The organism is Kitasatospora sp. NPDC091335 (genome assembly GCF_044757205.1).
GTDB lineage: Bacteria > Actinomycetota > Actinomycetes > Streptomycetales > Streptomycetaceae > Kitasatospora.
In genome coordinates, this window is sequence record NZ_JBIVUM010000003.1 from 559518 (window position 1) to 674860 (window position 115343).

Annotated in this window: 91 protein-coding genes and 2 pseudogenes (1 of these 93 only partly in view); 48 read left to right on the forward strand and 45 right to left on the reverse strand. The window is 73.7% G+C overall.

From position 1 onward, the window contains the following. Positions 1-2449: the 3' portion of an AAA family ATPase gene (locus ACIQOW_RS10990; RefSeq protein WP_401082583.1), read on the forward strand. 1631 nt of this gene lie to the left of the window's left edge; only the last 2449 of its 4080 coding nucleotides appear in the window; its start codon lies off the left edge, out of view; the stop codon is at positions 2447-2449. Between the two features lie 181 nt (positions 2450-2630). Here the strand turns inward: ACIQOW_RS10990 and ACIQOW_RS10995 are convergent, their stop codons facing one another. Both ACIQOW_RS10995 and ACIQOW_RS11000 read right to left on the reverse strand, forming a co-directional pair. Beyond that, positions 2631-3203: an ABC transporter substrate-binding protein gene (locus ACIQOW_RS10995; RefSeq protein WP_401082586.1), complete on the reverse strand. Its 573-nt coding sequence runs from the start codon at positions 3201-3203 to the stop codon at positions 2631-2633. Between the two features lie 25 nt (positions 3204-3228). Next, the gene (locus ACIQOW_RS11000; protein WP_401082588.1) at positions 3229-3960 is read right to left on the reverse strand and encodes a 2OG-Fe(II) oxygenase; all 732 of its coding nucleotides are present in this window, start codon (positions 3958-3960) and stop codon (positions 3229-3231) included. 501 nt (positions 3961-4461) lie between these two features. On the opposite strand from ACIQOW_RS11000, the gene ACIQOW_RS11005 reads away from it, so the two are divergent. The 3 genes from ACIQOW_RS11005 to ACIQOW_RS11015 all read left to right on the forward strand — a co-directional run bounded on the left by ACIQOW_RS11005 (position 4462) and on the right by ACIQOW_RS11015 (position 6449). Beyond that, positions 4462-5349 (forward strand): Rieske 2Fe-2S domain-containing protein, encoded by an 888-nt coding sequence (locus tag ACIQOW_RS11005; RefSeq protein ID WP_401082591.1) that lies wholly within the window; start codon positions 4462-4464, stop codon positions 5347-5349. A gap of 151 nt (positions 5350-5500) precedes the next feature. Further along, complete coding sequence (locus ACIQOW_RS11010; RefSeq protein ID WP_401082594.1) at positions 5501-6157, forward strand: HemK2/MTQ2 family protein methyltransferase; 657 nt, start codon at positions 5501-5503, stop codon at positions 6155-6157. Next, on the forward strand, positions 6141-6449 hold the full coding sequence (locus tag ACIQOW_RS11015) for a CDGSH iron-sulfur domain-containing protein (protein WP_401082597.1): 309 nt from the start codon (positions 6141-6143) through the stop codon (positions 6447-6449). The genes ACIQOW_RS11010 and ACIQOW_RS11015 overlap by 17 nt, the downstream gene beginning before the upstream one ends. Here ACIQOW_RS11015 and ACIQOW_RS11020 read toward each other — a convergent pair. Both ACIQOW_RS11020 and ACIQOW_RS11025 read right to left on the reverse strand, forming a co-directional pair. Then, positions 6423-7433 (reverse strand): iron-containing redox enzyme family protein, encoded by a 1011-nt coding sequence (locus ACIQOW_RS11020; protein WP_401082600.1) that lies wholly within the window; start codon positions 7431-7433, stop codon positions 6423-6425. The two genes, ACIQOW_RS11015 and ACIQOW_RS11020, sit on opposite strands and share 27 nt — an antisense overlap. A gap of 65 nt (positions 7434-7498) precedes the next feature. Then, complete coding sequence (locus tag ACIQOW_RS11025; RefSeq protein ID WP_401082603.1) at positions 7499-8407, reverse strand: SigB/SigF/SigG family RNA polymerase sigma factor; 909 nt, start codon at positions 8405-8407, stop codon at positions 7499-7501. Positions 8408-8841: 434 nt separating this feature from the next. Here ACIQOW_RS11025 and ACIQOW_RS11030 point away from each other — a divergent pair. Next, positions 8842-8970, forward strand: a pseudogene (locus ACIQOW_RS11030) (L-2-hydroxyglutarate oxidase); the annotation flags it as partial. Between the two features lie 11 nt (positions 8971-8981). On the opposite strand, the gene ACIQOW_RS11035 reads toward ACIQOW_RS11030, so the two are convergent. The 3 genes from ACIQOW_RS11035 to ACIQOW_RS11045 all read right to left on the reverse strand — a co-directional run bounded on the left by ACIQOW_RS11035 (position 8982) and on the right by ACIQOW_RS11045 (position 13110). Continuing rightward, the gene (locus ACIQOW_RS11035) at positions 8982-10346 is read right to left on the reverse strand and encodes a hypothetical protein (protein ID WP_401082606.1); all 1365 of its coding nucleotides are present in this window, start codon (positions 10344-10346) and stop codon (positions 8982-8984) included. 73 nt (positions 10347-10419) lie between these two features. Beyond that, the gene (locus ACIQOW_RS11040; protein WP_401082609.1) at positions 10420-12033 is read right to left on the reverse strand and encodes a S8 family serine peptidase; all 1614 of its coding nucleotides are present in this window, start codon (positions 12031-12033) and stop codon (positions 10420-10422) included. Positions 12034-12276: 243 nt separating this feature from the next. Then, a complete protein-coding gene (locus ACIQOW_RS11045) occupies positions 12277-13110 on the reverse strand; it encodes an SAM-dependent methyltransferase (protein WP_401082611.1) in 834 nt (277 codons plus the stop codon). A gap of 389 nt (positions 13111-13499) precedes the next feature. Here ACIQOW_RS11045 and ACIQOW_RS11050 point away from each other — a divergent pair, with 389 nt between their 5' ends. Together ACIQOW_RS11050 and ACIQOW_RS11055 are read left to right on the forward strand one after the other, a co-directional pair. Continuing rightward, positions 13500-14063: an RNA polymerase sigma factor gene (locus ACIQOW_RS11050; protein WP_401082614.1), complete on the forward strand. Its 564-nt coding sequence runs from the start codon at positions 13500-13502 to the stop codon at positions 14061-14063. 92 nt (positions 14064-14155) lie between these two features. After that, entirely contained in the window at positions 14156-14758 is a 603-nt protein-coding gene (locus tag ACIQOW_RS11055) for a hypothetical protein (protein WP_401082617.1), read from the forward strand. A 55-nt stretch (positions 14759-14813) separates the two neighbouring features. Here ACIQOW_RS11055 and ACIQOW_RS11060 read toward each other — a convergent pair whose 3' ends face one another. The 3 genes from ACIQOW_RS11060 to ACIQOW_RS11070 all read right to left on the reverse strand — a co-directional run bounded on the left by ACIQOW_RS11060 (position 14814) and on the right by ACIQOW_RS11070 (position 24528). After that, positions 14814-16358: an FMN-binding glutamate synthase family protein gene (locus tag ACIQOW_RS11060; RefSeq protein WP_401082620.1), complete on the reverse strand. Its 1545-nt coding sequence runs from the start codon at positions 16356-16358 to the stop codon at positions 14814-14816. Between the two features lie 242 nt (positions 16359-16600). Further along, the gene (locus tag ACIQOW_RS11065; protein ID WP_401082623.1) at positions 16601-22702 is read right to left on the reverse strand and encodes a beta-ketoacyl synthase N-terminal-like domain-containing protein; all 6102 of its coding nucleotides are present in this window, start codon (positions 22700-22702) and stop codon (positions 16601-16603) included. A gap of 335 nt (positions 22703-23037) precedes the next feature. Continuing rightward, entirely contained in the window at positions 23038-24528 is a 1491-nt protein-coding gene (locus ACIQOW_RS11070) for an SDR family oxidoreductase (RefSeq protein ID WP_401082626.1), read from the reverse strand. 372 nt (positions 24529-24900) lie between these two features. Between ACIQOW_RS11070 and ACIQOW_RS11075 the strand changes: the two genes are divergently transcribed. Continuing rightward, positions 24901-25137, forward strand: coding sequence for a DUF397 domain-containing protein (locus tag ACIQOW_RS11075; RefSeq protein WP_401082629.1), 237 nt, complete (start codon positions 24901-24903; stop codon positions 25135-25137). A 187-nt stretch (positions 25138-25324) separates the two neighbouring features. Then, complete coding sequence (locus ACIQOW_RS11080; RefSeq protein WP_401082632.1) at positions 25325-26179, forward strand: helix-turn-helix domain-containing protein; 855 nt, start codon at positions 25325-25327, stop codon at positions 26177-26179. Between the two features lie 30 nt (positions 26180-26209). On the opposite strand, the gene ACIQOW_RS11085 is transcribed toward ACIQOW_RS11080, so the two are convergent. The 5 genes from ACIQOW_RS11085 to ACIQOW_RS11105 form a co-directional block, all read right to left on the reverse strand. Further along, positions 26210-27022, reverse strand: a complete 813-nt coding sequence (locus ACIQOW_RS11085; protein WP_401082635.1) for an SAM-dependent methyltransferase — start codon at positions 27020-27022, stop codon at positions 26210-26212. 228 nt (positions 27023-27250) lie between these two features. Next, complete coding sequence (locus ACIQOW_RS11090) at positions 27251-27658, reverse strand: sigma factor-like helix-turn-helix DNA-binding protein (protein ID WP_401082638.1); 408 nt, start codon at positions 27656-27658, stop codon at positions 27251-27253. 573 nt (positions 27659-28231) lie between these two features. Next, the gene (locus tag ACIQOW_RS11095; RefSeq protein ID WP_401082640.1) at positions 28232-29245 is read right to left on the reverse strand and encodes a metallophosphoesterase family protein; all 1014 of its coding nucleotides are present in this window, start codon (positions 29243-29245) and stop codon (positions 28232-28234) included. Between the two features lie 262 nt (positions 29246-29507). Next, complete coding sequence (locus tag ACIQOW_RS11100) at positions 29508-30842, reverse strand: amino acid permease (RefSeq protein WP_401082643.1); 1335 nt, start codon at positions 30840-30842, stop codon at positions 29508-29510. A 119-nt stretch (positions 30843-30961) separates the two neighbouring features. Further along, positions 30962-31738 (reverse strand): gamma-glutamyl-gamma-aminobutyrate hydrolase family protein, encoded by a 777-nt coding sequence (locus ACIQOW_RS11105; RefSeq protein WP_401082646.1) that lies wholly within the window; start codon positions 31736-31738, stop codon positions 30962-30964. Positions 31739-31793: 55 nt separating this feature from the next. Between ACIQOW_RS11105 and ACIQOW_RS11110 the strand changes: the two genes are divergently transcribed. The 4 genes from ACIQOW_RS11110 (at position 31794) to ACIQOW_RS11125 (ending at position 34740) form a co-directional block, all read left to right on the forward strand. Continuing rightward, positions 31794-32531: a FadR/GntR family transcriptional regulator gene (locus ACIQOW_RS11110; RefSeq protein ID WP_401082649.1), complete on the forward strand. Its 738-nt coding sequence runs from the start codon at positions 31794-31796 to the stop codon at positions 32529-32531. A gap of 157 nt (positions 32532-32688) precedes the next feature. Beyond that, positions 32689-33108: a BlaI/MecI/CopY family transcriptional regulator gene (locus ACIQOW_RS11115; protein ID WP_401082652.1), complete on the forward strand. Its 420-nt coding sequence runs from the start codon at positions 32689-32691 to the stop codon at positions 33106-33108. Continuing rightward, positions 33105-34046 (forward strand): M56 family metallopeptidase, encoded by a 942-nt coding sequence (locus ACIQOW_RS11120; RefSeq protein ID WP_401082655.1) that lies wholly within the window; start codon positions 33105-33107, stop codon positions 34044-34046. The genes ACIQOW_RS11115 and ACIQOW_RS11120 overlap by 4 nt, the downstream gene beginning before the upstream one ends. Before the next feature lie 118 nt (positions 34047-34164). Then, positions 34165-34740 carry a MarR family winged helix-turn-helix transcriptional regulator gene (locus ACIQOW_RS11125; RefSeq protein WP_401082657.1) on the forward strand — a complete coding sequence of 192 codons (576 nt, stop codon included), beginning with the start codon at positions 34165-34167 and terminating at the stop codon, positions 34738-34740. An 18-nt stretch (positions 34741-34758) separates the two neighbouring features. Here ACIQOW_RS11125 and ACIQOW_RS11130 read toward each other — a convergent pair whose 3' ends face one another. Genes ACIQOW_RS11130 through ACIQOW_RS11145 form a run of 4 tightly spaced genes read right to left on the reverse strand, consistent with a single transcriptional unit; the run spans position 34759 to position 39618 of the window. Next, complete coding sequence (locus ACIQOW_RS11130; RefSeq protein WP_401082660.1) at positions 34759-36222, reverse strand: ABC transporter ATP-binding protein; 1464 nt, start codon at positions 36220-36222, stop codon at positions 34759-34761. After that, the gene (locus ACIQOW_RS11135; protein WP_401082663.1) at positions 36219-37070 is read right to left on the reverse strand and encodes an ABC transporter permease subunit; all 852 of its coding nucleotides are present in this window, start codon (positions 37068-37070) and stop codon (positions 36219-36221) included. Before ACIQOW_RS11135 ends, ACIQOW_RS11130 begins: the two co-directional genes overlap by 4 nt. Beyond that, a complete protein-coding gene (locus tag ACIQOW_RS11140; RefSeq protein WP_401082666.1) occupies positions 37067-38062 on the reverse strand; it encodes an ABC transporter permease in 996 nt (331 codons plus the stop codon). Before ACIQOW_RS11140 ends, ACIQOW_RS11135 begins: the two co-directional genes overlap by 4 nt. Beyond that, positions 38059-39618 carry an ABC transporter substrate-binding protein gene (locus ACIQOW_RS11145; protein WP_401082669.1) on the reverse strand — a complete coding sequence of 520 codons (1560 nt, stop codon included), beginning with the start codon at positions 39616-39618 and terminating at the stop codon, positions 38059-38061. Before ACIQOW_RS11145 ends, ACIQOW_RS11140 begins: the two co-directional genes overlap by 4 nt. 384 nt (positions 39619-40002) lie before the next feature. Between ACIQOW_RS11145 and ACIQOW_RS11150 the strand changes: the two genes are divergently transcribed. Genes ACIQOW_RS11150 through ACIQOW_RS11170 form a run of 5 tightly spaced genes read left to right on the forward strand, consistent with a single transcriptional unit; the run spans position 40003 to position 45862 of the window. Next, positions 40003-40992, forward strand: a complete 990-nt coding sequence (locus tag ACIQOW_RS11150) for a TauD/TfdA family dioxygenase (RefSeq protein WP_401082672.1) — start codon at positions 40003-40005, stop codon at positions 40990-40992. A gap of 42 nt (positions 40993-41034) precedes the next feature. Then, a complete protein-coding gene (locus ACIQOW_RS11155; protein ID WP_401082675.1) occupies positions 41035-42024 on the forward strand; it encodes an ornithine cyclodeaminase family protein in 990 nt (329 codons plus the stop codon). Next, positions 42015-43355, forward strand: coding sequence for a Y4yA family PLP-dependent enzyme (locus ACIQOW_RS11160; RefSeq protein ID WP_401082677.1), 1341 nt, complete (start codon positions 42015-42017; stop codon positions 43353-43355). The genes ACIQOW_RS11155 and ACIQOW_RS11160 overlap by 10 nt, the downstream gene beginning before the upstream one ends. 32 nt (positions 43356-43387) lie before the next feature. Further along, positions 43388-44419 (forward strand): cysteine synthase family protein, encoded by a 1032-nt coding sequence (locus tag ACIQOW_RS11165; protein WP_401082680.1) that lies wholly within the window; start codon positions 43388-43390, stop codon positions 44417-44419. A gap of 24 nt (positions 44420-44443) precedes the next feature. Continuing rightward, entirely contained in the window at positions 44444-45862 is a 1419-nt protein-coding gene (locus ACIQOW_RS11170; RefSeq protein WP_401082683.1) for an MATE family efflux transporter, read from the forward strand. An 87-nt stretch (positions 45863-45949) separates the two neighbouring features. On the opposite strand, the gene ACIQOW_RS11175 is transcribed toward ACIQOW_RS11170, so the two are convergent. Continuing rightward, positions 45950-47686 carry an amidase gene (locus ACIQOW_RS11175; RefSeq protein ID WP_401082686.1) on the reverse strand — a complete coding sequence of 579 codons (1737 nt, stop codon included), beginning with the start codon at positions 47684-47686 and terminating at the stop codon, positions 45950-45952. Positions 47687-47995: 309 nt separating this feature from the next. On the opposite strand from ACIQOW_RS11175, the gene ACIQOW_RS11180 reads away from it, so the two are divergent. Continuing rightward, positions 47996-48553 (forward strand): TetR/AcrR family transcriptional regulator, encoded by a 558-nt coding sequence (locus ACIQOW_RS11180; protein WP_401082689.1) that lies wholly within the window; start codon positions 47996-47998, stop codon positions 48551-48553. 63 nt (positions 48554-48616) lie between these two features. On the opposite strand, the gene ACIQOW_RS11185 is transcribed toward ACIQOW_RS11180, so the two are convergent. Further along, positions 48617-50167, reverse strand: a complete 1551-nt coding sequence (locus tag ACIQOW_RS11185) for an IucA/IucC family protein (RefSeq protein WP_401082691.1) — start codon at positions 50165-50167, stop codon at positions 48617-48619. Between the two features lie 34 nt (positions 50168-50201). Between ACIQOW_RS11185 and ACIQOW_RS11190 the strand changes: the two genes are divergently transcribed. Together ACIQOW_RS11190 and ACIQOW_RS11195 are read left to right on the forward strand one after the other, a co-directional pair. Beyond that, complete coding sequence (locus ACIQOW_RS11190; RefSeq protein WP_401082694.1) at positions 50202-51704, forward strand: IucA/IucC family protein; 1503 nt, start codon at positions 50202-50204, stop codon at positions 51702-51704. A gap of 316 nt (positions 51705-52020) precedes the next feature. Continuing rightward, the gene (locus ACIQOW_RS11195; protein WP_401082697.1) at positions 52021-53526 is read left to right on the forward strand and encodes a hypothetical protein; all 1506 of its coding nucleotides are present in this window, start codon (positions 52021-52023) and stop codon (positions 53524-53526) included. Between the two features lie 60 nt (positions 53527-53586). Here the strand turns inward: ACIQOW_RS11195 and ACIQOW_RS11200 are convergent, their stop codons facing one another. The 6 genes and pseudogenes from ACIQOW_RS11200 to ACIQOW_RS11225 all read right to left on the reverse strand — a co-directional run bounded on the left by ACIQOW_RS11200 (position 53587) and on the right by ACIQOW_RS11225 (position 61511). Continuing rightward, the gene (locus ACIQOW_RS11200) at positions 53587-54774 is read right to left on the reverse strand and encodes a cytochrome P450 (protein ID WP_401082700.1); all 1188 of its coding nucleotides are present in this window, start codon (positions 54772-54774) and stop codon (positions 53587-53589) included. Between the two features lie 198 nt (positions 54775-54972). After that, positions 54973-57591 (reverse strand): ABC transporter permease, encoded by a 2619-nt coding sequence (locus ACIQOW_RS11205; RefSeq protein ID WP_401082703.1) that lies wholly within the window; start codon positions 57589-57591, stop codon positions 54973-54975. Further along, a pseudogene (locus tag ACIQOW_RS11210) lies at positions 57588-57824 on the reverse strand (ABC transporter ATP-binding protein); the annotation flags it as partial. The gene ACIQOW_RS11205 and the pseudogene ACIQOW_RS11210, both read right to left, overlap by 4 nt. 243 nt (positions 57825-58067) lie before the next feature. Then, the gene (locus ACIQOW_RS11215) at positions 58068-58760 is read right to left on the reverse strand and encodes a FadR/GntR family transcriptional regulator (RefSeq protein ID WP_401082705.1); all 693 of its coding nucleotides are present in this window, start codon (positions 58758-58760) and stop codon (positions 58068-58070) included. Positions 58761-58809: 49 nt separating this feature from the next. Further along, positions 58810-60021, reverse strand: coding sequence for an MFS transporter (locus ACIQOW_RS11220; RefSeq protein WP_401082708.1), 1212 nt, complete (start codon positions 60019-60021; stop codon positions 58810-58812). Beyond that, positions 60018-61511, reverse strand: a complete 1494-nt coding sequence (locus tag ACIQOW_RS11225) for an amidase (RefSeq protein WP_401082711.1) — start codon at positions 61509-61511, stop codon at positions 60018-60020. Before ACIQOW_RS11225 ends, ACIQOW_RS11220 begins: the two co-directional genes overlap by 4 nt. Before the next feature lie 432 nt (positions 61512-61943). Here ACIQOW_RS11225 and ACIQOW_RS11230 point away from each other — a divergent pair, with 432 nt between their 5' ends. Then, a complete protein-coding gene (locus ACIQOW_RS11230) occupies positions 61944-62426 on the forward strand; it encodes a hypothetical protein (RefSeq protein ID WP_401082713.1) in 483 nt (160 codons plus the stop codon). Positions 62427-62768: 342 nt separating this feature from the next. On the opposite strand, the gene ACIQOW_RS11235 is transcribed toward ACIQOW_RS11230, so the two are convergent. The 3 genes from ACIQOW_RS11235 to ACIQOW_RS11245 are packed head-to-tail and all read right to left on the reverse strand — an operon-like array spanning position 62769 to position 63785. Continuing rightward, entirely contained in the window at positions 62769-63137 is a 369-nt protein-coding gene (locus tag ACIQOW_RS11235; protein ID WP_401082716.1) for a hypothetical protein, read from the reverse strand. A gap of 37 nt (positions 63138-63174) precedes the next feature. After that, entirely contained in the window at positions 63175-63426 is a 252-nt protein-coding gene (locus ACIQOW_RS11240; RefSeq protein WP_401082719.1) for a hypothetical protein, read from the reverse strand. Positions 63427-63470: 44 nt separating this feature from the next. Next, positions 63471-63785, reverse strand: coding sequence for a type VII secretion target (locus ACIQOW_RS11245; RefSeq protein ID WP_401082722.1), 315 nt, complete (start codon positions 63783-63785; stop codon positions 63471-63473). 230 nt (positions 63786-64015) lie between these two features. On the opposite strand from ACIQOW_RS11245, the gene ACIQOW_RS11250 reads away from it, so the two are divergent. Continuing rightward, complete coding sequence (locus tag ACIQOW_RS11250) at positions 64016-64510, forward strand: hypothetical protein (RefSeq protein WP_401082725.1); 495 nt, start codon at positions 64016-64018, stop codon at positions 64508-64510. A 179-nt stretch (positions 64511-64689) separates the two neighbouring features. Here ACIQOW_RS11250 and ACIQOW_RS11255 read toward each other — a convergent pair whose 3' ends face one another. Then, on the reverse strand, positions 64690-65817 hold the full coding sequence (locus tag ACIQOW_RS11255) for a hypothetical protein (RefSeq protein WP_401082728.1): 1128 nt from the start codon (positions 65815-65817) through the stop codon (positions 64690-64692). 494 nt (positions 65818-66311) lie between these two features. Between ACIQOW_RS11255 and ACIQOW_RS11260 the strand changes: the two genes are divergently transcribed. Continuing rightward, positions 66312-66575: a hypothetical protein gene (locus tag ACIQOW_RS11260; RefSeq protein WP_401082731.1), complete on the forward strand. Its 264-nt coding sequence runs from the start codon at positions 66312-66314 to the stop codon at positions 66573-66575. Positions 66576-66687: 112 nt separating this feature from the next. On the opposite strand, the gene ACIQOW_RS11265 is transcribed toward ACIQOW_RS11260, so the two are convergent. After that, positions 66688-66870: a hypothetical protein gene (locus ACIQOW_RS11265; RefSeq protein ID WP_401082734.1), complete on the reverse strand. Its 183-nt coding sequence runs from the start codon at positions 66868-66870 to the stop codon at positions 66688-66690. A 510-nt stretch (positions 66871-67380) separates the two neighbouring features. Here ACIQOW_RS11265 and ACIQOW_RS11270 point away from each other — a divergent pair. The 9 genes from ACIQOW_RS11270 (at position 67381) to ACIQOW_RS11310 (ending at position 80981) form a co-directional block, all read left to right on the forward strand. Beyond that, complete coding sequence (locus ACIQOW_RS11270; protein WP_401082736.1) at positions 67381-69219, forward strand: amino acid adenylation domain-containing protein; 1839 nt, start codon at positions 67381-67383, stop codon at positions 69217-69219. Further along, the gene (locus ACIQOW_RS11275) at positions 69216-72179 is read left to right on the forward strand and encodes a type I polyketide synthase (RefSeq protein WP_401082739.1); all 2964 of its coding nucleotides are present in this window, start codon (positions 69216-69218) and stop codon (positions 72177-72179) included. The genes ACIQOW_RS11270 and ACIQOW_RS11275 overlap by 4 nt, the downstream gene beginning before the upstream one ends. A 33-nt stretch (positions 72180-72212) precedes the next feature. Continuing rightward, the gene (locus tag ACIQOW_RS11280) at positions 72213-72419 is read left to right on the forward strand and encodes an MbtH family protein (protein WP_401082742.1); all 207 of its coding nucleotides are present in this window, start codon (positions 72213-72215) and stop codon (positions 72417-72419) included. Then, on the forward strand, positions 72416-73705 hold the full coding sequence (locus tag ACIQOW_RS11285) for an MFS transporter (RefSeq protein WP_401082744.1): 1290 nt from the start codon (positions 72416-72418) through the stop codon (positions 73703-73705). The genes ACIQOW_RS11280 and ACIQOW_RS11285 overlap by 4 nt, the downstream gene beginning before the upstream one ends. Further along, positions 73698-74492, forward strand: coding sequence for a thioesterase II family protein (locus tag ACIQOW_RS11290; protein ID WP_401082747.1), 795 nt, complete (start codon positions 73698-73700; stop codon positions 74490-74492). Before ACIQOW_RS11285 ends, ACIQOW_RS11290 begins: the two co-directional genes overlap by 8 nt. Before the next feature lie 8 nt (positions 74493-74500). Continuing rightward, positions 74501-76246 (forward strand): acyl-CoA dehydrogenase family protein, encoded by a 1746-nt coding sequence (locus ACIQOW_RS11295; protein ID WP_401082750.1) that lies wholly within the window; start codon positions 74501-74503, stop codon positions 76244-76246. Between the two features lie 76 nt (positions 76247-76322). Next, on the forward strand, positions 76323-77672 hold the full coding sequence (locus tag ACIQOW_RS11300) for a condensation domain-containing protein (protein WP_401082753.1): 1350 nt from the start codon (positions 76323-76325) through the stop codon (positions 77670-77672). A 34-nt stretch (positions 77673-77706) separates the two neighbouring features. Then, a complete protein-coding gene (locus ACIQOW_RS11305; RefSeq protein WP_401082756.1) occupies positions 77707-79560 on the forward strand; it encodes a non-ribosomal peptide synthetase in 1854 nt (617 codons plus the stop codon). Between the two features lie 44 nt (positions 79561-79604). Continuing rightward, positions 79605-80981 carry a hypothetical protein gene (locus ACIQOW_RS11310; protein ID WP_401082758.1) on the forward strand — a complete coding sequence of 459 codons (1377 nt, stop codon included), beginning with the start codon at positions 79605-79607 and terminating at the stop codon, positions 80979-80981. Positions 80982-81163: 182 nt separating this feature from the next. Here ACIQOW_RS11310 and ACIQOW_RS11315 read toward each other — a convergent pair whose 3' ends face one another. Both ACIQOW_RS11315 and ACIQOW_RS11320 read right to left on the reverse strand, forming a co-directional pair. Beyond that, a complete protein-coding gene (locus ACIQOW_RS11315) occupies positions 81164-82741 on the reverse strand; it encodes an RICIN domain-containing protein (protein ID WP_401082761.1) in 1578 nt (525 codons plus the stop codon). 479 nt (positions 82742-83220) lie between these two features. Continuing rightward, positions 83221-84411: a hypothetical protein gene (locus ACIQOW_RS11320; RefSeq protein ID WP_401082764.1), complete on the reverse strand. Its 1191-nt coding sequence runs from the start codon at positions 84409-84411 to the stop codon at positions 83221-83223. Positions 84412-84858: 447 nt separating this feature from the next. On the opposite strand from ACIQOW_RS11320, the gene ACIQOW_RS11325 reads away from it, so the two are divergent. Continuing rightward, complete coding sequence (locus tag ACIQOW_RS11325) at positions 84859-85746, forward strand: YhjD/YihY/BrkB family envelope integrity protein (RefSeq protein WP_401082767.1); 888 nt, start codon at positions 84859-84861, stop codon at positions 85744-85746. A gap of 502 nt (positions 85747-86248) precedes the next feature. On the opposite strand, the gene ACIQOW_RS11330 is transcribed toward ACIQOW_RS11325, so the two are convergent. After that, entirely contained in the window at positions 86249-86806 is a 558-nt protein-coding gene (locus ACIQOW_RS11330; RefSeq protein ID WP_401082769.1) for an SMI1/KNR4 family protein, read from the reverse strand. Positions 86807-87156: 350 nt separating this feature from the next. After that, positions 87157-87336 (reverse strand): hypothetical protein, encoded by a 180-nt coding sequence (locus ACIQOW_RS11335; RefSeq protein ID WP_401082772.1) that lies wholly within the window; start codon positions 87334-87336, stop codon positions 87157-87159. A 1179-nt stretch (positions 87337-88515) separates the two neighbouring features. Between ACIQOW_RS11335 and ACIQOW_RS11340 the strand changes: the two genes are divergently transcribed. Together ACIQOW_RS11340 and ACIQOW_RS11345 are read left to right on the forward strand one after the other, a co-directional pair. After that, positions 88516-89817 carry an esterase/lipase family protein gene (locus ACIQOW_RS11340; RefSeq protein ID WP_401082775.1) on the forward strand — a complete coding sequence of 434 codons (1302 nt, stop codon included), beginning with the start codon at positions 88516-88518 and terminating at the stop codon, positions 89815-89817. A 404-nt stretch (positions 89818-90221) separates the two neighbouring features. Continuing rightward, positions 90222-91664: an endonuclease/exonuclease/phosphatase family protein gene (locus ACIQOW_RS11345; RefSeq protein WP_401082778.1), complete on the forward strand. Its 1443-nt coding sequence runs from the start codon at positions 90222-90224 to the stop codon at positions 91662-91664. Positions 91665-91828: 164 nt separating this feature from the next. Here ACIQOW_RS11345 and ACIQOW_RS11350 read toward each other — a convergent pair whose 3' ends face one another. Then, positions 91829-92104: a hypothetical protein gene (locus ACIQOW_RS11350; protein WP_401082903.1), complete on the reverse strand. Its 276-nt coding sequence runs from the start codon at positions 92102-92104 to the stop codon at positions 91829-91831. Between the two features lie 80 nt (positions 92105-92184). Between ACIQOW_RS11350 and ACIQOW_RS11355 the strand changes: the two genes are divergently transcribed. Beyond that, the gene (locus tag ACIQOW_RS11355; protein WP_401082781.1) at positions 92185-92853 is read left to right on the forward strand and encodes a 5'-3' exonuclease H3TH domain-containing protein; all 669 of its coding nucleotides are present in this window, start codon (positions 92185-92187) and stop codon (positions 92851-92853) included. A 471-nt stretch (positions 92854-93324) separates the two neighbouring features. Here the strand turns inward: ACIQOW_RS11355 and ACIQOW_RS11360 are convergent, their stop codons facing one another. Then, the gene (locus ACIQOW_RS11360; protein WP_401082784.1) at positions 93325-94041 is read right to left on the reverse strand and encodes a flavodoxin family protein; all 717 of its coding nucleotides are present in this window, start codon (positions 94039-94041) and stop codon (positions 93325-93327) included. 301 nt (positions 94042-94342) lie between these two features. Here ACIQOW_RS11360 and ACIQOW_RS11365 point away from each other — a divergent pair, with 301 nt between their 5' ends. The 4 genes from ACIQOW_RS11365 to ACIQOW_RS11380 all read left to right on the forward strand — a co-directional run bounded on the left by ACIQOW_RS11365 (position 94343) and on the right by ACIQOW_RS11380 (position 97803). Then, complete coding sequence (locus ACIQOW_RS11365) at positions 94343-95620, forward strand: extracellular solute-binding protein (protein WP_401082892.1); 1278 nt, start codon at positions 94343-94345, stop codon at positions 95618-95620. Further along, positions 95610-96527: a carbohydrate ABC transporter permease gene (locus ACIQOW_RS11370; protein WP_401082787.1), complete on the forward strand. Its 918-nt coding sequence runs from the start codon at positions 95610-95612 to the stop codon at positions 96525-96527. Before ACIQOW_RS11365 ends, ACIQOW_RS11370 begins: the two co-directional genes overlap by 11 nt. Further along, complete coding sequence (locus tag ACIQOW_RS11375; RefSeq protein ID WP_188301454.1) at positions 96524-97348, forward strand: carbohydrate ABC transporter permease; 825 nt, start codon at positions 96524-96526, stop codon at positions 97346-97348. Before ACIQOW_RS11370 ends, ACIQOW_RS11375 begins: the two co-directional genes overlap by 4 nt. Before the next feature lie 131 nt (positions 97349-97479). Continuing rightward, positions 97480-97803, forward strand: a complete 324-nt coding sequence (locus tag ACIQOW_RS11380) for a hypothetical protein (RefSeq protein WP_401082791.1) — start codon at positions 97480-97482, stop codon at positions 97801-97803. A 65-nt stretch (positions 97804-97868) separates the two neighbouring features. Here the strand turns inward: ACIQOW_RS11380 and ACIQOW_RS11385 are convergent, their stop codons facing one another. Beyond that, a complete protein-coding gene (locus ACIQOW_RS11385) occupies positions 97869-98747 on the reverse strand; it encodes a PIG-L family deacetylase (protein WP_401082895.1) in 879 nt (292 codons plus the stop codon). A 367-nt stretch (positions 98748-99114) separates the two neighbouring features. Between ACIQOW_RS11385 and ACIQOW_RS11390 the strand changes: the two genes are divergently transcribed. Further along, positions 99115-101280, forward strand: a complete 2166-nt coding sequence (locus ACIQOW_RS11390) for an SAM-dependent methyltransferase (RefSeq protein WP_401082898.1) — start codon at positions 99115-99117, stop codon at positions 101278-101280. A gap of 18 nt (positions 101281-101298) precedes the next feature. Here the strand turns inward: ACIQOW_RS11390 and ACIQOW_RS11395 are convergent, their stop codons facing one another. After that, on the reverse strand, positions 101299-102084 hold the full coding sequence (locus ACIQOW_RS11395; protein ID WP_401082794.1) for a class I SAM-dependent methyltransferase: 786 nt from the start codon (positions 102082-102084) through the stop codon (positions 101299-101301). A 293-nt stretch (positions 102085-102377) separates the two neighbouring features. Here ACIQOW_RS11395 and ACIQOW_RS11400 point away from each other — a divergent pair, with 293 nt between their 5' ends. From ACIQOW_RS11400 to ACIQOW_RS11415, 4 genes are all read left to right on the forward strand, one after another. Further along, entirely contained in the window at positions 102378-103268 is an 891-nt protein-coding gene (locus ACIQOW_RS11400) for a transglutaminase family protein (protein ID WP_401082797.1), read from the forward strand. A gap of 96 nt (positions 103269-103364) precedes the next feature. Then, positions 103365-103958 carry an ArsR/SmtB family transcription factor gene (locus tag ACIQOW_RS11405; protein WP_401082800.1) on the forward strand — a complete coding sequence of 198 codons (594 nt, stop codon included), beginning with the start codon at positions 103365-103367 and terminating at the stop codon, positions 103956-103958. 39 nt (positions 103959-103997) lie between these two features. Continuing rightward, positions 103998-105293 (forward strand): MFS transporter, encoded by a 1296-nt coding sequence (locus ACIQOW_RS11410; protein ID WP_401082802.1) that lies wholly within the window; start codon positions 103998-104000, stop codon positions 105291-105293. A 294-nt stretch (positions 105294-105587) separates the two neighbouring features. Then, positions 105588-107012, forward strand: coding sequence for a pyridoxal phosphate-dependent decarboxylase family protein (locus ACIQOW_RS11415; RefSeq protein ID WP_401082805.1), 1425 nt, complete (start codon positions 105588-105590; stop codon positions 107010-107012). A gap of 15 nt (positions 107013-107027) precedes the next feature. Here ACIQOW_RS11415 and ACIQOW_RS11420 read toward each other — a convergent pair whose 3' ends face one another. Continuing rightward, on the reverse strand, positions 107028-107531 hold the full coding sequence (locus ACIQOW_RS11420) for a DinB family protein (protein WP_401082808.1): 504 nt from the start codon (positions 107529-107531) through the stop codon (positions 107028-107030). 113 nt (positions 107532-107644) lie between these two features. On the opposite strand from ACIQOW_RS11420, the gene ACIQOW_RS11425 reads away from it, so the two are divergent. After that, a complete protein-coding gene (locus ACIQOW_RS11425) occupies positions 107645-108073 on the forward strand; it encodes a PPOX class F420-dependent oxidoreductase (RefSeq protein ID WP_401082811.1) in 429 nt (142 codons plus the stop codon). Positions 108074-108154: 81 nt separating this feature from the next. On the opposite strand, the gene ACIQOW_RS11430 is transcribed toward ACIQOW_RS11425, so the two are convergent. Continuing rightward, entirely contained in the window at positions 108155-108946 is a 792-nt protein-coding gene (locus ACIQOW_RS11430; protein ID WP_401082814.1) for a putative protein N(5)-glutamine methyltransferase, read from the reverse strand. Between the two features lie 338 nt (positions 108947-109284). On the opposite strand from ACIQOW_RS11430, the gene ACIQOW_RS11435 reads away from it, so the two are divergent. Further along, entirely contained in the window at positions 109285-112308 is a 3024-nt protein-coding gene (locus tag ACIQOW_RS11435; RefSeq protein WP_401082817.1) for a hypothetical protein, read from the forward strand. Between the two features lie 103 nt (positions 112309-112411). On the opposite strand, the gene ACIQOW_RS11440 is transcribed toward ACIQOW_RS11435, so the two are convergent. The 3 genes from ACIQOW_RS11440 to ACIQOW_RS11450 all read right to left on the reverse strand — a co-directional run bounded on the left by ACIQOW_RS11440 (position 112412) and on the right by ACIQOW_RS11450 (position 115289). Continuing rightward, positions 112412-113233: a TetR family transcriptional regulator gene (locus ACIQOW_RS11440; protein WP_401082820.1), complete on the reverse strand. Its 822-nt coding sequence runs from the start codon at positions 113231-113233 to the stop codon at positions 112412-112414. A gap of 131 nt (positions 113234-113364) precedes the next feature. Next, the gene (locus tag ACIQOW_RS11445) at positions 113365-114216 is read right to left on the reverse strand and encodes a BTAD domain-containing putative transcriptional regulator (RefSeq protein ID WP_401082822.1); all 852 of its coding nucleotides are present in this window, start codon (positions 114214-114216) and stop codon (positions 113365-113367) included. 314 nt (positions 114217-114530) lie between these two features. Continuing rightward, a complete protein-coding gene (locus tag ACIQOW_RS11450; protein ID WP_401082825.1) occupies positions 114531-115289 on the reverse strand; it encodes a ScbR family autoregulator-binding transcription factor in 759 nt (252 codons plus the stop codon). Positions 115290-115343: the final 54 nt, after the last annotated feature.

The window sequence follows — 115343 nt, forward strand, 5'->3', positions numbered from 1 at the left end:
CCGCCCCGAGGTCGTGGAGCTGATCCACCGCCGGGCGGTCGCCCACTACGAGAGCGACGGCGACCGGGTCGAGGAGCTCTACCACCGGCTGGCACTGGGCCAGCCGACCGAGACCCTCGACCACCGCTGGGACAAGGAGGCGGGCCGGTTGCTGGAGCCGGCCCACGACGAGCTGCCGCCCTGCTCGCAGGTGTACCTCGCCGAGCAGTTGGGAAACATCGCCCCCACGGAGCTCCGGGCGCAGGCCGACGACGAGACCTGGGCCCGGCAGGCGCTGCGTGCCGCCCATCAGTTCCTGGTCGACAACCAGCCGGACGAGGTGCTGACACTCTTCCAGGAGCGTCCTCGGCGGGTGGGCGGGGACATCCCCCTCACCGTCGTCCTGATCAACTCACTGGCTGCTCTGCGCCGCTGGGATGAAGTGGACGCCTTGGCCGACGACGTCCTGGCCGGCGAGCCCGATCCGGCCTCCGCCGCGAGCATGCTTGTCCTGCGGGCCCAAAGCGCCCTGATCCAGGGCGACTTCGGCCGTGCCCACGATCTGCTCTACCAGGCGCGGGTCGCGACAGAGGCCCTTCAGGACACGGTGCTCACTCTCAGTATCAATGTGAACATCCTGCGCCTGCACCGGACCGGCGGCTCCTTCGACTCACTCGACGCCCGCCGGCTTCGCTCCCGCACGCTCGCCATCATGAGCAGCCTGGACCCCCAGGACATCGCCAGGAACCCCGAGCTCATCCGGCTCATCGCCGCCGAACTCGGCGAGGAGGCCCCCGAGTTCGTGGCACTCACCGCCCGGCAGTCCGGCGTCGACCTGTCCGGCGGAGGTGGTTCCGCCCTCCGCGACGCCCTCACCTCGGAGGAGTTGCGGGACTTCACCCGGGCCACCGGCGTCAGCGTGCCACCTCCCACACCGGGCACCGGCCCCGCACTCACCAGCGTCGACTTCGGCGACGCCGTCAACACCTACCTCGGCCAGGAGGGCGAGCACCCCGCGGCCTGGAGCCGAGCAGTGGTGCAGAACCTCCGGCACGAGGTGGACCTCGCCACACCCGCCCCCGCCCCCCGGGACACCACCCACGACGCCATCGTCTTCCTCCCCGGCTTCATGGGCAGTTCGCTCCTGGACACCGAGACCGGCCGGCACGTCTGGGGCAGTCTCAGGGGCGCCGGCCTCCGCAGGCTCCCCGCGCTCCGCATCACCCCCGCCGAACGGGCGGGCCGGACCGACCGGCTGCGCCCCGACGGCCTGCTGAGCGCCCCGGCGTGGCTGGCGGCGCTCGGCGGTCTGGAGACCTACCAGCCCCTGCTCGACGCCCTGCGCGGCACCGTCCCCCACCAGGACGCCGTGCTGCCGTTCCCCTACGACTGGCGGCTCTCCGCCGAGGTGAACGCGCGCCTGCTGGCCGGGGCCGCCCACCGCCACCTGGAGGACTGGCACGCGAACCCGCGCCGCCGCCAATCAGGAGCTCCCGACGAGCCACCCCGGCTGATCTTCGTCGCCCACTCCACCGGCGGCCTCGTCGCCCGGGCGGCGCTGGCGGCGGACTCCCGGCTGGCCGCGCTCACCCGCGACCTGGTCACCATCGGCACGCCCTTCCACGGCACCCCCGCCGTCGCCGAACTGCTCAGCGGCCGCCGCCGCATCCTGCCGCTCTCGCCGGCCGGACTGGCCGCCACCCTGCCGGGCGTGTACGACCTGCTGCCCGACTACCCCTGCGTCGAGACGGACGGCGGACTGCGCCGGCTGCGCCTCGACGACGTCGGCCGCGCCGGCGGCGATCCGGAGCTCGCCACCATCGCCCTGGCAGCACGGCGGACGGAGGCCCGCGCGCCGTTCCTCCCCCGCACCCGCGCCGTGGTCGGCATCGGCCAGCCGACCGTGCAGAGCCTACGAGTCACCGAGGACGGCATCGCGGCGGAGCTGACGGCACCGCGCACCCACGACAACGGCCGTCCGTACCGGAGCGGGTCCGGCGAGGTCGTCCGCTGGGACCGCGGCGGGGACGGCCTCGTCCCCCGCGACGCCGCCGCGCCCTCCGCCTCGAACGCCGTGCTGTTCGTGTCCGGCCGGCACGGCACTCTCTGCTCGGACCCGCAGGTCCTGGAGCTGGTCCGGGCCGTCCTCACCGACCGGAGGCCGGCCGCCCACCGGCCCCGCCCGGTGACGGACGCCCTCCAGCGCCCGGGGCTCGGCCTCTCCCTCCCCGACACGGCCGTCGCGGGGCAGCCCTGGGCCCTGATGGTGCACGGCGCGACGCCGGACAGCGCCACCTGCCGGATCACCGACGAGGCCACCGGATCAGCCGTCGCCACGCCCCCGCTGCTGCTCAGCGACGCGACCCTGGTCGCCGCCGTCACCCTCCCCCGCCCGGGCCTCTACCGGGTGACCGTCACCTCCGGCCCCGAACGGGTCAGTGACCTCCTCCTCGCCACCGGCCCCGACTGACCCCACCGGCGCGAAGGTCGGAGGGCGGCCGGAGGCGAGTGCTCCGGCCGCCCTTCCGGGCACTCGTCCGGCTCCGGTTCCGGGCGGAACCGGACGAGTGGTGCGAGGGCCGCCCGGGTCGGACGGCGCGGCCGCGTCGGCCGTCGTCCCTACCGGCACGGGCGCCGGGCAGGGCGGGCGCTCACCCGCTCGACTCCGTCCGCCGGCGGGAGGTGATCCAGCCGTCGTGGATGTCCCAGGTGCCGCCGTCCGCGGTGGCACCGCGCAGGCCGTCCAGGGTCCCGGGGCCGGCCAGTGCGGGCAGGCGGGGGTCGTCGAGGGCGGCGAAGGCGACGGTGCGGGCCGGGTCGAAGTCGGTGGAGTGGCGCAGGCGGCGGGCGAGTTGGGCGAAGCCGAGGACGTCGGCCGCGATCACCCAGGCGTCGGGGGTCTGGGCGGTCAGGCGTCGTGCGGGGCGCAGCCAGGACGCCGCGTCCTCCGGCCAGTCCACCTGTCCGAGGACCACGCCGCCGCGTGCCTGCCACGCCTCGGCGAACGCGCGGGCGGTGGCGCGGGAGACGTCGTCGCGGCCGTGGCCGATCACGACGGTTTCGACGCGGGGCCGGCCGGAGGTCAACAGCCCGATCACCGCGGCGAGTTCGGCGTCGGTGTGCGGCCGGGGCGCGGCCGGGCCGCCGAACCGGCCGGTCTGGCCGGCGGTGCTGATCCGCGGGGAGCGGGAGGGGTCCGCCGGGGCGCCGTGGTGGTGGGTCATGGTGAGGATTCCTGGTCCTGGGTGGTCACGAGGCGTCGTGGAAGACGAGGCCGAGGGTGTGCCTCCGGCCGGTGCGGACGGTGCTCACCCCGTGCCGCATCGGTGCGACCGACCAGCCCCGCTTGCTCGCGACGGGCCGGTCGCGGGTGGTGAAGACCAGGCCGTGGCCCTGCGGGAGGACGGTGGCCGAGCCGCGGGACTGGGCGCGGGGGCGCTGCTCGGTCATGAGGAACTCGCCACCGGTGAAGTCGGTGCCGGGTACGTCCAGGCCGATGACGACCTGGAGGGGGAAGAGCATGTCCCCGAACACGTCGCGGTGCAGGGCGTTCCAGTCGCCGGGGCCGTAGCGCAGCAGGATCTGCGCGGACCTGGCCTGGCCCGCGGCGTGGCACGCCGCCGTCCATGCGTCCAGGTCGTCGGGCCAGGGCGCGGGCTTCCGGAGCTTCTCGGCCCAGGCGCGCGCGACGGGCAGCAGCCGGGGGTAGAAGGCCGCACGCAGGTCCCGGACCGGGGCGGGCAGGTCGTGGGTGAAGTAGCGGTACTGGCCGGAGCCGAAGCGGTGGCGGGCCATGTCCACCGTCGTGCGGAAGCGGTCGGGCTCGTCGTAGAGGGCGGTGATCGCCCGGCACTCGGCGGGCGTGAGGAGCGGGCCGGTGAGGGCGTGGCCGTACTCGTCGAGTTCGCCGGCCAGGGCCGGCCAGTCGGTGCCGTCGAGCCGGTCGGCCACCGGACCGGCGGTCAGGGTGGCGTCGGTCATGAGTTCTTCCTCGCTGCGGGCAGGGACGTACGAGCGGTCTCGGGCGACGATCCCACCTCAGCGCGACGGGACGGGGCGGGACGCACCCTGGGTCCCATGATCGCCACCGCCCGGCGAGGGCGCTGGCGGCATTCGGACACCGCATTCCGGGCACCCGCGCCCCTTGGCCACCGGTCCCGCTGCTGTCCAGGCTGCCGGTCCTGGGCTGGCGGGCCCGGCGGTTCGGCGCGCCGCCCGTCGCGCTGCCGCTGCCGGTGGCCGGGCGGGCCTCGCGGTGATCCGCGACCACCCCGCGCGTGGCCCTGGCCGCCGTGCCGCGGGGGCGGCGCGGCCCGTTCCGGCGGTGGCGCCGCACCTGTCGTTCGTCCCGGGGTGGAACGTCCGCCAGCTGCTGGCCGTGCACGGCTGGATCGCCGGCCTGCCCCGGCCGCGCCGCGCCTCCGCCCGGATCTCCGCCGCGCCGGGGTTTGCCGGGCCGGTGCTCGGGCTAGCCGCCCCGGTATGGAAGACACACCCCTGCACACCCACCGGTGGTCCCGCCGGCTGCGCCGGGCCCTGGACGCACCGGAGCACTGGGACGTCCTCGACGCCCCGGCCCGGCCGCTCGCCGCAGCGGTCGAGGCCCTCCCGCTCGGCCCGTACCGCGACGCCCTGCACGGCGTGTGGCTCGGCCATCCGCTCCACCCGGCGATGGTCCAACTGCCGATCGGCTGCTGGACGTCCGCCGCCCTGCTGGACTTCCTCCCGGGCGGACGCCGGTCCGCCGACGCCCTGGTGGCAGCCGGCCTGCTGACCGCGGGACCGACCGCCCTCACCGGCTGGGTGGACTGGGCCAGGCTCGACCCGCCGCGCCGCCGCACCGGGCTGGTGCACGCGCTCTGCAACACCACCGGCGTGCTGCTGTACGGCGGCTCGCTGCTGGCCCGCTGCCGGAGGCACCGGACCCACGGGCGGCTGCTCGGCCTGGCCGGGCTGACCGCCGTCTCGGTCGGCTGCGCGCTGGGCGGGCACCTGGCCTACCGGCAGGCCGCCGGGCCCGACCGGGCCGCCGCCGTGCCCCGGCTGGCGCCGGCCGACTGGGTCGGCCTCGGCGCGGTGGAGGACTTCCCTGCCGGGAAGCCCGTCCGCGCGACGGCCGGCGAACTGGCCGTGGTCGTGGTCCGCGAGGGCACGCGGTGCCACGTGCTGGCCGAGCGCTGCGCCCACCTGTCCGGGCCGCTCTCCGAGGGCTCGCTGGTGGAGGGCTGCCTGCGCTGCCCGTGGCACGGCAGCGAGTTCCGGCTCCGGGACGGGGAGGTGGTGCACGGTCCGGCCACCGCGCCGCAGCCGGTACTGGAGACCCGGGTGCTCTCCGGGCACCTGGAGGTCCGGCTGCCCGGGGCCGGCTGACCCGGCCCGCACGGCCCGGTGTTTGGGCCCCGCCACCGGGGGCAGCCGCCAGGCGTCCGCTCCAGGAGGCGCCATGACCGCCGTCGTCCCCGATCTCCCGGCCCACCCCGCCGCGCCCGGGCACCAGCGCCGTACCGGGAGGTGAACCGCCATGCTGCTGGTCAGGCCGCCCGGGGTCTATCCGCCCCAGGGGGACACCGAACTCCTCGCCTCGTGCGTACGCCGGGAGCCGCTGGACGGCGCCAGCCGGGTGCTCGACCTGTGCACCGGGACGGGGGCGGTCGCGCTCGTGGCGGCCCGGACGGGCGCGCGGGTCACCGCGGTGGACATGTCCGCCCGCGCCACCGCCACGGCCTGGCTCAACAGCCGGCTGCACCACCGGCGGGTCCTGGTGCGCCGGGGCGACCTGCTGGCCCCGGTGGCCGGCCGGAGCTACGACCTGATCACCGCGAACCCGCCGTACGTCCCGGCCCGCCTTGATCCGGGCACCGTCGGCCGCGGCGCCGCGCTGGCCTGGGACGCCGGACCGGACGGGCGGCTGGTCCTGGACCGGATCTGCCGCGAGGCACCGGCCCTGCTCGCCGCCGACGGCGTGCTGCTGCTGGTGCAGTCCTCGCTCGCGGACGTCCGTGCCACGCTCGCGCTGCTGCGCGCGGCCGGGCTGCGCACGGCGGTGGCGGCGCGGCGGCGGCAGGAGTTCGGCCCGGTGATGACCTCGCGGGCCGCCCTGTTCGAGGAGCGCGGGCTGATCCGGCCGGGCGAACGCGAGGAGGACCTGGTGGTGGTGCGCGGTGTCCGTGAACGCTGACCGGCCGACGACCCGGGTGGTCGTGGTCCCCGGTGGTCCGCTGCTGGTGGAGGGCCCGGTCGAGGTGGTCCTGCCGAACGGCACGGTCCGGGTCTCCGAGCGCCCGGTGGTGGCGCTGTGCGCCTGCCGCCGCAGCCGCACCTACCCGTTCTGCGACACCAGCCACCGGCGGCGCGGCCGCCCTGCGCGAGGCTCGGACGGAGGCGGCGCGGACGGAGGCGGCCCGGACGGAAGCCGCTCGGACGGAAGCGCCGACGGCAGCGGCTCAGCCCGCCCAGTCGGGCAGGGCTGAGCGCAGCGAGCTGCGCCCCGCCCGCCAGCAGCCGAGCAGGTGGTCGGCGAAGCGGCCGTCGACCACCCCGGCCGCGACCGTCCCGAACGCCACGTCCCTGGCGAACTCCGGCTCCGCGGCCACCAGTTCCTCGATGACGCCGCGGCGCACCAGCTGCTCGTGGACGGCGTCCGCCTCGATGTGCTCGCGGTAGAAGAGGGTGCCGTCCGGCCCGCCGCCGAACCGTTCCAGCGCCGTCGCCAGCCTGGCGGACCCCGGGGAGGAGGTGATCTCGATGGTCGCGAACTGCCCGACGGCCGCGCCGCGCAGCGCGCGGTGCAGCCCGAACAGCGTCATCAGGTTGACCACCGCCAGGGTCGGCGCCGGGACGAGGTCCAGGTAGTACCCGTAGCCGGTGTCGAGACCGAAGGCGGCCATCATCCGGGCGAACAGCAGGGAGTGGGCCCGCTCCGGCCGGCCTGCGCCGTACTCGTCGTAGAGGACCGCCGTCAGCACCGCCTGCGCGGGCCCGTGGATCCTCGGCAGCATCCACAGCTGCGGGTCCGCCTCCTTGAGGTGGTAGACCGAGCGGTGCACCAGGTACTCGCGGGCGTGCCGGCGCTCGCCCTCGGCGAGCAGGAAGTGCGAGGGGCCGGTGCCGTCGGGCGGCTCGGTGAGCAGCGGTTCCAGGGCCTCCCGCAGCGGTGGCACGGGCTCCGCCTCCGCCCGGACCGCGGACAGGAACGGGCGCTCCAACTCCTGCCGGAACCTCAGGAGTCCGGGATCCCACTCCCAGTCGGCGGGCACTCCGGGCAGCCCTCGGCCGTGGAGTTCGTAGCAGAGGTGCAGGGCCAGCTGGTGGTCCTCGCCCCACGGCTCGGTGAGCGGACCCGGTGGCGCGAGGAGGCGGCCGGCCCCGGGCGGTCCCGAGGTGAGCAGCGCCAGCACCGCCGCCGACAGCGGTCCGCGCGGCACGGGCAGTACGTCCCGATCCCGCGGATCCATCGCGTCCACCCTTCCTCCCGTCCCCGCTTCCCACCCACGCACCCGGGCGGGCCGCGTGCGGGGCCTCAGTGCGACGGCTGCGGCTCGTCGGCCCAGCCGGGGGCGTCCCGGTCCTCCAGTTGCTCGCGGAGCCAGGCCAGGGTGGCGCTGAGCAGCCGGGAGACGTGCATCTGGGAGACGCCGATCCGGTCGGCGATCCTGGACTGGGTCCAGCCGTCCCAGAAGCGGAGTTTGAGGACGGTCTGCTCGCGTTCGGGGAGCCGGGCCAGCAGGGGGCGCACGGCGATCCGGAAGTCGGCGAGTTCGAGGCCGGGGTCGCAGCCGCCGAGGCGGTCGAGCAGGGCGCTGCCGGTCTCGTCGGTGTCCTGGTCGCGCAGCGCGTCCAGGGAGTTGGGGCGGTAGACCCGGCCCGCCGTCAGGCCCTCGGTGGCCTGTTCGACGGTGAGGTGCAGGTCCTCGGCGATCTCCTCGGGCTGCGGGAGCCGGCCGAGTTCCTGTTCCAGGCGGTCGGATCCGCGGGCGACGCTCAGGTAGAGCTCCTGCATGCCGCGCGGGACCCGCACCGGCCACGAGGTGTCGCGGAAGAACCGTTTGATCTCCCCGGTGATGGTCGGGATCGCGTACGTCACGAACTCGACGCCGCGCCGCCGGTCGTAGCCGTCGACGGCCTTGATCAGACCGATCGTGCCGACCTGGAGGATGTCCTCCATGTCCTCCGCCCGGTGCCGGAAGCGGGCCGCGATGAACCGCACCAGCGGCATGTTCAGCTCGATGATCGTGCCGCGGACGTAACTGTAGGCGCGGGTCTCCCTGGCCAGTCCGGCCAGCCGCTCGAACAGGGCGTCGCTCAGCTCCCGGGCCTCCGACTTCCCCATCCGGCGCAGCTCGGCCACCGTCGGCCTGCGCGGCAGGTCGGGGGGCACGGACTCCCAGTCGGTCGCTTCCCGGTCGATTGTTTCCAGCTGGATGGACACGTGATCGCTCCTGGGCATCGGGGTGACCGGCCACGGACGGCGACGGGCTCGCGCTCGCGCGTCACGGGGCTTCTCCCCCAGGACCTGCGCCCGGCTTCTTCCAGCGAGGCCCCGGCGGCACCCGGGCGGGTGCCGGAGCGGCCGCACCGTTGACACGGTCCGCCGCATAGGGGTTCTACCCGACATACGACATTGAATTCATGTTTCGATCGGTTTGTCGCAGTTCGCGCCGGCAGACCTCAAGGGCGCCCCGCGATGAACGAGCGCCGACCGGCCCACGCACCCGGTCACCGGGCCTGAGGCGGGACGGCGCCGGCAGGACCGACACCCGGCGGCACCGGGATACCCGGCGACACCACGGGTAGGGCTGGAGGCCGGTACTGATCTTCGAGCGGAGGCCTTCGGTGGAACAGCACGGCGCGGACGTGATCGTGGTGGGCTCGGGTGTGGTGGGGAGGTCGGTGGCCTGGGCTCTGACTTCGGGGCGACCGGGCCTCCGGGTCGTGCTGTCCGGCCGGCAGGGCGCCGGAGCGTCCGAGGCGGCCGGTGGGTCCCCCGGGGTGCCGCCGCCCCGCTACGCGTGCGCCGCGGCGGCGGCCGTGGCGAGCGCGGCCACCTGGGGCTTGCGGATGTCGGAGTGCGCCCCGGAGAACGGCTCGCCCTCCACGTTGTCGATGACGGCGGCGGCGTTCACCCGGTAGAAGGTCCCGGGCACGAAGGCGTAGTCGGTGCCGCCGTCGGCCGCCATCACCCGTTCCTCGGCCGGTGCCACGGCCTGGTACCCGTCCGCGCCCATGCCGTCCCAGCGCCCGGCGACGTCGGCCTCGGAGTCCTGGCGGGCGAGGAAGGAGGCCTTGGGGTACCAGATGCCGACCGCCCAGTCGTGGACGCTGAAGGTGGCGACGAGCGGGCCGTGCACCCGGTCCCCGAAGGCGTTCAACGCGCCGGCACTGCCGAAGGGGTTGTCCTGGGCGTGGGCGAAGGACCAGTGCGAGAACGCCCCCTGGATCAGCAGCAGCGAGGCGACCGGGCTGTCGGCGGCCGGGCCGACGCCGGCCAGGGCGAAGGAGACCAGCCGGGCACCGAAGCTGTGGCCGAGCAGGTGCACCCGCACGCCGGGCTCGCGGCCGTGCAGCGCGGCCAGCAGCGGCCCCAGGCCGTTCCGGCCGATGTCGCCGGCCCGGGCCTTCATGACCGAGAACGAGAGCACCCGCAGCGCGTCCTTCGCCCCGTTCACGGCGTTCCCGAACCAGTCGCCGATGCCCTGCGTCGAGGAGCCGGGCGGCGCGCTGCCGAAGGCCTCGGCGGCGGCCTGGTACGACGCCTTCGGATCGGTGTCCAGCAGCAGCGCGGTCTCGCCCGCGTCCTCGAACCGGCCGCCGGCCCCGGGCGGCGGCACCAGGGACCGGATCAACTGCTGGATCCCCACCAGTCGTTGCTCCTTCGCCTGGTCGGTCTCGCCCGGACCGGCCGCCGCCCCCTCGTCGATCAGCCGGCCGATCTCCGTCACCGTCCGCTGCTGTTCGGGGTCGGCGAAGCCGGTGGCCAGTGACGCGGCGATGTCCGCCCCGGAGACGGCCGCCGTTCCGGCGCTGAGGTCCATCACGGCGCCGTCCCCCGCCTGGGGCGCGGCGACGGCCGGCGGCGGGGTCGCCGGCGTGGGCGGGAACCAGAGCGAGGGCCAGAAGACTCCCGCGAACCCCACCGTGCCGAGGCCCGCCGTGCCGCTTCCGGCCTCCCGGATCAGCGGGAACATCGCGCCGTAGAGCTCACGGGCGTGCTGGTCGCTCGTGCCCCACCCGTGGCTGAACACGAACAGCTCCCGCACCCCCTCCGCCGTCACCTCGTCGAGGAAGTCCCCCGCGGCCGGCGCGGTCAGCACCCCCTTCTCGTCGAAGACGAGGTCCCAGACGGGCTCGCCGGTCGGCAGTCGTCTCATCGCACATGGCCTCTCGGAGGGTTTCGATGGTTTTCCGGGTTCTCGGAGGGCCGCCCGCCCGTCCGTCTGTCCGTCACACGTTCGCCAGCATCCGCATCAGGTCCACCAGGCCCGCCCCCTGCGCGTACCGCTCCCGGCCGAGGTCGGTGGCCGAGGCCGTGAGCAGGCTCTTGACCTGCGACGGCCGGCCGACGAACTCCGGGCGGGCGGAGAGGAAGGCCGCGATCACACCGGAGACGTGCGGCGCCGCCATCGAGGTGCCGGACTGTTCGGCGTACGTCAGCAGGCTCTCCGGCACCGGGTCCCCCGCGGCCGGGGTCAGCCCCGCGGTGGCCCGGACGTCGCCGCTGGCCGCCGAGGCGATCCACTCGCCGGGGGCCACCACGTCGGGCTTCATCCGCCCGTCGAGCGTCGGGCCCTTGCCGGAGGTCCAGGTGACGCCGAACGCGTGCGGCGCCTCCCGGTGGGTGGAGCCGACGGCGATGCAGTCCTCGGTGTGGGCCGGTTCGGTGATCGAGCCCATGACGGCCGAGGTGTTGGCGGTGTCCCTGGACGTGCTCCGGGCGCCGAAGTTGCCCGCGGAGACCACCACGACCACGCCGGAGGCCACCACCTGGCCCACGGCCTGGCAGAGCGGCGACTGGCCCGCGGCGTACTGGTCGGGCCGCCACTCGCAGCCGAGGCTCATGTTGGCGCCGTGCACGCGCAGCACCGCCGGGTCCACGTTGACCTCGGTCCGCAGGTATGTCAGCGCGCGGATGACCGCGCTGGAGGACGTCACGTAGGTGCCCTGGCGGCTGAGCCTCATGACCTTGAGGCTGACCAGTTCGCAGGCCGGCGCCATCCCGGACAGCCGGTCCGCGCCGGCCCTGGCCACGAACCCGCCGTCCCCGGGATCGTCCGGGGTCGCCACCCGCGGTGTCATGCCGTCCGGGGAGCAGCCCGCGATGATGCCGGCGACGTGCGTGCCGTGCCCGCTGTCGTCCACGAGCGGCGACGCCTGGCCCTGGCCGGCCGCTCCGCCGGGTGGCTGCGCCACCGGGTCGTCCGGGTTCACCAGGAAGCTGAAGTCGCGGTGCAGCCGGGCGGTCCGTCCCTGCGGCAGGTCCTCGCCCCGTCCCTCGGCCGCGAGTTCCAGCCGGGAGAAGTGCGGGTGGGTCGCGTCGATGCCGCTGTCGATGACGGCCCACACGATGCCGTCGCCGCGCGCCCCGTAGGCGCGCCAGGCGGCGTCGGCCTTCACGGTGGGTGCCGAGCGGTCGATCTGGGGGTGCAGCGGGTAGTCCGGCCACACCCGGAAGACGGTCGGCGGCCGCCCGCTCCGGGCGGCGGAGCGGCGGTCGTCCTCCACCAGTTCCTGGAGGTCCCCGCGGGACAGGACGGTCTGGTACAGCTTCGGCGCGACCAGTGCGAGCCCCTGCGGCACCTCGGGCTGGACGTGGCTCCCCGAGGTGACCTCCTGCGGCCACCATCCGCGCGACCGTCCCGCGTAGTGCTCCCAGAGCGCGTAGAACTCGTCGCGGACCACCTGGAGCCCGCCGGGATAGCGCAGGTTCAGCTCGATCAGCATCGGCACCTGCTGATCCGGGTCGGCCTCCCCGGTTTCCCGGAGCTCGATCCCCGGCGGGGGCAGGTTGAGGTCGCCCACGATGGGCGACCGGAAGGGGCTCTCCGGCTCGTACGCCATGACCGTTCCCATCTCCCGGGAAGGCGGGGTGGACGGCGCGCCGGCACCGCCACCCCTGCTGCGAGTGTCAGCCGGTCCCCCACCCGCTGCAACTCGCCGGGGCCGTTCCCCCTCGCCCCCGCCGGCGGGCCGGATCCGCCGGCGCGAACTCGTCGCGGCGGCCTTTCACATCGGCGGTGGCGGCCTGCCAGACTGGCGTCAGGGGCCGGTCACGGACGGCCTGCCCGGTGACGGGCGGCCCGGTCAGGGACGGATGGCCACGGCACCCAGGCAGGACGCCTCGATGTCGCTGACCGGCTTGGCGTCCGGCTCGGGGCGCCAGCGGGGGGTGGAGGTGATGCCGGGGTCGAGGAGGTCCCAGCCGGTGAAGAACCGGGCGAACTCGTCGTGGTCGCGGGCGCGGACCGGGTTGCCGTTGTCGCGGTAGGCCCGTTCGATGCGGGCCGCGTCCTCGGGGGCGTAGTCGGGGGTGAGGTGGCTGATCACCAGGGCGGAGCCGCGGGTCGGCAGCGCGCTCTTGAGGGTCTCGGCGATCCGGTGCGCGCCCTCGGGGACGAAGTGGAGCAGGGCGACGAGGCTCAGGGCTATCGGCCGGGTGAAGTCGAGAACGCCGGTGGCGCGGACCGCGTCCAGCAGGGCGTCGGGGTCGCGGACGTCGGCCTGGACGTAGGCGGTGCGCCCTTCGGGGCTGCTGTGCAGGAGGGCCTGGGCGTGGGTGAGGACGATGGGGTCGTTGTCGGCGTAGACGACCCTGGCCCGCGGTTCGACGCGCTGGGCGATCTCGTGGAGGTTGGGCGGGGTCGGGATGCCGGTGCCGATGTCGAGGAACTGGGTGACGCCGCTCTGGGCGAGCGCGCGGGTCGCGCGGTGCATGAACGCCCGGTTGGCGCGGGCCGCGGCCGGTGCCTGCGGGAAGACGGCGAGGGCGTGCCCGGCGGCCTCCCGGTCGGCGGGGAAGTTGGTCGTGCCGTCGAGGAAGTAGTCGTAGATCCGCGCTGAGTGCGGCCGGTGGATGGCGAGGTTGACCTCGGCGCCCGACGGCGTGACGGTGTCGTCGTCGTGCTGCTCTGCTGCCATGCGTTTCCCCCTGCGTCGGCGTGTCGTCATGCCCGCAGGTCGACGCGCACCACGAACCCCCTGGCGCGGTGTTGCGAACCCTGGCGCGGGCCACGGTTCACTATGCCCACACTCCGTCGCGGACAATCAAGAGCGCGGTGACCTGCCCAGCTCAACGCGATGCGTCAAATCTGGAGCCCATGTGGACATTTTCGGTCTGACGTGACTGATCATCACCTGATCAATAGTCATATGTCAGGTCGTATAAGCCTTTTTGTGATCGCCTTCACATCAGGCTTCCCCGAACGATTGGATGTCCGTATGGAGGACGCCCGTTCTCCCTCGCACTCCACCCGCGCCCGACCCCCGGGCCGGACGAGCGCCACCCACGGGGCCGACGAGGAGGACCCTTGACCAGTGACGACGAGTGGGCCGCGGTCCGACCCACGCACCGGTTGTCCTACCGGCCGTTCTGCGACAGCCACGAAGCGACCTGGCGCGGACTGGCCCGGGCACGGCTGCACGACCAGGAACTCGTCGACCAGGCGGTCCGCAGCATCCGCCGGGAGCTGCGGCGGAACTGGGTCTGCGTCCTCAGCCAGCCCGACATCGAGGCCCACGCCTGGATGATCGCGAAGAGGTGCATCGCCGACCGGGAGCTGAGCTGCGGCCAGACCCCGCCCAGGGCGGTCGTCGCGGACTGGATCGTCGCCGTCCGGCGCGCCCAGGTTCAGGCCCGCATCAGCCTGGAGAACCTCGACAACGGCTACGAGGAGCTCTACGCGGCGATCCTGCGTCTGCCGGAGCGCCAGTACGACATGATCGTCCTTCGCTACATGCTGGACATCGACTACCGGATGATCGCCGTCTACCTCGGCATCACCGAGTCCAACGCCCGCACCACCACCAGCCAGGGCCTGGCCAAGCTTCGCCGGTTCCTCGGCGCCGACACCGCCACGGGGGACATGCAGTGACACGGGGACACGACCGCCGGGCAGCCGCCCCATGGGACCGGCACCACGGGTACGACGACGAACCCGACCAGCCGGTCAGGCTGCCCGCCGGCGTGTCCGTTCCGGACCTGCGCCGCCTCGTCCGCGCCCGCGCCCCCCTGGGCGCCGAACACCTCCAGGCCCGCCACGAACTCGACCTCGCCGCGACCCTGATCATCGCCCAGCCCGAGGCCGCCGACTCCCTGAAGGCCCTCACCAACAACCGGCAGCGCATCCACCCCGGTGGCGCGCTCGTCCTGGCCGCGCTGCTCCACCTGACCGGACACGACGACGGCTGCCAGTTCTGGTTGCAGTTCGCCGCCGGCGGCGGCAGCACGACCGCCGCCAGCTGCCTGTCCTTCCTGCACGCCAGCCGCGGCGAGTTCCGCGACTCCGACTACTGGCGCAACCAGGCCGACCAGCTCGCCGCCGAGCCCCGCGACCCGGCCGGGCCGGCCGCGCCCTGGCCGGGCCGGACCCTCCCGGCCGCCGTGTGGGCCGACACCCTCGCCGCCTGCCACGAAGGCCTGACCCTGCGCCTGCCCGCGCGCGTGGCCGCCGTCGTCCACCAGCTGCCCGTCCACTCCGACGACGAGGACCACGGCGAGATCCCCCAGCCCTCCGCCACCCTCGCGGACGACCTCACCCACGCCTCCGGCCACGCCCGGCCCGTCTGAGCCGGCAGCTCCGCGGGCCGCCCGGACGGCCGGACGGCCCGCGGAGGGCGGCGCGTCAGACGGCCGGCTTCCCCGCGGAGGCCGGCCCGCCGGTGAGGAGCGCCGTGATCTCCTCGGCGAGGTGCGGGCCGAGTTCGCCCCAGCCCTCCTTGTAGCCGTAGACGCCGGCCAGGGTGCGGGCCTCGTAGTCGCCGTTCAGGATCTCGATGTCGTCGGGCGTGATGAGCGCCGGGTGGGCCACGCCGACGGCCGACGAGACCTTCAGCAGCTCCTTGCGCAGGGTGCGCAGGTAGGCGGCGGCCCGGTCGGCCTTCGAAGCCGGGTCGATCCCGCGGGCCAGCCACGGGTTCTGGGTGGCGATGCCGGTGGGGCACTTGTCGGTGTGGCACTTCTGCGCCTGGATGCAGCCGATCGACAGCATCGCCTCGCGGGCCACGTTGATCATGTCGACGCCCAGGGCGAAGGCGACGGCGGCGTTCTCCGGCAGGCCGAGCTTGCCGGAACCGATGAAGGTCAGGTCGTCCGTCAGCCCCTGCTCGGCGAAGGTGCCGTAGACCCGGGCGAAGCCCATCCGGAACGGCAGCGACACCGAGTCGGCGAACATCCGCGGCGCCGCGCCGGTACCGCCCTCGCCGCCGTCGACGGTCACGAAGTCGACCCCGCGGTCACCGCGCGCCATCAGCGTGGCCAGCTCCTGCCAGAAGCCCGTCTCCCCCACCGCGCTCTTGACCCCGACCGGCAGACCGGTCTCGGTGGCGAGCAGCTCGACGAAGTCGAGCATCGAGTCGACGTCGCCGAACGCGCTGTGCCGCGACGGGGAGGCGCAGTCCTGGCCCACCGGAATGCCCCGGATCCCGGCGATCTCCGGCGTCACCTTCGCACCCGGCAGCATGCCGCCCAGCCCCGGCTTGGCGCCCTGGGAGAGCTTGATCTCTATCGCCTTGACCGGAGCGCCGGCGACGACGTCCTTGAGCTTGTCGAGGTTGAAGCTGCCGTCCTCGTTGCGGCAGCCGAAGTACGCGGTGCCGAGCTGGAGGACGAGGTCACCGCCGTTGCGGTGGTAGGGCGAGAGGCCGCCCTCGCCCGTGTTGTGCATCGTGCCCGCCAGCGCCGCGCCCTTGTTGAGCGCCGTGACGGCCGCGCCGGAGAGCGATCCGAAGCTCATCGCCGAGACGTTCACCACGCTCGCCGGCCGGAAGGCCCCGGCGCGCCCGTGCGGCCCGCCCAGCACCTTGGCCGAGGGCAGCGGGGCCTGCGGGTCGTGCAGGTCCGGCAGGGTGCCGGCGAAGGTGCGCTGCTTCAGGTAGGCGTGCCCCTGGACGTGCTCGACGTCGAGTTCGGTCCCGAACCCGAAGTAGTTGTTCTCCTCCTTCGCCGACGCGTAGATCCAGGTGCGCTGGTCACGGCTGAACGGGCGCTCCTCCGCGTTGGAGGTCACGATGTACTGCCGCAGCTCCGGCCCGATCGTCTCCAGCAGGTACCGGGCGTGCCCGACCACCGGGAAGTTCCGGAGCAGCGCGTGCCTCTTCTGGACGAGGTCGCGGGCAGCCAGCAGTGCCACCGCGGTGGCGGCGGCCGCGCCGATCTTCCGGGCTTGCATGGGCGTTCCTCCTCGGTGCACGGCTCCCTCGCGGGCGAGGGAGCCGTCGTGTCGTGTGGGGCACCGGACGGCGGACGGGCGGGCACCGGCAGACGAGCAGGCGGGCACCGATATCCGTCGAACAATGCGAAATGATGATAGAAGCCCATGTCGACAGGCTTGTCGTCAGGGGACCGGAACGGCCCCACGGTTCGGGACCGGTCACCGGCCGCACACACGGGCGGAGGGCCACACCCCTGCCGTCACCCCGCCACGGGTGGCACCGTCCGGGAGAGCCACACCCGGATCGCCTCCGCCGTCGTGACCACGTGCTCGTCGAGGACCGAGTAGTGGTCACCCGGCACGTCGCCCGCTCGCAGGTGCAGGGTCGGTACGGTCGTCTCCCCCTGCCAGTCCAGGAAGATCCGCGCGTACGCGCCCAACGCCGCGAGGCCGGGCTCGTCGAGCCTGGTCGCGCTGCGGACCGCAAGCTCGGTGAGCCACTCCTCGTCCCGGACCGGGTGGGTGTCCACCAGCACCACCGCCTGCGCGCCGACCCGTTCGGCGACGGCCTGCGCGACCAGGCCCCCGGTGGAGCGGCCCAGCAGCACCACCGGCCGGCCGAGCCGCCCGATCGAGGCGGCGTGGGCCCGGACGAGGGCCTCCACGTCCTCCGGGACGGGGCCGCCGTCGTAGCCAGGGTGCGGAAGCACCCACAGGCCCGGCAACTGCCGGGCGAGCAGACCGTACTCCCCGGGCGGGGAGGTGAAGGCGGGGAAGCAGACGACGGCCGGCCCCTCGCCGGTGCCGAGCCGCTGCGGGACGGCGGACGGGAGCGCCGCCGACGACGGCAGCGCCCACGACGCGGAGACGAGCAGGTGCATGGCCTCCCGGGGCCGGCCCAGCTCGCACAGCCTGCGGTACAGGAACGCGAGGCTCCCCGGGAGCGGTGCCGGGCGCAGCTGCTCGGCGAGCGCCCTGGGCGTGGGGGCGTCGAACACCGCCGTGGCGGGCAGGCGCAGGCCCAGCCGTTCCTCCAGCCGGTTGCGCAGCTCGATCGAGGTCAGCGAGTCGAAGCCGAGGTCGGGCATCGGGGTGTCCGGATGCACCTCCGGGTAGCTGAGTACGGCGGCGACTTCGGCGCACACCGTCTCCAGCACGCTCGTCCGCGGCGCCGGTTCCGGCGTGCTCCGCGTCGCCGGCCGGGGCGGGCCGCCGAGCGCGATCGGCACCAGCACCGGCTCGTCGGTGCCCAGCGCGGCCTCCAGGAGTGCCACGCCCTCCGCGGGTGTGAGGGGCACCAGGTCGGGCGGGGCGCTCCGGCCGGCCATCATCCCGACCGTCCACGGGCCCCAGGCCAGGGACAGCGCGGGCAGCCCCAGTCGCCGCCGGTGCCGGGCGAGTTCGTCCAGGTAGCGGTTGGCCGCCGCGTAGTTGGCCTGTCCGCCGTGGCCGAGCACGCCGGACGCCGAGGAGAACAGCACGAAGGCGTCCAGGTCCCGGTGCGCGGTCAGCTCGTGCAGGTGCCGGGCGGCTTCGGCCTTGGGGCGCCAGACCGTCTCCATCCGGGCCGGGGTCATCGACGCCAGGACTCCGTCGTCGAGCACCCCGGCGGTGTGCACGACGGCCCGCAGGTCCTCGATCGAGTCGACCAGCGCGGCCAGCGCCTCCCGGTCGGTGACGTCCAGCCGGGTCTCACCGCTGCGGCTCGCGACCACCACGCGCACCCCCTTGGCCCGCAGGTGGTCGGCGACGGCCCGGCCCAGCGCGCCGCCACCGGTGATCAGGACGGTCCCGCGCCAGGTGAAGGCGCCTCCCGGCACCGGGACCAGATCCGCGCGCTCGGACACCGTCCAGGCCTGCCCGTCGGTCTGAGCCTGCCCGTCGTTCCTGGCTTGCCCGTCGCTCTGGACCTGCCCGTCGTTCCGGGCTTGCCCATCGGTCCTGGCCTGCCCGTCGCCGAGTTCGGCCAGGGTGAACCGGCCTGGGTGCTCGGTCTGCGCGACCCGGACCAGGCCGGCCACCGCCGCCCCGGCCAGGTCTCCCGGCCGGACCAGCACGGTGAGGTGCTCGTGACCGGCCTGCAACTCCCGCAGCGCGAGCGCCAGGGCGGCCGGCGCGTCGCCCGGCAGCACCTCGTGGACCCGGCCGGGCGGCAGGCCCGGAGTCCGCCGCCACTCCGGGCGGAACAGCGTGCCCCGGCCCGTCCCGGTCGCCCGCACGGTGAGGGATTCGACGCACGCCACCGGCCGGCCCGTCTGGTCGGCCACGTCGATCCGGCCGCCGCCGATGCGGACCCGCAGCCCCGTGGCGCCCCGCGTCAGCAGGCGCACTCCGCGCAGGGCGAACGGCACTCCCTCGCCGAGCAGCCGCGCCGGGTGCAGGGCCGCGTCGAACAGGGCCGGGTGCAGCGCGAACCGCCCCGCGTCCGGGAACTCCCCGCGCACCTCGCCGAAGAGCTCGTCGCCGCGGCGCCACATCCGGTACAGCCCGCGGAACGCCGGTCCGTAGTCGGCGTGTTCGACCTCCAGCTCCTCGGCGGCCGGCGGGGGCCAGGCGCCGAGGTCCACGTGCGGCGCGGGCCGGGAGTCCAGCCGGCCCTCGGCGCAGCGGACCCCGTTCGCGTGCACCTCGAAGGGGCGCACGCCGGCGGCCTCCGGGCGTACCACGATCTCGACGCGCCGCGTCTCGGGCAGGCGCATCGCCGTGTGCAGGACCAGTTCGTCGACGGTGTCGCAGCCGGCCCGCTCCCCCGCGTACAGGACCAGCTCCAGGATCGCCGTGGCCGGCACGATCGCCGTTCCGTCGACGACGTGGTCGCGCAGCCACACCGGGGTGAGGTCGGCGACGCACACCACCTCGCCGGAGCCGGGCACCACCGTGGTCGACTCGACCAGCGGGTGCTCGACGGTGCGGTCGAGCCAGTAGCGCCGGTGCCGGAAGGCACGGGTGCCCCGCAGCCGGGCCGCCGCCCGCTCGGGGTCGGCGGCGGGGATGACGCCCTCGACGAGCCCGGCGAGCGTGTCGCCCGGACCCAGTTCGACCAGGGCGGCGCCGTCGACCAGGGCCGCCTGCTCGGCGAGGCCGGCCGTCTCCTCCAGGTACCGCGCCCAGTGGTCCGCGCCGTCCTGGCGGGCGCCGACGACCGGGATGAGCGGCGGGTGGTACGTCAGGCTCCGTGCCAGCTCCGCGAACTCCGCCCGGTCGCGGGCGGTGATCAGGGCCGCCGCGTCGGGCAGGGACAGTACGCCCGCCACGTGGGCGGCCGCGATCCGCCCGGTGGCCTGCCCGATCAGCGCGTCCGGGCGGTACCCCCAGGACTCCAGCAGGCGGAACAGCGCCACCTGGTAGGCGAACAGGGCCGCCCGGGCGATGTCCGGCCGGTGCACCAGGTCGGTGTCGACCGCCTCCCGCAGCCCGGGATCCAGCAGGGCGCGGGCCTGGTCGAACGCCGCGGCGAACACCGGGTGCCCGGCGGCCGGGTCCCGTCCCGTCCCGCGCTGCTCCGCCCCCGGCCCCGGGAACAGGAACGCCACCCGGAGCTGCTCGTACTCCTCGACGATCACGTGCGCGTTGGTCCCCGAGATCCCGAAGGCCGACACTCCGGCGCGGCGCGGACGGTCCCGCGCCGGCCAGGGCGTCGGCTCGGTGACCAGCCGGACCGCGCCGGCGGACCAGTCGACGTGCGGGCTGGGCTCGTCGAGGTGGAGCGTGGCGGGCACGGTGCGGTGCCGCATCGCCATCACGCTCTTGATCACGCCCGCGACCCCGGCGGCGGCCTGGGTGTGCCCGAGGTTGGACTTGACGGTGCCGACCAGGACCGGATCCGGCCGGCCCTGGCCGTACGTGGCGAGCAGCGCGGCCGCCTCGATCGGGTCGCCCAGGGCGGTGCCCGTTCCGTGGGCCTCGACCACGTCGACGTCCGCGCCGGTCAGCCCGGCATCGGCCAGGGCCTGCTGGATCACCGCCGCCTGGGCGGGACCGCTGGGCGCCGTGAGGCCGTTCGACGCCCCGTCCTGGTTGACCGCGGAGCCGCGCAGCAGGGCCAGGACCGGGTGGCCGTTGCGCAGTGCGTCGGCCACCCGTTCGAGGACCAGCACTCCCACCCCCTCCGACCAGACGGTGCCGTCGGCGGCGGCGGAGAACGGCTTCACCCGGCCGTCCGGGGCCAGGCCGCGCTGCCGGCTGAACACGACGAAGCTGTCCGGCGTGGCCATGACCGTCGCGCCGCCCGCCAGGGCCAGGTCGCACTGGCCGGCCCGCAGGGAGTCCGCCGCGAGGTGCAGGGAGACCAGTGACGAGGAGCAGGCGGTGTCCAGGGTGAGCGCCGGCCCGTGCAGGCCCAGGCCGTAGGCGATCCGCCCCGAGGCCACGCTTCCGGCGGCGCCCAGGGCGATCTGGGACTGGAGGGGGTGGGCGGTGCCCCGGAAGCGACTGGCGTAGTCGTTGTACATCAGGCCGACGAACACCCCGGTGTTGCTGCCCCGCAGGGATTCGGGCGCGACGCCCGCCCGCTCGACCGCCTCCCAGGCCGTCTCCAGCAGCAGTCGCTGCTGCGGGTCGGTGGCCAGGGCCTCGCGCGGCGACATGCGGAAGAACGGGGCGTCGAAGTCGGCCGCGTCGGTGAGGAAGCCCCCGCGCGTGACGTAGCTGGTGCCGACGTGGTCCGGGTCCGGGTGGAACAGCTCGTCCACGGGCCAGCCCCGGTCGGTGGGGAATCCGGTGATCGTGTCCTGGCCGGCGGCGAGCACCCGCCAGAGGTCCTCGGGGGAGGTGATCCCCCCGGGGTAGCGGCACGCCATGCCCACGATCGCCACCGGTTCGGTGGCCCTGCGGGCGGGCGGCGGGCTCGCGGCGGCGCCGGTGAGGTGGTCCGCCACGGCGCGGGGCGTGGGGTGGTCGAACACCAGGGACGGCGGCAGTGCGACGCCCAGCGCCGCGCCCAGCCGGTCCCGCAGGCGCACGGTGCCGAGCGAGTCCAGGCCGGCTTCGGCGAACGGCTGGTCCGCCCCGGGCGGCCGGCCCGTGATCCCCGCGGCCTCCCGCCGGACCGCGTCGAGCACGTACTGGAACCGGAGCCGTCGCCGGGCCGGTTTGCCCGAGGACGTCTGCGGAATCCGGCTGACCGGGCGGATCCCCTCCGGCACCCGGTGCGGTGGCAGCAGGCGGCGGCAGAAGGCCAGCAGCGCCTCCGGCTCCACGTCGCCCACGACGTAGGCGACCGGCACCTCACCGAGCACCGCGTCGGGCTCGCCCGCCACGACCGCGTCCTCGACGCCCGGGCAGCGGGCCAGCACCTGCTCGATCTCGGCCGGGTGGATGTTCTCGCCGCCCCGGATGATCATTTCGCCGGCCCGCCCGGTCACCACCAGACGGCCGTTCTCCTCGTGGCCGAGGTCCCCGGTGACCTGCCACCGGTCGGCGCCGGGCATCCTCAGCCGGATCTCGCCGTCCACGAACCGGGTCTCGATGCCGGGCAGGACGACGCCGTCGACGGCGACCTTCCCGGACGTCTCGGTGCTGCCGTAGCCGTCGTGCAGCTCTCGGCCGAACCGGCGGCGGAACCTGTCCCGCAGCTCCTCCGGCAGCGGGGCCCCGGCGGACAGGCACCGCTGCGGCAGCGGAGCGCCGGCCTCCAGCAGTTGGGCGAAGATCGTCGGCACTCCGCCCAGGGCCGTGAACGGTGTCCGGCGGAGCAGTTCGGCGGCCCGGTCCGCGGAGAAACGGTCCATCACGTAGGCGCTCGCGCCCAGGGACAGCACGCCCACCAGGCACATCGAGTGCCCGAACGCGTGGAACAGCGGCAGCGGCCACAGCAGGTGGTCGTCGCCGGACATGCCCAGCAGCCCCCGGTAGGCGTGATCGGCCGACCGGAGCCAGGCCTCCGGCGTCGACAGCACGCCCTTCGGGTCCCCGCTGGTCCCCGAGGTGTAGTGGAGCCAGGCGGGCTCGTCCGGTTCCAGGTCGTCACGGGGCCGCGCACCGGCCGACGCGAGCAGCTCGTCCACGGTCACGGTCACCACACCGGCCCCGGCCACCCGCCGGACCTGCGCCAGGTGTTCGCGGTCGGTGACCACCGCTCCGGCGCCGCTGTCCTCCAGCCGGAACCCGAGGTCCTCGTCGGTGCTACGCGGGTCGAGCGGGACGCCGACCGCGGCCGCGCGGCTGACGCCGAGGGTGGCCGTGACGGCGGGCACCCCGCCGGCCAGGTACAGCGCCACCCTGCTGCCGCGCTCGACGCGGAGGTTGCCTGCCACCCCGGCGGTGCGGCGGGCGAGTTCGCCGTAGGTCACCGCGCCGTCGGCGTCGGCGAAGGCGGTCCTGTCCCCGCGGTCCGCCGCGTGACGGAGGATCAGTTCATGCACCTTGCACCTCTGCGGTCGGTCACGGCGGCTGGCCGAAGTCGGGAATCGGGGGTCCTGCTCATGGTCGGCCCCGCGGACCCCCCGCCGGGAACGGCACGGAAGGCCTCCCGCGACAGCCGCTCGGGGCCGGCTCGTTCGCCGCACCCGTCCGGACGCAACCGGCCGCACCGCACGCACCGTTGACACGGCGGAGCACTGACGCCCCATCAGTGCCCACTGTACAGAGCGGCCGGCCGGCCACCGGCCCGGGTGCCGCCGGGCCCTCCGCCGACGGCTCGGGTGGCCGGTCCGGGGCACGGGGCCTGAGCACGAAAACGGCGCCGGCGTGCTCCCGTTCAGCGGATCCGGAGGGCGCTTTCGGTGATGTTGCGGGCCATGCCGCCGAACACCACGGTGTGGAACGGCGCGACGGCCCACCAGTAGGCGTGTCCGGCCAGACCGTGCGGGTGGAACAGCGCCCGCTGCCGGTAGCACGCCCCGTGGCCGCCGTCCGGCGTGACGGAGAGTTCGAGCCAGGCCAGCCCGGGCAGGCGCATCTCGGCCCGCAGGCGGAGCAGCCTGCCGGGTTCGATCTCCTCGACCCGCCAGAAGTCGAGGGAGTCCCCGACCCGCAGCCGGGCCGGGTCGCGGCGGCCCCGGCGCAGTCCGACGCCGCCGACCAGCCGGTCGAGCCGGCCCCGCAGGGCCCAGGCGAGCGGGAAGGAGTACCAGCCGTTGTCCCCGCCGATGCCTTCGATCACCCTCCAGACGTCGGCGGGTGACGCGGTCACGGTGCGCTCCCGGACGTCCTGGTAGAGGCTGCCGCCGGCCCAGTCGGGGTCGGTGGGCAGCGGGTCGCTGGGGACACCGGGCAGCGAGGCGGAGGACCAGCGGGTGGCGACGTCGGCGTCCTTGATCCGGCGCAGGGCGAGCGTGACGGCCTGGTCGAAGCCGGTGAGTCCGGCCGGCGGGTCGGGCACCCAGCGGGCGATGTCGTGCTCGCCGCAGACCACTTCGTGGCGCAGGGACTCGACGAGCGGTCGGGCGATGGAGCCCGGCACCGGGGTCACCAGGCCGACCCAGAGACTGGAGAGGCGGGGCGTGAGGACCGGAACGGGGACGATGAGGCGCCGGCGCAGTCCGGCGATCCGGGCGTAGCGCCGCATCATCTGCTCGTAGGTGAGGACGTCGGGGCCGCCGATGTCGAAGGCCCGGTTCAGCCCGGACGGCAGCTGGGCCGCGCCGACCAGGTAGCGCAGGACGTCCCGGACGGCGATCGGCTGGATCCGGTTGGACACCCAGCGCGGGGTGACCATCGCGGGCAGGCGCTCGGTGAGGTGGCGCAGCATCTCGAAGGAGGCGCTGCCGGACCCGATGATCACCGCGGCGCGCAGTTCGGCCGTGGGGACGCCGCCGGCCCGGAGGATGCGCCCGACCTCGGCGCGGGAGCGCAGGTGCGGTGACAGCTCCGCGGCCGTGTGGTCGGGGACGAGGCCGCCGAGGTAGACGATCCGGGTGACGCCCGCGGCCGCCGCGGCGGCCGCGAAGGCGCGGGCGGCCTCGCGGTCGGTCGCCTCGAACGAGGGCCCGGTGCCGAGCGAGTGGACGAGGTAGTAGGCGACGTCGACGTCGTCGAAGGCCCCGGTGAGGGTGGCGGGGCGGGTGACGTCACCGGTGGCGGTCTCCACCCGGGCCCGCCAGGGCTGGTCGCGCAGCCGCCCTGGGTCCCGTACCAGGCAGCGCACGGCGTGCCCGCGGGCGAGCAGTTCGGGCACCAGGCGGCCGCCGATGTAGCCGGTCGCACCGGTCACCAGGCAGCGCGGCGGGCCGGGCTGCTGCGGATCCATGCCGACTCCTCCTCCGGAAGCCGTGCTCGCGGGCTTCCGCCGGTACCGAAACGACGCCACCAGCATCGCGCAGGACCTTCGGAGCCGGCACCCGGAGCGGACCGGCGGGTGCGCCGGCCCCCGGCCCGCGGGTGAGCGGCGGGGCGGGTTCACCGGTATCGCACATATCACCGAACCCGTGCAGTGATATCAGCACAGTATTTCCATCACCCATTTGGCGGGATCGGCGTTCGAATATCGAAGGCTACGCTTCATTCCTGAGCCCCAGGAAATTTCCTGAGGAAATTTCTCGGGGCGGCCACCAGCATCACCAGGTGTCCGGTCATATTTTTCCGGACTCCAAGAAGTCGAACACGAGAGGGGATGATCGCCATGGCGAACCACTGGAACGGGATGCCGGCCGGTTCGATCGACGCGGTCTGGATCAAGAGCAGCGCGAGCTCGCCGAACGGCCAGTGCGTGGAGGTGGCCGCCACATGGGAGGGGAATGTGGCGGTCCGCAACTCGCGCGACCCGGAAGGTCCCGCGCTGCTGTTCACTCCGGCGGAGTGGGCGGCCTACCTGTCGGGCGCCAAGGCCGGGGAATTCGACCGGATGATTACCGGCTAGTATTCCGACGAGAATAAAGTCGCGAACACGCGGGCCCCGATTGTGAGACGATGAGACCGTTTACTATCTGGTCTTTCTCATCACTGGGGCCCGCGTGTCCGCTTTCAATGCATCCGAGGCATTCAAGGGGTATGTCCCGACCGGCCGGCCGGACGCCGATCCGGAGAAGAATCCCACGGTCGCGGCCGTGGTCGTCAGCGCCAACCTGCGCTCCGCGCGGCTGAGCCTGGGAGCGAAGCAGGGCACCGTCGCAACCGGCGGCAACATGTCGGCCTCGAAGCTGTCCAAGCTCGAACGCGGGCTCGCCCTGCCGCAGCAACGGGACGTCGAGCTCCTGGCCGACCTCTATGACCTGCGCCCCGCGGAGAAGGCGTGGCTCATACTGCTCACCAAGCAGGCCCAGCAGCCGCCGGAGTGGCAGCGGGCGGGCCTCGCCACGCCTCCCCACATGGGCCAGCTGGTCGGACTGGAGCCCGCGGCCGAACGGCTGTGGACGTACGAGGCGGAGCTCATCCCCGGACTGCTCCAGACCGAGGCCTACATGCGGGCCGTGATGGCCTCCAGCCAGCCGCCGCTCGACGCCGGCGAGGTCGAGGAGAGGGTGGAGCTGCGCCTCTACCGGCAGGCGAAGCTCTTCGCCAACCTGCCGGAGTGCATCTTCGTCCTCGACGAGAGCATGCTGCGCCGCCGCTTCGGCAGCCGGGAGACCATGGTCGAGCAGCTGGAGCGCCTGATCGAGGTCGCGGAGAACCCCCTGATCCAGATCCGCGTCCTCCCGCTGGACGGCGAACAGGTCCTCACCGGCGTGTGCTCCATGACGCGTCTGGAGTTCGGCCGGGAGGCCACCGGGCTGCCCTCGGTGATCTACCTGGAGATCGGCGACACCGGCAAGTACTTCGTCAAGGGCGCCGAGCCGGAGCAGAAGGACGCGCCGTCGTTCGAACGGCACAGCACCACCCTGACGCTGCTCCTGGGACGGACCGCGGGCCGCGAGCAGAGCCTGGAGCTGCTGAAGGAGGCCCGGCAGCGGTTCGCCCGCTGACGGGCCTCCCCTCCTCAGGAGATCCGCTGCTCAGCGGACGCGCGCGACCCCGCCGAACTCGACCCACTCCAGGCTCTTCTGCGGTCGGCGCAGATCGGAGTCCGGCCGCCAGTGGGTGACGTCCCCCAGGTACGGCGCGAGGACGGACAGACCGTCGAAGTACCGCCGGACGTCGTGCTTCTCGCGCACCCGCCCCCAGTGGCCGTCCGTACCCTGGTCCATCAGCTCGGTGACCTCGCGCCGGACCCGCTCCTCGTCACTCACGAGCTGGCAGATCACCAGGTAGCTGCCGGGGGCGAGGTGTTCCCGCATCCGCCGGATCATCGCCGCGGGCTCCTCGCGGTCCTTCAGGCAGTGGATCACCGACACGTACAGCGCGGCCACGGGCCGGCCGAAGTCGATGAACCCGCCCTTCGAGGCCTGCTCGACGATCCGCCCGGTGTCGGTCATGCTCGCCTCGATGAACCGGGTGCCGCTGTTCACCTCCAGCGAGGTGCGGCCGTGCGCGATCACGATCGGGTCGATGTCTATGTAGGCGACCCGGGCGCCCTGGTGGACCTCCTGCGCGACCTGGTGCACATTGGGCCTGGTCGGCAGGCCGGACCCGTGGTCGACGAACTGGGTGATGCCGCGTTCGCGTGCCAGGAACCGCACCACGCGTTCCAGGAACCACCGGTTGTTCAGGGCCAGTTCGCGGCTGCTCGGAGCGATCTTCAGAAGGTCCTCGCAGGCCTTCCGATCGGCTTCGAAGTTGAGTTCGCCGCCGAGTAACCAGTCGTACATACGTGCTGCGCTCGGGATGGAGGTGTCAATGGCATGCCCATGCCCACCCTCAGTACCCACGGCGCCCCTTCCGTGGCCGGATCAACCCGGGGTGTTCCCCGGGGAGTTGGGGCCCCATCGTAGGCACGGGCGGGCGGATTCACCACGCCTTCGCATCGGGGGCCGAGGCGTCCGGTGGCGCGCCGTGGCGAACGGGCGCCGGATCTGCGCAGGTCGCACGCCACCTCCCCGCGCCGGAGGGTGTCGCGGCTCCCCCTCAACCGGTGGGCGCCGGGTCGGAAGTGAGTGTCATGTGCGCGCAAGCATGCGAAGTGCGGCGCGCAGCTCCACTTCCACGACGCCTTCGGTGACCCCCATCAACCGGGCCGCCTCCGACGGGTCGAAGCCCAACCGGTAGCGCAGGAGAACCGCGTCGGCGGCGGCCGCGGGAAGCATGGTGTGCAGCCGGTCCCCCGTCCGCCGGCCGGGGGCGGTGCGTCGCGACACGGCATCCCGCAGGAAGGACCAGCACACCGCGGTCGGCTCGGGGCAGCTCAGCACCGCGTCCCACTCGGCCTCGACGTGGCCGAAGGTCCATGCCACCGCCTCCGCGGCGGGCACGGCGCCGTCCAGCCGCGCCCGCGCGTACCTCCCGTACGGCGACCCGTACAGCTGGACGAAACCCTCGAAGCCGCTGCGCGCCCGCGGACTCCGCACGCGGGCTCCGGATCCCGGTGAACGCACCGTCAGACCCCCCACACCCGTCGGCCCCGGAACCCGGCCGCCCCGGCGCACCGGGGCAGCGCCACCCGGGCCATGCGCGGAGCGGCGAAAACGCCACTCAAACATGCGGCGGCATCGATTACCCCGAACGAGCGCAGAGCCCGGTCCGGCGGGAATTCACTGGTAGCTTGAGCGGAATCCGGGTGCGACGGAATGCGCCGCCGCACGCCGCGGAATAGGTCGAACATGCCTTGTCTCTTCGTTCTCGGTCAGCCGTGTTCGGTCCCGGGCATGGTGGGGCGACCATGCCCGGGGCCTCGCCGGTCGACCGGCATGAACATCAACCTACCGGCGATTCCGGCCCGTACGGCAGTTGAGGCCCAACCGCGCAATTTCCAATTGGCCGCGCGGGGCGATTCGGACCCGGAGGCACCCGGTCCGCTCCGGAGTCGGCAGGCATCGCAGCGTTCCGGTCATATTCTCTTCAAGAATGAAATTCCGGACTCATGCCTTCCCCATCCGGCCGGCCCGATGCGCCGACCGCTCCGCGGGATCGGATCCGCGGGGTCAGATCCGCGTGGACAGCGGCACGGATATCTGCTTCATCCAGGTGCCTGTCGCGAAGTCACGTGCCCTGATGACGACGCGGTCGCGGTGCACGTCCACCTGGAGCCCCTGGTTGAAGTGCCCGGGGACGGTGACCTCGCCGCCCTGGCCGTTGTCGGCGAAACCGGTCTGCACGGCACCGGTGTTGATCACCGAGAAGCCGTCCAGGTTCGCGGTGCCCGGCACGACGCGGCGGACGTACCAGTCCGAGAGGGTCAGGTCCCAGTGGGTGTGGCCGCTGAACAGGAACACGTCGCGGTAGCGCCCGAGGAGGCCGAGGAGGCGGTCCGGCTGGAGGTAGTCGCTCATGTAGATCTTGCCGCGGGTACCGGAGACGGTGTCGGGCAGCGGGTGGTGGGTGATCACCATGACCGGCTTCCGGCGGCGGGCCCAGTACTGGAGGCGGTCCTCCAGCCACTGGAACTGCGCCTCGCTGATCCACACCTCGTCCCACAGGGAGCTGTCGTGGTACTTCATGTAGCGCTCGGTGCCGAGGGTCAGGACCGGGATGCCGCCGAAGGTCGTCTCCGCGTAGATCGCGGACCTCCTGGCGAACCGGTAGAAGCCGCGGAAGAGGGATTCCTCGGTGGTGCCGTTGGGCCAGGTGCTCTGGGCGAGCGTGTTCGGGTCGGCCCACTTGGGGACGTAGAACTCGTGGTTGCCGATGGCCCAGGCCACCTCGCGGGGCTTCGGCCCCTGGTCCAGCACCTTCTGCACGTCGGCGTACTCGAAGTCGTAGCCGCGCGGCGTGATGTCCCCCGCCACGGCCAGGCCCGAGGACTGCGGGTTGGCGGCCTTGATGTCCCTGAGCGCCTGGGCGAAGTCGCCGAGGTCGCCCTGGATGTCGCTGATGACGTTGAACGTGGTCACCAGCCCACCGCCGCCGTCGGCGGGTGCCGCCTCGGCGGTCCCCTGGGCGAGACCTCCGAGCACCAGGGCACCGGCGGTCGCGCCGAGCAGCGATCTGCGTTCCATGGGTCTTTCCTTTCGGCTGTCGCGCGGGATCGAGGCAGCTCGACTCCGCGCTTCGGACCAGACCCGTTATCACTATGCGATCAAGTGGGCGGCCAGGTGAACGGGCACTGTCACGTTGTCGAGGCCGAGCGGTCCTGATGCCCGGTCAGCGTGCCGTACCCCGCCACGAGGTGCCGGCCGGACGCCCGCAGGGCGCGGAGCCGACGGCTCCGCGCCCTGCCCACCGGTCCCCTGACGGCGGGGACGGTGCGGGGTGGTCCGCTCATGAGCGTTTCGAGGAGTCGGACGACGGCCGCCTCCGCTGCAGCCACAGGCCCGTGAGGGACACGGCCACGGTGAGCCCCAGCGCCAGCAGGGCGTCGGCGCGCGAGTCCTGGAGGACGATCATCACCGCGTACAGCCCGAGGAGCGCGAGCAGCGCCGCCCAGGTGAGCCCGGGGAACAGCCAGACGCCGGTACCGGGAAGGGGCCGGCGCCCGTCGGCGCGGTCCCGACGGCCGAGCACCAGGTGTGCCGCGGCGATGCCGATCCAGGTGACGTACACGGTGTCGCCGGTGATGTTGACGAGCCGGCTGAAGGCGCTCGTCGGGTGGACGACCTGGAGGAGCAGGCACAGCGCCGCGAGCGCGGAGGTGAACAGGATCGCCGTGTGCGGCGCCCCGCGCCGGGAGATCCGGGCGAAGACGGACGGCGCGTCACGGTCCCTGGCCAGCGCGAACAGCATCCGGGAGCTGGCGTACACCTGGGAGTTCATCGTGGAGAGCATCGCCGCGAACAGCACGACGTTCAGCACGGTGGACGCGCCGGGCACGCCGAGGTGGTCGAGCGTGGCGGCGAACGGGCTCTCGCCGACGGCCGCGCTGTTCCAGGGCAGGAGCAGGACGACCACGGACAGCGAGCCGAGGTAGAACACGGTGACCCGCCACATGATGGTGCGGGTGCTCTTGCGGATCGCGGCGGCGGCGTCCTCGGCCTCGCCGGCGGCGATGGTCACGATCTCGGTACCGGAGAAGGAGAACATCGCGCCGGAGGTGGCGATCACGACTCCGCTGAGGCCCATCGGAAGGAAGCCGCCCTGGCCCAGCAGGTTCCCGGTGCCCGGCGCCGGCGTGCCCGGCAGCAGGCCGGCGACCGCGACGAGGCCGACGCCGATGAACAGGGCGACCACCGCGACCTTGACCCACACCACCCAGAACTCCATCTCGCCGTAGGCGCGTACGGAGCCGAGGTTGACGGCGGTCACCGTGCCGAGCATCAGCAGGGCGACCAGCCAGACCGGGAGGGCCGGGAGCCAGCCGTGCACGATCTGCCCGGCCGCGATGGATTCGATGCACATGCCCAGCGGCCAGCCGACCCAGTAGATCCAGCCGCTGGCGAACCCGGCCCAGCGGCCGAACGCCAGCCGGCCGTACACCGCGAAGGCGCCGGTGTCGGGGCGGGTCACGGACATCTCGGCGAGCATCCGCATGACGACCACGACGATGGCGGCCGTGAGGGCGTAGGCGATCAGGACGCCCGGGCCCGCCTGCTGGATGCTCACGCCCGAGCCGACGAAGAGCCCGGCGCCGACCGCGCCGCCGATGCTGATCATGGTCATGTGACGGCTGAGCAGGCTCCGCGACAGCTGCGGGCCGCCGCCGGCTCCACCGCTGCCGGCCGCACCGCCGCCGGCAACGTCGCTCGGCGTTCCGGCGCCCGTACGTCCCCTCGTGCCGCTCACGACTCCAGCGCCATTCTCTGCCGGGCGTCCACCTGGGTCAGCAGCGCGCGGAACAGCGGCAGCCGCAGCCCTGAGTCCGGTACCAGCGCCTCCGGGTGCCACTGGACGCCGACGGTCCAGGCCGCCCGCGGGTCGGCGGACAGCTCGACGGCTTCCACGCACCCGTCGTCGGCGCGGGCCGACACCCGCAGCCCGTCGCCCACCCGGTCCACCGCCTGGTGGTGACCGGACGCCACCGCGATCCGGTCGCGCCCGAACGCCCCGGCCAGCGCGCTGCCGGCCGACAGCGCGACCTCGTGGACGGCCCACTCGATCCCGGGCTCCGGGTTGTGCGTGACGGCGGTCGGCGCCATGTCGACGTGGAGGGTCCCGCCGCGGACGATGTTGAGCAGCTGCATGCCGCGGCAGATCCCGAGCATCGGCCGCCGGTGCTCCAGGGCGTGCCGGACCACGGCGGCGTCCAGCAGGTCCTGTGCGGGGTTGACGTCGTACAGCGCCGGGTGGGCGGAATCGGCACCGTACATGGCCGGGTCGACGTCCCCGCCGCCGGGCACCACGAAGCCCGCGCAGCCGGCGAGCCGCTCGTCCAGCGGGCTCTCCTCGGAGTGCGGCTGGAGCAGGACGGGCTCGGCGCCGGCGGCCCTGACCAGGGAGACGATCTCCTCGAAGATGCGGTTCGCCTCACCGATGCGCTCGTCGGCGCCCGGGGCGTCACCGTCGCTGAGGCGTACGGGTATCCCGATCAGGGGTGCCGGGTGGTCGGTGAGGGTCATGGGTTCTCCTGTGAACGGCTTGCCAATGAGATCCGAAATCTAGAAGATAGGTTTCATGGATGGCAAGGGGTGGACTCGACACATCGAGCCGGTGCGTTCGGCGGGGGCCGCGGAGGCCATCGCCCGCCGGCTCGGCGAACTGATCGGCGCGCGGATCCTCGTCGGGGGTGACCGCCTGCCGCCGGAGAAGACCCTGGCCGAGCTGTTCGGGGTCGCCGTGATGACCGTCCGCCACTCGATGGCGGTGCTGCGGGAGGACGGCCTGATCGAGACCCGGCGCGGCCACGGGGCCGGCACCTACGTCGTGCCCGACATCCTCACCCGCATCGGCGAACTGACCGCCCTCCACCCGTACACGCTGGCCGACATCGAGGAGCTGACGGCCTGGCGGATCGCGGTGTCCGGCGAGGCCTCCGCCCGGGCCGCCCTCCGGGCTTCCGAAGCCGGGCTGGCCAGGATGCGCGAACTCGAGTCCGCCGCCGACGTGGCGGTCGCCGACCCGGAGGCCTACCGCACGGCGGACGCCGGACTCCACCTGCACATCGCCGAACTCTCCGGCTCCAGGCGGCTGCTGGAGGCCGAGCAGGGGATCCAGCACGAGCTGACCAGGCTGCTCGCCGGCCACCCCGGCGGCACCGGGTCCCGCAGCACCCCCGACCAGCGCCACCGCGCCCTCGCCTCGGCGATCGAGGCCCGCGACCCGGCACGGGCCCGCGAGCAGTTCACGATCCACGCCGAGGCCACCGCCGACCTGTGCCTCCCCTTCGTCCAGCAGCCGCACCGGCCCGCCTGACGCCGGCCGTCGACGACCGCCCCCGTAGAGTTAGCTGAGGCACACCTAAGTCACACAGGCCGTACCCCTTCTCGCCACACCGGCACGGGCGGCCCCCGTCTCCGACGACCGTCGGCGCCGGGGTGTGCCGGTCGAGTGCGTCGGGACAGGGAGAGAGATGGCGAGGGACGGCCAGGAGGCCAGGCGTCCGCACGGCGAGCTGGTCGCGGACGTGCTGGCGGTGTTGTGGGCGGCCGGGGAGCCGATGACGGCCCAGCAGGTCAAGGGCGCGCTGCACCAGGGCCTGGCCCGGACGACGGTGACGACGATCCTCGCCCGCCTGCACGAGAAGGGGACCCTGGAGCGCACCCGGCCGGGGCGTTCCTTCGCCTACGCGCCGGTCTCGGACGCCGCCGGCCTGGCGGCCGGGCGGATGCGCCGGGAACTGGAGAAGGAGCCGGAGCGGGACCTGGTACTGAAGCGGTTCGTGTCCTCGTTGTCCACGGACGACGGGGACGTCCTGCGGCGCCTCCTGATCGAGGCGGTGGCCGAGCCGGCTCCGGCCGAGGGTGCGGCCGCGCTGGAGGCCGAGGCGTGACGCTGCTCCTGGTGATCGTCGCCCTCGCCGTGGTGCTTCCCTGGGGAGCGGCGCCGGCGGCCGGCCGGCTGGCCGGGCTGCTTCCGCCCCGCGAGGCCTCCCTGACGCTCGCGGGAGCGGCGGTGCTGCTCGCGGGCGGCACGGTCGCGGCACTGGTCGGGCTCTTCCATGTGCCGTTCCTGGCGGCGCTGGAGCATCTGCGGCTCGCCCAGGTGACGGCGGACTGGCCGGCGGTGTTGCCGGTGTCCTGCGCCGCCGGGGCCCTGCTCGCCGTGCAGGCGGTCCGGCTGGTGCTGGCCGCCCGCCGGCACCGGGCGCTGCTGTCGCGGGCGTGGGCGCTGACCGGGGAGGGGACGGCCGAGGGCGACGTGCTCGTCGTGCCCGGCGAGGAGGCGGAGGCCTTCGCCCTTCCGCGCCACCGCGGGCGCGCGGGCCGCGTCGTCGTGTCGGAGGGCATGCTCAGGGTCCTCGGGCCGTCGGAGCGCGCGGTGCTGCTCGCCCATGAACGGGCCCATCTCCGCGGGCGTCACCACGTGTTCTCGGCCGTCGTCGGCCTGGCCGCCGCGGTGCATCCGGCGCTCGCGCGGCTCGGGCCCGCGCTGGAGTTCCACCTGGAGCGGTGGGCGGACGAGGCCGCCGCCGCGGCGGTGGGAGACCGGAGGGCCGCCGCGACCGCCATCGCCCGGGCCGCGCTGGCCGGGGCGGGTGGGCGCGGCAGCGGACTCCTGTCCGTGAGCACGGGGCCGGTCCCCCGGCGCGTTCAGGCTCTGCTGGAGCCGGAGCCCGCCGGGCCCACGGGGCGCGGGCCGCGTGCGGCCGCGTCCGGTCTCGTCGCCGCGGTGGTGGTGTCGGCCCTGCTGGCGCTCGGCCTCGCCTACGGCCTGCACGAGTACGTGGAGTACGCGGCCAGGAGGATCGTCGGCCACGGACCGGTCTGACGGCGCGGATCTGACGACATCGATGTAGACCAATGATCGGAAGCGTGGGTATGGTGAGCCTCGGCTTGCTTCTTTCGACGCCCGGGGCGTCGCGCTTTTCCGATGATGGGGACACGGTTTGTACGACGGACGGCAGGGATCGTCGAGTCCGTTCGAGCAGTCCGTCTACCTCCTGTCGGAGGCCGGGCGGGCCGTCGACCGTCTGCTGGCGGAGCGGCTGGAACACCGGGGGCTGACCCCGGTCCACCACGCGTTGCTGTCGGCGCTGGCGCAGCTGGGACCGCACGGTCGGCACGATCTCACCACCCGGGTCACGGCGCCAGGGGCCGAGGTGGACCAGGCCCTCGACGACCTCCTGTCGGCACGCCTGCTCCAGTCGATGGTCGTCCACGTCGGCGGTCGGCAGGAGGTTCTGACGATCACCCCCTCGGGCGAGGCCGCCCTGGACGTGCTCCACACCGACGCGTCCGCGACCCAGGACGACCTGCTGGCGCCCCTGACGAAGGGGCAGCGCGCCGAGCTCAACTCCCTTCTCCGGCGCGTGTGCGCGGCCGCCGCCCGCGGCGCCGGGCAACGGCCGCGGCTCCGCGAGGACGACGGTTGGGCACTGACCCGCGGATCCCGGCGCACCTGGGCGCGGGTCCGGGACGGCGTCGGCCCGGCCGACGGACCGGGCGTCGCGACGGCGGGCTGACTCCCCCGCGCGGAGAACTCAGTTCGGCACCGGACTGAGGGCCGCCCGGTGCTTCGTGAGCGGTGCCCCGCCGGCGCCGTCGAGCGCGAGGAGACGGTCCGCGTGGGCCGAGACCAGGGGCAGGTCGTGGCTGACCAGGACGACGGCGAGGCCCTGGTCGGTCCGCAGGCGGCGCAGGAGTTCCATGATGCCGTCGGCGGTGTCGGCGTCGAGGGCGGAGGTGACCTCGTCGCAGAGCAGCACGTCGGGTTCGGCGGCCAGCGCCCGGGCGATGGAGACCCGCTGGCGCTGCCCGCCGGAGAGTTCGTGGGGGCGGCGGTCGGCGTGGCCGGGGGTGAGGCCGACGGCGGTGAGCAGTTCGGCGACGCGGGCGTCGCACCGGTCGGCGGGCCGGGCGAAGTGGAGCTTCAGCGGGCGCGCGAGGGTGGCCCCGACGGTGTGGGCGGGGTTGAGGGCGCCGAGCGGGTTCTGCGGGACGAGCTGGATGCGGCGCCGCTGGTCGCGGGTGCGCCGCCGGTAGGAGGGGGCCAGGGGTGCGCCACCGAGGCTGATGCTTCCGGCCTCGGGGCGGTGGAGGCCGGCGAGGGTGCGCAGCAGGGTGGTCTTGCCGCATCCCGAGGGCCCGGTGATCCCGGTCAGCGTGCCGGGGTGCAGGGTGAGGTCGAGGCCGGAGAGGACCTGCCGGCGGGTCCGGCCGGTGCCGACCCCGGCGTCGAGTGCCTTCACCTCGACGACGGGCTCCGCACCGGCGCGAGCGCGAACCGGCGTGGGCTCCGGGGGTGTTGCCGGCGTGCTCGGGTCCGTGGCCGGGCCAGCGGGCTCCAGTGCGAGCACCTCGTCGGCGCAGCGGGCGACGAAGTCGGAGTCGTGGCTGGTGAGGGCGATGGCGATGGCGTCGCGGTCGGCGAGGTCGCGCAGCAGGTCGGCGATGTCGTCGCGCAGGGCGGCGTCCAGGCCGGCGGTGGGTTCGTCGAGGAGGAGGATCGCGGGCCGGCGGGCGAGGGCGCGGGCGAGGGCGACGCGCCGCTGCTGTCCGCCGGACAGGCTCGCGGTGCGGCGGTGTTCGAGGCCTTCGCCGGCCGGCAGCCGGACGACGCTCAGCAGGTCCGCCACCGGGGTTCGGCGGCGCTGCGGGGAGGTCTCGCCGATGAGCCGGGCGACGCGCATCCGGGGGTTGAGTCCGGAGCCCGGGTCCTGGCCGACGAAGGCGAGCCGGTGGCGGCGCAGCCGGCGCAGTTCCTCGGGCGGGAGGGTGAGGATGTCGTGGCCGAGGACGGTGAGGCTGCCGGCCGCGACGTGCGCGCCCGGGGGGAGGGCGCCGACGAGGGCGCGCAGCAGGGTGGTCTTGCCGGCGCCGGAGGGGCCGGTGACGGCGGTGATGCGGCCCGGGGTGAGGGTGAGCGTGGCGTCGGTGAGCAGCGGGGTGTCCCCGAGGGTGATGGTCAGTCCGGCGGCGCGGGCGGCGGGGTCGGTGGTGCTCACAGCGGGGTCTCCGGGGTGGGCCGGGCGGGGGCGAGGGCTTCGGCGGCGAGGTTGACGCTGATGGCGAGCAGGCCGATGGCGAGGCAGGGGGCGCCGACGGCCCACGGGTTGAGGGTGATGCCGGCGGCGTTCTCGCGGATCATCAGCGCCCAGTCGGCTTCCGGGGGTTGGGGGCCGAGTTGGAGGAAGGCGGCGACGGAGACGATGTAGATGCCCTCGACGAAGCGCAGGCCGAACAGGGCGAGGACGGTGGAGCGCAGGTTGGGCAGGACCTCGTGGACGGTGAGGTGCCAGAGGTTCTCGCCGCCCGCGGCCGCGGCTTCGACGAAGCCGGTGGTGGCGACGGGGGCGGCCGCGGCGGCGACGATCCGTACCGCGTAGGGGATGCCGAGGAGGGTGGCGGCGGCCGCGACGGCCAGGCGGCCGCCGGCGGGCCAGGCCAGGGCGATGAGCATGATGGCGAGGACGGAGGGCAGCAGGATCGTCAGGTCCGCGGCTCGTTCGATCCACCGGCCGAGGGCCGGGCGCAGTACGGCGACGATGCCGACGGCGGTGGCGGCCGCGGTGACGACCAGGGCGATGGCCAGGGCGGTGGCGATCAGGGGTGCGCCGCCGGTCAGGAGGCGGCTGAGGACGTCGCGGCCGAGCTGGTCGCCGCCGAGCGGTGCGTCGCCGCCCGCTTCGGCGTAGGGGAAGGCGACCGGGGCGTCGATCGGGTGCGCGGCGAGGAGCGGTCCGGCGAGGGCGAGGGCGACCAGGACGAGTGCGGGAACCGCGCGGATGAGCACCCGTCGCCTGGTGCGTCGGACGGTGGGCGCGGGGGCCGCTGTCGGGGCGTCGGCGGTCATCGGCGCTCCTCTCCGAGGGTGGTGGTGCGGACGAGGTCGGCGAGCAGCAGGAGCAGGCTGATGGCGGCGCCGGCCGCGGCCACGACTCCGGCGACGAGCGGGGTGTCGCGGTCGGTGATGGCTCCGGCCAGGATGGCGCCGATGCCGGGGTAGTTGAAGAGGGTCTCGACCACGACGGTGCCGCCGAGCAGCATGCCGGCGGAGGTGGCGATGCCGACGGCGACGGCCGGCAGGGCACCGGGGAGCATGTGGTGGCTGAGGACGCGTCGGCGGGGCAGGCCGTCGAGGATGGCGGCCTGGACGTGGGGCAGGGCCGACTGGTCGGCGAGGGCGCCGCGCACGATGCGGGTGTTCCAGCCGATCTGGGGGACCGCCAGGGAGAGCAGCGGCAGGACGATCATGGTCCATGACTCGGGTCTGCCGTCCGGTCCGGTGAGGGTGACGGCGGGCAGCCAGCCGGTCCACTGGGACAGCAGCAGGAGCAGGGCGACGGAGACGACGAACTCCGGCAGGGCGAACGCGGCGGTGGACAGGGCGTCGACGGCGCGGTCGACGCGCCCGCCCGGGCGCAGCGTGGCCCAGCCGCCGAGGGCGAGCGCGCCGACGGTGCTCAGGGCGAGGGCGAGGGCGCCGAGCAGGAGGGTGTTGGGGAAGGGGCCGGCCAGGACGTCGGTGACGTGCTGTCCGCGCGCGGTGGTGCCGAGGTCTCCGGTGGGCAGGCCGGTCATCCAGTCCCGGAACCGCTCGGCGACCGGGCGGTCGAGGCCCATGGCGGTGCGGCGGGCGGTGAGGTCGGCGGCGGTGACGCCCCGGTCGGAGGTCGCGCCGGCGGCGTCGCCGGGCAGCAGCTCGATGGCGGCGAACACCGCCGCGAGCAGGACGACGAGCATGACCAGGCGTCGGGCGGCCTGGCGGGCGGCCCGGCCCGCACCGGGGAGGATGCGGGCCGGGAGGCTGCGGGGCGCGCGGGCGCCCGGTTGGAGCGTGGTCAACGCGCCAGCCAGGTCTTCTCGAGCTGGACGCGGCCGTAGCCGGGGAGCGTGGGCAGGTCGCGGACGGCGGCTCCGGCGAGGTCGATGCCGTCGGCCATGCCCCACAGCAGGTAGCCGGAGCTGGCGAACTCGATCTCCTGGAGCTGGTGCAGCAGCTTGTCGCGCTCGGCGGGGTCGGCGGTGCCCATGGCCTTGCGGTAGGCCTCGTCGAAGCCCGGCTCGTTCCAGCCGGACTCGTTCTGGCCGGCGTCCGAGAGCATCGTCTTGGAGGCGAAGAAGACGACGGAGTCGTTGGTGCCCCAGTAGCTGGTGTAGAGCGTGCCCTTGAGCCAGGTGGCGTCCCAGAACGCCTTGGAGTCCTGCTTCACGACGTTGATCTTCACTCCGGCCTCGCGGGCCTGGGTGGCGAACAGCGTCGCGGACTCCGCCAGGCCGGCGATGTCCTCGGTGGTGACGAGGTCGTACGTCTTCGAGGTGTCGAAGCCGGCGTCGGCGAGCAGTTGCCTGGCCTTGGTCAGGTCCCGGGTGCGCTGCGGGATGTCCTTGGCGAAGGCCGGGTCGCCGGTGCCGAGGATGTCGTTGCCGACGCTGCCGTAACCGGAGAGGACCTGCTTGACCATGGCGTCGCGGTCGACGGCGAGCTTGAGGGCCTCGCGCACCCGTACGTCGGCGAACGGGCCGTCGGCGGTGCGCATGACGATGGGCATCGCCATGTCGTTGGGGCGGCGGACGATCCGGACGTCCTTGCGGGCCTCGGCGGTGCGGGCGGCGACGGCGCCGACGTTGGAGGCGACGTCGATCTGCCCGGCGAGCAGGGCGTTGGCCATGGCCTGGGGGCTTTCGAAGAGGCGCACCTCCACGGCGTCCAGCAGGACCTTGCCGCCGTACCAGGTGTCGTTGCGCACCAGGCGGGCGTTGCCGTCGCGGTACCAGTCGAGCTTGAAGGGGCCGGTGCCCGGGGCGCCGGCGATCGCGTCGTCCTTGGTGTCCTTCTTCATGACGAAGGTGGTCAGGCGGGTCTGTAGCGGCAGGTCGGCGTTGGGGTAGTCGGAGACCAGGACGACGGTCCTGGCGTCCTCGGCCGTGATGCCCTCGGGCTGGATGCCGGGCAGCCGGCTCTTGCCGGCCGGGGTGTTGCGCAGCCGCTTCAGCGACCAGACGACGTCGTCGGCGGTGACCGGGGTGCCGTCGTGGAACGTGGCACCGTCGGCCAGGGTGAAGCGCCAGGTCTTCAGGTCCTCCGACGGCTTCCAGGAGGCGGCCAGGCGGGGAGCGGTGTTGGTCTTGTCCCCGGGTATCGCGAGCGTGTCGTAGATCAGGCTGATGACGAGGTAGTCGCTCTCGTTGGCCTGGGTGCCGTGCGGGTCCCGGGTGACGGCGGAGGCCTTCCCCAGCGCACCGATCTTCAGCGTCCCTCCGGGGCGGGGCTGCTGACCCGTTCCGCCGGAGGCCGCGGGGTCCGTGGTGCCACCCTTGCCGCCGCCGCAGGCGGCGAGCACGCCGATCGCCCCGGCTCCGGCTCCGGCCCACAGCAGCTGTCGTCTGGTGACGCCCACGTTCGATCCTCGTCTCGGTTCCGTGCTCGATTTGCTTAGGGTTACCTACCCTAAATTCGAGCCATGTCGCAAGCCGTCCGGCGGGGCGCGGCCCACTTCCGGCCACGCGCCCCCGACCGCCAACTCGCGTCATGAGCAGGGGCGTTACCCCTGCGCGGCGCGTGCGCCGCCCCCTGGAACAGGGACTACGTAAATGTAGACATCCAGCCGGGTAAGGCTTGCCTAACCTCAAAGTCGTTGTTACGTTTCCTGTCGTCCGGCCGTTCGAGCCGCCCCGGACCACCGCCCCACGCGCAGCTCCCGTCGCCGTCCCGCACCGGCGCGGTGATGCCACGTGCCCGCACCAGTGCTCCTTCTCCTCTCCTGTCCCCGGAAGGTCCCGCCGTGCCCACCTGCCCTGCCCCGGTACGCCGTCTCGACGCCGACGACGTCGCGGAACTCACCACCACCGCCGCCGAGTTGCTGGCCCTCCACGGCTCCGCGACCAGCCCCGCCCTGCTCGCCGACCTGCCCGTGACCTGCGCCCGGCTCGGCGTGCCGCTGCGCCACCGGCTGCGTCCGGTCGACACCCCCGACGGCCTGTTCGTGCTGCGCGGCCTGGAGATCGACGACTCCGGTCTCGGCCCCACGCCCGGCCACTGGTCCACCGTCGGTGACGCCGGCGCGCTCTGGGACGTGGTGCTGCTGCTCGTCTCCACCCTGATGGGCACCCCGATCGCGTGGGACGGCCAGCAGGACGGCCGGTTCGTGCACAACATCGTGCCCTCGCCCGGCCACGAGAGCGAGCAGACCGGCGCCTCCAGCTCCGTCCTGCTCACCCCGCACACCGAGGACGCCTTCCACCCGGGCCGCGCGCACCTGCTGCTGCTGTGCTGCATGCGCAACCACGACGCCATCGCCACCACCGCGGCCGGCGTGCGCCTCGCCGACCTGTCCGACGCCGACGTCGAGCAGCTGAAGCGGCCCGTCGCGCCGATCCTGCCCGACGACGCCTACGAGCAGGCCCGGCAGTTCGGCGGCCGGCCCGCCCCGGTGCCCACCCTGTTCGAGACGCCCGAAGGCCTGACGATGCGCTACGACCCCGCCTACACCCCGCTGGAGGAGACCGACGAGGCATGGCGCGAGGCCTACGGGCGCCTCGGTGAGGAACTCGCCCGGGTCTCGGTCGCGGTGAGCCTGGAGCCAGGCGACATCCTGGTCATCGACAACGACCTCGTCGTCCACGGCCGGGTGCCGTTCCAGGCCCGCTACGACGGCACCGACCGCTGGCTCAAGCGCGCCTCCGTCCGCGTCGGGCAGCGCCCCACCCGCCCGGCCGCCGAGAACGACGAACACGGCTACGGCCAGGCCGCCCTCACCGCCTGGGCCGCCTGAACCACCGCTGCCGCCGCCTCACCACCTCGAAAGGGCACCCTCATGGACCGCGACGACACCACCCTGCGCGTACTGTCCACCAGCGACCTCGCCGGCCTGGACATCAGCCTCGCCGACGTCGTCGACACCGTCGAACAGGCCTACCGCACCCTTGCCGCCGGGCAGTCCGACAACCCGCGCAAACTCACCGTCAAGCCCGCCGACGGCCACTCCGTCTCCTACGCCATGCTCGGCCGCGACGGCGTGCGCAACGTCGTCGCCGTCAAGACCTCGTACAAGCACGGCCTCGACGAGAGCCGCGAGAACCAGCACTACTACACGACGCTGACCATCTACGACGACGTCACCGGCCTGCCCGTCGCCATGATGGACTGCTCCCGCATCGGCTCCCTGCGCACCCCGGCCGTCTCCGCCCTGCTGGCCCGCGAGTGCGCAACCCCCGGCGCGTCCACCGCGCTGGTGATCGGCACCGGCACCCAGGGGCGGCTCGCCCTGCCGTTCCTGCTCACCACCCTGCCCGGGCTGAAGCGCCTCCTGCTGTCCGGCACCCACCCCGACGGCATCGCCGCGGTCCGCACCGAACTCGCCCGGCACTTCCCCGACCGGGAGATCGAACTGGTCACCGACCTGGAGGCCGCCGCCCGCGACGCCGACGTCGTCGTCGCCACCGCCGGCGGACACACCCCGGCCGCCGTCGAGGCCGACTGGCTGCGGCCCGGTGCGGTGGCGATCCTCGTCGGCCACGGCCTGGCTCCTTCCACCCTCCACCGGGCGGACCGGGTGATCGCCACCAGCGAGGCCCAGATGCGCGTCACCGGCACCGACATGGCCGACGCGGACGGCAGCCTCCCGGCCGTCGACCTGGAGCTGCCCGTCGTCATCTCCGGCGCCTCCCAGGCCCGCACCGCCCCCGGACAGCGGATCTTCGCCTACAACAGCGGACTCGTCGTCACCGACATCGCGCTGGGCCACCGCTTCGCCCAGCTCGCCGCCGGCCAGGGCCTCGGCACCGAGGTGGCGCTGTGGCGCTGACCCTGCCCGCCCACCCCGACCCGCTCGCCGACCGGATCCACGACAGCGGCCTGCTCCACGAACTCGCCCACGGCCTCCGCGGCCCCTTCCACTACCTGCTGCCCGAGCGGTTCGACGCCAACCTCGCCGCGTTCCGCGCCGCCCTGGCCGACGCCGGGGTGGAAGGCCGGGTCCACTACGCGAAGAAGGCCAACAAGGCCTCCATGTACGTCGAGCGCTGCGCCGCGGCCGGCGCCGGAGTCGACGTCGCCTCGCTCGGCGAACTGCGCGACGCCCTCGGCCACGGCGTGCGCGGCGAGGACCTCGTCGTCACCGGCCCCGCCAAGCACCCGGAGCTGCTGCTGGTCGCGGCCCGGCAGGGCGCGCTGATCGCCGTCGACGCCCTCGACGAGCTGGAGCGCCTGCTCCGCCTCGGCGGCGACCGCCCCGTACGGGTCCTGCTGCGCCGGTACCCGCAGGACCAGCCGCGCAGCCGGTTCGGCCTGGACGACGCGCAGTTGCACGAGGCGCTGGAGCGCTGCGCCGCGGCCGGGGACGCCGTACGGATGGAGGGCTTCAGCTTCCACCTCTCCGGCTACGCGATCCAGCCGCGCGCCGACCTCGCCGGGGAACTCGTCGGACTCTGCCTCAAGGCCAGGTCGTCGGGCCTTCCGGCGGACCGGATCAGCATCGGCGGCGGCTTCCCCGTCGACTACGTCGCCGCCGAGGCCTGGGACGCCTTCCTCGCCGGACAGGGGCCCGGGCACTACCACGGCGAGAAGTCCTTCGCCGCGGGCGACTTCTACCCGTACCACTCCCCCGTCGCCGGCGCGGACGCGCTGCGGGCGATCCTCGCCGCCAGCCCCGGCGGCAGTGGTCCGAGCCTCGCCGAGCGGCTGCGGCAAGCCGGCGTGCTGCTCCTGCTGGAGCCCGGCCGCGCCCTGCTGGACCGCGCCGGGTCGTCGGTGTTCCCCGTCCAGGGGGTCAAGGACCGCGCCGGGTACGGGATCGTCACCGTGGACGGCACCAGCCTCAGCCTGTCCGAGCAGTGGTTCAACAGCGAGTACCTGCCCGATCCGGTCCTGCTCCGCGACCGCGGCGAAGGTACCGGACACACGGAACAGCCGTACCCGGCCTGCGTGGGCGGGGCCAGCTGCCTGGACTCCGACCTGCTGACCTGGCGCAAGATCGCCTTCCCCGCCCGGCCCCGGGTCGGCGACCTGCTCGTCTACCCCAACACCGCCGGCTACCAGATGGACTCCAACGAGTCCCCCTTCCACGAACTCCCGCTGCCGCCGAAGGTCGTCATCGACCACCACGGCGACCGCCCGCGCTGGCACCTCGACCGCTGACCCCCGCCCCGCCGTCCCCACGGAGCCCCACCATGACCGACGCCCTGAACCGCCCCCCGGTGGTCAGCCGGATTTCCGACCTCATCGGCTACACCCCGCTGTTCGAACTCGCCCGCGCCGACAACGGCGCCCGGCTGCTCCTCAAGCTGGAGATGTTCAACCCCACCGGCAGCGCCAAGATCCGGATGGCCCGCCAGATGGTCCTCGAAGCCGAGGAGCGCGGCGAACTGCGCGAGGGCGGCCACATCATCGAGTCCACCTCCGGCAACACCGGCCTGGGCCTGGCCGTGGTCGCCGCCGAACGCGGCTACCGCTTCACCGCCGTCGTCGACAACCACGCCGCCGCCGACAAACTGCGCGGCATGAAGGCGATGGGCACCGAACTCGTCTACGTCGACGCCGACACCGACGGCGAGGAACTCCACACCGCGGCCCGCGAGGAACTCGCCGAGGAGATGGCCCGCGGCAAGGACAACACCGTCTTCACCGAGCAGCACAACAACCCCGGCAACGCCGTCGGGTACTACGCCGTCGGCCGCGAGATCGCCCAGGCCCTCGACAACCGGGTCGACGTGCTGATCGGCGCGGTCGGCACCGGCGGCGGCCTGTGCGGGACCGCCCGCGAACTCAGGAAGTCCGTGCCCGGCGTCGCCGTCGTGGGCGTCGAACCGAAGGGCTCGATCGCCTTCGGCCCGCCCGCCCACGACTACTACCAGTCCGGCACCGGCACCCCCGAGGGCGCCACCATCGGCCTGCTCGTCGACTACGACCTCATCGACGAGGGCGTGAAGGTCGGCGACGTCGAGGCCTTCGCGACCGCCCGCGTCGTCGCCCGCCGCACCGGCCTGCTCATCGGCGGCTCCGCCGGGGGCGTCGTCCACGAGGCGCTGAACCGCCTGAGGACCCTGGCGCCGGATGCCGTTATGGTCGCCTTCGTCAACGACGGTGGCGAGAAGTACCTGGACACCGTCTTCAACGACGACTGGATGAACGCCCGGGCACTGCTCGACGAGGCCGTGGAGGCCGACATCGACGAGTCGCTCGCCAAACTCCGCAGGCCCTGACTTCCGAGAAACGTGACACCCACGATGCAGCAGCTAGCCACCCTCGTCCGCGACAGCCGCGCCCTCGCCGCGCTGGCCGTCCCGCTCGCCCTCACCCAGCTCGCCCAGGTCGCCCTCACCACCACCGACACCATCATGATGGGCGTCCTCGGCACGGAGGCCCTGGCGGCCGGCGGCCTCGCCCTGGTCGTCTTCAACCAGCTGCGGACCATGGGCGTCGGCCTCGTCACCTCCGTCGGCAACCAGGTCGCGGCCGCCGCGGCCCGGGCCGAACGGGCCCAGGGCTCCGAGAGGGCCGAGGGCACCGGCGACGACGACGTACGGGGCCTGGTGCGGGCGGCGATGGCGGTCGCCACGCTCGCCGGCCTCGCCGGAGCCGTCCTGATGGTCCTCATCGGCCAGGCCGCGACCCTGCTCGGCCAGGACGCCGCCGTCGCCCACCGCGCCCAGGGCATGCTCGCCGCACTGGCGCCGGGCCTGCTGCCCTGCCTCTGGTTCCAGGCGATCCGTCAGTTCACCGTCGGCATGCGCCGCCCCCAGGCCCTGCTGCGGATCACCATCGCCTCCGTCGCCGTCAACGCGGGGCTCAACTGGATCTTCATCCACGGCACCTGGGGCCTGCCGAAGCTCGGACTCACCGGCATCGGCGTCGCCACCAGCAGCGTCTACCTGCTGTCCTTCCTCGCCCTCCTCGGCTCCGCCCGCCGCGACCCGCAGCTGGCGCCGCTGCTGAGCCTGGACTTCTGGCGCGCCGACGCGGCCACCGTGCGCCGCCTGCTCGGCCTCGGCACCCCGATCGCCGCCACCTACGGCTCCGAGGCCGGGTTCTTCTCCGTCACCGCCCTGTTCGCCGGCAGCTTCGGCGCCGCCGCGCTCGCCGCCCACACCGCCGTCAACCAGCTGATCTACATCGTCTTCCAGGTCGCCGTCGGCCTCTCCCACGCGGCGTCCATCAACGTCAGCCGGGAACTCGCCCTCGGCGAGTACACCGCCGCCCGCCGGATCAAGAACACCGCCCTCGCCTGCGGAGCGGTCGTCACCACCCTCGTCGGCATCGCCTACCTCGCCCTCCCCGACCTCGTCCTGCGGCCCTACTTCGACGCCGGCTCGGCGGCCGACCGGCAGGGCCTGGAGATCGCCACCGGTCTGCTGGCCGTCGTCGCCGTCCTCCAGTTCTTCGACTGCGCCCAGAACATCGGCGTCGGACTGCTGCGCGGCCTCGACGACACCAGGAGCGGCTTCCGCATCACCCTGATCGGCTACTGGCTCGTCGGCCTGCCCGCCGCCTGGCTGCTCGCCTACCCGCTCGGCGGCGAGACCCGCGGCCTCTGGCTCGGCCTGCTCATCGGCCTCGCCACCACCGCCGTCCTCCTGCTGCGCCGCTACGGCCTCGCCCTCACCGCCAGGGCCGCCGCCGTGCCCGAAGCGGCCGTGGCGGGCTGAGCCGGCCCGACCACGGCAGCGGCGCGGCCCCCGAGGGAGCCGCGCCGCCGTCATGTCAGGCCGCCGTCATGTCAGGCCGCTGTCACGTCACTCCGCCGGCAGTCGCGGCGTGCGCGGCGGCACCGTCCGCCGGCTGCCGGTCGCCTCGAAGGCCGCGGCGAGGGTCAGCAGGGCGTTGTCGTCGTAGGCGCGGCCCGCGAAGGTCAGTCCGACGGGCATGCCGGTGTCCGTCATGGTGCCCATCGGCACGGTGACCGTCGGGACGCCGAGGTGGCGGGGCACCAGGTTGCCGTTGGCGACCCAGACGCCGTTGCGCCAGCCGAGGTCGGCGGACGCCTCGGAGACGTCCATGTCCGCCGGGCCGACGTCGGCGACCGCGGGGAACACCACCGCGTCCAGCCGCAGGCCGTCCATCCAGAGCTCCAGGTCGACCTGGCGGGTCTCCTCCAGCCCGCGCAGTCCCTGTTCGAGGTGCGGCATGTCGGTGAAGGACGCGTACGGGCGCTCGCGCACGAGGCGCGGATAGTCGCCGATCGTGTCGTCGAAGCCCTCGTAGCGGTCCGGGAGTTCACCCTCCTGCTTGGGGAAGACGCGGTCGCCGTCGACCTCGGCCAGGCCGGCCAGCGCCGGGTCGCCGTTGGCGCGCAGGAAGTCGTCCCACGCCCAGGCGGACAGGTCCTCGATCTCGACGGTGAGGAAGTCGCGGCCGACCAGCCCGCGGGTGAACAGCGAGGGCGCGCCGGGGCGGTCGGACTCGTAGTTGGTCACGACGGGGAAGTCGACCTCGACCACCTCGGCGCCGGCCGCCTCCAGGTCCCGGCGGGCGGCTTCCCACAGGGCGATCACCGAGGGGCGGGTGTCGATCCGCTGACCGGTCTGGCCGCCGATGCCGCCGTCGGGGTTGGTGCCGGCGTCGGGGTCGGCGTTGATGTACATCGCGGGGACGCCGACGCGCTTGCCGGCGAGGGCGGCGCGTGCGCCCTGCGCGTCGGCCGGGGCGAGCGCCGGGTACGAGGCGGGGCGCACCTGCGACGCCGCGGGAATCGGCACCCACGGCTGGGCGCGCCACAGGTCACCGCGCGTCTGCGGGTCGTCGGCGACGACGACGTCGAGCAGTTCGAACAGGTCGGCCATGGTGCGGGTGTGCGGGACCACGACGTCCATCGTCGGCACCAGCGGCCAGTTGCCGCGCACCGAGATGACGCCGCGGCTGGGCGTGTAGGCGCACAGCGCGTTGTTGGAGGCGGGTGCCCGGCCCGACGACCAGGTCTCCTCGCCGAGGCCGAACGCGCCGAACGAGGCGGCCGTCGCGGTGCCCGAGCCGTTGGAGGAGCCGGAGCCGTAGGCGCTGGTGAGCCAGTCGGCGCTGTACGGGCTCTCCGCGCGGCCGTACACGCCGCGCTGCATGCCGCCGTTGGCCATCGGCGGCATGTTGGTCAGGCCGATGAGGACGGCCCCGCCCGCGCGCAGCCGCTCGACGGCGAAGGCGTCGCGCTGGGCGACGAGGTGCTCGAAGGCCGGCGAACCGGCCGCGGCCGTCAACCCCTTCGCGAGGTAGCTGTCCTTCGCGGTGTACGGGATGCCGTCCAGCGGACCGAGGGTCTCGCCGCGCGCGCGGCGGGCGTCGGAGGCCTCCGCCTCGGCGCGGGCGTCCGGATTCATCACGACCATCGCGTTGAGCGCGGTGGCGGTGCCGGGCCGGTCGTAGGCGGCGATCCGCGCGAGGTAGGCGTCGAGCAGCCCGACCGCGGTGGCCTCGCCCTTCTCCAGCGCCGCGCGCAGGTCGGCGATACCGGTCTCCACAACATCGAATCCGCGCGTCATGCGGGTGTCTCCTGGATGGTCGGGTCGGACAGTGCGGACCGCCGGGCTTCGGGCCGATCGCGCGCGCCGTCATGCCACTCAGCCGCATTGACTAGATTTTCAGTCTAGACTACCGATCTAGGACCACGGAACCGAGACGAGGCCATGCCGACGCCAGAGCCCCAGCCCACCCGGCCACAGCCCCTCCCCCCGCCGGACGGCACGCCCGGACCCGCGGCGGACACCGGGCCGCGTACCGCCCCCCGGCCCGCCCGGACCCCGGCCGACCGGAAGCGCCGGCCCAGCGGCGACGAGGCACGGGGAAGGGCGATGCGGGCGGCCATCAGCGCCATCGCCGAGAAGGGCGCCGCGGGCGTACGGATGTCGGACATCGCCGCGCGGGCCGGCATGAGCACCGGCCACATCCTCTACCACTTCGGCAGGAAGGACCGCCTGCTGCTCGAAGTCCTCGTCTGGAGCGAGGCGGACCTCGGCGCCCGGTACCAGCAGGCCGCCGACCGGGCCGCCTCCCCCGCGGAGAAGCTGGCCCTGTTCGTCCGCTTCTACCTGCCCCGTCACCAGGGCGACGAACGCTACGCCCTGTGGACTCAGGTCCTGGCCCAGCACCACGACGACGAGGGGCGGCACCTGCTCACCGAGCTGTCCGACGTCTGGGAGGAGCGCCTGGAAGCCGTCCTCCTCGAAGGCCGGGCCTCGGGACGGTTCGCCGACGTGGACACCGCCGAGTTCACCATCAGGGCGGTGGCCATGCTCAACGGGCTCTCCGGCGACATCATGTTCGGACGGCCGCGCTGGCAGCAGGCCTCCGCGGACGCGTTCGCCCTGGCCGCCCTCGAACGCGAACTGCGCCCGCCCGCCCGGCCGTGACGGCGTGCCCCGCTGCCGCGGTCCGCTGGTCCGCCGCACGGACGCGCATCCGCCGGCGCCACGTCAGGGACGACCGCGGACCTCGCCCGCGCAGCCGGCCAGCGGGTTGGGAACGGACACGAAGCGGGATTCCGTGCCGCCCAGGTCGAGCCAGCGGGAGAGCAGGCTGGCCTTGCCCGGGACCGTGGCCGCGCCGAGGAGCGCGGTGATCTCCGGGACGCCGCGCTCCCGGTCGCATCTCTCGAACTCCCGCCGCGCGAGCGGCCACAGCACGCCCGCCGTCCCCGGGAAGCGGTGCGCGAGGGTGCCGGCGATCTCGCCGAGGTTGTTGACGACGAGGCAGTACACCAGGCGCTGCCAGGCCGCCTCACGGGGCGTCTCGGGGACGACCCTGGCGCCCTCGGTGTCGCGGAAGACGGCCTGGACGGGAACGCCGTCCGCGTCCACGCCGACGAGGGTGTTCTGGAGGTGGCACTCGACCACCACGCCGTAACGGGCGTACGCCTCCAGGACGGGCGGGACGACGTGGCCCAGGTACGCCGACCACCAGCGCAGCGGATCGGTGACGCGGTCGAGCGGGTTGCCGTCGAAGCGCTCGGCGAGCGCGGCGGCCAGCACCGCGGTGGCGCCCGGCAGGAGGTGCCCGTCCAGGCCGTCCCTGACCACGACCGGGAAGGTCTCCTCGAGACCGCGGACCGTACGGTGCCCGGGTTCGCTCAACCAGGCCGCCGGACCGTCCATCGCCGCGAAGGCGGCGGCGGCCAGCGGGTCCCTGCGGCGCCCCTGGCGCAGGTCGTGCAGCCACAGCCGCCGGACGTCGTTGGTGATCCACACCTCCAGGCTCAACTTCAGGAACAGGTCGGCCGGTCCGGGGCCCTCAGGCCTCCCCGGGACGTGGACGGTGCGCACCGACGACGTCGCCCGCGCCTGCCAGGCAGTGGCACCCAGCCGGACGAGACGGCCCCGGGCGAAGGCCGCGCGCACCGCGGGCAGCCGGCGGCTGAGCGCGAACTGCCAGGGATGGACGGGCAGCGGACGGAACCCGGGCGGAGCCTGGCCCAGGGAGTCGAGGACGCGGGTGTCGCCCTCGTCGATCACCGCGTCCGTCGAGACGCCGAGCAGGACGAGCGGGAAGCGGGCGTACGCCTCCGGGGCGTAGCGGAGCCAGGCGGCGGGCGGACCGCCGCCACTGCGTGCCTTGGGAGCCGGGTGGCAGGGGTGGCCCATGACGAGGGCCTGTTCGGAACGCAGCCACAGGTCGTCGGGCGGGGTGGCGCGGGCCCGGGCCGCGAGGACGGCCTCCAGGGCCGCGCGGCTGGCGGTCGCCTCGGTGACGAGCGCGGGGTTGGCACGCCCGGTGGTGGCCCGCATCTCCTGTGCGGCGAGATCGACGAGCCCGGCGTGGCGCAGCGGCCGCCAGCCCGTGCCGGTCCACAGTTCCGGCGAGGAGGGCCGGTGACGGGTGCGGACCCGGAGCAGCCGTCCGCTGGCGTGCAGGCGGTGGACGGTGTGGCCGGCGGGTGTGCTCCCCGCCGGTTCGGCGGCTTCACGCAGGAGGCAGTTGAGCAGAGGCGTGACGGACAGCGCGTCGGCTGCCCGGGCGAAGTCCCGCATGGGCCGCCACCCTACGTGGAACGAGCTGGGTGTGGTGGGAGATCGGGTGTGCGGCAGCGCCGCCGAGCGGCGGCTGGCAGAGCAACTGGGCGACATCCACCCGGAGCGGGTCGATGCCTACCTGGCCGCTCTGCCCGGGGCGCGGGCCGCCGTGCTGGCACGGCTGTGGCGGGGGCTGGTCCACGAGCCGCTGCCCTGGGTCGTGCGGCGGACCACCGGGCGCGACGGCGTCGGGCTGGAGCTGGCGGACGGGCGGCGCCTGCACGGTCCGCCGTCGGACCCGTGGGCGACGGGAACGGCGATCGCCCGCGTCGAACTGGACGGCCGCCCGTTCGACCACCCGGGCCGGTTGCTGACGGCGCTGGCCCTGCCCGGCGGCGGGCGGCTGGCCGCCGAACTCGATCACAGCGCCGCCTCGATGGCGCTCTCGCGCACGGCCCCTCGGCTCGCCGGCCCGCCGGCGGCGCCGTGGCAGTGGGAGCAGCGGTCACCGGACGGGCACCCGTACCACCCCGCCTGCCGGTCCCGTCCGGGCTTCTCGGCCGCCGAGCAGCTGGCGTACGCGCCGGAACACCGGCCGGTGGTGGGGCTGCGGCTCACGCCGGTGGCCGACGCCGTGCTGCGCGGCCCGTGGCCGGCGGATCTGCGCGACGGCCGGGTCACGCTGATCCCGGTTCACCCGTGGCAGGCCGAGCACACCCTGACCGGACGGACCCTGCTGCCCGGGCCGCGGGCCCACCCGCTGCTCTCCCTGCGGACGCTCGACCTGGGAGGGGACGTACACGTCAAGACGGCGCTGAGCACCCGGCTCACCTCCGCGGTGCGGGACATCTCCGCCCACTCGGTGGAGCACGCGCTGACCACCTCCGAGGTCGTCGAGCGTGCCGCGGCCCGGCTGGGCGGCAGGCTGCACATCGCGCGGACCCTGGCGGCGGCGGGCGCCGGCACACCGGACCTGGCGGCGGTGCTGCGGCAGTCGCCGTACACGTACGCCGGGGCGCGGGAGCAGGTGGTCCCGGTGGCGGAGCTGCCCGCGTTCTTCGCGCCGCTCACCCCCGGCGAGCGGTGGAGCCGGATCACCGGGTTCGCGCGGCTGGCCGTGGGGGTCTGCCTGGACATGCTCGACCTGGGGGTGGCCCTGGGGGCTCACGGGCAGAACCTCCTCGCCGTCCTCGACGAGGAGGGGCGAGCCCGGCGGCTGGTCTACCGCGACCTCGCCGACATCCGCGTCAGCCCCACCCGGCTGCTCCGCCACCGGCTTCCGTCGCCGCCGAGCGGCCGACTCGTGGACGACGACCGGCTCGGCCTGCGCCGCCAGGCCTTCGGCTGCCTGGTCACGGGCTCGCTGGGCTCGCTGGCCGGCAGCGCCGCCGCCCTGGGCGCGCTCCTCGAAGCCGCCACCCGGGACCTCCCCGCGACTCCCGACCTGCGGGCCCTGGTGGCGGATCCGGTGCCGGCCAAGGCGCTCACCCTGATGCGGCTGGCCCCGGACGGTGTCCGCTGGGCCCTGCTGCCGAACCCGGCCCGGAACGGCTGAATCCGCCGGAAGCAGCCGTCCACGGACAGCGCCCGGATCCGGTCACGCGCTCCGTTCGGCTCCCCCGCGGGCCGCCGGAACCGGGGACCGGCATCCACGCCTCGGCCGCCCGGCCGCCGGGGACGGGGTGCGATCGGCCCCCGGGCCCCCGGGCCGCCGTGGCGGGGCAGCCGGATGCGCCGGGCCGGACCCACGGGAATAATCGATTCGTGGACGACATGCCGGCGCGCACGCCCGTCGCTCCCGACGGCCGGCTGGGGAAGGCCGCCGAGCACCCCGGTTTCAGCGACACACCAAGCCCGAACACGAGCACTGGATGACCAGCGGGTTCGTCGACGGCGACAGCCTGCCCGCGATGGTCCGCTGGGGTGCGACCGCCGAGAACTTCTGGCGGCTGCCCGTCGACCCCGCCTCGCTGCGCGCCGACCGGCTCGACGAGACCCGCGACGTCATCAGCTCCCTCCTGACCGGGCGCGACGCCACCGCCCTGGGCGAAGCGGTCAAGCGCGCCGACCTGAACACCACCTCGGGCCTGTTCGAGATCCTCACCCTGGCGGACGGGCGCTACCAGGCCTCGCTGCCGCTCAGCGCGATCGGCCCGGCCGGCGTCGCGGGCGTCGCCACCGTGGTGCTGTTCCTGGCCGCCGTGCTCACCACCGACCGGCGCGCCGCCGAGATCCGGCTGCTGCTGGCCCGCGGCGGCTCCCGCGCCGGGGTGCTGCGCCGGCTGCTCGCCGAGGGTGCGGTCGTCGTCCTGCCCGCCGCCGTGCTCGGCACGGCCCTCGCCCTGGTTCTGCTGCCCACCCCGCGGTGGGAACGCGCGGTGCTGTCGGCCCTGGTCGCGACCCTGATCGCGCTGCTGGCCCTTCCGGTCCGCGCGGCCCTGCTGCGGACCCGTCAGCGGCAGGCCGGCGGACGGCGCCGACTCGTCGGCGAACTCACCGTCGTGGCGCTCACCGTCGCGGCCGTGGCGGAGGTCCGGCGCCGGGGCGTCGGCCACCCCGGGGCCGGGGTGGACCCGCTGCTGGTCGCCGCGCCGCTCCTGCTCGCCGTCACCGGCGGGCTGTCGCTGGCCCGGACCGAGCCGGTGCTGGTCGGCCGGCTGGCCACCCTGGCCGGCCGGGGCCGCGGCCTGATCGGCTTCCTCGGCCTCAGCCGGGCGGCCCGCGACGGCTCGGGCCGCCGCAAGCCCTCCGTGCTGCCGCTGCTCGCCCTGCTGATCGCCGTCACCACGACCGGCTTCGGCGCCACCGTGCGGGACAACAGCGGGGCCCCGCCGGTCGGCCTGGCCAGGCTGATCGCGGACAACGCCACGGCCGGCGGCAAGGACGCCCACGGCCTGCCCGCCGGATACACGGTGCACAGCGGCCGGGAGGCCGCCGCCGCGCTCGGCGACGACCCGCTGCAGCACGCCGCCGGGCGGCTGTTCCGGTACGCGGCCGCCGCCGGAGCCGGATACGCCCTGCTCGCCGTGCCGCTGACGCTGTTCCGGGCCGCGGCCGACCGCACGGCCCTGCTCGCCCGGCTGCGCACCATGGGCCTGCGGCCCCGGCAGGGGCTGGCGCTGATCCTCACCGAGGCGCTGCCGCAGACCCTGGCGGCGGCCTGGTCGCGGCCGGCGGTCGCCCTGCTGGGCGGCGCGTTCGACATCTCGTCGCTGGTCGGCGCCAGGGTCGGGGAGGTCGTCACCCCCACGCTGCTACCGGTGCTGCTGCCCACCGCGGGCCTGGCCCTGCTGGTCGGGCTCGGGGTGGTGGTGGAGACACTGGTCGCCGGCCGGCGTCAGGTCGCCACCGAACTGCGGGCCGGGGAGGAGTCGTGACGGTGCCGCGGCTCCGCGGGCGAGGGAATGGAGTGCGAGCCCCCGGGCCGATGGCGCCGGTCACCAGGTGACGGGCAGTGCGTGGAGGCCGTAGACCTCGTTGTTGACGCGGTAGGGCACGTCCTCGGCGGGACACGCGAGCGCGAGGCCCGGCAGCCGCCGCAGCAGCGCGGGCACCGCGATCCGCAGTTCGATCCGGGCCAGTGGTGCGCCGAGGCAGTGGTGCGGGCCGTATCCGAAGGTCACGTGCGACACGGGATTGCGTGCGATGTCGAAGCGGTCCATCCCGGCGCCGAGCGCCGGGTCGCGGTTGGCCACCGGCAGTTGGCAGACGACCTGGTCGCCGGCCTTGACCGGCACGCCGCCGATCTCGGTGTCCCACCGCGCGGTCCTGGCCAGCGCGGTGCTGGACACGGACAGGTACCGCAGCAGCTCCTCGACGGCGGCGTCGATCACCGGATCACCCTCCGGAGCGTCGCGCAACCGGTCGGCCTGTTCCGGGTGCGACAGCAGGGCGAGCACGCCCAGGCCGATCGTGTTGGACACGGTCACGTGGCCGGCCAGCAGCAACAACTCGACGACACCGGCCAGTTCGGAGTCCGACACCGCGCCGCCGTGCTCCCGGACGAGCATGCCGATCATCCCGTCGTCCGGGCTGCGCCGTTTCTCCGCGACCAGGGAGGCCACGTACGCGTGCGATTCCCGGCCGGCCGCGAGCCGTTCCTCCATGGGGAGTCCGAGATCCAGCGTGATGCGGGACCAGCGGTGGAACTCCCCCTGATCGGGGTCGGGGACGCCGAGCATCGCGCAGATCACCCCGAGCGGCAGCGGCAGGGCGAAGTCGTCCATCAGGTCCGCCGTCCGGCCGCGCGACTCCATGGCGTCGATCAGCTCGTCGACCAGCGTGCCGATCATCGGTTCCAGGGCGCGGATCCGCCTTCCGGTGAACTCCGGCGTCAGGACGTGGCGCAGCCGGGTGTGCTCCGGCGCGTCCATGTTGAGGAGCTCGTTCGGCAGGACCGGAGCGCGCTCCGGGTCGTGCATCGCGAACGTCTCGTGGTCGGCCAGCACGCGCCGCACGTCGGCGTGCCGGGTGACGAGCCAGAACTCACCGTCCCGGTGCAGCCAGAAGTCCTGGACGCGCCGGACCGGTTGGTCCCCTCGCTGGGCCTCGCCCAGGGCCGGGCCAGGGTCGAGCCCGTCACGACGGTAGAAGATCGAGACCGGCGGCACTTCCTGCTCGCTCATGGAACCTCCCGTGATCACCCGATACCCACTTCCCGATACCCAGGTGCCCGTGCCGCTGCGCGCTTCGGCCGCGATCCCGTGCAGCGTGCAGGCGCGCGGAGGCCTCCTGCGCGCCCCCTCCCACGGACCGGAGCCGCCCCCCTTCCCCTCTGCTCCCCCGCTGGGTAGCGAACCGCGACCAGCCGGCCCGGACGCGGTTCAGTCGTTCGTCGCGAGCGGGCGGGTCCGCAGCAGGGCCCGGGCCGGCAGGGCCGTCGAGACGAGGCAGAGCACCACGGCCGCGGCGGCCAGCGACAGGGCGGTGCCCGGCGGGACGTACGGCGCGGTACCGGCGAGGCCCCGGGCGATCGGCACCAGGGTGATCCAGGCGATCGCGCTGCCCAGCAGCAGCCCGGCCGCGGCCACCAGCAGGGCCTCCCAGCGCATCATGCCGCGCACCTGACGGCGGGTGGCGCCCACGAGGCGCAGCAGGGCGACCTCGCGGCGGCGGTCCAGGGCGGTCATCACCAGCGTGTTGGCGGCGGTGATCGCCGCGAAGCCGCCGAGCACGCCCGCCATCACGGAGTTCGCCCAGTCGCCGGCCTCGCGCCTGCGGTCGGCCTGGGCGACGTATCCGGCGCGGTCGGCGACGGTGAGTCCGGCGGCCGTGGCGGTGGCGTTGGCAGTGGCAGTTGCGGCGGCGGCGGTGGTCTCGGCGGGGAGCTTCGCCAACCGGGCGGCGATGTCGGCGCGGTCGGCACCGGGGGCGTCCGCGACCAGGACCTGGCTGTCGTAGGCCACGCCGGCGTGTGCGGCGACGGCCGCCCTGGGCAGCACCAACTGGCCGAAGGCGAGGCCGCGTTCGTAGGTGGCGACGACCGTCAGCCGGGCCTGGGTGCCGTCGCCGAGCCAGAACGAGGCGTGGTCGCCGGTCTTCAGGCCGAGCTTGTCGGCGAGGGCCGTGTCGAGGGCGACGGTGTCGGTGCCCCGGGCGAGGTCGGCGAGCGAACCGGTCCTCACCGCCAGGTCGAGGACCCGGGGCAGCTTCGCCGGGTCGCCGGAGACGCCGAGGACGTTGGCGGAGCGGAGCTTGCCGTCGGAGCGGTAGACGGCGCCGCTGCGCAGCACGCCCACGGCGGCGTCGACGCCGGGCACCCGGGCGGCCTGTTCGGCGATGCTGGCGGGCAGGCCGGGGCCGGTGGAGCCGAGCACGTGGTCGGCGGTGATGCCGTCGCGCACCTGCTCGCCGGCGGCGTGCTGGACGGTGCTCTGGATGAACAGCATGGTGCCGCAGAAGGCGGTCACCATCGCGATGGGCGTGAGCGCGGACGTCAGCCGGCGGGCGTTGGCGCGGGCGTTGTCGGCGGCCAGCGAGCCGCTGGTGCCGCCGGCGCCCGCCCGCAGCGGCAGGCCGAGTACCCCGGTGGCGGCCCGGGCCACCCACGGGCCGAGCAGGGCGATGGCCACCAGGAAGCACATGACCACGCCGAGCGCGGTGTTGGCGGCGTTCTCGCCGCTCAGGCCGGCCGCGACCACGGTCAGCACCAGGCCGCCGGCGATGGCCAGCACGCCGAGGACGGTTCGCACCACGCCCGCTCGTCCCACCGCCACCGACGCCTCGCCGAGCGCCTGGCCGGGACGCAGGTTGGAGGGCCGTCGGGCGGCCAGGTAGCCGGCGGCGAGTGCGGCCAGCAGGCAGGTGGCGACGGCGACGAGCGCGGGAAGCGGGCCGACGTCCAGTTCGACGCCCTTCGGGACGGCGCCGCGCGAGGCGAGGCCGTCGAACCACCAACGGGCCAGCGCCACGCCCGGGATGAGGCCGATCACCCCGGCGATGGGGGCCACCAGCACCGCCTCCGTGGCGATGGTGCGGCGGATCTGGCGGGGCGTCGCGCCGACGGCGCGCAGCAGGGCGAACTCGCGGGCCCGCTGGCCGATGGCCAGCGCGATGGTGGACACCACGACGAAGACGGCCGTCATGGTCGCGGTACCGCCGAAGGAGCCGCCGATCGCGATGAGCAGGGTCCGGCCGTCCCCGAGCGCCGGCTGCTCGACGGAGCCCCGGGCGTCGCCGGTGACCACCCTGATCCCGGTGGGGGAAGCCCCGCCGGCCGTCCGGTCGGCGGTGTCGCGCAGCGCGTCGCGCAGTTGCCGGGCGAGGTCCGTGGCGCTGACGCCTTCGCCCGGCTGGACGGCGATGGCGTCGACGCGGCCGGGGTGGCCGGAGAGCCGGCCGGCCGTGTCGTCGGCGAACCAGGCGGTGGGGCCGGCGCTCTGCGGCGCGGCCAGGCCGGAGATCCGGTAGCTGCCGCTGCCACCGGGCGCGACCAGGCTCAGGCTCGCGCCCGGGGCGAGGTGGGCGTCGCGCGCGGTGGCGGCGTCGAGGACGACCTCGCCGTCGGCGGGCGCGCGGCCCTCGACCAGGGTGTCCGCGCCGCCGGCGATGCCGAGCGCCGCGTACCCGCGCCCCGTCAGGCCCGGCGTCGCCGGACCCGGCTGGAGCGGGAAGGCGGAGTCCGCCCGAGCCGCCGCCACACCGGGCTGCGCGGCGATGCGCCGGGCCAGTGCGGCATCCACGCGGGCCCGGTCGGAGACGGGCCGGTCGACGGTCTTCTCCTTCTTCTTGTTGACCTGGCGGACGAACTCGATGTCCGGGTTGGCCGCGACGACCACCGGCGCGTCCGCGTAGCGGACCGGAGGCACGGTGGCGGTGATGCCGGTCTGCAGCATGGTGCCGCAGGCCATGATGACCGCCGCGCCGAAGAGCAGGGCGATGAAGGTGCCCGCGAAGGAGGCGGGCCGGAAGCGCACCGAGGCGCGCGCGAGTCCGTTGCTCACGCCGCCGTCTCCACCCCGGTGGTGGCGAGCGTGACCATCCGGTCGGCGACGGACTGCGGATCGGGGTGGTGCAACTCCCCCGCCAGGGCGCCGTCGGCCAGGAAGACCACACGGTCGGCGAACGAGGCCGCCACCGGATCGTGCGTCACCATGACCACCGTCGCGCCCGTCGTGTCCACCGCGCGCCGCACCGCCCGCGACTCGATCGCGGCCCTGGTCTGGCCGGGGGGCTCGGTCGGCCCGTACTCGGAACGGTCGTGGCGGCGTGCCATGGTGGGCCTTCCCTCGCGGATCGTCGCTGGTCGTCGACGTGACCCAGGCTAGGAACGGCGGGCGGCCCGAACCATGGAGGCTACCGGCGGAAGGGGGGTGGGGTTATCCCCACCCGCGCACTCGCCCGCCGTCCCCCGGCCGGACGGAGGCGCGGACGCACCGAGGCTCGGACGTGCTCCGGGCCGGGCCACCGGCCGCCGCGCTCAGGCTTCCCGGGCGCGCAGTTCGTCCAGGGTCCGGTCCAGGTTGGCGCGGGTCGCCTCGGTCGCGGCGTCGGGATCGCCCGCGGCGATCGCTTCGACCAGGGCGTGGTGTGCGCGGGTGATGATCTCCTCCTCCGCACCGACGTGCAGGTGGTCGTCGGCCACCACGAAGCAGGCCGCCTGGCGCAGCGCGTCGACGAAGGAGTCGAAGAGGCGGGTGAGCACCGGGTTGCGGGCGGCCCGTACGACCAGGCGGTGCAGTTCCAGGTCCGCCTCGACGAACGCGACCCGGTCGGCGGCCGCGTCACGGGCGGCCAGCGCCGTCCGCAACGCGGCCACGTCCTCCCCGGTTCGCCGCCGTGCGGCCAGCCGGCCGGCCTCGGCCTCCAGCGCCGCACGGACCTCGTACACGTCGTGGGCTTCCGAGCGGCGCAGTTCCCGGTCGAACTCCGACACCGGGGAGGCCGCCGCGACATAGGTGCCCGAGCCCTGCCGGGAGTGCAGTTGACCGTCGGCGATGAGCACCCGCACCGCCTCGCGCGAGGTGGTGCGGCCGACGCCCAGCAACCGGCTCAGTTCGACCTCGTTGGGGAGCTTCTCCCCCACCGGCCACTCCCCCGTGCCGACCAGCCGGCGCAGCTCGGCGACGGCCTCCTCGACCAATGAGCGATGGCGTACCGGGCGAACAGTCATGGCACGACCCTACCGTCCTGCCGACGGCGTCCTTTCGCTCCGTCGCAGCTCAGCCGACGGTTCCGCCGACCGGTTCGGGCAGCGGCCCCGGCTCCGGCTCCGGCGCCGGCAGCACCCGGTCGCGCAGGCGCAGGGCGCAGCCGAGTGCGACGGCGAGGACGCCGAGGACCAGGGCGAGCACCGATCGCAGGCCGTGCGCGTCGGCCAGGCGGCCGAGCAGCGGCGCGGCGAGGCCGCCCACCGACATGGCGAGCCCGAGGGTGAGCCCGCTGGCGGTACCCGGCCGGGTGGGCAGGTAGTCCTGGGCGAGCGTCACCTGCGGGGCGAAGGGCAGGAACATGGCCAGCCCGAACGCCACGGCGCCGGCCACGGCGACCGCGCTGGAGGGTGCGAAGGCCACGACGGCGAGGGCGGGGACGGCCAGCAGGTACCCGGCGCGGATCGGGGTGAGCCGTCCGTGCCGGTCGCCCAGCCAGCCGCCGAGCAGGGTGCCGGCCGCTCCGGCCAGGGTGAGCAGGGTGAGTGCGGTGGCGCCGAGTCCGGTCGAGCCGTGCAGGTCGCGCTGGATGTGCAGGGCGAGCATCGAGGTGACCGTCACGTAGGGGACGGACCAGCCGACGGTCGTGGCGGCCAGGCGTCCGAAGGCCCGCCAGTCGTCCCGGTGCGTGCTCGCGGTCGCGGCCCGGGCGGTCGGCGGGGTCGCCGGGGCCGGGCCCCGGTGGCGCCGCCACCGGCCCTGCACGGCCCAGAGCGCGGCCGTCACCAGGGCCGGGACGGCGAGCAGCCAGCCTCCCGCGAGGCCGTACGAACCGACGACGAGGGTGACCAGGGCCGGTGCCAGTGAGGCGCCCAGCGTGCCGCCGACCGAGAAGAGGCTCATCGCCCGTTGGGACTGTCCGCCGGCGGCCCTGGCCTCGCTGGTGGCGGCCGGGTGGTAGGCGGCGATGCCGATGCCGGCCAGGGCGGCGCAGAGCCAGGTGAGCGGATAGCTTCCGGCGAGTGCGGCGCCGGTGATCCCGGCCGCGGCGGTGAGGAAGCCGACCGGGATGAGCCAGCTGCACCGGTGGCGGTCGACCAGCAGGCCGAACAGCGGCTGGACCACACTGGACAGGCCGCTCGCGGCCAGGGCGATGCCGGAGACGGCGGTGTAGCTGTAGTGCCGATGGGACATCAGGAACGGCAGCAGTGCGGGGACGGCGCCCTGGTAGAGGTCGTTGACGATGTGGGTGCCGGTCAGGAAGGCCAGCCTGCCGCGCTTCACCGGGTGCTCCCCTCGGGCCGGGCCGCCGCCCGACCGCCCCGCGCCGGCGCGGACGCCTGCCGGGCCCGCTCCAGGACGGACGCCTGCCGGGCGGCGTGGTGGTGCCAGGGCCGGGCCCGTTCCAGCTGGGCGCCGAGGGAGAGCAGCAGGCCCTCCTGGTGGAGCCGGGCGGTCAGCATCACACCGATCGGCAGTCCGTCAGGCGTCCAGTGCAGCGGCAGGCTGATCGACGGCCGGCCGGTGAGGTTCGCCAGCGGGGTGCGCGGGGTGACGGCGAGCATCCGGGCGTACGTGCGTTCCGGGGCGTCCGGATCGGTCAGCGACCCGACCGGCAGCGGCGGCCGGTCCGTGGTCGGGCTCAGCACCGCGTCGAAGCGGTCGTAGCGGTGGCAGACCGCGCGGGCGGTGGCGGCCAGGGAGGTCATCGCCGTGTACAGCCGGGCCCCGCTGTGCCCGCCGCCCTCGGCGCGCAGCCAGCGGGTCAGCGGCAGCAGCCGCTCCTCGCGCTCCGGCGGGACGGGCACCGCGGCGGCCAGGACGCTCCACAGCACGGTGAAGTCCGGCAGGTACTCGCCCGGGTCGAACGGCGGTGCCTCCTCGACCCGGTGGCCGAGGTCGGTGAGCAGGTCGGCGGTGCGGCGGCAGGCGAGTGCGGCCTCGGGGTGCCAGCCGTCGGTCCGCGGCATGACCCCGATCCGCAGCGGGCCGGGTTCGCGTCCGGCGCGGGACCGGAAGTGGCCGGCGGGCGCGGCGGGCAGGGCGCATCCGTCGCCGGGGACGCTCCCCGCCATCGCGTCCAGCAGCAGGGCGGTGTCCGGCACCGTCCTGGCGAGTGGACCGGCGGTGGCCAGCCCGAAGGCGTCCGTCCCGGGTGCCGGGGTCACCCGGCCCCGGCTGGGCTTGAGGCCGACGACCCCGCAGGCCGCGGCCGGGATGCGGATCGAACCGCCGCCGTCGCTGCCCAGGGCCCCGGCCGCCAGCCCGGCCGCGACCGAGGCGGCCGCACCGCCGCTGGAGCCACCGGCACCGCGGCCGGGGTCGTACGGGCTGCGCGCGGTGGCGTACGCCGTCTCGGTGTAGCAGGAGCAGCCGAACTCGGCCGCCGTGGTGGTTCCCAGCAGCACGGCACCGGCCGCCCGGAGTTCGCCGACCACGGCGGCGTCCGCCGGGGCGATCCGGTCGTCGAAGGCCGCGGAGCCCGCGGTGAAGGGCAGCCCGGCGACCGGCCAGGTGTCCTTCACCGACAGCGGCACGCCGAGCAGCGGCGGCAGCCCGGCGCCGTCGTCCGCCCCGCCGGTGGCCAGCCGGGCCTCGGCCGCACGGGCGGCCCGGCGGGCGCCGGACGCGTCGACCGTGCGGTAGGCGCCCAGCAGGCCGTCGGACTCCTCGATGCGGCGCAGGTGGTGGTCGACCAGTTCGGTCGGCGAGACGGTGCGTCGCCGGACGGCAGCGGCCTGTTCGGCCAGCGTCAGTTCATGGAGGTCGGTCATGAGTCTTTACTCCTCAGGTCATCAGGTCCTCTGAGGACTTCACCTTAGGGGAGGCCCCGGACACGTGGCAAGGCAAGCCTTACCCGAGCCGGCCCGCTCGCGGGCACCATCCCGTGGAGCGTTTCGACGCCCGGACGGCCACCCTCCGTCACGCGAAATTCACAAACCGGGGTCTACTCGCATAGACAACGGTGGGCCATCCTGGTGCGATGCCGGCGCTCGAAGCCCGCCCCTCGTTCCCCGGGAACCGCGGGTGGCCGCGCCGGACGGATCGGTCGGCCCTCGCGCCGGAGCACTGCCGCGTCACAGCACTGCGTACGACCCCTTCGTCCGGGCCGGTTCCACAGGCCCGGCGCCGGACTGCCCGCCCTCCCGCCGAGGCGCGGCAGGAGAGCGGGAGTCCAGTCGGAGGCACACCATCCTCACCGGGAGATGCAGATGAAGCCACGCACCGCAGCAACCCTCGTCGCCCTGACCGTGGCCGGCCTCGCCTTCTCGGCGCCCACGGCCGGCGCCAGCGGTACCAAGCTGTCGCAGTCGGCGGCCGCCGGTCAGTTCAGCAGCGCCGGCATCACGTGGAGCTCCAGCGGGGGCTGCACCACCAGGTCCAACTCCACCTGCACCTCGTTCGACCAGATCAACTCGGGCACGGTCAGCGCCGTGATCACCCTCAAGCAGGCCAGCGGCTGTTCCATCAACATCACCGGCGGGACCGAGGTGGGCCACGCCTCCGGCACCTACAGCCACTACAACGGCTACAAGGTCGACATCGCCCGCAGCTCCTGCGTCGACAACTACATCCAGAACAGCTTCACCTACATCGGCCTCCGGGGCGACGGCTACCCGCAGTGGAAGGCCGCGTCAGGCAACCTGTACTGCAACGAGGGCAGCCACTGGGACATCCTCATCTACTGACGTGCCGCCGGTCCCGGGTGCCGCCTCCCCGAGCGGCGGCACCCTGGGTTGCGCACCTGGCCGCCATCGACGCGGGCGAACTCGACCTGACACTCGCGCCGCTGATCTCGGCCTGGGGACGCCGTCCGGTACTCGGTTAGGCGCGGCTCCGGGCGTCGCCCGAGGTGACGTGCGGGGCGGCCGGGGCCGTCGGGGTCCCCGGTGACGTTCAGCGGACGGTGACCTGGATGCTCTTGGAGATGTCGCACCGGTCCCCCGCGTACCTCGGTACGCCGGCCTGGCAACCCCCTCTGCCGAACACCCACGTCAGTGTGGTGGTTCCGGGCGCCAGGGCACTGAAGGTCAGGTCGAACTCGGAGCCGCAGCCTGCCGCGGGCGGGTCCGTGGGGCAGGGGCTGATGACGAAGTCCGGGCCGGGCCGCAGCACGCCGCGTCGCCCGCCGAGTCGAGGTGCCAGCTCTTCGGCCGGGCGCCCCCGGTCGTCCTGACGCCGAGCTGCTGTCCGACCGCCAGGGTCACCGCGCTGGGCGGGTACGGAGTGGTGGCGCTCCCCGCCTCGGTGGGGAGGGGCACCTCCACCTGTGGCCGGGTGGCGGTGGCGACCGTGGTGCCGGCCGGGCCGGATTCGGACCACCAGCCGTCGAGGTAGGAGCCGAGCAGCAGGGCGGCGGCCAGGAGCGCCGCCCCGGCGGTGATGACGGTTCGGCGCATCAGTTGCCCTCTTCGCGGACTCGGCGACGCATGGTGATCAGCAGCGCGACCTCGGCCAGCGGGCGAACAGGACCTCGCGCCCGAGGTCCGCCCCGCCGGCCGCGCCCGCGCGCAGCCAGTCACGGACCAGCTCGCCCGCTTCCCGGCCGATCACCGGCTCGGGCAGGTCGAGCGCCCCGGCGAAGCCGCCGGCGCGGACGTACTGAGCCAGGACGCCCAGCGGCTCGGGGCCGATGTGCAGCGCCTCGGCCTGGTACGAGGCGGCGATCGCCGCCTCGCCGAAGAGCACCCGGCGCGGGGCCTGCTGCGCCTTCTACAGGTCCGCGACCTTGCTCATCGGGCCTGCGCCGGGGTCAGCGAGGCGGCGAGCTGCGATTCCACGGCGCGGTAGTTGGCGCTGGTGGCCGTCATCTTCTGGACCAGTTCCGTCACGGCGCGCTGGGTGACGTGCAGTTCCTGGTCCCAGTTGGTGTCGAAGCCCGCCCACGCCAGGTCCACACCGAACTCGCCGAAGTCGGCGGACTGGTAGAGCTTCTGCGCGGTGTAGGCCTGGTTGGCCGAGGCAAGGTCGGTTGCGACGTTGCCGAGTGCCGTGTTCACGTGGTCCAGCGCGTCGGGCTGGACGGTGTACCCCACCAGTTCGGGCATCGGCTGCTCTCCCCCAAGAAGCTCCACGGCTCGCCATGATCGGACGAGCACGGTCGACGAGCATAGACGCTGCGGAGGGGGTGCCGGTTGCGGAGCCGGTCCGGCCGGTCCGGCCGGCCGGGCGCGGCGGTGCGGCGGCCCGAGCCGGCGGGTGACTGCGGGCCCGGGCCGCCGGACGTGCGCCGGGACGTGCGCCGGAAGCGGCCCGGTACGGCGAGGATCAGTACTGCGTGGTGATGGTGACGCCGCTGAACTCCGTTGCGCCGTACAGGCTGATGGAACAGCTCGATCCGGCGCCACCCTCCCGGTTGACCTGTGACAGCGAAGTCGGGAAGGACGGGGCAGGCTGCTGGCGCTCGCAGAGCGTCATACTGCACGTCGTGGATCGCGAAGACCTGATTGGTGCCCTCGAACGGCATGAGACTGATGCCGCCGGCTATGCTGCCGTGGCCCTGCGCGCTGGAGCTTCGTTCCGGGTGTGGGCCGAATCGACGGTGCCGGCCAGTCAGCTTCTCGGCATCTGGGCATGGCGGGCCCAGTGCATGGCGGAGGACGGCGTCGTCACCTACAAGGACTTCGAACGGGGATTGCCCGACCTTCGGCGTGCGGGTGACGCCCCGGTCGCCTTGGGGCGAGTAGATATCGCCAGGAGACTCGCACTTGGTCTTCCTGGCCGCCGATCTGAGCTCATGCGTCGCCGTGCTCTAGCGCTACGAGCGCGTTGACCAGGGCGTTTCCCAACTTCGCTGTCACAGAATGAGGTTGTCCCAACTTCGGTGACAACCGTCCCAACTTCGCTGTCACGGATCACCGGTTCCGGGCTCCGGCGTTCAGCCGGGCCCGGGCGTTCGGCCGCCGGCGAGCGTCGAAGCCCGGTGGGAGCGGCTCCCCGCGGACCTCCCGCTCAGTGCAGGACGTCGAGGACGTTGTCGGCGTCGTTGACGAAGTAGACGGCGTCGCCGTCGAGGTCCAGTGAGAGGCCGAACAGCGCGCCCGCGCCGGGCGGCGTGCCCTCGTTGTTGATCGGCTTGACCGCCACCTGCCGGCCGGCCGGGGTGGTCTCGACGATGTCGCCGTCCCCGCCGTTGACCGTCAGGATGTCGCCGCGGGGCGTGAGGGCCATCCCCAGCGGGCCGTTGAGGGCGCCTCCCGATGTGATGACCCGCCCGATCCCGGCGCTGTCCTGCCGGGTCAGCGCGTGCGGGATCGCGGTGATCCGGCTGAGCACCGTGTCGGCGACGAACAGCGTGCCGTCGTGTCCCAGGCCGACGCCGGTCGGGCCGACCACCAGGGCCGCCGGGTCCGTCCGCTCGGGGAAGCCCGACCCGATCTCGGTGGTGGCCACCCGCTGCGGCAGGCCGCCCTCCTCGGTACACAGGGTGATCCGCAGGACGCTCCCCTGGTCGACCTGCGCGCCACCGCCGGCGACCGTCCCGTTGAGGACGTTGGTCACGAACAGTTCGCTGCGCTCGCCGGAGCTGACGGCGGTCATGTCCCACGGCCCGTTGATGCCGTCCCCGGCGATGGTCTCGCGGACCGTGCCCTGCTTGTCGAGCACCAGCAGGCAGCCGGCCCGGGCGGTGTCGGACGTGCCGTCGGCGGTGGGGAGGCTGCCGACCACGACCCATCCGCCGGGCAGGACCGTCAGCGCCGTGGTGAGCCCGACCCCGCCGGGGCAGGGGCCGGGCAGGTTGTCCGGGTCGATGGTGGCGAACGTGGTCCGGGTCCCGTCCGGGGTGATCTGGACCAGCGTCGTGCCCCGGCCCTGCTCACCCGCGGGCGGGTTCGCCGCGTTGTTGAAGTTGCTGACCAGGACGTTTCCGCGGCGCAGGTCGCCGGTGCCCTCCTGGATCGTGAACACGCCGTAGGGGTTGACGTCGCCGTTCTCGGGGACGGTGGAGGCGATGGTGGACAGGGTGTTCAGCCGGTCCAGGAACGGCCGCTCGCCGGCCCCCGCCGGGGACGCGGCGGCGGTCGGAGCGAGGGTGAGCGCGGCGGTCACCAGCACGCTCGAACATGCCCGAAGCTTCATCTGTACTGCCTTCCGGAAGACGGGCCGGACCGGTCGTCCCGACCCGCGGACGTGGTCCGTGTGCCCCCCCCGGACCGCCACGCTGGGCATCCGTCACCCCGGTCGCCCGACGGCATCGGCCAGATGCCGATCACCCGGGGTGGCGCGTCCGGGCCGATCCCGTCGGTACACGCACAGCGGCGGCTCCCCGGATGTTCGCCCGCGTCAGGGCCCCGGCCGGCTCGCCGTGGCCGCCACCGGCCTTCACCGCGACAGGCATCCGGCCGGATGAAGTCGATCATCCTTCTCGTCCCCGAGGGGTGACAGGATGGCCGCGCCACGCACCCACCCTGACGGCAACGTCCGGAGATCTCGGAGGAACGGAATGAACCTGCGTCGCCCGGCCGCGACACTCGTGGCGGCCACTGCCCTTCTGCTCTGCGGTCCCCGCCCACGCCTCGGCAGATGACGGGAAGGCGCAACGGGAAAAGATCGTCACATGCGTCAACGCGGAGATGGAGAAGGAGAACACCGCGCGCAAGGGAAGGGAGGGACATCTCACCGACGTCCAGCTCAAGGCGCTCCAGAGGATCGTCGACGCCGAAGTCATGAACGGCCCCCTGCGGAAGGTATCGGTTGACGAGCAGAAGAAGATCCTGAAGAGGATTGAGACTGCGGCCAAGAAGGACAAGGACCTGCAGGACATCCCCACGGCGACGATCGACAGGATCCTGGTGGAGCTCAAGGACAAGGGGGCGTATTGCGAAGACCAGAAGTGAGACCTTCCGGGCCGGGAAGTGGCGCGGCGCGGTGCCTCACACCCTGCCGCACACCGGTCCCCGGCCCTCCCGAGGAGCCGGCGTACGGTCGGGCGCCGGTACCGAAGAAGAGTCAGTGGAACACGATGGCGTGACCGCCGGCGATGCTCGCCAGGCATGCCCGGTAGAGCTGGTACCAGGCGAAACGCTCGCTCTCGAACGGTCCGTCCACCGCGGGATCCGCAACCGGCCCGGCCTCCCCCGTCGCGAGGGGAACGCCCTCGTCGTCGAGGTCGATGCCGATCGACGACGCCATGCCCGACGGCGCCATGCCCGACGGCGCTGATCGCCAACGGCCCCGTGAACGCCGGCGCCACCTCGCCGAACCGGGTGATCGCCTCCGGTGCGGCGGCGATCGCGCTGGGCACCTACCTCGGCAGCCGAAGCTTCGGGGTTCGGCGGGGCAGGCGGCGATGGGGGGTGCGCCCGGACGCCGGGCACCCGGGACGACGAGGGCGCAGCAGCCACACATCCTGACGCAGGGCCAGGTCCAGGGCGGCGCCACCCCGATGTGCCTGGGCGAGAGTTCCCGGGGTTTCCGGGGAGTGTCCTGCGTGCTTGTTGATCGGATGTCTACCGGCGATTCCTACGCTCCGGTGCAAGCCCGACAGCAGCCATCCACAGCTGCCGTGACGTCGGAGGCCGCAGTGCCCCCGCCCGTCGGTTGTCCGGCGGACTGCCACGCGCCCTGTTTTGGAGAGGAGTTGGCCTCGTGAGGCCTGAACTGAGTCAAGAGGACGAGAGCCGAGCCGCTACCGCGGTCTGTGTGCCGCAACTGTTCGAGGAGCGGGTACGGGCCAGCCCTGACGCTGTGGCCGTCGTCGACCGCGACGGGTGCCTGACGTACGCGGGGCTCGACGCTGCCGCCGACCGGCTGGCCGGGGTGCTGGTGGCGCGTGGTGCGGGCGCCGAGAGCGTGGTCGCGGTGAACCTGCCGCGCGGGCGGGGACTGGTGACGGCGGTGCTGGCCGTGTTGAAGTCCGGTGCCGCCTACCTGCCGCTCGACCCGGCCCTGCCGGCCGAGCGCCGCAGGTACCAGTTGGAGGCCGCCGGTGTCACCCTGCGGATCGGCCCCGGGGGCGGTGAGGGGGTCGAGGTGGTCGACCTGCCGGCCGGCGAGCCGGCCGGGGGGTCCGCGCGGAACCCGGCGGTGGCGGTCATCCCGGGCGACCTCGCCTATGTGATCTTCACTTCGGGTTCGACCGGGCGCCCCAAGCCGGTGGCCGTCACCCACGGCTCGCTGGCCAACCACGCGGTCGCCGTCGGCGCGGCCTTCGAACTGACCGCGGCCGATCGGGTGCTGCAGTTCGCCGGTCCGGGGTTCGACGTGTTCGGCGAGGAGGTGTTCCCGACCCTGCTGGCCGGCGCCCGGGTGGTGGTGGCTCCCGACGCGGTGCCGTCCCCCGCGGAGCTGGAGGAGTACCTGCGCCGTGAGCGGGTCACGGTGGCCAACTTGCCGACGCCGTACTGGGACCAGTGGGTCCGCGACCTCGACGCCGAACCGCGGGAGGTACCCGAGGCCCTGCGGCTCCTGGTCGTGGGCAGCGACACCGGGCACACCCGTACGCTGGCCGGCTGGCGAGGGCACACCCCGGTGCCCGTGGTCAACGCCTACGGCTTGACGGAGACCACCATCACCGCCACGCTCCAGGCGTTCACCGGGGACTCGGTCCCCGAGGGGGAGACGCTGCCGATCGGGCGGCCGCTGGCCGGGGCACGGGCGTACGTGCTGGACGCCGACCTGGAGCCGGTCGCGGCGGGCGCCCGGGGCGAGCTCTACCTGGGTGGGGCGGTGCTGGCTCGTGGGTACCTGGGGCTGCCGGGGCTCACCGCCGACCGTTTCGTACCGGACCCGTTCGGCGAGGCTCCGGGCGGGCGGCTCTACCGCACCGGCGACCTCGTGGTGCTGCGCGCCGACGGTGCCCTGGCCTTCGTCGGGCGGGCCGACGACCAGCTGAAGATCCGCGGCCAGCGGGTCGAACCGGCGGAGGTCGGCGCGGCCCTGTGCACGCACCCCGCGGTGCGTCAGGCGCACGTGCGGGCGGTGGACGACGAGGCGGACGGCAAGCGGCTGGTCGCCTACGTGGTCGCCGCCGAGGTCGAGTCGTCGCAGCTGCGCGCCCACCTGGCCATGAGCCTGCCCGCCGCGATGGTCCCGTCCTCCTACGTGGTGCTCGACGAGCTGCCGCTGACCGCGAACGGCAAGATCGACCACCGGGCGCTCCCGGTGCCGACCGCCGGCGACGCCGCGTCCGGCGCACCGCGGGCAGTGGCGCTGACCGGCCTGGAGAAGCAGATAGCGGCCGTGTGGCGTGAGGTGCTGGGGGTCGGCCACGTGGGGCCGGACGACAGCTTCTTCGAGATCGGCGGTCACTCGCTGCTGCTCGTCCAGGTGCAGCGCAAGCTCAGCGGGGCGCTGGGGCGCCGGGTTCCCGGCGTCGCGCTCTTCGCCCATCCGACCGTCCGCAAGCTCGCCGCCCATCTGCGCGACGGCTCCGGGCCGGCCGACGGCGCGCTCGGTGACGAGCGTGCCGATCAACGCCGCAGCGGGAACTCCCGGCTCCAGCGGCGCCGCGCCCGCCAGAGCGCCGGGGGTGCCCGATGACGGAGGCCGCGCAGCCGGTGGATCCGGACAGCCCCTTCCTCGCCGTCGTCGGGATGGCCGGGCGGTATCCGGGAGCGCGCGACCTCGGCGAGTTCTGGGACAACCTGGTCAAGGGCACGGAATCGGTCACCCGCTTCCCCGGCGACCCGTCCACGCCCGAGTACGTCCCCGCACTCGGAGTACTGGAGGACGCGGACGGGTTCGACGCGGCGTTCTTCGGCTACTCGCCGCGCGAGGCACTGATCCTCGACCCGCAGCAGCGGCTGTTCCTGACCTGCGCCTGGGAGGCGCTGGAGGACGCCGGGTACGACCCCCGGTCCTGTGCCGGGCCGGTCGGCGTGTACGCGGGCAGCAGCCAGACCGGCTACCTGGACACGCTGATGGCCCACCGCGACCGGCTCGGCCCGGTCAGCGAGTGGCAGCTGCGGCTGGCGACCGGCATCGACTTCCTCACGTCGCGGGTCGCCCACCGGCTCGGTCTGACCGGGCCGGCGGTGACGGTGCAGACCGCCTGCTCCACCTCCCTGGTCGCCGTCCACCTCGCCGCGCAGGCGCTGCTGTCCGGCGAGTGCGACCTGGCCCTGGCCGGCGGGGCCAGTGTCAACGTCCCGGCGCGGCTGCCCGAGTACTCCGAGGGCGGTGTCATCTCGCCCGACGGGCGCTGCCGGGCCTTCGACGCCCGGGCCCGTGGCACCGTGGCGGGCAACGGTGTCGGCATCGTGGTCCTCAAACGGCTCGCCGACGCACTCCGGGACGGCGACCACGTCCGTGCCGTCCTGCGCGGCACCGCGGTGAACAACGACGGCCTGGACAAGGTGGGCTTCACCGCTCCGGGGGTGGCCGGCCAGGCGGAGGTCATCCGCGCGGCCCACCTGGTGGCCGAGGTCGAGCCGGACAGCATCGGCTACGTCGAGACGCACGGGACCGGGACGCCGCTGGGCGACCCGATCGAACTGGCCGCGCTGACCCAGGCCTTCCGGCGCGGCACCGACCGGCGCGGGTTCTGCCGGATCGGGTCGGTGAAGACCAACATCGGCCACACCGACGCGGCCGCCGGGGTGGCGGGCTTCATCAAGGCGGTGCTCGCCGTCCGGCACGGCCTGATCCCGCCGAGCCTGCACCACACCTCGCCCAACCCCGAGATCCCCTTCGCGGACGGCCCGTTCGTGGTGAACACCGAACTGCACCGGTGGCGCCCCGACGGTCCCCGACGGGCCGGGGTCAGCTCGTTCGGGATCGGAGGCACCAACGCGCACGCGATCCTGGAGGAGCCGCCCGCGCGGCCTCGCCGGCCCGCCGCGCCCGCGGACCATCTGCTGGTGCTGTCCGCCCGGACCGCCCCCGAGCTGGACCGCGCCGCCGCCAGGCTCGCCGAGCACCTACAGCGGCAGGCCGCCGGCGCCGCCGACCCCGGCCGGGAACTGGCCGACACTGCCTGGACGTTGCAGACCGGCCGCCGCGCCTTCGCGCACCGCCGGTTCGCCGTGGCCGCCGACCACACCGAGGCGGTCGAAGCACTGACCGGGGCCGGCGCCTCCGTCCACCCGCCGGTGGGCGGCGAGCGGCCGGTGGCGTTCGTCTTCCCCGGGCAGGGCGGACAGCACGTCGGCATGGGCCGCGAACTGTACGAGAACGACCCGGTCTTCCGTGCCGAGGTCGACGCGTGCTGTGCGCAGCTCGAACCCACACTCGGTCTGGACCTGCGGACGGTCCTGTACCCCGCCGGCGAGCAGCAGGGCGCGGCGGCCGAGGAGTCGCTGCGCGACATGGGCGTGGCCCAGCCGGCCGTCTTCGTGGTGGAGTACGCGCTCGCCCGGATGTGGGAGCAGCGAGGGGTACGGCCGGCGGCTGTCGCCGGGCACAGCCTCGGTGCCTTCGCCGCCGCCTGTGTGGCCGGTGTGCTCCGCCCGCCCGACGCCCTGCGGCTGGTCGCCGAGCGCGGCAGGCTGCTGCAGAGCCTGCCCGTCGGGGCGATGCTGGCCGTGCCGCTGGCCGAGCGCGACGCCACCGGACTCCTCGGCGACGGCCTGGAGCTCGCGGCCGTCAACGGACCGAACCAGTGCGTCCTGTCCGGGCCGCGGGGGACGGTCGACGCGGTGTTCGCACGGCTGACGGAGGCCGGTGTCGACGCGCGCCGGCTGCACATCGCCACCGCCGGACACAGCGCCCTGGTGGAGCCGATCCTCGACCGGTTCGCCTCCCTGGTCGCCGGACTCGACGTCAAGGCGCCTTCGATCCCCTGGGTCGGGGACACCACCGGGGAGTGGGTCCGCATGGACCGCGCCCCTGACGTCGGGTTCTGGACCGCCCACATGCGCCGGGCGGTGCGCTTCGGCGACACCCTCGCCACCCTGTTCGCCGAGCCCGACCGGATCCTGCTCGAAGTCGGCCCCGGCCTGACCCTGACCACCCTGGCCCGCCGGCACCCGGCCCGCACCGAGGCCCACCTGGCGCTGCCCAGCCTGCCGCACCCCGCCGGCGAGCAGTCCGCCCTGCGGACCACGCTGGCCGCCGCCGGACAGCTGTGGGCGGCCGGCGTCGAACTCGACTGGCCGCGGCTGCACGAAGGCCGCCGGCCGGGCCGGACTCCGCTGCCGACCTACCCGTTCAGCCCGCGGCCGTACTCACCGCTCCCCGCCGACGACCCCGCGCCGGCCGTGACCGCCCAGCCCGCGCCGACCGTCACAGACGACCCCGCGCAGACCGTCACCGCCGAGCCCGTACAGGACGGCGACACCGAGACACGACTCGCCCTGATCTTCGGTCAACTGCTCGGACTGGAGCACGTGGCGGCGCGGGACGACTTCTTCGAACTGGGCGGCGACTCCCTGATCGCCGTCCAACTCGCCTCTGCCGTCCGCGCGGCCCTCGACGTCCGCATCACCGTCAAGCAGGTCTTCACCGCCCCCTCCCCGCGCCGACTGGCCCGGGTGGTCGACGCCGCCCGGCAACCGGCCTGAACCGTCACCGACACACCGACCCGGAGGACAGCCATGTTCGAGGACGACGACGACCGGACCTACCAGGTGGTCCGCAACACCGAGGAGCAGTACTCCATCTGGCCGGCCGGCCGAGCGCTGCCCGCCGGGTGGGAGCGAACGGGCGGAGGGGGCAGCAAAGCGGACTGCCTCACCCTGATCGACGGCCTGTGGCGTGACCTCCGGCCGAGGAGCGTACGTGAACGGGCGGCCGCCCGATGACCCGAGCGGCCGCCCCGCCGGGACTGCTGCGCCACCAGGGCTTCCGACGGCTGTGGGCCGCCCAGACGGTCAGCGTGCTCGGCGCCCAGATCTCCGAACTCGCGCTGCCCCTCGCGGCCGTGACGGTACTGGAAGCCACCCCGTTCCAGGTGGGACTGCTGGCCGCCGTGCAGTACCTGCCGTTCCTGCTGGTCGGCCTGCCGGCCGGGGCGTGGGTGGACCGGATGCGCCGGCGGCCCGTCATGATCGTGGCGGACCTGGTCCGCTGCGCGGTCCTGCTGACCGTGCCGGCGGCCGCGCTCTACGGGGTCCTGAACCTGTGGCTGCTGTATCCGGTCGCCTTCGCGGTCGGGGTCATGACGGTCTTCTTCGACCTGGCGGCACAGTCCTTCCTGCCGACCCTGGTCGGCGAGGAGCGGCTCGTCGAGGCCAACACCAGACTCCAGCTGTCCCAGACCTCCGGCCAGCTGGCCGGCCCCAGCGTCGGCGGATTCCTGGTCCAGCTGTTGACCGCGCCACTCGCCGTGCTCGCCGACGCGCTCAGCTACGCCGGGTCGGCGGTCCTGCTCCTGCTGGTCCGGGTGGAGGAGCGGCCGGTCCGCGACGCGGTCCGGCCAGGACTGGTGGCGGAGGTCAGGGAGGGCCTCGGGTACGTGTTCCGGCATCGGCTGCTGCGTCCGATCGCGCTGAGTGCGGGGATCACCAACCTCTTCGGCCTGTTCGGCATGGTCCAGGCGATCCTGGTGCTCTACGCGGTCCGTGACCTGCGGCTCTCACCGGCCGGGTTGGGCACCACGCTCGCGATCGCGAACGCGGGCGTGCTGCTCGGCTCGCTCGCCAACGGCCGGGCGGTGCGGCGCCTCGGCGTCGGGCCGACGCTCACCTGGTCCATCTTCGCGCTGGGCGGCACCCTCCTGCTGCTGCCGCTGGCCACCCCCGGCACCGCGATGCCCGTCCTGGCGGTCGCGATGGCCCTGGCCGGGCTGTGCGCCTCCGTCTTCAACATCAACCAGATCAGCCTGCGGCTGTCCGTCACCCCCGCCCCGATGCGCGGCCGCATGACGGCGACGCTGCGGTTCGTGGTCTGGGGCGTCATCCCCGTCGGGACCTTCCTCGGAGGCGCGCTGGTCGGCCCGCTCGGACTGCGCGGCGTCCTCTGGCTCGCCGGCGCGGGCAGCGTCCTCGCCGGACTGCCGCTGCTGTTCTCCGCCGTGCACCCGCTGCGGGCCATGCCCGACGCCGCACCGACCGCCCGTCCGACGAACCAGGAGACCCTTCATGCCTGACGTTCCGGGGCACACCGCCCCACGCTGGCTGGTCAACCGCCGCAAGCGCCCCGACGCCGCGGTCCGGCTGTACTGCTTCGCCCACAGCGGCGGCTCGGCCGCCGAGTACGTCCGCTGGGGCGACGACGTGCCGGGCATCGAGGTGTGGGGCGTGCAACTGCCCGGCCGCGGCTCGCGGCTCGACGAACCGCGGTACACCCGGACCGGCCCGCTGGTTCACGATCTGGTGGAACAGGCCGCGTTCCGCGCACCGTTCGCCTTCTTCGGGCACAGCCTCGGCGCCCTGCTGGCCTACGAGACCGCGCGCGCCCTGCGCGCGCACGGCCTGCCCGGCCCCGAACGCCTGCTGCTGTCCGCCTGCCCGGCCCCGCACCGGCCCCGCGGACTGCCGCCGATCCACCACCTCGGCGACCGGGAGCTGTTCACCGCCATCCAGGGCCAGTACGGCTCGCTCCCCGACGAGGTGGCCGAGGACCCGGACCTGCTCGCGATCATGATGGCCTCGCACCGCTGCGACTTCGACATGGTCGACAGCTACCGCCACACCCCCGGCGAGCCCCTCGACCTGCCGCTGCACGTCTTCGGCGGCACCGAGGACCGGCTCCCCGCCGAGGAACTCGCCCGGTGGCAGGGCCACAGCCGCGGACCGTTCGCCCTGAACCTGCTGCCAGGCGGCCACTTCTACCTCCGCGAGCACCGCGCCGCCCTGCTCGCACTGGTCCGGGCCGCACTCACCGACCGCCGGCACGCCGGGTCGCCCGTCGACTCGCTCTCCCACGACCTGTGAAGGCAGACATGACTCACGACACCACCACCCCGGCCGGCTTCCTCGCCGAGCTCCACCTGGGGCACGTGCGCTGGGACCTGATCAGCCCCTTCCCCGCCCCGTCCGACGAGGACCGCGCCCGCGGTGACGCCGCCGTCGCCGAGCTGATGCGCTTCCTCCAGGAGACCGTCGACCCGACCGAGGTGGACCGCACCGCGAGGCTGCCCGACGGCTTCCACGAAGCCTGCGCCGCCCGCGGCTACTTCAAGCTCCAGGACCCGCTCGAACGCGGCGGTCTGGGCCTGACCGCCCACAACGCCTTCCGGATGATCCAGGCCGCCGCCAGTTGGTCGGTGACCGCCTGCTACGCCATGTCCGTCCACCTCGGACTGGGCGCCGGCGCCTACCTGCCGGTCCTGGCCGACGGCGAGCTGAAGTCCGAACTCGAACGGCTGCTCGCCTCCGGCGCGATCTCCGGCGACGCCGACACCGAGCCCACCGGTGCGATCAACCGGACCCGGGCCACCACCGCGGTGCCGACCGAGGACGGCACCGGATACCGGATCAGCGGCGAGAAGGTGTTCATCCAGAACGGCCCGATCGCCGGCCTGCTGAGGGTCTCGGCCACCGTGCACGACGGGGACCGGGAGTACATCCGGCTGTTCTTCGTCGACACCGCCGACCCCGGCTTCACGGTCAGCTCCTGGCACGAGTACCTGGGTCTCAAGGGCCTGCCCAACGCGGCCCTCACCTTCGACCGGGTCTTCGTCCCGCACAGCCGGGTCTTCACCCTCGACGGCCTGACCGCCGAGGACGAGTGGCGGCTGGCCCCCGAACTGCACACCATCAGCGTCCGGGGCCGGATGTACCCCATCTCGGCGCCCGCCCTGGCGATCGGGCGGCTCTGCCTGCACTGGTCCCGGGAGTTCGTCCGGCGGCGCTCGGTCGGCGGGCTCGGGCTGGAACGGTACGACGAGATCCAGCGCATCATCGCCGCCAACCTCGCCGAGACCTTCGCCATGGAGAGCGTGGTGGAGTGGTGCCTGCTGGCCGAGGAACGCCACCCGGGGATCGACCTGGACCCGGAGCAGACGGTGGCCAAGAACATCAACTCGATGACCAGCTGGCGCATCGTCGACCGCACCCTGTCCCTGCTGGCCGCCGAGGGCTTCGAGACGGCGACGAGCAAGGCCCGGCGCGGCGCCCAGCCCTTGCCGGTGGAACGGTTCTTCCGCGACGCGCGTGCCCTGCGGGTGGCCGGCGGGGTGGACTTCCTCGTGGACCACTGGGCGGCCAGGCACCTGCTCTCCCGCCACTACCCGAAGCCGCGGGCCATCGCCGAGGCCGCGACCGACCTCACCGCGGCGGACGACTGCCTGTCCCCGCGCAACCGGGACCACCTGCGCTTCGTCGCCGAACAGGCCGTGCGGTTCGCCCGCCTCAGCCGCGACCTGGTGGACCGGCACCCCGACCCCGAGGAGCTGTTCGCCGAGGAACGCGTGCTGATCCTCCTCAACCAGCTCTCCGCCGAGCTGTTCAGCATGTCCGCGGTGCTGGCCAATGCCGCCCGGCTGCACCGCGAGGGCACCGGACCGGCCCAGGACCTCGCCGACGTGTTCTGCACCGAAGCACGCCACCGCATGGCGGACGCCCGACGGCGCCTGGCCGACACCGACGGACCCGACCACGCCGGCGCCTGCGCCCAGTGGCTCCACGGCGACGGCCTGGAGTTCCTGCTCCGCGACACCGTCACCGCCACCCCACCCGCCTGCTGAGCAGGTGGTATCCGAGGCCGCCCCGGCCACCAGCCCCGCTCACCGAACGACCACCGACCCGGAAAGGGCCGCAGCGATGTTCAACCTCTCCCGTTCCCAGGAGATCGTCTGGCTGCACGAGGAACTCTTCCCCGAGAGCCGCGCCTACAACTTCACCGCCTCCCTCGACCTGCGCGGCCCGCTGGACGAGCCGGCCCTGCGGCAGAGCCTGGCGACCGTGCTCGCCCGCCACGAGGCGTTCCGCCTCGAACTCGATCCCGAGGACTTCCCACCGAAGCAGCGGGTGAACGCCGCCTGCGCACCGCGCTACCGCACCGTGGACCTGACCGGTGGCGAGGACCCCGAGGCGGCCTTCGAGGACCTGTGGCGCGAGCAGCACGACGAGCCCTTCGACACCGCCGAGGCGCCCATGGTGCGGTGGACCCTGATCAGGCTGGCCGAGGAGCACCACCGGCTGCTTCACACCGAGCACCACCTGGTGCACGACGGCTGGTCCTTCGGCCTGGTCCTGCGCGACCTGTTCACCACCTACCGCGCGCTGGCCCAGGGCATCCCGGCCGACCTGCCCGAGCCCCGCTCCTACCTCGAGCACGTCCGCCGGTCGGTGGCCGCCGAGGAGCGACCGGGCCACCGGGACGGAGCCGTGGCGTACTGGCGGGGCGCCCTCGACGGCGCGGCCTTCGACCTGCCGCTGCCCGGCCTGGACCCGGGACGGGTCCGCGACGTCCCGCACGGCGACCAACTGCGTCAACTGCTGGAGCCCGGGCCGGCCGAGCGCCTGCGGACAGCCGCCCACCGCCACGGGCACACCCCGTTCTCGGTCCTGCTCACCCTCTTCGCGGAGCTGCTGCGCCGCGAGAGCGGCCGGTCCGACCTGGTGATCGGCAGCGCGGTGGGCAACCGCCCGCCCGGCTTCCAGGAGTGCGTCGGGATGTTCGTCAACACCATCCCGCTGCGCATCCGCCTGGAGCCCGACGGCAGTGCGCTGGACGCGGTCGACGAGGTCACCGAGGTCCTGATCCGCTCGCTGCCGCACCAGGGCGTCCCGGTCCAGGACCTGGCCCGGGAACTCGGAGAACACTCCGGCACCGGCCTGGACAACCCGCTGTTCCACGTCATGTTCAGCGCGCATGACGCGCCGGTCCCGCACGTCGAGGGGCTGGACCTCGACGTGTCCGTCCACGAGGCGTTCAACACCGGCACCTCCCGCTTCGCCCTCGACGTGGTGCTGGTCCCCGACTCCCGCCGGACCGTCAACGCCCGCTCGGGCCCCGGCGGCATGCTGCTGATCTGGGACTTCGCCACCGACGTGTACGACCGCGCCCGGATCGCCGGACTGCAGCGACAGTTCACCGCGCTGCTGGAGGCCTACCTCGCCGACACCGCGACCGGCCTCGCGGCACTCACCGCAGCAGCCAACGCCTGACCCCACCGCCCACACCATGAACCGAGGAGACCGGATGACCTCCCACGAACCGACCGCCCATCAGCTGCCCGGCATCGCCTGGGGAGGTGAGCCCGCGCCCGCCCCCGCACCGGGGGCGGGACCACTCGAGTGGTTCGACAGCTGGCTGGCCAAGCAGCCCGACGCCCCGGCCGTCGTGGACGGCACCACCACCTGGAGCTACCGCGAGCTCGACCAGGCCGCCGCCCGGATCGTGCGGGCCCTCGACGGCCGGGTCACCCGCGGCCGGCTGGTGGGAGTCTGCCTGGAACGCTCCGCACCGCTGGTGGCCGCGGCGGTCGCGCTGGCCAGGATCGGCGCGGTCTACCTCTCCCTCGGCGCGCGGCCGGGGGCCGAGCGGGTGGAGTCGATCACCGAGGACGCCGGCATCAACTGCCTGCTCACCGACGGCACGACGCCGCCGCCACCCGGCTGGACCGTCGCGCCGGACGACGCGGTGGACGGGCTCACCGTCACTCGGCACGGCGGACGGGCCGACGGTGCGCCCAGCGATGCCTTCTGCGCCGTCACCACCTCGGGCAGCACCGGCAGGCCCAAGATCGCACTGCTGCCGCAGGACGCGATCGCCAACCTGGTCCGCTGGACCTGCGACCGGCTCGAGATCGGCCCCGAGTCCCGGGTGGGCCTCTTCGTCGGCACCACCTTCGACGCGCACCTCAAGGAGCTGTGGGAGGCGTTGTCGTCGGGCGCCACCCTGTACGTCGCGCCCGAGGACGCCCGCGGCTCGATGGCCGAACTGTTCCAGTGGTGGCGGGAGTCGGGCCTCACCCACTGCCTGCTGCCGACCCCGCTCGCCGAACTCGCCTTCACCCAGCCGTGGCCCGCCGGCCTGGCCCTGCGCCACATCCTGGTGGGCGGCGACCGGATGCGGGTGCGGCCGCCCGAGCAGTGCGCGGCGGTCGTGCACAACGTGTACGGTCCCGCCGAGGCCTGCGTGCTCACCACCACCCACCGCGTGCGTCCCCGGAGCGACGACCCGACCGCCGTCGTGCCGATCGGACAGCCGCTGACCGGCTACACCGTCTTCATCACCGACGAGGACGGCCGGGTCCTGCCCCGAGGACGGGCCGGAGAGGTCCGGATCGGCGGTGCGGGCCTGGCGCTCGGCTACGTGGACCCGCAGCGGACCGCCGAACGCTTCGTGCCGGCCCCCGCGGGCCAACCGTACGTGGACCGCGTCTACCGGACCGGCGACAAGGCGGTGATGCGCGCCGACGGAACGCTGGAATTCCTCGGCCGGACGGACGACCAGGTGAAGATCAGCGGCGCGCGGATCGAACCGGCCGAGGTCGAGGCCGCCCTGGAGACCCACGACTCGGTCCGGCACGCCGTCGTGGTCCCCTACCAGGGCACCGGCGGCGGTCTGCGGCTGGCCGCCTTCCTCCTGCTCGCCGAAGGGGCGCGGGCCGACGAGGACGCCGTGCTGGCCGCCGCCCGCGCCCGGGTGCCGAAGCAGGCGGTGCCCGCCGTGGTCCGCTTCGTCGACGCCTTCCCGCTGAACGCCAACGGCAAGGTCGACCGCGCACTGCTCACCCGGCAGGCCGCCCCCGCGGCGTCCACCGCACCCGGGGCGGCGCCGACCCCGCAGACCCCGCAGACCCCGCAGGCCGAGGACCCCGAAGCGTTCCTGCTCGCGGCCTGCCGCCGGCTGCTCGACCAGCCCGACCTCACGATCGCCGACAACTTCACCGAATCCGGCGGGACTTCACTGGCCGTCGCCCGCCTGCTCGCGCTGATCGAAAGCACCTACCCGATCCGGGTCAAGGCCGCGGAGGTCATGCGCCAGCCCGACCTGGCAGCCCTGGCCGCCCTGGTCGCCACCCGCCTCACGGCGTCGGCGCGCGGCTGAACACTCCCGCCACGACCGCCCACGCGCCCCCTGAGAGGACTTCCATGGACCGCCCCACCCTGACCGAGCGGTATCTGGCCGAACTGAGCGAAAGCGCGCCCACCGCGGCCGAACTGCTCGGTCGTGCGCAGCACGACACCCTGCTCACCACCTACTACCGGAACCGCTTCCTGCCCCGCCCGCTCTTCCTCGGCCACGAAGAGCGCGAGCAGCTGACGGAAGACCTGGAAACGCTCCGCACCGCGCTGTTCAGCCTGCCCGACCGGCTCTTCGACGGCGACCTCGGCGCGTTCGCCCGTGCCGTCGGCATGACCGAGACCCAGATCGAGGTGATCCTGCGCAGCCAGGGCGCCGCCACGACCCGCATGGCCCGTACGGACCTGTGCGTCGACGACAGCGGATTCAAGGTCGTGGAAGTCAACGTGACCAGTTCGCTCGGCGGCATGGACAACGGCGTGATGGCCCAGGCCCTGCTGGAGCACCCGCTCCTCGCCGACTTCGCCGCCCGGCACGGCCTCGGTTTCGCCGACACCGCCAGGGAACTGCTGCACACCATGTACGCCGCCACCGGGTTCGCCCCGGAGGCCCGGCCGGTCATCGCGGTCGCCGACTGGCCGAGCAGCTACCTGAGCGGCTGGGGCGCCTTCCTGAAGGAGTTCTGCGCCCATCTCCAGGCCCTGGGCGCCGACGCGCACCCCTGCCACATCGGCCAGCTCGACTACCGCGACGGCCGGGTCTGGCTCGGCGACCGGGCCGTGGACGTCATCCACCGGATCTTCCTCGCCGAGGACCTGCTCGAATCCCCCGAAGCCCCGGCGCTGATGGACCGGGTCGTCCGCGCCGCCGCGGCCGGCCAGGTGAAGCTGTTCGTCCCGCTGGACGCGGAGCTCTACGCCAGCAAGGCCACACTCGCGATGCTCTCGGACGAGAACAACCGGCACCTGTTCAGCGCCGCGGAGCTGGCGGCGTTCGACCGCATCCTGCCGTGGACCCGAACCGTCCGGCCCGGCACGGTGACGCTGGAGAGCGGACGGACGGTGGACCTGCTCGACTACGCCCGGGCCGACCGGCACGACCTCGTCCTCAAGCCGACGGTCCTGCACGGCGGCAGCGGTGTCGTCCTCGGCGAGGACGTGACCGAGGAGAGCTGGGCCGCGCACCTCGACGCCGCCCTGCTCGGCACGCCCTCCATCCTGCAACGCCGGATCCGCCCGGTCACCGAACTGTTCCCGGACGAAGACGGCACGTTGCAGCCATGGCTGACGGTCTGGGGCGTGTTCACCATGGCGCGCGGCTTCGCCGGCATCATGGCCCGCGGCACCCGCCTGGAAGCCAACGTCGGCGTGGTCAACGTCGCCACCGGAGCACACGGCGGCACCGGACTGTACGAGCTGCCACCCCGCGAGCGCACCGGCGAGTAGCCGGCTCCGGTGGCGAGGTCGCCGAGGCCCACCGCACGGCTCCGGCTCGGAGCCGTGCGGTGGGCCGTCGAGCGCATGGGTCCGTCCGAACAGCAGAGACCGCCCGGCGCTGGTGGCCCGAGCGGTCTCTGCGCGTGTCCCGGCACGTTTCCCGGTCCGCGCCGCGAGCGGTGGACGTCGGGTCAGTCGCGGGTGGTCCAGCGCTGGGTGGCGCTGGTCGCGGAGGGCGCCGTGAGCGTCGCGCCCATGCCGGACTGGTTGCCGGGGGTGTCGAGGACGTAGCCGGTGTTCGGGTCGGTGATCTTCAGGCTGCCGTCGTCGTTCCGGGCGACCCGCCACTTCTGGGACGCGGACTGCGGGTCGGACGGCTTCACCGTGACCCGGTAGCTCGGGTAGCCGCTGGACGTCAGGGAGAGGGAGGGGTTGCAGCCGTCGTGGATGCGCACCGTGCCGTCCGCGTTGGCGTCCAGCCGCCACTGCTGCCCGAGGTCGGACGGGCTCTTGTCGTAGATGGAGGCGTAGCTGTTGGGGAGCACCATGCAACCGCCGCCCTGGTGCGACAGCACGAGGTTGCCACCGTTGGAGAGGAAGTGGGGCCGGCCGTCGCCGACGGGCAGGGGCCCGTAGTAGATGGTGTGCTTGGCCAGCAGGTCGAGCGCCGCGCCGGTGGTGGCGAGGGGCGGGACGGCGGCGGGGCGGACGGTCTTGTAGTAGTCGGCGAACGTGGACGACGTGTGGTCGAGCATCACCTTGGCGGTCCCCTGCCGGCCCTGGTCGACCTTCCGCCACAGGTCGAGCAGGGAACCGGCGACGTTGCCGGAGACCGCGTCGCCGCTGTCCCAGCCGCTGCCGTAGGTGAATTCGGTGCTGTTCCCGTTCGACCACACGTAGCGGTTGTCGCCGAGCAGGTAGGCGGCGACGGCGTTGGCGAAGCCCTCGACCCAGGCGCAGGAGCGGTTGCCGGCCGCCCAGATGTACGTCGGGGCGCAGATGCCCTCGGGCGGTATGCCGCCGTAGAGGCGGTCCATCAGGAAGTGGCCGCCCTCGTGCAGGATGATGTGCTCGGAGTCGGGGTCGGCGTCGGGGAGGGTGATGGTGTTGTCGAGGTCGTACACCGGTCCCCTGGTCATGCCGGGGGCCCAGAAGACGGTGAGCTCGGTACAGGAGCTGCTGTTCGGCTCGCGGGCGCTCCAGCAGTCGCTGACCGGGTTGTTGCGGCCCCACCACAGGAGGTTGAGGGTGTCGAGGACGTGCCAGGCCCGGGAGGTCTGGGCCGGGGGCTTGATGACGCCGAGGGACGCGCTCGCGGAGAGGTTCTGCTGGACCGGCGAGTCGACGGTGTACCGGGAGGCGGGCACGTCCGGGGTCAGGACCCTCCACATCCTGGTGCTCTCGGAGGAGAACCGCACCCACATGCTGTTCATCGTCGTGGTGGTCGTGGGGGTGTAGCAGAGGGTGAAACCGCCGTCGGACACGGCGGTGAGGTCGTAGCCGCCGAGCGCGTGCGGGGTGTCGCCGGCCTTCTCGGTGCCCCACAGCTGGACGTTGGCGTTGCGGACGGGCTTGGTCCGGGTGGGCTTGGCCGGGCCCTCCTCCGCGTTCTGGTAGTCGTACTGGAAGGTGCCGCTCAGGCAGATCGGGCTCGCGGCGACCGCCGAGGCGGGGGCCGCCGCGAGCGGGACGACGGCGAGCACGGCGAGCAGCGCCGTGCCGAGGGCGGCGAGCCGTCGGGTCAGGCGGGTGCGCAGGGGTATGGCCATCGAGGTCCTCTCGGTGAGGCCGCCGGCCGCGACCGGGCATCGACACGGATGCGGGCGTTCGGCGGCGGTCGGTCACGGGTTCGCGTGCCCATGGTCGGTGCACGGTTCCGCTCGCGGTAGGGCGTACGGGAGGCGGGTGCGGCTTGCGAGGCGCCGTCCGCGCCGGTTGTGAATGAACTCCCGTGGGCGGGTGGCGGCTTGCGCCGTCGCCCGAACCGAGCAGGAATCTACACAGCTCAGTCACGAAGGGAGTGTCGTATTCCGTTTTTCCCCGCTCAGCGGTCACAACCGGCCACGCTTTGACTGGTTCCGGTCATGCGCCGGTGGCGCTTCAAGCCAACAACCCTTCCTGCATCACGAATTGACGCATCGCCATTTCGCAAATGGCTCACGAGCGGTTGCCGCTGCCCGTCGGCCGTCGCGAGCCGAGCGCGTATGCGGCCGTGACACCGGCCGCCGCCGCACCGGCCCACCCGGCCTCACTCGCCGGTCCCGCGCCTGCCGCCCACCCGTCCGGACGCGGCGAGCAGTGCCACGACGACGAGCACCGCGAGGAGCACCAGGACGAGCAGCAGTACGGTCAGCACGGTCGGGTGGTTCCACAGTGCGAACATCAGGGCCAGGACCAGCACCGCCGCGAGGACGAACCAGCGGCGGTGGGCCTCGGTCCAGGTGCCGGCCCGTCCGGTGCGCACCCCGTGCGCGTCGCCCCAGCGCGCGGCGGAGTCGGCGACGCCGTCCGCCCGCGCGCGGACGGCGCGGGGGAACCGTCCGGTGCCGGAGAGGTAGCCGCCGAGCGCCACGAGCACGCCCAGGACGATCGCGGTGCGCAGGCTGGTCCGCAGGAAGCGGAGCAGCGTGTCGAAGATCGCCGCAGCCGCGGCCGGAGACTGCACGGCCGGGGACAGACGGTCGAGGTAGTGGTGCCGGACGATCACCAGGGCGATGGCCACCAGCAGGCAGGCGCCGGCCGCACCGAGGGCGGTGGTCACCAGGGCCCGGCGCTTGCGCCGCGCCGGCAGGACGCCGATCGCGCCGAGCAGCACGGTGAGGACGGGGATCCGGTTGCCGGCCACGTCGAGCGCGTGCGCGGCACCGCGGATCTCGGCCAGCTCGTCGGACTGGAAGAGCACCATCTGCTTGTTCACGTCCGGGATCCTCGCGGCCGGGGACACCCCCACGGCCACCAGCTCGTCCTTCAGCCGGTCGACGGCCGTCCCGATGTCGAGGGTGACCGTGCCGTCGGCGACGCCGACCGCACCCCGGCCGTGACCGGTGAGGGCGTGCACCACGGCCGCGTGGGCGAAGCGGTTGGCCTGCGTCCACACCGTCGCGAACGCGTCGCTGCGCACGAACTCCGTCGCGGCCCTGGTGACCACCTGGTCGACGGCGTCGTCCAGTTTCGGCCCGAGTGCCTTGACCGCGGAGGCGGCCCTGGGCGGCAGGCCCTGCGACTGAAGCCAGGCGGCCAGGTCGGACGCGACCGCCGGGCCGTCCACCTTCACGTCCACCGCCTGGGTGAGCCGGTTGACCGCGGCGTCCTGAACGGCGGGGTCGGTCGCCAGCGGAGCGACCGTGGCGACGTACCGGTCGGTGTCCAGCGCGATGTCGTGCACCCAGACGGTGAGCAGCGACACCGGCACCAGGACGCAGGTCAGTGTGATCAGCACGGCCGAGGCTGTGCTCGCGATGATCCGCCCGGCCTTGGCGGGGCGTCCGGTCCCCGCGGACGAGCCTCCGTTCCCCGCCTCGTCCGTCCCCCGCGCGGAGGGAGGCCCCGGCGGCTCCGTCATCGGATCTCCCAGCTCTCCGCGCGGCCGTGGCACCGCTGACCACCATTGCCCCGTAGAGCCCGGCCACCGGCACCCCGGGGTGGTCCGTCCGGACGAGGCGAGGCCGACGGACCGCGCGCTCCCGTGCGGCCGCGACCGGTGTGTTCTCCCGCGACCGGACCGTCCCGCCGGCGCGGCCCGGCTCTCCGTCCGTTGCGCCGAACGGCGGTCCTCCCGGGATGCCGCACACCATCCCGTCGCCCAGGCTTGGACGGAATCCCGGGTGCCCGCGCCGGCGACGGACCCCAGCGGCGGACGGAGTGCCGACGTCGGAGGGAGGACGGAGTGGCGGAACAGCGTGGTCAGCCCAGCCGCGCTCACTGGATCCGTGCCAGATCCGCCTGGCTGCGGGGGCGGACGGCGACGCTGCGCGACGCCCCGTTCCCGCGCCGGTTCGCGGCGCAGCTGATCCACATCCATGTGCTGGACACCGCCACCCGTCTCGCGGCGCAGGTGTTCCTGACCGCCATCCCGGTGCTGTTCGTACTGGCCGCCTTCATGCCGCAGGAGGTGCGCAGCAGCGTCTCGGATTCCCTTCGTACCGTCCTGGGCCTCCACGGTGCCTCGATCGACGAGATCCGACAGGTGCTCCAGAGCGGCCAGAACACCACCACCGATGCCTTCGGCGTCGTCGGAATCCTGGTGACCCTGCTCTCGGCCACGAGTTGCAGCCGTGTCCTGCAGCGTCTGTGCGAACGGAGCTGGCACCTGCCCCATCTGGCAGGGCGCCTGGCGGCGTGGCGATGGCTCGCCTGGCTGCTGGTGTGGATCGTCGCCCTGACCGTCCAGGGGCAGGTCCGAACCGGATTCGGTGTGGGGGACGGCCTCGGGGTCATCCTCTACCTCGTCACGGCCACTCTTCTCTGGTGGTGGACGCAGCACCTCCTGCTCGGTGGCCGGGTCCCCTGGCTTCCCCTGCTCCCCGGGGCCGTGCTGACCAGTGCCGCGCTGACGGCGCTCGCCTGGGGATCGCGGCTCTACATCCCCCGCTCGCTGAACCGCAGCGTGGCGCAGTTCGGCCCGCTCGGCCTGGTGTTCACCCTGCTCAGCTGGCTCATCGTGATGTTCACGGCCATCACGCTCGGGATCGGCATCGGGTACGTGGTCGCGGGCCAGGGCCGACTGGCCCGGCTGCTGGGGACTCCGAACCCGGCCCCGGCGGACGAGGAATGACGGCAGGGCCCCGGAACGGACCGGCTCCTCCTCGGTTCCTCGGCGCTCGTCGCCGACGCGGTCGCGCACGCGTCGCCGGGCGTCGTGAGTAGCACGCCCCATCCCGTCGGATCACGGTCCGCGTTGCTCTTTCCATCCGTGAGTTCAGGGTTCGAGGCCCCTGGCGGCCCCCTCGGAACGCTGACGGGTCCTGCACCGGGCCACCTTCGTCGGCCGGGACATCGACAGCAACTACGAACTGATCCGCCGCCTCGAACCGTACGTCCGCCCGGCCGCCACCAGCACCGGCGCGCTGTCCGCCGCCACCCGGCAGGTGCTCGCCACCGAACTGCCCGAACTCCTGCCGCACGCCGTCGAGATCATCGAGTACCTCGGCCGGTACTTCGGCATCGACGACTGACCCCCGCCCGGCCCTCCGGTTCCCCGGGGGGCCGGACCGTCGTCGGCGCCCGGGCCGAGCTTTCCTCGACCGGACCGAGTGGGAGCCGCACAGCGCCCTCACTCACGCGTCGAACCACGGCTTCCTGGCGGACCAGTGTTTCACCCAGCCTGCGAAGCCCGACTCGGCCGTCGTGAAACCGAACTCCGAGCCGAAGGGAACCGCGCCTTCCCCGCTGATGTTCCACACGTGCCCCCGGTGCGGACCCGTGACGATGAGGTGCCAGTACATCCCGCAGCCGTCGGTACCCAACACGATCGATCCGTGGCTGAAGACCTGTTCGAGGATCGGGTCGATCTCCTCGGAGGGCCTGGGGTCCTCCTCCCACAACCACCTCGACGTCAGCGGGAAGGGCCTGCTCAGGTGACGCTCCGGCCGGCCGTCACCCCAGTCCCCGGGCATCTCCGCCAGTCCCACGAGCCCGAAGTCCGGTGGCCCGGAGCGTGAGCCGTCCGCGATCTCGGCAACGAACGTCCGGTACGGCTCGGGCAGGACCACGCCGTGCTCCGCCTCGAAGGCACCCACGGCCTCCCAACCCAGCGCCGACTCCCGGGCATCGTCGGCGTCGACGGCTGCTCGAATCGCAGCAAGATCGCGGGGATCCGCGTGCTCTGTGTCCATGCGGCCCATTGGTACCACCCGGCTCTGACAAGGGCGCAGGGTTGCGGCGCACGGCTCACTGCGACTTGACCCTGGTGCCACCCTTCTCGTCTTCGGCTCACTGGCAATGACGGACATGGGCTCCGCAACGAAGTCCTCTTCGAGGGCCGGCCCGTGCGGCCCGCCAGCGTCTGGGGCCGCGCCGATGAAGGCGCTGACCTGGTCCGCGGCCCGGTGCCCACGACGGCTGCCCAGGCGCTCTGGCGCGGCCTGCTGGTCGTGACCGTCGACGGCACGTTACTGCCGGTACCGGACTCCCCGGCCAACCTCGCGGTGTTCGCCAAGCACCGATGCCACGGCGGGGGTGGGGGCTATCCGCAGATGCGGCTGGCGCCCTTGGTGGCCTGCGGGACGAGGGCGGTGATCGGGGCAGTGATCGGACCGGCCAGTGTGATCCAGCGGCAGCGGGTCACAGCCGGAGGACGGAGCACCTGGAAGCGGTGGGCGTGGGCTTCGGTGTCCTCCCATAATCGGGCCTCGTAGGTGGCCATCAGGGCGAGCATCTCCCGGGCGGGCTGGTCGTAGTCCGCGGTCCAGGCCAGGCGGTCCAGGCCCGTATCGAGGTGGTCCCAAGCCTGTGCGGGCGCGGTCGAGACATTGGCGCATCAGGCCGTCCTCGCCGACGCTGGAATGATGGATGGCCAATCGGGAAGCGGCCGGCGAGGCGTAGAGCGGGTCTTCGCGTGCGCTACCGGTCCAGGCGACCTGTTCCGCCGCCATCGCCAGGCTGTGCCGACCGAACAGCCGGTGGACCTCCGCCACAGGGGTCCAGGCCTGGGATTTGGTGGGTGGGTCGGCGGACATCTCGGCCAGGGTGACCGCCAGGCCGAGGCGGGCCTGCGCTGCATCAAGGTGACGCGCGGAGACGGCCGTCAGCATCGCACGCGAGACCGGGGACGAGGCGATGGCGAAGAGCCGTGAGCGAACTCTCTGGCCGGCGCTGCCCTGCTCCTGAAGCGCCAGGGCACTCTGGGCGAGGTCAGCGGCGCGCTGCTCGATCTCCTGGCCCGTGCCGAACCTGCGGTTTGGGCCGATCACCTCGATTGGCTTCCTCTCAAGCCGGTCGACGTCCGCCATGCCGATCTGACAGCGGCCGGCCGGGCGGTGTTCAGCGGCTGTACCGGTGCTGGGTGCGGGGACGCCGGCGGGCTCTGACAGGTCCTGAGAGCGGCGGGTTCCCCGGGGGATGAATCCCAGTTGGTCGGCGGGGCGACCGAGGACCGCCTGGAGACAGGCACGGTACAAGGAGGGTGGCCACCCCGTGCGTCCGGTCGTCCAGTTGGTGACGGTCCGTTCGGAGACCGTCCCGATTCGGCCGGTCAGCTCCTCGTATGCGCCGTTGACCTCGTCGGCCAATTCCACGCCGGACAAGCCGAGTTCTGCCATGCGGGCTCGAAGAATCACGTTCCCATCCACTCGCCCAGTGTAGTGACATGAGCACGTTCCGCACCGGGATTCACGCAAGCCGGGGCCGAGTTTTCGGGGGCGACCCCCCGAACCCTCCCGACTTTTCCTGGTGCGGACACGTCGGCCGCTGGTTGACTTGTCGTCACCTCCAGCGGTCGAGTGCCGCGCCCACCCGGAGGTCGGGTCACGGCGCCCGTCCGGCCTGAGGCCGGTCCGCTGGTCACCTCAGGAGAGCCGCTCCTACATCCACGTGGAGAGAACGAATGAAACCGAAATCGCCGCTGCCGCGGCTCGCGGTCGTCATGTTCATGATGATCGCGGTCTCTCTCGGGCTTGCCCCGGCTGCATCCGCTTCGGGAAGCGAGCCCCGCAAGCTCGCCCACCGTCCCATCGTCTTCGTCCACGGCTGGCACGGAGACTCCCGCACCTGGTCCGCGATGGAGCAGAGGGCCATGGACCGTACCGACTTCGGCTACGGTGCGGGCGAGCTGTGGCCGTTCGACTACAGCTCAGTGAGCAAACCGGGCAACGACAGCACGCCGATCGCGACCCTCGCGGGCATGCTCCGCCAGTTCATCCAGGATGAGGGCCTGGTGGACAAGTCACCCGACGGGAAGATCGACATCGTCGCCCACTCGATGGGCGGCCTGGTCGCCCGCACCTACCTGGTGAACGGCGGCGCCAGCACCACGGCGCACCTGGTCACCCTCGCGACCCCCAACCACGGCACCGTGCTCGGGAACCTCTGCCCCGGCCTCTGCGGTACCCAGGCTGCCGAGATGGGCGCGAAGTCCGACTTCCTCAAGTGGCTGAACGGCAAGCCGGAAACGTATGGGAGCACCCAGTACGCGACGTTCCGGTCGAACGTCGGTGATGAGCCCCTTGAGGCGGCGCTCTCCCCGTACCCCTACGCCTGCGACAAGGTGGTCTACGGGGTGGACGATGACGGCGAGCGCTCTGCCAAGTACACCGGCAGGACCAGCGTCCTCAGCGGCGCCGCCAACCTCGTCTCGCCCTGCGTCGGCCACGACCAGATCCAGGGTGATGACTGGACGGTGGACATGGCACTGCGCTTGATCTCGGACCCCAACGGCGCCCACACGCCCAAGGCCGCCCAGGTCCAGTGCGGGGACCTGACCGAGCACTGGGGCAAGGGCTCCGGTGTCAGGCCGGGCGGATGGGTCTCCGCCCACGCCCAGTCCTGCGTGGTCGCAACCGGCGCGCCGCACTCCCGCACCAAGTCCGTCTACACCGAGCTCCAGATCCGCGGCTGCGGGTACTACGGTCGCGTCGGTACGCCCTGGTACTACACGGGGTCCTTCGACGTCAACTGCGACGTGAAGGCGAAGGGCATCCTGTGGCGCAACGGAGTCTGGGCCGCGCACTCCCCCCATCTGGTGGCCAACGTGTACGAGCGGTGGCTGCAGGTCCGCACCGACACTGCCTCCGCCGACACGGGCTCCAAGGTGGCAGGGGAATGGTCCTTCGACGCCGATGCCTGGTGGGGTCACGAGTGGGAGGTCCACCACGCCAAGTCCCGAACCCCTTCGATGATCATCGCCTAATGTCCTTCACCGGGCTCCAGCCCGCCCAAGCCCAGGCCCAGTCCCGGCCCGCCGCCCGCCCCACCGCTCCTCCCGCCGCCCTACGGGCTTGCCCCGGTTCTCAAACCCGGCTGCCCGCAGCGGAGAACACCGCCTCGCGGCGGCTCCGACGGACGACCGTCCTCGGAGCCGTCCACGGCCGCCCGGCGTCCTCGGGCCCGCCCCCGGACACCCCCGAGGACGCCGGCTCTCCCGGCGGCGGGAACGTCATGGAGCCGACTCCGAAGCATCATCCGAACCCCGAACCGAAGAAGCGCGGCCAGGAAGACCTCGCGCTTCGCCCCAGCCCTGCGCAGCGGCCGACGGAGGTCCCGAAGGACTGAAGACCACAGCGAACCGGCCCTGCACAACTCTGAGGAGAGATAGTGAGAACCCTCGCAGCACTGATCGCCGGCGGGCTGATTGCCACGGCGGCGGCCCTGGGAACGCCCGCCGCGCACGCATCCCCCGCCGCCACGGCCACCCCGCAGCCGCGCATCCTCAACTACAACACCATGCTGCTGACGGTGGCCGGCGACTGGGACCACGAGAACCGGGCCAAGCGCATCGGGAACGCCGACTTCGTGCAGGGCAACGACGTCGTCGTCCTTGAGGAGGTGTTCAGGAACCAGAAGCCCGCGGCAGGCATTCTGTTCGATACCTTGAAGAACAACGGATACACCTACCGGACCCCCATCGTCGGTGCCACGGACGGGACCCGCCCCGGAGACAACCCCCGCTGGAACTCGTCCGACAACAGCCCGGGGTCCTTGAGGCTGGAGAACGGCGGCGTCGTCATCGCGAGCAAGCACCCCATCGACTACATGGCCTCGCGCGTCTACAAGGTGCGCCCTTGCGGGGCGGACCAACACGCGGCAAAGGGGTTCGCCTACGTCCGCATCAACTTCCACGGCACCTGGCTCCACGTCATCGGCACACACACCCAGGCGGACGACACGAACTGCGCCAAGGGCGCCGCTGAGGAAATCCGGCACAAGCAGTTCAGCGAGATCGACGCCTTCATCCGCGGGATGCACATCCCCGAGAGCGAGACGATCGTGCTCAGCGGGGACATGAACGTCGATCGGCACTCGCCCGAGTATCACCGCATGCTCGGCGCGCTGCATGCCGAGGCACCGGACCACAACCTCGGGTGGCCGTACTCCTACGACACCCAGAACAACACGATCGCCAAGTACCGCGACGGCCGGCAGGTGAACTTCCCGAACAACCCCATCGCCCCGACGCAGGACCTCGACGACATCCTGCTTCGGAAGGACCACGCGCGTCCCGCGGTGTGGAACAACAAGACCCTCACCGGCCAGTACAACTGGGAGATGGTCTCCGCAAACCACCACTACGCGTACTCCGACTACAGCGACCACTACCCCGTAGTCGCCGGCGACGTGACCGAGCCGTCGGGCAGGTACGAACTCACCGTTGAGAAGGCCACCCTCAAGCGCTACAACTACAGCGACAACAAAACGTCCTACGATCCTTGGGACTTCGGCGAGATCACCATCACCGGAGCCTCGGGCTCCACGCGCGACCACCAGACCGTGTGGACCAAGCCGTACAAGGGTGACAGCTACATGAAGGTCGGCACCGATTTCCCCCTGTCGGGGCTCCGCCGCGTCCGCTCCGACCATGGGTTCGCCGTCCACGCGGACGTCATGGACGGACACGGCGGCTTCATCCGCAACCAGACTGTCGCCTACGGGACAGCGTGGTGGCACAACGGAGACCCGGAAGGGCGGCAGACGGCCACCCTCGTCGGCGCGTACGGCGGCGACATCGAGATCACCTACACCGTAAGGAAGATGTCCTAGCCTCGGCCGGGCGCCCATCGCCTGGGCCCCTCTGCTGCCCGTCTCCGACCCGAACCTGCGGGCGGCGACGAGCAGCAGAGGGACACTCCGGCGAGGTAACGTTGCAGCATTCGTCAGTCCTACGGCCTCTGACGCATCGGCATCCGGGGGATCTCCGCAACAGGTCATCCGTCAGACCCACCGCCACTGACCGCCCGGCGACAACCACCTGCCGCATCCCGCCAACCGGGCAGATCACACCGTGCGGACCCGGAACGGGTCCGGGTCGTCGAGTACACACTCGGGTAGGTGAGGAAGTCCCGGACGTGGATGGCGACGGCCATCTGCTGGAGGGCGGAGAAGCTGAGTGCGCAGCCGGAGGCGCCGAGGGCGATGACGACGGCGCGGTCCCAGCCGGTGACGTGGGCGGTAGTCGGGGTGGTCACGGTGGTGGTGCTCATGCGGCCGTCCCGAAGTCGTCGCGGTTCGGCTGCTCGGTGCTGGTGGCGCTGTGGCCGGTCGAGGCGGCGCGGGCGGCGGCTTGCTCGGCGATCTGCCGGTGGCGGATCGCGCGGCGGGTTTCGCGGTAGAGCTTGAGGGCGTGCTCCGGGGTGATCTTGAGGAGCCAGGCGAGGCGCTCGACCGGGACGTCCTGGCGGTATCCGGCGAGGACGATCGCGCGGCGCTCGGCCTTGGTGACGGAGATGTCGCGTCCGGCCAGTACCGCGTTGACGCGGCTGTAGTCGAGGCGGCCGTTGATCTTGGCGTGCGGGGGTTCGCGTTCCTCCTCGGTGAGGCCGCCCTCCTCGACGACCGCGTGCGCATCCTCAACCGCTCCCGGAAGGCGTCCCAGCGGATCATCACCGCCGACGAGGTCCTCGCCCGCTACGGCGTCACCCCCACCCAGTGGCCCGCCTTCCGCGCCCTGACCGGCGACAAGTCCGACAACATCCCCGGCGTCCGCGGCATCGGCCCGAAGGTCGCCGCCACCCTGCTGCACGACGGCATGCGGCTGCCCGACCTGCCCGAATCCGGGCGCCTGACCGGCGCCAAGGGCACCGCGATCACCACCGCCTGGGCCGACGTCCTACGCTGGGAATCGATGATCACGGTTCGCCGCCACGTCGACGTCCCCGTCGCCCTCAGCGGCGAGGCCAGCCCCCAACTGCCAAAGCCTGCCGACGTCGTCGAGAAACTGGGACTGTGGTGAGCGGCGCCGTACCGGGCTCGGTCCTGGCCGCCTTCGCGCACCCCGACGACGCCGAACTGTGGGCCGGCGCCACCCTCGCCCTGCACGCCAGGTGCGCCACCGTCACCGTCCTCGTCCCGCACCACGACGAGGTCCGCGACATCGAGGCCCGCAAGGGCGCGGCCGTCCTCGGTGCCGAGCTGCGCCAGGTCTCCCGGCTCGACCACGCCACCGTGCCGGAGCTGCTATTGGAGGCTCAGCCGGACATCGTACGAACCCCGGTGAGCCCCCACAGAACGGCCACGCACCGTGCCGGCTTCCCCGGAAGCTTGCTCGCCCCCCTGCTCGAGTACACCAGCAGTACCAGGGGCGGGGAGGCGCACCGACCCGTCCGGCCACCGGGCATGGGCCACAGCGCCGGCTCCCCCGGCCGGCATGGCGATCAGCCGCACCCCGCCGGACTCCAGCCCCCTCGCACAGATGGCCGACGGCTCAGCGGTGTTCGGGGTTCTCGAAGTCGAAGCGGCAGCCCGCGTCCCACTCGGAGCGCTGGTTGCCGTAGGCCGGGATGCCGCCGGCGTCCTTGAGCATGCGGGCCAGGTGGAGCTGGTTCCAGGTCATGAAGGTGGCGTTGCGGTTGGTGAAGTCGTTCTCCGGACCGCCGGAACCGGGATCGAGGTAGGACGGCCCCGGGCCGGCCTCGCCGACCCAGCCCGCGTCCGCCTGGGGCGGGACGGTGTACCCAAGGTGCTGGAGGCTGTAGAGCACGTTCATCGCGCAGTGCTTGGCACCGTCCTCGTTCCCGGTGATCAGACAGCCCCCGACCCGCCCGTAATAGGCGTACTGGCCCTCCGAGTTGAGGATCGAGGAGCAGGCGTACAGGCGCTCGATGACCTTCTTCATGACGGAGGAGTTGTCACCCAGCCAGACCGGGCCCGCGAGGGTGAGGATGTCGGCCGCCATCACCTGGGAGTAGATCACCGGCCAGTCGTCGGTCTCCCAGCCGTGCTCGGTCATGTCCGGCCACACGCCGGTGGCGATGTCCAGGTCGACGGCGCGCAGCACCGCGACCTGGACGCCCTGGCGCTCCAGGACGCCGGTGCTGACGTCGATCAGGCCCTGGGTGTGGCTGCGTTCCGGGGAACGCTTGAGGGTGCAGTTGATCACCAGGGCGCTCAGGTCGGTGTACGTCGTCGTCGGGTCCGGCACCGGTTCCTCCTCCGTGTGGTCCGGGAGGCCGGGCGGGTGGCGGACTCCCCCGCCCAGCCCACCAGGCAGGCACCGCCGGCGCGCGTCAGGCTGGGCCTCCCGGCTGACCCCGTTCGGCTGTCCGGACGATGCGGAGACCCGGCCTTCGGCCGCCACCCCGGAGAGGCCGAGGCGCGGCGGCCTCCGCGGGCGCCGACATCGCCTTCCGGCCGAATGTCCGCGCCGCCGCTCGGACCGTGAAGCCGATGGGTAGTCAGAAAGACACCCCCACAGTGAACTTGGAGATTCCGTGGCCATTCGCATGCGCTACCGCCCCTTGGTCCTCACGTTGTTCCTGTCCCTGGCCGCGGCCGGGTGCAGCTCCGGCTCGGGCGGCGGATCGGAGGGCGGCGGCAAACTGACGGTGTGGCTGGCCGTCGACGCCCAGGAGAGTTGGCCGGAATTGGTCCAGTCCACTAATGACCGCTTCACCAAGGCCCACCCCGGGGTCAAGGTCGAGGTCCAGTACCAGCAGTGGCCGACGAAGAACCAGAAGCTGGATGCCGTCCTCGCCGGGAAGAACGTGCCCGACGTGGTGGAGATGGGCAACAGCGAGACCACCAACTACATCGTCAACGGGGCCTTCGCCACGGTCGACCCGGCCCGCTTCGACCAGTCGGACGCCTGGCTCCCGGCGCTCGCCGACGCGTGCCGCGACAAGGGCAAGACCTACTGCGTGCCCTACTACGTCGGGGCCAGGGTCGGCGTCTACCGCACCGACTACTTCGCCCGCGCCGGTGTGCCGGACGCACCGAAGACGTACCCCGAGCTCCTCTCCGCGTTCGACCGCCTCAAGGCCGCCTACGGCCCCGAGGACCCGAACTTCTCCGCCCTCTACCTGCCCGGCCGCTACTGGAACGCGGCGATGGCCTTCGTGAAGGACGCCGGCGGCGAGATCGCCGTGAAGGAGGGCGACCGCTGGAAGGCCTCGTTGTCCTCGCCGAAGTCCGTCGCCGGGCTCACCGAGTGGAAGCGGCTGATCGACACCTACTACGTCGGCGACCGCGCGAAGGACAACGGCGACCAGCCGGGCGTCGTCGGCCAGGGCCACGTGGGTGTGTTCTACGGCAACACCTGGGAGGCCGACGCCGCCGCCGACGAACGCTCCGGCGGAGACCCGAAGCTGAAGGGCAAGTTCGCCACCTTCCCCTTCCCCGGCCCTTCCGGGAACCTCCTGCCCCCGTTCCTCGGCGGCTCCACCCTGGCCGTGCCGGCCAAGTCGACGCGCAAGGAGCTGGCCGCCGACTGGATCAAGCTGTTCACCGACCGGGAGTCGCAGAAGACGCTGATCGCCGCGAACACCCTGCCCAACAACACCACCCAGCTGGCCGAGGTCGCCGCCGGCGGCATCAACGGTCCGGCCGCCCAGGCCGCGGCGACCGGAGGCTGGATGACCCCGTTCGCACCCGGCTGGACGTCGGCGGAGAAGTCCAACGTCCTGCCCGAGATGCTCGAACGGATCGCGAACGGCAAGGCGTCGGTCCAGGACGCCGCGCGGGAGGCCGACCGGCGGATCGACGAAGTGATCAATGAGCGCTGACCGGGTCCGGCGGCGGCGCCCTCCGACGCTGCTGCCGTACCTGCTGATGGCCCCGGCCGTCGTCGCGCTCGTCCTGGTGCTGGGCTACCCGCTCGTGGACATGGTCGTCCTCGCCTTCCAGGACATGACCCGCGAGCAGCTGTTCAGCGGCTCGACGCCGCCCTGGGCCGGGCTGGACCAGTTCCGCCGGATCCTCGGTGACGGCTTCTTCTGGACGGTGGTGCTCCGCACCGTGCTGTTCACCGCGGTGTCCGTCGTCCTCACCGTGGTCTGCGGGACGGCGACCGCGCTGCTGATGCACCGCGTCTCCCCGTGGGTGCGCGCCGTCATCTCGGGCGTGCTGGTCACCGTGTGGGCGATGCCGGTCATGGTCGCCGGGGCGATCTTCCGCTGGCTCTTCGACGCCGACTACGGGGTGGTGAACTGGCTGCTCTCCCGGCTGCCCGGGGTCGACCTGGCCCGGCACAACTGGTTCACCGATCCCTTGCAGGGCTTCGCCGTCATCGTCGCCGTCGTGGTGTGGGGCTCGCTGCCGTTCGCCGCCATCACCCTGCGGGCCGCGCTGGCGCAAGTGCCGCCCGAACTGGAGGAGTCCGCGGTGCTCGACGGCGCCCGGCCGTTCCAGGTCCTCCGGCACATCACCCTGCCCTCGATCAGGCCGGTGCTGCTCATGGTCACGACGCTGATGGCCATCTGGAACTTCGGCACCTTCAACCAGATCTGGATCATGCGCGGCGGCCAGCCCGAGCGCGAGTACTACCTGCTGGGCGTCTACTCCTTCATCGAGTCGTTCGCCGTGAACCGGTACAGCACCGGGGCGGCGATCGCGCTCGTGACGGTCGTGCTGCTGCTCGCCGGATCGGTCGTGTACCTGCGTCAGATGCTCAGGACGGGAGAGGTCGAATGAGACGAAAGCGGTCGCTGGGCCACGACCTGCTCGGGCTGCTCGTCGCCGCGGTGGTCGGGTTCCCGGTCTACTGGATGGTGCTCACCGCGTTCCGGCCCGCCACCGAGATCCTGAGGCTGCCACCGCAGTTCTGGCCGGGCCGGCCCACGCTCGGCAACTTCTCCAGGGCACTGGGCTCCGAGACGTTCTGGGCCAACGTCCGCTCCAGTGTGGTCATCGGCCTCGGCACCGTCCTGGTGTCCCTGGTCGTCGGCGTGCTCGCCGCCTTCGCGCTCGCCCGCTTCCGCTTCGCGGGCCGCAAGGCCTTCGCCGTGGTGATCCTCATCGTCCAGATGGTCCCGCTGACGGCCCTGATCATCCCGGTCTACCTGCTGCTGAACGACGTCGACATGACGGACAGCCTCAGCGGGGTGATCCTCACCTACCTGGTGTTCACTCTCCCGTTCACCGTGTGGATGCTGCGCGGCTTCATCGTCGGGATCCCCGTCGAGCTGGAGGAGGCGGCCATGGTCGACGGCTGCGGTCGCCTCGGCGCGTTCCGCCGGGTCGTGCTCCCCCTGCTCGCGCCCGGCATCGTCGCCACCTCCGTCTTCGCGCTCGTCCAGGCGTGGAACGAGTACGTCCTCGTCTACGTCCTGCTGTCGAGCCCGGACAAGCAGACGGTCAGCATCTGGCTGGTCTCCTTCCAGACCAGCTTCGGGACCGACTACGGCGGCCTCATGGCGGGTGCCACGCTGACCGCCCTGCCCGTCGTGGTGTTCTTCCTCATCGTCCAGCGGAGGATCACCTCAGGCCTCGCCGTCGGCGCGGTCAAGGGCTGAGCCCTGGCGCGGGAGGGGTGGGCGGCCGGCCGGAGGACCCTGGCCGGCCGCCAGGACCCTGTCCGGCCGCACGGCCGTTCAGTAGCATGGCCTCGCCTCCGCCCGTGGCTCCGAGGGGACGAGTGACCGCCGTGACAACCCTGAACGCGAGCAGCCTGTCCGTGGACGTCCCTGATGTTCTGGACGTCCTGGATGTTCTGGACGTGCACGACGTCCTGGACATCGATGTGGACGTCGACCTGCTGCTGGACGGCGACGACACCGTGCAGCCGCCCGACGCGGGAGTCCCGGTGTCCGGGGCTCCGGTGCCGATGACCCCGCCGCAGAGCACCCAGATGGACTTCGAGTTCGACGCGCAGGGGTGCGTCCAGCTCGACCCTCCCGTCCAGCTCGTGGTGGAAGCGCCGACGGCACCGGTCGGCCAGGCGGGCGCCGCCCGCGCGCGGACCCGCTGAAGAGCACCGGGGCGAGCGCCACCGACGGTGTGGTCCGCGCGAACCCGCGCGGACCACACCGGGGTTCAGCGCAGGCCGGCGAAGAGGTCGTTCTCCGGCAGGGCCGCCCCCGTGGGGTCCTGCACTCGCACGAAGGTCTCCACGCCCATCAGTTCGGTGAACCGCTCCTTGCCCATCTTCAGGAAGAAGATGTTCTCGCCCTGGCTGGCGTGCGCCGCCAGGGCGTCGAACTTCAGGCCGCCGAACTCGGTGGTGTCCACCCAGGTGGTGACCTCCTCGTCGGGCAGTCCGATCGGCGGGATCGCGTCCACCGCCGCGGAGCCCGCATCCGCGGAGCCCGCCTCCGGGGAACCCTCCTCCGCGGACTCCGGCTCCTCCCAGTCCGCGCCGAACTCCCGCATGACCTCGCCGAACCGGCGCATCGCCGAGTGCGGCGCCGTCGTCCAGTAGACCTTCGGCGTCGCGTCGGTCAGCTCCAGCGCCGCCATCGTGATGCGGTGCGCCTGGATGTGGTCGGGGTGGCCGTAGAACCCGTTCTCGTCGTAGGTGACGACCACGTCGGGCTGGTACCGCCGCATGAGTTCGGCGAGGCGGGCGGCGCCGTCCGCCACGGGCGTGCGCCAGAACGAACCGGGCGCGTCGTTGCTCTCCCAGCCCATCATTCCGGAGTCGGCGTACTCCAGCAGCTCCAGGTGGCTCACCTTCAGCACCTCGCAGCTGGCTTCGAGCTCCTGACGGCGCATCGCGGCCACGGCCGCCGGGTCGTGGCCGGGTTCGCCCGGCTTGACCCCGCCCGGTCCGTCGCCGCAACGACCGTCCGTGCACGTGACGAGGACCGTACGGATGCCCTCCGCCGCGTACCGGGCGAGGACTCCCCCGGTCCCGGTGGCCTCGTCGTCGGGGTGAGCGTGCACTGCCATGAGTGTCAAGGGCCGGTCAGTCATGAATACCATCCTCTGATCTATAAGTGCCGGCCCCCAGTCTGCGCCACGGGGGCGGGTGGTCGCCCGCAGTATCCGTCCGAGGGCGGGCGCCGTGGCGGCTGCCCGGGCCGGGTCAGCGACGCCCGGCGGCCAGGTGACGGGCAGACCGGCCCCGATACGGCTCAGCAGCCGGCCGCCGTGGACCCCGGGAGTGTCGAAGCTGCGCAGCCCGTCCGAGTCGTCGGCTCCGGCCCGCAGGACCTCGGGCACCAGCACCGCCTCGGCGGCGGGCATCCCGGCACCCGCGGGCCCGGGGTAGGCGTCGGCGAGGTAGGCCGTCCTCGGCTCCGGCATCGAGGCGGCCGGCTTCACCCGGGCGGACGAGCGCCTGCTCCGGGAGGCGGACCACGTCTTCCACTGCGTGGCCGACCCCGCCACGGTCGTCCGCATCAACGCCTGGCGGCCGGACGCCTACGACCTCGGCGTCCTCTACGACGAAGCCAAGGACCGCTACCTGACGTACGTCCAGATGTCCGAGGCCGTCCTGCACTTCGTCCGCGCCGGCCGGCGCGTGGCGGCGGTCTTCTACGGACACCCTGGCATCTTCGTCCTGTCCAGCCACCGCGCCGTCCGGATCGCCCGGCGCGAGGGGCACCGCGCCGTGATGCGGCCCGGCATCAGCGCCCTGGACGTGCTCTGCGCCGACCTCGGCGTGGACCCGAGCACCCCCGGCATGCAGACCTTCGAAGCCTCCGACCTGCTGATCCGGGGCCGGCGCATCGACCCGGGCCTGCACCTGGTGCTCTGGCAGGTCGGCGTCGTCGGCGAACTCGGCTACCGGCGGGGCGGGTTCGGCAACCGCCATCTCCCCGTGCTGCTGGACCGGCTGGAGGAGGTGTACGGGCCGGACCACCCCGTGGTCAACTACGTCGGCGCCCGCTACCCCGGCCTCGACCCCGTCACGGACCACCACACCGTCGCCGCCCTGCGCGACCCGGCCGTGCGGCACACGGTCACCAGCGCCTCCACCTGGTACCTGCCGCCCGCCGTCGCCGCCCCGGCCGACCCTCAGGTGCTCGAACGCCTCGGCCTGCTCGCGCCCGGCCTGACCGTCCGCCCGCCCGACGGCCCGCTGCGGGTCATCGACGCGTACGGTCCGCGCGAACTCGCCGCCCTCGACGGCTTCGCCGACTTCCGCGTCCCGGCCGGCTTCCACTGGCAGGAGGACACCCCCGGCGCCCGCTTCGTCCTCGCGCTCGGCGAGGACAGCGCCCTGCGCGAGCACTACGTCCGCGACCCCGCGGCCGCCGTGGCGGACTGGGCCCCACCCGGCCCCGGGACACCCGACCACGGAACGGCCGATCACGGAACCACAGGCCCCGGAGCCGCCGGCCACCCGCCCGCCGGCCTCGGCCCGGCCGAACGCGCTCTGCTGGCCCGGCGCGAGGACCTGGCCGTACAGGCCGCCGCCCGCGGTGTCCGGCGGCAGCCGAGCCCGGAGGCGGCCCGGCGCCTGCGCACCCTGCTCACCCGCCCGTCGGAGGCGCGCGGCCTGTCGCGGGCGGCGGGCCCGCCGCCGGTCCGGCGGGACCTGGACGCCGTCCTCGCCGCCGCCCTGTACCCGTGGACCGGCCTGTACGGCACACCGGACGGCGACCTCTCCGTCTACGTCCTGGGCCGCGCCACCGACCCGCCCCGGCACCGGGTCCACCTCGACGGCCGCCCGGTCCCCGACCCGCGCTACGGGCACGGCGTGCTGCGCTGGCGCGCGGCGGACGGCGCCGCCGACGGCGAACTGCGCCCGGAGTCCGGCCGCGACGGGCGGCGCCGGCTGGTCGGCACCGTCGGAGGGCGCCGAGTGCGCCTGACCGAGTACCCGCTGCCCGAACTGCCGCCGCTCGCCGGCCTGGTCGGCGGCTACGCCTGCTCGGGCGTGCGCGTGGACGTCGCACCCGGCGCCCCCGGCTCGGCCCCGCGCCTGCGCGTCACCGTCGACGGCGAGCCGGCCACCGCCGCGGTGCTGATCGGACCGGCGGGCTTCGAGGTGGACGGCGTCACCGTCCCCTTCGCCCGGCGGCTGCCGGACGTCCCCCCGTGCCTCTACGGGACGTACCGGCTGCGGCTGCCCGCGCGGCCGGACGGCGCCGAACTGCGGGTCGCCGCGGACGGCGTCACGCTGGACGGCCGGGCCGTCCCCGGGGCCGGGCAGAGCGGCCGACGGCTCGGCTGGCGGCGGGGGCCCGCCCCCGTGCCGTCCGCCGACCTCGCCCTGCTGCTCGACCCGATCACCCTGCACCCGATGCTCCACGGCACCGGCCGGACCACGGACGGCGCACCGTTCCCGCTGCTCGGCATGGTCCCGGTCGGCGCCGAGACGGCCCGCGAGCTCGCCGCCCGGCCCCGGTACGGCATCCCGCCCGGCCCGTGGGCCCACCTGACGGCGCTCGCCGCCGAGGCGAGCCACCGCGGCGGGCTGTTCTGGTGGCACGGCTGGGAGCAGTCCGCCACCGCCCTGCGGGCCGTCCGGCGCGCCCTGCGGGAGGACGGCCGGTAGGCGGCCGGGGAAGGCGGCTCAGGAACCGCCGGCCCGGCGGACGATGAGCATGTCCTGGGTGTGCCCGATGGCGTAGCCGCCCCCGGGAACGGCGAAGTGCTCCTGGACGTAGGCGGTCAGCGCCGCGCGGGAGGGGCGGGGGTCGAGGGTGGCCAGGTCGGCGACGTTCACCATGAACTCGGCCACGGCCACCGCCTCGGCCAGGCCGGGCGCACGGTAGTGGAGGTCCAGGGTTTCGAGGGCGTAGTCGTGTTCCGGGTGCCGCTCGCGCAGGCGGTCGGCGAGGGGGCCCAGGTCGTAGCGGACGCCGGTGAAGTGCGCGGCCATCCGCATGCAGGGGCTCTCCGGGTTCTGGAGCACGACCAGGAGGGTGCCGCCGGGAGCCGTCCAGTCCAGGGCTCGGGTGACGGTGCCGAGCCAGTCCGGCGCGGGCACGTAGTAGAGCACGTGGGAGAGGTGGACGAGGTCGGCCGGCTCCGGCGGGCGGGCCCGGTCGAGCGGCTCCGGGAGGACCAGGGCGTCGGGGCAGGCGGCGCCGAGCTTCTCGCGCATCTCCGCGCTGGGCTCCACCGCGATGGTGCGCTCGAAGGAGCGGCTCAGGTAGGCGGTGGTCCGGCCGTCGCCCGCGCCGAGGTCCAGCAGCACCCTGCGGTGCGGCAGGGCGGAGGCGATCTCGCCCAGCCGGGCGTGGGTGACCGGCTTCTCGTCCGTCCCGGCCAGGAACAGCTCGAACGCCCGGCGGTAGTCGGCGCTCGCCACGTCCAGCACCCGGACCGGGTCCTCGTCCTTCGTCCTGGTCTCCACCGGTCGGCCTCCCCCTTGTTGACGACGATTCGGGTGCCGCCATTGCACCCCGGTGGCCCGCCGCGGAGGTGCAGGGACGTTCCTGCCCGCGTGTCGCCGGCGCCTCCCGGCCGACACCTCCCGTCCGGCCGCCCCCTACCGGCCGCACCACCCCTACCCGTCGGACCATCCCGACCGGCCGAACCACCCCTGCCCGTCCGGCTCTTCTGGACAATCACCCCGAAAATTTGCCACGGTGAGGAGCAGCGGCCCAGCCATCGATCTTGCGGCCGAAGCCTCCTGGGAGTTCTCCCATGCCTTCCGCTGACTTCCCCGCCTTCTACCTCGGCCAGAGTGTCTTCTCCGACCCCGGCACCCACCTCCCCCGCTACGCCGACCTCCCCGGTGTTCCGGGCCAACTCGCCCGCATCGCCCGGAACCTGGTCATCCACCGCCTCGAAGGCCGGCTGTTCCACCACCACATCCCGGCGAACCGCCTCCACCACGACGCGGAGACCCGCTACCTCGACGACATCCTGGACCTGATCACCGACCGCGACCCGGCCCCGCTCACCCATCCCCGCTCACCCGCCGACCGCTTCGTCGGCGTCTGCCGCGACCTGGCCCTGCTGCACTGTTCCTTCCTGCGCCATGTCGGCGTCCCGGCCCGGCTGCGCTGCGGCTTCGCCGACTACCTCGGCCCGGACGGCTTCCACGCCGACCACGTGGCCACCGAGTACTGGGACGACCGGCGCGGCTGGCTGCTCGCGGACCCGCAGCTGGCCGATCCGAGGGTCGCCGCCGACCTGCGGGTGGACTTCGACCCGATGGACGTCCCGCGTGACCGTTTCCTGGTCGCGGGCCAGGCCTGGCGCGCCATCCGCAGCGGCCGGGCCGCCGCCGGCTCCTTCGGCGTCCACCCGCCCGAGGAGGGCCCGCTGAACGGCGGCTGGTTCGTCGCCCACTCCACCAGGCTCGACCTCGCCGCCCTGAACAAGACCGAGACCCTCGTCTGGGACACCTGGGGCACCGCCTCCACCACCACGCCGCACAGCCCCTACGACGAGGTGGCCCACCTGACGACCGGCCCCGTCGACCTCCCCTCCGTCCGCCGCCTCTTCACCGAGCACGACGCCCTGCGCACCCCGAAGACCGTCCTCTCGCTGGCTCCCTTCAACGGCCCGCGCGAGGTCACCCTGCGCTGACCGCCACTCTTCCGTCCCGTCACCTCTTCGGCGGGCACCTCCGAAGAATACGAAATTTTTATTGCGCAACTTTTCCTTCGGATCTATCGTCGACGCATGCCCGAGAAGCCCCGGCCCGACCGGATCACCGACCTGTCCCGTCTGAAGGCGTTCACCAACCCGCTGCGGATGCAGCTCTACCGTCTGCTCTACGCCGCCGGCAGCGCGACCGCCTCACAGCTCGCCGAGCAGGTCGACCAGGCTCCGTCCCTGGTCAGCTACCACCTGCGCAAGCTCGCCGAGCAGGGCTTCGTGACCGAGGCGAGCGGCCGGAGCACCGACGGCCGGGAGCGGTGGTGGCAGGTCGCCTCCGAGGAGGGCTGGGGCTTCCGCGAGTCCGACCTCGCCGGCACGCCCGAGGGCGCCGCCGTCGTCGGCACGATCACCAGGGGCCTGGTCGACTTCCGCTCAGCCCAGTACCTCGCCTACCTCGGGCAGAGCGCCGCCTGGGGCAGGGAGTGGACCGACGCGGCCTTCAGCTCCGAGTGGCTGCTCGACCTCACCGCGGCCGAACTCGCCGAGATGGAAGAGGAGTTGCAGGCCATCTCGCGGCGCTGGCGGGAGCGCGGCAAGGCCGCCAGGACGGCCGGTGACACCGCGGGCCGCGAGCACGTGTCCGTCCACCTGTACGGGTTCCCCTTCCGCCCCTGACACCGGCACAGCCGGGTCCCCGAACCGTCGGAGCCCCTCATGACCCTCGCGGAAGCACCCCTTCCCGGCCGCGTCGCCGCACCGCCCGCCGCACCGCCCGCCCACCGCGACGGCAACGTGCTGCGCTGGCTCGCCGCTTACACCGCCTCGCTGATCGGCGACGGCGTCTACTTCGCCGCCCTCGGCTGGTCCGCCCAGCGCTCCGCGGGCCCCGCCGAGGTCGGCCTGGTCATGGCCGTCGGCGCCGCTCCGCGCGCCCTGCTGATGCTCGGCGGGGGCGTCCTGGCCGACCGGCTCGACCCGCGCCGGGTGATCCTCGGCAGCGACGCGATGCGCTGCCTGCTCATCCTCTCGGTGGCCGCCGCCATCGCGCTGACCACGCCCGCACTCTGGCTGCTGGTCGCGGTGGCGCTCGTCTTCGGCGCCGTGGACGCGCTGTTCGTCCCCGCCGTCGGTGCTCTGCCGCCCCGGATCACCAGTCCCGACCAGCTGGCCAGGGTCACCGGCCTGCGCTCGCTGTCGATGCGCCTCGGCCAGATCGCCGGACCGCCGCTCGGCGGCCTGGCGATGGGTCTGGGCGGCCCCGCCGCCGCGTTCGCCACCGCGGGCCTGCTGTTCGCGCTCTCCCTGCCGCTCCTGCTCTCCGTCCGGATCAGCCCGCTCGAAGCCCCCTCCTGCGAAGCCCCGGCGGGCGACACCCCTCCTGGCGACGGCACCGCGCGCGCCGACCTCCTCGACGGGCTGCGCTACATCCGCCGCCACCGCCTGATCGGCCCGCTGGTCGTGGCCGGAGCCGTCTGCGAACTCGGCCTCACCGGTACCCTCAACGTCGGCATGGTGCTGCTCAACGCCGAACGCGGCTGGGGCCCGTCCGGCTTCGGCTGGATCGTCGGCTGCTTCGGCGCCGGGGCCGCCGCGAGCGCCGCGCTGCTCGCCGTCGTCGGCCGGATTCCCCGGGCGGGCCTGACCATGGCCTGGACCCTGCTGGCGGGCGGCGTCGGCGCGGCGGCCATGGCGCTGGTCCCGCACCTGTGGACCGCCGCCGTCATCGCCGCCCTGGTCGGCCTGGGCGCGGGCGTCTTCGGCAGCCTGGACAGCACCCTCATCCAGACCGCCGCCGACCCCGCCTACCTGGGCCGGGTCACCTCCGTCACGATGCTCACCATGGTCGGTATCGCCCCGCTCAGCTACCCGCTGGTCGGCGCCGCCATCGGCACCTGGGGCACCGCACCGGTCTTCATCGGCTGCGGCGCCCTCTCCTGCCTCGGCGCCGTCCTCGCGCTCGCCTCCCCCGCCGTCCGCGGCGCCGAACTCCCCCGCGCCGCCGCCCGCTGAGCACCCTGTGCGGCGCACGGGGGCCGGGCCGGCCGGGCGGTCACCAGGTGACCGGGAGCGCCTCGACGCCGTAGACCGTGGAGCCTTCACGGAAGCGGACGCCGGCCTCGGGGACGGCGAGATGGCGGCGGCAACGGGACCCACGAGTCCGAACCATCGACGGCATCCGTCGGATGGCCGGACTCACGACACCCGGCCCGAACCCGACGCGGGCCACCCGGGCCGGATTGGACCGGGACTGCGCCGCCCCCTGCCGTTAGCCTCGGCCGCACAGTCGATCAACGGAGAACCAGCATGCACCCCGAACTCGCCGCCGATCTCGGCCGGTTGCCCGACGTCCTGGAGGAGACCCGGCAGCGGGCGCTCGCCTTCCTGGCCGGCCTCGACGAGCGGCCCGTGGTCCCGCACCCGGAGCCGCCGGCCGGGGCCGGGCTCGCCGAGGAGGGCGGCGGCGCGCGGGCCGCGCTGGCCGAGTTCGCGGAGCGCTGGGAGCCACGGCTGTCGGCGAGCGCCGGGCCGCGCTACTTCGGCTTCGTGACGGGCGGCGCGACGCCGGCCGCACTCGCCGGCGACTGGCTGACCTCGGCCTACGACCAGAACTCCAACTCCTCGCTGGACCCGGCCGGTCAGCAGCTGGAGCGGGAGACGGTCGGCTGGCTGCGCGAGCTGTTCGGGCTCTCGGCGGCGCACCACGGCACCTTCGTGAGCGGCGCCACGATGTCCAACACGGTCGGGCTGGCCGTCGCCCGCGAGTGGCTGGGCGAGCGGCTCGGCGTGGACGTCACCGAGGACGGGGCCGGCGCGCTGGGCCGTGTCCGGGTGCTGTCCGGCAGCGCGCACTCCAGCGTCGCCAAGGCGCTGTCGGTGCTCGGCCTGGGCCGGACGGCGCTGCGCGCGGTGCCCGTGCTGCCCGGCCGGGAGGCGGTGGACGTGGCCGCGCTGGAGCGGGCGCTGGCCGAGGCCGACGGGCCGTGCGTCGTGGTGGCCAACGCGGGCACCGTCAACACCGTCGACTTCGACGACCTGCGCGCGATCGCCGCCCTGCGCGAGCGCTACGGCTTCTGGCTGCACGTGGACGCCGCGTTCGGCGCGTTCGCCGCACTGTCGCCGGAGCACGCGGAGCTGGTGGCCGGGCTGGACCTCGCCGACTCGGTCTGCGTCGACCTGCACAAGTGGCTCAACGTGCCGTACGACAGCGCCGTGCAGTTCACCCGCCGCCCCGACCTCCAGGCCCGGGTGTTCCGGAACGCCGCCGCCTACCTCGGCCCTCTCGGAGAACACCCCGACCTGGTCCACCTGACGCCGGAGAACTCGCACCGGCTGCGCGCCCTCGCCGCCTGGTTCACCCTGCGGGCGTACGGCCGCTCCGGGCAGCGGGAGATCGTGGAGCGCTGCGTCGCCGGCGCCCGGGCGCTCGGCGCGGAGGTCGCCCGGATCGAGGGCCTGGAACTGCTCGCCCCGGTGCGGCTGAACGTCGTCTGCTTCACCCTGACGACGGACCCGACCCCGGAGCGGCTCGCCGCGCTCGCCGCCGGCTCGGCCGACGAGGCCTTCCTCACCCCGACCCACTACGCCGGCCGCCCAGCGCTGCGCGCGGCGTTCAGCAACTGGCGCACCACGGAGGCCGACGTCCGGCGCACGGCACGGGCGCTGGCCCGGTCCGTCCGGAACGGGACGGCCCGGGCATCGGGCTCCGGGGCAGGCTCCACCGCGGACTGAGGCGGGCCGGCCCGGTCAGCTCCGGTCGTGGTCCCCCGTCCCGCCGTCGATCAGCTCGCGCAGGATGTCCAGGTGTCCGGCGTGCCTGGCCGTCTCCGTGGTCATGTGGATCAGCACCCAGCGCAGCGACACGGTGTCGCCCGACCAGGACGTGCCGAGGTCGTCCAGCGCGAGCTCGCCGATCACCTCGTCGGCACCGGCCCTGGCCCGCGCGTAGAACGCCAGGATGTCGGCCGTCGACTCGTGCGGCTCCACCCGCATGTCGGAGGCCTCGTCGGCGTCGATGTCGAACGGCTGCGGTCCGCTCTCCCGGCCGAACGCCTCCCGGAACCAGCCGAGTTCGGCGCCGCCGAGGTGCTTCACCAGCCCCAGCGGGTTCGTCCCCGAAGGTGTCATCGGGCGGCGCAGCTGTTCGTCGTCCAGCCCCTCCAGCTTCCACAGCACCGCGTCGCGGTGCCGGTCCAGCGCCGCGTGCAGGCTTTCCTTCTCCCCACCCGTGAAGGGCACGTGATTGGTCATGCGCGGGACCGTACCAGCCGCCACCGACAACGCCCGGAGAGTTCCGGCCCTCGCACACCCGGCCCGCGTGGCGGCCTTGCCTTCACACCGGTGTGAAGGTCGATCATGCTCCCATGACCGCCACACCTTTCGACCCGTACGCGCTGCTCGCGCAGAGCCGCCTGGGCGTCCTCGCCACCATCAAGGCGGACGGCCGGCCGCAGCTCTCCCCCGTGATGCCGTTCTACGACCGGGAGGCGAACGCCCTCCTGATCTCCACCCGGGACGGACTGGCCAAGACCGTCAACCTGCGCCGGGACCCGAGGGCCAGCCTGGAGGTGACCGGTCCCGACGGCCGCTCGTGGGTCACCGCCGAGGGCGTGGCGACCCTCAGCGGTCCCGGCACCGACCCCGGGGGCCCCGAGGTCGAGGCGCTGGTGGACTACTACCGCCGCGCCGCCGGCGAGCACCCCGACTGGGCGGAGTACCGCCAGGCGATGGTCACCGACCGCCGGGTGCTCCTCACCATCCCGGTCGACCACGTGTACGGCACCCACCTCTGACCGGCCGGGCCCGGCCACCGTCACGGGGGTGCGGTGGCCGGGCCCCGGTCGATCCCGAAGTCCCCTTCGCGATGCGGCTGTTCAGCGCCTGGTCGCGGTGACCACGGTGGCGTCCAGGTCCTCCTGCCGGCTCTCCAGCGCCACCAGCCCGGCCGCCCCGGTCACCGCGAGGGCCGCCGCCGCCTGCCGCTCGCTGGTCTCGAACAGCAGCGACCCGCCGGGCGCCAGCCACCGCGGCGCCTCGGCGACCACCCGCCGCAGCACGTCCAGCCCGTCCGCCCCGCCGTCCAGCGCCGGCCTGGCCTCGTGCAGCCGCGCCTCGGGCGGCAGCAGGCCGAGGTCACCGGTCGGCACGTACGGCACGTTGGCGATCAGCACGTCCACCCGGCCGCGCAACCCGGCGGGCACCGCCGTGAAGAGGTCGCTCTCGAAGACCCGCGCCCCGGCCCCCGCCAGGTTGCGGCGGGCGCAGCGGACCGCGCCCGGATCGATGTCGGCCGCGTACAGCTCGACCGGGTGCGCCGCCGCGGCCGCCACCGCGGCGCCCAGCGCGCCGCTGCCGCAGCACAGGTCGAGCACCACGGCGCCCGGGGCGGTCAGCGACGCGGCGGCGGCGGCCAGGAACTCGCTGCGGCGGCGCGGGACGAAGACGCCCGGGTCGACGGCGATCCGCAGCCCGGCGAACTCGGCCCAGCCGACGACGTGTTCGAGCGGCCGCCCGGCCGCGCGGGACCGGACCATGGCGGCCAGGTCGGCGGGCGAAGCGGCGGCGGACAGCAGGATCCGCGCCTCGTCCTCGGCGAACACGCACCCGGCGGCGCGCAGCCGGGAGACCACCGAGGAACGGAGGGAGACGGAGGAGAAAACCGGCAAGAGAACCCCTTCGGGGGGAGACGGGAGAGCGAACGACTCCGTCAGGGCTCCCGCGAGGGCCGGCACCGCATCGGCGCGCCGTCCGCGCTACGCGCGCGTGGCGCCCGCACGGCCGCGCTCCGGGAGCACCCGCTCGGACATTCCGGTAATGGGTCTCACCTCCCTGATTCGCGGTCATACTCGGCGTCGGCCACCCTACCGCACCGCCGGGCGGGGATGATCGAAACGGATCCACCCGCCATCGCACAGGCGTGCGCGCTCGCTCGTCCGAGCTATTCGATAGGCCCACTGACAGTACATGGCGATAACAGACCGTAGCGATCGAGCATATTAACGCCATGACGAGACAATCCCGCGGACCGTCACGGCTTCGTGCTCGAACGGCCCGCCTCATCAGCGCCGCGGCCACCCTGGGTCTGCTCGGCGCCGGCCTCACCGCCCCGATCGCCCTGGCCGCCGCCCCCACCCACCACCCCGCCGCACCGCTGCCGGAGCGCGTCCGGGCCACCGGCACGCCCCTGCTCCAGGAGGCCTTCACCGGCGCCACCGCCGACTCCCGCTTCATCGCCGTCGGCTCCGCCTGCCTCACCGGCGCCGCCCCGGCGCAGCCCGGGTCCGGCGACCACCCGCTCGGCGGCTGCCCCACCGCCGAGACCGGCCCGGTGCCGCCGCTGAACAGCGCGCCGCTCGGCTACCTGCGGATCACCGACTCCGGCAACGACCAGAGCGGCGCGGTGCTCTTCGACCAGGCCCTGCCCGCCGGCAACGGCCTGGACGTGACCTTCGACCAGTGGCAGTACGGCAGCACCACGCCGAACACCCCGGCCGACGGCATCTCCTTCTTCCTGGTGAACGGCGACGTCTCGCTCACCCACCCCGGCGCCTTCGGCGGCAGTCTCGGCTACGCCCAGAAACTGCCCGACGACAACCCGAACCTCGCCTTCCTGCCCGGCGTCGACCGCGGCTACCTGGGCGTCGGGCTCGACGTGCTCGGCAACTACTTCGGCGACTGGGAGCAGCGCGGCAACGGCTGCTCCCAGCGCTCCCCCGCCGGCACGTCCTTCCGGGTGCCCGCGCCCGGCGCCAACATGGTCACCGTCCGCGGCCCCGGCGACGGCACCACCGGCTACTGCTTCCTGACCGCGACGACCAGCAACTTCACCACCAGCGCCCCCTGGCCCTCCACCCTGCCGGGCAAGCTCCAGGGCCCGCTCACCACGCTGCCGCCCGGGGTGACCCCGGACCAGGCGCAGACCCTGCTGGAGCCCTCGCGCCGCCGGGTCAACGTGCACCTGACCCCCGGGACCTCGCCGGTCCTGACGGTCTCCATCGACTTCAACGACGGCACCGGCTCGCACCAGGTGCTCCAGACCCCGGCGCCGCAGCCGGCGCCCTCCACGTACAAGTTCGGCTTCGCCGGCTCCACCGGCCTGTTCACCGACGTGCACCTGATCCGCAACGTGGTGATCAACACCGACCAGCCGCTGCCCGAGCTGAACCTGGTCAAGCAGGCGCACGAGCCGCTGCCCGGGCTGATCACGGTGGGCACCCCGATCCCGTACGACTTCGTGGTCACCAACTCCGGGAACGTGCCGATCTCCAACCTGGCCGTCGAGGACCCGAAGGTCGGGCCTGTCAGCTGCCCGGTGAGCACCCTGGCCCCCGGTGAGACGGTCACCTGTACGGCGACGTACCTGGTCACCGCGGCGGACGCCGCCGCGGGGCACGTGGCCAACACGGCGCAGGCCACCGGGACCACCGACGGCGGCCCGGTCACCTCGCCGCCGTCCTCCGAGAACGTGCCGGTCATCGCCCCGCCGGGGATCAACCTCGTCAAGCACGTGGACGCGGCCGAGCCGTTCCACGTCGGCGACACGGTGCCCTACACCTACACGGTCACCAACACCGGCGGCACCCCGGTGGAGGCGCTCACGGTGACGGACGACAAGGTCACCGGGATCACCTGCGACACGACGGTGCTGGCGCCGGCGGGCAGCCCCGGGGACAGCACGACCTGCCACGGCAGGTACGTCGTGACGGCGGCCGACGCCGAGGCCGAGAAGGTGGTCAACCACGCCCACGCCGGCGGCACGTCGAACGGCCAGCCGGTCACCTCACCGGAGGCCGAGGCGACCATCACGGTGGTCGGTCCGTCGTCGATCGGCCTGACCAAGCAGGCGGACACCGCCGGGCCGGTCCACACCGGGGACACCGTGCACTACACGTACACGGTGACCAACACCGGGACGACCACGCTGAACAACCTCAGCGTCGCCGACGACCACGCCCCGCTGGTGACCTGCGACCAGACCACGCTGAACGCCGGCCAGAGCACCACCTGCCACGGCGCGTACACCGTGACCGCCGCCGACGAGCAGCTCGGCCACGTCACCAACACGGCCCAGGCGACCGCGAACGGCCCGCAGGGGCAGACGGTGCAGAGCCCGATCGCCCAGGTGACGCTGCCGGTGGTGGGCGTCGCCGTGCTCGGCCTGCGGAAGCAGGCCGACAGCGCGGGGCCGTTCCAGGTCGGCGACACCGTGCACTACACCTACACGGTCACCAACACCGGGACGGCGGCGGTGAACAACCTGACCGTGGCCGACGACCACGTCCAGTCGGTCTCCTGTGACCGGACCACCCTCGCCCCGGGCGAGAGCGCGACCTGCCACGGCACGTACACGGTGACGGCCGCCGACGCCCAGGCCGGGCACGTCACCAACACCGCGCACGCCAACGGCACCGACCCCCAGGGCCAGAACGTCCAGAGTCCGCCGGCCCAGGCCACCGTCGAGGTGGTCGGCACCGGCGAGTCCTCGCTGTCCATCACCAAGCGGGCCGACGTCGAGGGGACCGTGTACCCGGGTGACACCGTCACCTACACGTACACGGTGACCAACACCGGGACGACCACGCTGACCGACGTCACCGTCGACGACGACCACGTCCGGCAGGTGACCTGCGAGCAGACCACCCTCGAACCGGGGCGGAGCACCACCTGCCAGGGCACCTACACGGTGACCGAGGAGGACGCGCAGGCCGGCAGCATCACCAACACCGCCCGGGCCTCCGCCCGCGACCCGCAGGGCGAGACCGTGGAGAGCCCGCCGGTCGAGCTCTGCATCGTCGTCGCGCCCTGCCCGCCGAAGGGGCACGGCCACAAGGGCGGCCAGGGCTGCCACGGGTACCCGGGCCACCACCCGGTTCCGCCGCGGGGCGGCGGTTCTGGGGGGCTGCCGGACACCGGCGCGCCGACCGCCGCCGTGAGCGCGGCCGTGGGCGGGGGCGGGCTGGTGACCCTCGGCGGGCTGCTGCTCCTCCGCGCCCGGCGCCGTTCGGCCTCCGAACGGTCCGCGGCGTAACGCCGCCGTACGGTCCGCGATGCGACGCCGCTGATCCGTCGGCGGTCGGACCGCCCCCCGGAGCCCTCGGGCACCGGGGGCGGTCCCGTGTCCGGGGCCGCCGTCAGGCCGGCTGCGGGGCCGGCGGCTTGGTGCGGTAGCCGTCGGCCCCGCCCGGGGGCACCAGGCAGGGCAGCAGCCAGTCCCAGAGGGCGCCGACCCGGCGGGCGCGCTCCTCGGCGGGGCAGCCCTCGGCGAAGACGACCTCCAGGCCGCAGGCCACGGCCACCACCAGGGTCTCCGGACCGGGGCCGCCGGGGCGGTCGCGCAGTTCGCCCGCGCGGCGGGCGCCGGCCAGCAGTTCGCGCACCACTCCGGCCCAGACACCGTGGAAGCCACGCGCGTCGGCGAAGCCCGGCTGCCTGGGCTCCGCCGTGGCGGGGCCGGGTGCGGCAGCCGGGCCGGTCGCGGCGGGCCCGGTCGCGGCGGGCCCGGTCGCGGCGGGCCCGGCCGTGGTGGGCCCGGCCGTGGTGGGGCCGGCCGTGGTGGGGCCGGCCGTGGTGGGGCCGGCCGTGGTGGGGCCGGCCGTGGTGGGGCCGGCCTGCCGGCCCGTGTCCTCGCGGCCGAGGCGGAAGGCCGCCCGCACCACCGGGTCCGTTCCGAGGGCGTCGACCAGCCAGTGCCCCGCGTCGATCAGCCCCTGGAGCGGGGAGGAGGCCGCGCGCGGCTCCGCGCAGGCCGACCGCAGCGAGCGCTCGGCCTGCTCCGACACCGCTCTGGCCAGCTCCTCCTTGGAGGCGAAGTGGAAGTACAGCGCCCCCTTCGTCACCCCCGCGGCTGCGGCGATCTCGCCGAGGGTGGCCCCGGCGTAGCCGCGGCGGTCGAACAGCTCCGCCCCCGCCTCCACCAGCCGCCCACGCGTCCGCTCCGACCTCTCCTGGACCACCCGTCCCACAACCCCTCACGACGACAAGCAGGTTCCGACCAGACCCCGGCCGCCCGGGACGGGCGTCGCGGTCCCCGACGGCCGTCCGGGGTCGGCTCCGCCGACGGCGCCGGCCCGGACGGCCATCGGGTTCAGCCGACCCGGCTGAACCGGGCCGCCACAGCCTCCGGCCCGGCGCCCGCGACGGCGGGTTCGCGCTCCGCGCGCTCCGGCCCGGCGAGCAGGATGGAGCGCTGGAGCCGCCGCAGCCCGGCCGAGGGCTCCATGCCCAACTCCCTGACCAGGGTGTTCCGCAGGCGCTGGTAGGCCTCCAGTGCCTCGCCCCGGCGGCCGGAGCGGTGCAGCGCGATCATGTACTGGCCGTGCAGGCTCTCGTGGGTGCGGTAGCGGTCGACCAGGACGGTGAGTTCGGCGAGCAGCACCCGGTGCCGGCCGAGCCGCAGGTCCGCCTCGATCCGCTGGTCCAGTGCGCAGAGCCTGGTCTCCTCCAGGCGCCTTGCCTCGACCGCGAGCTGGCCGCCGACCGGGACGTCGGCGAAGGCCGGACCGCGCCACAGCGCGAGCGCCTCGCCCAACTGGCGGGCGGCGAGGGGGAAGTCGCCGCTGTCCATCGCCTGGTAGCCGGTGCCGGCAAGCCGCTCGAACTCCCGGAGGTCCACCAGCCCGCCACCGCTGTTGAGCATGTAGCCGCCGGGCGAGGTCACCAGGACGTCCTTCGCGCAGGACACCCCGGTGGCCGCACCGGCCGCGGCGAGCGCCCGGTCGATGAGCTCGCGCAGCTGGAGCACGTACGTCTGCACGGTGGTGCGTGCGCTGCGCGGCGGACGGCCGGACCACAGCTCGTCGGCCAGCACCCCGGCCGGCACCACCTGGTCGGCCCGTAACGCCAGCAGGGCGAGCACCTGCCGCGGCTTCGGCGCCGACGGCACCACCGACACCCCGCACACCCGGGCGTCCAGCGCCCCGAGCACCCGAATTTCCACGATGACCACCCCTCATCACACGGAACGCCGCAGTCTCCTCCGCCACGGACGGCACCCGGGTCGACACCCCCAGGGTCAACTGCCACCAGTCAAAAACAGGACGCGTGGTTTGTCAATACAAAACCGAACGTGCTGTTTGTTTCTCCAGGCCGCCCACTTCGCCACGCCATGCGATGGGTCGACAACTGTTCGTGATGATGATCGGACAAGTCAAAGGCGGCGCCGGACCCCCGTGGTCTCGTCGCCGCCCGTTCGCCCGTACTCGCCCGGATTCCCCCCGGATTCCCGTGGGCAGGGGGGCCGGTGAGCCGATGTCAGCCCACGCCGGCCCCCGCCCGCACCTCGGCGCGCGCGGCACCGCCGGCCTGGCCGGCCGCCCCTCCGTCCGGGCCACCAGCCGGGCCACCGGCCTCGCCGCCGCCCTCCGCTGCCACCCGGGCCGCCGCGGCCTCCGCGACCACCTGGGCACCGCGGTTCGGCCCCATCTGGAGCGAACCGAGCACGCCGGGCACCGCGATGCTCGGCATCAGGTGCTGGAACAGCGCGGACACCCTCGCCTCCAGGTCCGCCCGGCCGCACAGCTTCTGGGACTGGATCTGCACCCCGGTCCACGCGGCGACGAGCAGCCACGCGGTGTCCGCCGGCACGACGTGCGGGAGCAGCTCGCCGCGCTCGCCGGCCTCCACCAGCAGCGTCTCGAACCGGCTGATCCAGCCGGGGATCGCGCCGCCGCCGAGATCGTCGAAGAGGTCCTGGCCGAGCGAGAGCCGGGCACCCGCGCTGAGCAGCGGGTCACGCGGCATCAGGTACGCCACCGCCATCCCGGTGTCCACGAACTCCTGGAGCTTGCAGCTCCGTTCCGGAACTCCGTCCTGGACGAACTGCTCCTCCACCACGCCCTGCGCCAGATCGCGCTTCGAGGCGAAATGGAAATACACCGCACCCCGCGTCACACCGGCCCGGGAGACCACCTCGCCGATGGTCGCGCCTTCGTACCCGAACTCGTCGAAGACCGAGGCCGCCGCCTCCAGGATCAGCCGACGAGTCCGGAGCGCCCGCTCCTGTCGTACCACCGAAACCACCCCGCCATGAGCTCCCGGAAAACAAAACCAAACACCCCGTATCTT

Bases quoted from the DNA above. Each gene is read 5' to 3' on its own strand.
- ACIQOW_RS11300 (WP_401082753.1), top strand. From the start codon at position 76,323: ATGTTCAACCTCTCCCGTTCCCAGGAGATCGTCTGGCTGCACGAGGAA.
- ACIQOW_RS11060 (WP_401082620.1), bottom strand. From the start codon at position 16,358: ATGCAAGCCCGGAAGATCGGCGCGGCCGCCGCCACCGCGGTGGCACTG.
- ACIQOW_RS11275 (WP_401082739.1), top strand. From the start codon at position 69,216: ATGACGGAGGCCGCGCAGCCGGTGGATCCGGACAGCCCCTTCCTCGCC.
- ACIQOW_RS11310 (WP_401082758.1), top strand. From the start codon at position 79,605: ATGGACCGCCCCACCCTGACCGAGCGGTATCTGGCCGAACTGAGCGAA.
- ACIQOW_RS11095 (WP_401082640.1), bottom strand. From the start codon at position 29,245: ATGGAACGCAGATCGCTGCTCGGCGCGACCGCCGGTGCCCTGGTGCTC.
- ACIQOW_RS11365 (WP_401082892.1), top strand. From the start codon at position 94,343: ATGCGCTACCGCCCCTTGGTCCTCACGTTGTTCCTGTCCCTGGCCGCG.
- ACIQOW_RS11170 (WP_401082683.1), top strand. From the start codon at position 44,444: ATGCAGCAGCTAGCCACCCTCGTCCGCGACAGCCGCGCCCTCGCCGCG.
- ACIQOW_RS11415 (WP_401082805.1), top strand. From the start codon at position 105,588: ATGCACCCCGAACTCGCCGCCGATCTCGGCCGGTTGCCCGACGTCCTG.
- ACIQOW_RS11330 (WP_401082769.1), bottom strand. From the start codon at position 86,806: ATGGACACAGAGCACGCGGATCCCCGCGATCTTGCTGCGATTCGAGCA.
- ACIQOW_RS11285 (WP_401082744.1), top strand. From the start codon at position 72,416: ATGACCCGAGCGGCCGCCCCGCCGGGACTGCTGCGCCACCAGGGCTTC.
- ACIQOW_RS11100 (WP_401082643.1), bottom strand. From the start codon at position 30,842: ATGACCATGATCAGCATCGGCGGCGCGGTCGGCGCCGGGCTCTTCGTC.
- ACIQOW_RS11155 (WP_401082675.1), top strand. From the start codon at position 41,035: ATGGACCGCGACGACACCACCCTGCGCGTACTGTCCACCAGCGACCTC.
- ACIQOW_RS11165 (WP_401082680.1), top strand. From the start codon at position 43,388: ATGACCGACGCCCTGAACCGCCCCCCGGTGGTCAGCCGGATTTCCGAC.
- ACIQOW_RS11280 (WP_401082742.1), top strand. From the start codon at position 72,213: ATGTTCGAGGACGACGACGACCGGACCTACCAGGTGGTCCGCAACACC.
- ACIQOW_RS11010 (WP_401082594.1), top strand. From the start codon at position 5,501: ATGCTGCTGGTCAGGCCGCCCGGGGTCTATCCGCCCCAGGGGGACACC.
- ACIQOW_RS11260 (WP_401082731.1), top strand. From the start codon at position 66,312: ATGGAGAAGGAGAACACCGCGCGCAAGGGAAGGGAGGGACATCTCACC.
- ACIQOW_RS11295 (WP_401082750.1), top strand. From the start codon at position 74,501: ATGACTCACGACACCACCACCCCGGCCGGCTTCCTCGCCGAGCTCCAC.
- ACIQOW_RS11435 (WP_401082817.1), top strand. From the start codon at position 109,285: ATGACGAGACAATCCCGCGGACCGTCACGGCTTCGTGCTCGAACGGCC.
- ACIQOW_RS11375 (WP_188301454.1), top strand. From the start codon at position 96,524: ATGAGACGAAAGCGGTCGCTGGGCCACGACCTGCTCGGGCTGCTCGTC.
- ACIQOW_RS11020 (WP_401082600.1), bottom strand. From the start codon at position 7,433: ATGGATCCGCGGGATCGGGACGTACTGCCCGTGCCGCGCGGACCGCTG.
- ACIQOW_RS11105 (WP_401082646.1), bottom strand. From the start codon at position 31,738: ATGACCCTCACCGACCACCCGGCACCCCTGATCGGGATACCCGTACGC.
- ACIQOW_RS11230 (WP_401082713.1), top strand. From the start codon at position 61,944: ATGCAGATGAAGCCACGCACCGCAGCAACCCTCGTCGCCCTGACCGTG.
- ACIQOW_RS11000 (WP_401082588.1), bottom strand. From the start codon at position 3,960: ATGACCGACGCCACCCTGACCGCCGGTCCGGTGGCCGACCGGCTCGAC.
- ACIQOW_RS11335 (WP_401082772.1), bottom strand. From the start codon at position 87,336: ATGGCCACCTACGAGGCCCGATTATGGGAGGACACCGAAGCCCACGCC.
- ACIQOW_RS11075 (WP_401082629.1), top strand. From the start codon at position 24,901: ATGGCGAACCACTGGAACGGGATGCCGGCCGGTTCGATCGACGCGGTC.
- ACIQOW_RS11420 (WP_401082808.1), bottom strand. From the start codon at position 107,531: ATGACCAATCACGTGCCCTTCACGGGTGGGGAGAAGGAAAGCCTGCAC.
- ACIQOW_RS11195 (WP_401082697.1), top strand. From the start codon at position 52,021: ATGACCAGCGGGTTCGTCGACGGCGACAGCCTGCCCGCGATGGTCCGC.
- ACIQOW_RS11235 (WP_401082716.1), bottom strand. From the start codon at position 63,137: ATGCGCCGAACCGTCATCACCGCCGGGGCGGCGCTCCTGGCCGCCGCC.
- ACIQOW_RS10995 (WP_401082586.1), bottom strand. From the start codon at position 3,203: ATGACCCACCACCACGGCGCCCCGGCGGACCCCTCCCGCTCCCCGCGG.
- ACIQOW_RS11185 (WP_401082691.1), bottom strand. From the start codon at position 50,167: ATGCGGGACTTCGCCCGGGCAGCCGACGCGCTGTCCGTCACGCCTCTG.
- ACIQOW_RS11315 (WP_401082761.1), bottom strand. From the start codon at position 82,741: ATGGCCATACCCCTGCGCACCCGCCTGACCCGACGGCTCGCCGCCCTC.
- ACIQOW_RS11385 (WP_401082895.1), bottom strand. From the start codon at position 98,747: ATGACTGACCGGCCCTTGACACTCATGGCAGTGCACGCTCACCCCGAC.
- ACIQOW_RS11255 (WP_401082728.1), bottom strand. From the start codon at position 65,817: ATGAAGCTTCGGGCATGTTCGAGCGTGCTGGTGACCGCCGCGCTCACC.
- ACIQOW_RS11350 (WP_401082903.1), bottom strand. From the start codon at position 92,104: ATGAGCACCACCACCGTGACCACCCCGACTACCGCCCACGTCACCGGC.
- ACIQOW_RS11175 (WP_401082686.1), bottom strand. From the start codon at position 47,686: ATGACGCGCGGATTCGATGTTGTGGAGACCGGTATCGCCGACCTGCGC.
- ACIQOW_RS11180 (WP_401082689.1), top strand. From the start codon at position 47,996: ATGCGGGCGGCCATCAGCGCCATCGCCGAGAAGGGCGCCGCGGGCGTA.
- ACIQOW_RS11115 (WP_401082652.1), top strand. From the start codon at position 32,689: ATGGCGAGGGACGGCCAGGAGGCCAGGCGTCCGCACGGCGAGCTGGTC.
- ACIQOW_RS11305 (WP_401082756.1), top strand. From the start codon at position 77,707: ATGACCTCCCACGAACCGACCGCCCATCAGCTGCCCGGCATCGCCTGG.
- ACIQOW_RS11410 (WP_401082802.1), top strand. From the start codon at position 103,998: ATGACCCTCGCGGAAGCACCCCTTCCCGGCCGCGTCGCCGCACCGCCC.
- ACIQOW_RS11290 (WP_401082747.1), top strand. From the start codon at position 73,698: ATGCCTGACGTTCCGGGGCACACCGCCCCACGCTGGCTGGTCAACCGC.
- ACIQOW_RS11225 (WP_401082711.1), bottom strand. From the start codon at position 61,511: ATGACCGACCTCCATGAACTGACGCTGGCCGAACAGGCCGCTGCCGTC.
- ACIQOW_RS11045 (WP_401082611.1), bottom strand. From the start codon at position 13,110: ATGGCAGCAGAGCAGCACGACGACGACACCGTCACGCCGTCGGGCGCC.
- ACIQOW_RS11200 (WP_401082700.1), bottom strand. From the start codon at position 54,774: ATGAGCGAGCAGGAAGTGCCGCCGGTCTCGATCTTCTACCGTCGTGAC.
- ACIQOW_RS11135 (WP_401082663.1), bottom strand. From the start codon at position 37,070: ATGACCGCCGACGCCCCGACAGCGGCCCCCGCGCCCACCGTCCGACGC.
- ACIQOW_RS11370 (WP_401082787.1), top strand. From the start codon at position 95,610: ATGAGCGCTGACCGGGTCCGGCGGCGGCGCCCTCCGACGCTGCTGCCG.
- ACIQOW_RS11265 (WP_401082734.1), bottom strand. From the start codon at position 66,870: ATGGCGTCGTCGATCGGCATCGACCTCGACGACGAGGGCGTTCCCCTC.
- ACIQOW_RS11005 (WP_401082591.1), top strand. From the start codon at position 4,462: ATGGAAGACACACCCCTGCACACCCACCGGTGGTCCCGCCGGCTGCGC.
- ACIQOW_RS11400 (WP_401082797.1), top strand. From the start codon at position 102,378: ATGCCTTCCGCTGACTTCCCCGCCTTCTACCTCGGCCAGAGTGTCTTC.
- ACIQOW_RS11070 (WP_401082626.1), bottom strand. From the start codon at position 24,528: ATGGATCCGCAGCAGCCCGGCCCGCCGCGCTGCCTGGTGACCGGTGCG.
- ACIQOW_RS11425 (WP_401082811.1), top strand. From the start codon at position 107,645: ATGACCGCCACACCTTTCGACCCGTACGCGCTGCTCGCGCAGAGCCGC.
- ACIQOW_RS11245 (WP_401082722.1), bottom strand. From the start codon at position 63,785: ATGCCCGAACTGGTGGGGTACACCGTCCAGCCCGACGCGCTGGACCAC.
- ACIQOW_RS11405 (WP_401082800.1), top strand. From the start codon at position 103,365: ATGCCCGAGAAGCCCCGGCCCGACCGGATCACCGACCTGTCCCGTCTG.
- ACIQOW_RS11215 (WP_401082705.1), bottom strand. From the start codon at position 58,760: ATGACTGTTCGCCCGGTACGCCATCGCTCATTGGTCGAGGAGGCCGTC.
- ACIQOW_RS11340 (WP_401082775.1), top strand. From the start codon at position 88,516: ATGAAACCGAAATCGCCGCTGCCGCGGCTCGCGGTCGTCATGTTCATG.
- ACIQOW_RS11040 (WP_401082609.1), bottom strand. From the start codon at position 12,033: ATGGCGTACGAGCCGGAGAGCCCCTTCCGGTCGCCCATCGTGGGCGAC.
- ACIQOW_RS11035 (WP_401082606.1), bottom strand. From the start codon at position 10,346: ATGAGACGACTGCCGACCGGCGAGCCCGTCTGGGACCTCGTCTTCGAC.
- ACIQOW_RS11110 (WP_401082649.1), top strand. From the start codon at position 31,794: ATGGATGGCAAGGGGTGGACTCGACACATCGAGCCGGTGCGTTCGGCG.